Source organism: Methylobacterium sp. WL1 (assembly GCF_008000895.1).
Classification (GTDB): Bacteria; Pseudomonadota; Alphaproteobacteria; order Rhizobiales; family Beijerinckiaceae; genus Methylobacterium.
Genome location: NZ_CP042823.1, coordinates 892594 through 1005196, shown reverse-complemented (window position 1 = coordinate 1005196; position 112603 = coordinate 892594). Strand labels below are relative to the sequence as shown.

The window sequence follows — 112603 nt, the reverse complement described above, 5'->3', positions numbered from 1 at the left end:
CACCGCCACCGCGCTCGGCGGCGGCAGCACCACGGCCGAGACGAGCCCGGTGCGGCTCGCCAGCTCCCACAGGATCAGCAGCGCGACCGGAACCAGGACGCCGCGAAGGTCGCGCAGGGCCATCGGATCACTCGACCTTCAGGTCGGCCTTGGCCTTGTCGAGCAGATCGAGCTTGACCCACTCGGCATCGCTCTTGGGCGGGTTCTGCATCTTACCCAGCCCGTACTTGACCATGTAGTCGGTGGTGACCTGCATGTGCCCCGCCGGCATGGCGTAGGTGTAGCTCGCGTTGGCCATGCCATCGCGAAAATCCTGGCTCGTGAGCTGACCCTTGAACACCTGCTCGCGGACGTATTTCTCGGCGAGCGCCGGGTCGTCGATGAAGGCCTTGGTGGCGGCCACGAACAGGCGCAACACCTTGGCGGCCACCTCCGGCCGCTCGGTGTACATCTTCTCGGTCATCACCAGGGGCCGCACCGGCTTGCCGATCGGCGTGTCGTAGGGCTTGACCAGCTCGACGCCCCAGCCGGCGCTGATCGCCTGGGTCGATTGCGGCTCCGACTGGCAGATCACGTCGACGTATTTCTGCCCCAGGGCCTGGTTCAGGTCGGCGTAGTTGTTGAAGTAGGTCAGCTGGACGTCCTTGCCCGGGCGCTCGGACCAGGTCAGCCCGTGCTTGTCGAGCTCGGCCAGGAGCATCAGGTCCTGCGTGCCGCCGCGCACCGTCGCGACCTTGAGGCCCTTCAGGTCGGTCGCGCTCTTGGCCGGCAGGTCCGGCCGCTTGAGGATGCGCACGCCGCCGTCGGCGAAGCCCGCGACCACCACCAGCTTCACGCCGTTGCCGCGGGCGGCCACCGCGCCGTCGCCCCCGGAGGCCGCGATGTCGATCTGGTCCACGGCCATCGCCGGGTAGATGTCGGCGCCCTTGGCGAACTGGCGCTCGTCGATCTTCAGGCCGTATTTCGGCGCGATCTCCTTCATGTAGGAGATGGCGCCGTAATGGGCGAATTTCAGGTTGCCGAGTCGGACGACATCCTCCGCCCGGACAGTGCCGCCGAGGGCGACCAGCATGGCGCCGGCCGCGATCAGGCCCTTCAACATCGATGTCTCCCCCGACCGGACGGCACGAGCCGATTCACAGCGCGGCCTTCGTGATGGGCCGTTCAGCGCAGTATAACGAATACAGCCGGGGAAGTAATCCGCCTTCCGATGTCCTATTCCGCCGGTTCAGTCGCCGGCACGGCTCCGCGCCCCGCCCGGATCGGCAGGACCGGGGCGTCGGCGCGCTGGAGCACTTCGAGCGCCGCGTCGGCCTCGCGCTGGCGGTCCCAGAGCGCCGCATAGATGCCGCCGGCCTCCAGCAACTCGCCATGGGTGCCGCGCTCCGCGATGCGGCCGTGGTCGAGCACCAGGATCGCGTCGGCATTGACCACCGTGGACAGCCGGTGGGCGATCACCAGGGTGGTGCGCCCGCGGCTGACCCGGTCGAGCGCCGACTGGATCTCGGCCTCGGTGAAGGAATCCAGCGCCGAGGTCGCCTCGTCGAGCACCAGGATCGGCGGCGCCTTGAGGATGGTCCGCGCGATGGCGACCCGCTGCTTCTCGCCGCCCGACAGCTTCAGGCCGCGCTCGCCGACCGGGGTGTCGTAGCCCTCCGGAAGGCCGGAGACGAAGCGGTCGATCTGGGCGAGCTGGGCCGCCTCGCGCAACTCCGCGTCGGTGGCGTCGGCCCGGCCGTAGCGGATGTTGTAGCCGATCGTGTCGTTGAACAGCACGGTGTCCTGCGGGACCATGCCGATCGCCGCGCGCAGCGATTCCTGCGTCACCGCCGCGATGTCCTGGCCGTCGATGCTGATCCGGCCGGCCGACGGCTCGTAGAACCGGAACAGCAACCGCGACAGAGTCGATTTGCCGGCTCCCGAGGGCCCGACCACCGCCACCGTCTGCCCGGCCAGGATCTCGAAGCTGACGCCGCGCAGGATCGGCCGCTCCGGGGTGTAGGAGAAGCGCACGTCCTCGAACCGCACCGTGCCGCCCGCGACCGTCAGCGGCGCGGCGCCGGGCCGGTCGGCGATCTCCGGGTTCTGTCCGAGGATGCGGAACATGTCGTCGATGTCGATCAGCGCCTGTTTGATCTCGCGGTAGATCATGCCCATGAAGTTCAGCGGCATCGACAGCTGCACCAGCAGGGTGTTGGCGAGCACGAAGCCGCCGATCGTCGTGCGCCCGGCCAGGATGTCCCGGGCCGCGAGCCACATCACGATCGTCATGCCGATGGTGAAGATCACCGCCTGGCCGGCATTGAGCACCGCCAGCGAGACGTAGGTCTGGGTCGAGGCTTTTTCGTACTTGGCCATCGACACGTCGTAGCGGGCGGCCTCGCGGGCCTCCGCGCCGAAATACTTCACGGTCTCGTAGTTGAGCAGGGAGTCGACCGCCTTGGTGTTGGCGTCGGTATCCGAGGCGTTCATCCGGCGGCGGATGGCGATCCGCCACTCGGTCGCCTTGTAGGTGAAGGCCAGGTACGCCCCGACCGTGAGGAAGGCCACCAGCGCGTAGCGCCAGTCGAACTCGTAGGCCAGCACGCCGAGCACCAGCGCGAACTCGACGATGGTCGGAACCAGGGTCAGCACCATCAAGCGCGACAATTCCTCGATGCCGGCGCGGCCGCGCTCCAGCACCCGGGTCAGGCCGCCGGTCTTGCGCTCCAGGTGGAAGCGCAGGGACAGGCGGTGCATGTGCTCGAAGGTCCGGAGCGCCAGGCGGCGCACCGCGTGCATCGCCACCTTGGCAAACAGCCCGTCGCGCACCTGGGTCAGCGCCGACATGGCGATCCGCGATACGCCGTAGAGGGCGATGAGCAGCATCGGGGCCGCGAACAGGCCCGTGGGCAGCGGCGCGTCCTTCCCACCGATCGCGGCGACCAGGGCGTCGGTGATCCACTTGAAGGTGAACGGGGTCACCATGGTCACGAGCTTGGCCGCGAGCAGCAGCCCGAACGCCAGGAAGACCCTGCGCTGCAGGTCGGGCCGTCCGTGCGGCCAGAGATGCGGCCAAAGGCGCCGATAGGTGGCGAGCAGCCCGGGGCGCTCGGCCGGGTGTGCGGACCCGGCCGGGGGCGCGGTGTCGTCGGTCATGCGGGATTCGATGCAGGAGGAACGGCGGGAGGAAGGATCTTCCTCCTGCATATAGGCCCGTGGAACGGAGCGGGCACCCGCAGCCGCCGCAGGGCCGGTCATCCTCTCCAGAACGGCTTCCGGATCTCGCGGCGCAGGTGCCAGGGTTCGATGCCGGCATCCCGGAGCTGGTCCGGATGCAGGGCGGCGAGCAACCTCCGGGTCCGGATGCGCTGGAGCCAGAGACCCAGCAGGGACGGGACGGCGGACCGGTTCGCGGAGCGCGCGGGCCTGGCCGTGGACGGAGCCGCGGACGACAGTGTGACGATCGACATGGCGTAGGTTCCGGTGACGGGACGCAGTCCGGCCGGGATTGCGGGGCCAGGATTGAACCGATAGATATCTCGGATCAATCGAAATATTGCACTCGGAGCAATGATGCGGGCTTCGGATTATCGCACCGTCGCGGACGCGGTCGCCGGCGAGATCGCCTCGGGGCGTCTGCGCCCGGGCGACCGGCTGCCGCCGCAGCGGGACTTCGCCTATGCCCGGGGCATCGCGGTTTCGACGGCGAGCCGGGTCTACGCAGAGCTGGGCCGGCGCGGGCTCGTGACCGGCGAAGTCGGACGCGGCACCTTCGTCCGCTCCGAGCCCGGCCAGGCCGTGCGGCTCCAGCCGGAGCCGCCCCCGGCGGCGATCGACCTGCAGCGGACCCATTCGCGTTTGCCGGAGCAGGAGGTCGTGCTGGCCGAGACCCTGGCGGCCCTGGCGGGCGCGGGCGCCGAGATCGGGTTCAGCCAGTACGGTCCCGCGGGCACGCCCCGGGCCCGCACAGTCGCGGCCGACTTCCTCGCCCGCGACGGCTACGCGCCCCGGGCCGCCGACATCCTGTTCACCGGCAACGGCCGGCAGGCGCTTGCCGCCGCGCTCGCAGCCCTGGCGGCGCCGGGGGAGCGGATCGGTTGCGAGCCGCTGACCTATCCGGCGGTGCGGGGCATCGCGGCCCGGCTTGGGATCACCCTGGTGCCGCTGGCCATGGATACCGAGGGCGTGTGCCCGGATGCGCTCCTCCAGGCCCATCGGGCGACCCCGCTGAGCGGCGTCTATCTCCAGCCGACCCTGCAGAACCCGCTCGGCGCGACCATGGGCGCCGCGCGGCGTGCCGACCTCGCCGGCATCCTCGACACGGTCGGTCTCACCGCCATCGAGGATGCGGTCTACGGCTTCCTCGCCGACGCGCAGCCGCTCGCCAGCCTAGCGCCGGACCGGACGATCCTGGTGGACAGCCTGTCGAAGCGGGTGATGCCGGCCCTCACGGTCGGGCTGATCGCCGGGCCCCCGCACCTGACCGACCGGCTCGCGGCCTCCGTGCGCCAGGGCGCCTGGACCGCGCTCGGGCTGTCGCTCGCGGCCGGCATGCACTGGATGTCGGGCGGATCGGCCGCGACCCTGGCGGAGGCTAAGCGCCGGGACGCGGCGTCACGCCAGACGCTCGCCCGGGAGATCCTGGCGGGACTCACGGTGGTCGGCGACCCCCGCGCCTATCACCTCTGGCTCGAATTGCCCGAGACGTGGCGGGCCGAGGCGTTTGCGGCGGCGGCGTTGCGCCGGGGCATCGCGCTGCTGCCGGCCGCGGCCTTCGCGGTGAATCCCGGCCACGCGCCGAACGCGGTCCGCCTCGCCCTGGCGACGCCGTCGCCGGAGGACCTGTCCGAGGCGCTCACGACCCTGCGCCGCCTGGCCCTCTCGGAGGACGACCAGATCGTGGACTGACGGGGGCGTCAGCCCCGCTTGTCGGTTGGCAGGATGAAGATCTGGCCCGGATAAATCCGGTCCGGGTCGCGGATCTGCCCCTGGTTGGCGTCGTAGATCACGGTGTAGCGCTCGCCCCGGCCGTAGGTGCGCTGGCTGATCCGCCAGAGGTTGTCGCCCCGGGTGATTTTTGCCGTTGTGATCTCCGGCACGAACACCGCGCCGGCCCCGGTGGGGCTGCGCGCGCCCGCGGCATCCTGGCTGAGGGCGGAGGGGAGTGTCGGCCGCGCCGGCGCTGTCGCCTTGGGGGCGGCCCCACCCTGCATGGCCGAGGAGGCTGCCGACCGGACGGACGGGCCCTGCGGCCGATCCTGCCCGGCGCCTTCGCCGGCTGCGACGCGGGTCGGCTCGGGCACCGCGAGCGGCACCTCGGCGCGGGTGGAGACCTTGCCGGTGCGGGGATCGATCTGGTCGATCCGCACCTGATACTGGCCGGGCTTGACCCCGCGGCCGATCGTGAAGCTCGCCCGTCCGTCCGGCCCGACGCTGCCCGGGGCGATCAGCGTGTCGTTCAGGTAGAGCCGGAGCTTAGCGCCCGGGATCCCGGTGGCGGTCACGAACAGCCGGCCGCTCTCCTGCACGTCCACGCTGACGATCTTGGCGGCCGGCGCCTTGCCGTCGGCGGGGGCTGCGGGCGCCGCCTTCGCCTGGGTCCCCGTCGCCGCCGGCCCGGGGCGCCGGGCTGCGACAGCACGATCGTGGCGGCATCCGGGGGCGGTCAGCGCCACCAGGGGCTGGCGGTCGCGGCCCTGGGCGACGTCCACCGCCACGCTCTGGCGTGAGTCTGCGACGCGGCCGTCCTTGGTGGTCATGCGCAGCCGCAGGGCGCTGGAGCCCGCCGGCAGCGCCGGCGGCACCAGGGCGAACTGGCCGTTGGCGTCGGCGGTCGCCCGGGCCACGGGCTTGCCGTCGACCAGCATCTCGATCACGGCATCCGGCGCGCCGCGCCCGGCCACCACGGCGTCGCCGTTCGGCTCGACCCGGACGATGTCGAAGCGCGGCACCTCGGCGACGTCGGGCTCGGCCGGCTTGCCGTCGGGCGCCCGGTCGGCCGTGCGCGCCGCACCCGATGCCGGATCGACGGCATTGCGCGCGTCCGAACGGGTGTCGCCGGGCTTGATCTCGCCGGGCTTAATTTCGCCGGGCTTGGCGCCATCCGGCCTGCTCGCCCCCGACGTGTCGTCGCGGAAATCGATGGGCGGCGCGCCGGCTTCGGCCGTCGCTCCGGGGCAGCCAGGCCCCGCACGCCGCTCTGCGGCGCGGGCGCTGCGGCGGCGGGCGGCTCCGGATCGTGCCGGCCGATCATCCGCCGCAGGGACTCGCCGCCGAACAGGACCAGCACGAGGCCGAGACCGCCGAGGAGGCCGGCGAGCGCCAGGGCGAGACTGCGCCGCACCTGTCTCGACATCGCCACGAAGGCCTCCCTGCTCGTCCGGCCGCCCGGCGAATGGGCAACCTGCCCGCTCAAAAACCGTCGACTGCGGCGCCCATAATACCGTACATGGTCCCGACACCAAGCCGTCCCGCCGCTCCGGCGGGTGAATCCCACGCGAATTCAGCAGTTTGGCGCGTGGAGCGCCGGGCGCGGGGGTCTTTCTCGACGGCTCGCAACGGTTGCGTGATGGAGGGCGCCGGATGGCCCCGGTGAGGACTGTCTGTGTCTATTGCGGCTCCGGCTTCGGCGGAGACCCGGCCTTCCGGGCGGCTGCCGAGACCCTCGGCACGGCGATCGCGCAGGCCGGAATGGGCCTGGTCTATGGCGGCGGTGACGTTGGGCTGATGGGCGCCGTGGCGCGCGCTGCGCTGGCGGCCGGCGGCCACGTGACCGGCATCATCCCGGACTTCCTGCAGGCGCGCGAGCACATGCTCGACGACGTGCAGGAGACCATCGTGGTCTCCGACATGCACACCCGCAAGCGCCTGATGTTCGAGCGCTCGGACGCGTTCGTGACCCTGCCGGGCGGCATCGGCACCCTGGAGGAACTGGTCGAGCAGCTCACCTGGGCGCAGCTCGGGCAGCACCGGAAGCCGGTGGTTCTGGTCTCGGTGGCCGATTTCTGGGCGCCGCTGCTCGACTTGTTCGAGCACATGCGCCGCCACGGCTTCATCCGGGCTGGGCTGGACCTGAGCTACACCATCGCCCGGGACGCGGCCGCGGTGGTGCCGCTGCTGCGCGAGGCCGGCCACGAGCCGGACCCCCAGGCCGAGGAGACCGTCAAAGAACGGATGTGAGGCCGGGCCCGGCCTCTTGGCTCCTCGGACGCTTGGCTCCTCGGACTCTTGACCCCTCGGACGCTTGGCCGCGCCGGCGATCCGGAAGGTCGGTGTATGAGGCCGGCGCCGCCGCACGGGGCGGCGGCAGGCGGAGTCCGAGCATGCGCGTCCCGATCCTGGCGGCCCTGGCGCTCGCCTGCCTCGCCGCCGCGGCGTCCGCGGAGGCGCCGCCGGTCCTCCAGACCCTCGATTACGCCAACACCCGCTATTCCGACCTCGCCCAGATCGACGCCGGCAACGTCTCGCGCCTGAAGGTCGCCTGGACCTTCTCCACCGGCGTGCTGCGCGGGCACGAGGGCGCCCCGATCGTGGTCGGGAACCGGATGTTCGTGCACACCCCGTTCCCGAACGTGGTCTACGCCCTCGATCTGGATCACGACGGCAGGATCCTCTGGCGCTACGCCCCGCGCCAGGATGCGAGCGTGATCGCGGTGATGTGCTGCGACACGGTCTCGCGCGGTCTCGCCTACGCGGATGGGCGGCTGTTCCTGCAGCTGGCCGACACCACGGTCGTGGCCCTGGACCCGGAGAGCGGCGGGGTCCTGTGGTCGGTGAAGAACGGCGACCCGGCCCGGGGCGAGACCAACACCGCCACGGTCCTGCCGGTGCACGGCAAGCTCATCGTCGGCATCGCCGGGGGCGAGTACGGCGCCCGCTGCCACGTCACCGCGTACGACCAAGCGACGGGCCAGCGCCTCTGGCGCGCCTACGCCACCGGTCCTGATGCCGACATGCTGGTCGATCCGGACACGACCACCGAACTCGGCCGCCCGATCGGCCGGGATTCCTCGCTCACGAGCTGGGAGGGCGACCAGTGGAAGATCGGCGGCGGCTGCAGCTGGGGGTGGTTCTCGTTCGATCCGGCGCTGAACCTCGTCTATTACGGCACCGGCAACCCGGCGACCTGGAACCCGGCCCAGCGCCCGGGCGACAACCGGTGGACCATGGCGATCTTCGCCCGCGACCCCGACACCGGGCTCGCCCGCTGGGTCTACCAGATGACGCCCCACGACCAGTGGGACTACGACGGCGTCAACGAGATGATCCTGACCGAGCAGGTGATCGACGGACGCCCGCGCCGGGTGCTGACCCATTTCGACCGCAACGGCTTCGGCTACACCCTCGACCGCGCGACCGGCGAGGTGCTGGTGGCGGACAAGTTCGACCCGAGCGTCAACTGGGCGAGCCGGATCGACCTGGACCGCGCCTCCCCGGGCTACGGGCGGCCGGTGGTCGACAAGCGCTACGCGCCCGGCGAGGCCGACGAGGAGGAGGTCACCAAGAACATCTGCCCGGGGGCGCTCGGCGCAAAGAACCAGCAGCCGGCGGCCTACTCGCCGGTCACCCGGCTGTTCTACGTGCCGACCAACCACATGTGCATGGATTACGAGGCGTTCCGGGTGAGCTACACGCCGGGCCAGCCCTATGTCGGCGCGACGCTGACCCTGCACCCGCCCGAGGGCTCCGACCGAACCGGCGCGTTCATCGCCTGGGACGGGGCCAAGGGAAAAATCGCCTGGACGATCCCGGAGCCGTTCTCGGTCTGGTCCGGGGCGCTCGCCACCGCCGGCAACGTCGTCTTCTACGGCACGCTCGAAGGCTACCTCAAGGCGGTCGACGCCCGGGACGGGCACGAACTCTACCGGTTCAAGACGCCGTCGGGCATCGTCGGCAACGTCACCACGTACGCACACAACGGCCGGCAATACGTGGCGGTGCTGTCCGGGATCGGCGGCTGGGCGGGCATCGGGCTGGCCGCCGGACTGACCGACCCGGCGGACGGTTCGGGCGCGGTCGGCGGCTACGCGGCCCTGTCGCAGTACACGGCGCCCGGCGGCCAGCTCACGGTGTTCGCGCTGCCGGAGTGAGCCCGCGCGGACCCGTGCCGACGAAGTCCACGAACGCCCGCAGCGGCGCCGGCAGGTGCCGGCGGCCGGGATAGTAGAGGAACGGGCCGGAGAAGACCTGCCACCAGGGTTCCAGCACCGGCTCCAGGGCGCCGCTGTCGAGCTGCGGGCGCAGCCAGTCCTCGAACAGGTGGATGATCCCGGTTCCAGCCACCGCCGCCGCGACCGCGAGGTCGCTGGCGCCGACGCGTACGATCAGCGGGCCGGACGGATCCACGCGGACGATCTCCCCGTCGCGCTCGAACTCCCACGGCGCCGTCAGGCTGCCGCTTGGGAACCGGCCCAGCAGGCAATCATGGGCCAGGAGGTCGCGCGGATGCTCCGGGCGCCCGCGCCGGTCGAGATAAGCCGGCGCCGCCGCCGTGGCGAAACGCTGCCGCCGTGGGCCGATCGGCACCGCGATCATGTCCTGCTCCAGCCGCTCGTCGTAGCGGATGCCGGCGTCGCAGCCGGACGCCAGCACGTCCACGAATCCATCCTCGACCACCAGTTCGAGCCGGATCTCGGGATAGGCCGCCAGGAACGGCGGCACGATCGCGGGCAGGACGAGGCGTGCCGCGCTCAGAGGCACGTTGAGTCGGAGCGGTCCGGCCGGCCGGTCGCGGAACCCGTTCACCACATCGAGGGCGGCCTCGACTTCTCCGAGTGCCGGGCCGAGCCGCTCCAGCAGGCGGATGCCGGCCTCGGTGGGCGCGACGCTTCGGGTGGTCCGGTTCAGGAGGCGCACGCCGAGGCGCGCCTCGAGCCGGCGCACCGCCTCGCTGAGGCTCGACGCGCTGCCGTTTCCGGCGCGGGCGCCCTCGCGGAAGCCGCCGGCCCGCGCCACGGTCACGAAGGCGGTCAGGTCCGACAGGTCCATCGTCATTGTTCGAGATCTCGCACAGCCCGTGCCGAACATCAGCGCTTATCCGATCAGGCCGCGCCGTCTACATCCGGGGCGCACACAGGAGATTCGCCATGACCGACATCGCGCAGGCCGGCACGTTCGCGCTCGGCGACCGCACCGTGAAACGCCTCGGCTACGGGGCCATGCAACTCGCCGGGCCGGGCGTGTTCGGACCGCCGAAAGACCGCGGGACGGCCGTCGCGGTGCTGCGCGCGGCGGTGGCCGAGGGGGTCGACCACATCGACACCAGCGACTTCTACGGGCCGCACGTCACCAACCAGATCATCCGCGAGGCGCTCCACCCCTATCCCGACGATCTGGTGATCGTGACCAAAGTCGGCGCCAAGCGCGGGCCGGACGCCTCGTGGAACCCGGCCTTCTCCCCGGAGGAACTCACGCGGGCCGTCCACGACAACCTGCGCAATCTGGGCGTCGACGCCCTCGACGTGGTCAACCTGCGCCTGATGTTCGACGCCCACGGTCCCGCGGAGGGCCCGATCGAGGCGCCGCTCACCGTGCTGGCGGAGCTGCAGCGCCAGGGGCTGATCCGGCGGATCGGGCTGAGCAACGCGACGCAGGCGCAGGTCGCCGAGGGCCGGCGGATCACCGAGATCGTCTGCGTGCAGAACCAGTACAATCTCGCGCATCGGGCCGACGACGCCCTGATCGACGCGCTGGCCGAGGCCGGCACCGCCTACGTGCCGTTCTTCCCGCTCGGCGGCTTCAGCCCGCTGCAATCCACCGCCCTGTCGGAGGTCGCCGCCAAGCTCGGGGCGACGCCCATGCAGGTGGCGCTGGCTTGGCTGCTGCGCCGGGCGCCCAACATCCTGCTGATCCCGGGCACCGGCTCGCTCGGCCACCTGCGCGAGAATCTCGCGGCGGCCGCGCTGAGCCTGCCTGACGACGCGATGGCCACGCTGGGCGCGATCGGGGGCGCGTGACCGGCGACGCGGCTGCCTACTTGGCCCCCTACTTGGCCCCTACTTGGCCCGCAGGCCGGCCACCATCGGGCAGCCGCCCTCGCTCATCGGCCGGAACGCCTGCTCGGCCGGGATCGTCTCCAACACCTTGTAGAGATCCCACTCGCCCTTCGACTCGGCGGGCGTCTTGGCCTCGAACAGGTACATCGGATGGATCTTGCGCCCGTCCGGCCGGATCGTGCCCTTGCCGAACAGGGGATCGTCGGTGGGCAGTTCCTTCATCTTGGCCACCACGGCGGCGCCGTCCTTGGCCGAGTGCAGGGCCGCCACGGCCTTCAGGTAGTGCAGCGTGCTGGCGTAGACGCCGGCCTGGTACGAGGTCGGCTTCCGGCCGGACATGCGCGCGCCGAACCGTTCCGCGAAGGCCCGGGTGCCGTCGTTGAGGTCCCAGTAGAACGAGGCGGTGAACGCCAGGCCCTGGGCGACTTCGAGCCCCAGGGAATGGATGTCGGTGATGGCGATCAGCAGGGCGGCCAGCGTCTGGCCGCCCTGGCGGATGCCGAACTCGTGCGCCTGCTTGATCGCGTTGGCCGCGTCGAGGCCGGCATCGGCCAGGCCGATCACCTGCGCGCCGGAGGCCTGCGCCTGCAGGAGGAACGAGGAGAAATCGGGGTTCGGGAAGGGCGTGCGCACGCCGCCCACGACCGTGCCGCCGCTCTTCTCCACCACCGCCTTGGTGTCGCGTTCCAGGGCGAGGCCGAAGGCGTAGTCGGCGGTGATGAAGTACCAGGACTTGCCGCCGCGCTTGAGCATCGCCTTGCCGGTGCCGTTGGCGAGCGCGGCGGTGTCGTAGGTCCAGTGGACGGTGTTGGGGGTGCAGGCCGGGCCGGTCAGGTCGGCGGTGCCGCCACCCGAGTTGATGAAGGCCTTGTTCTTCTCCTTGGTGATCTGCGCCACCGCGAGCGCCACCGAGGAGGTCGGCACGTCGAACACCGCGTCGACCCCGTCGCGGTCGTACCATTGCCGGGTGATCGAGGCCCCGACATCGGGCTTGTTCTGGTGGTCGGCGGCCACGACCTCGACCTTCAGCCCCTGGGTCTCCGGCTTGAAATCCTCCACCGCCATGCGGGCCGCCACCACGGCGCCCTCGCCGGTGGAATCGAAGTAGACGCCCGAGCGGTCGTTCAGCACGCCTATCTTCACCGGCACGAGGTCGGCCGCGAGCGCCGCCCCGGCTCCGAGCGCGCACAGAAGCCCCGTCAGTGCCGCGACGCGGTGGCGGACCGTCATGTCTCACTCCCTGTTTCTTTGATCGCGGCGGCGTTGTTCGCCGCTCGGATGTCGTCCGAATGCAGTCTAGGCGGACCGGATCGGAGCCGATACCGGCCGGTGAGAGGATGCGGGCGATCCGTCAGGGTCTCCCTTCACCCGCGGGGCGCCAGCCCAAACAGCGCCCGCGCCTCGTCGGGCGTGGCCGGCTCGCGGTCGAGATGGGCCAGCAGGCTCACCGCTTTCTCCACCAGGGCGGCGTTGCTGGGCGCGAGCACGCCCCGGGACAGATAGAGGTTGTCCTCCAGCCCGACCCGGACGTTGCCGCCCATCCCGGCGGCCACCGCCAGGATCGGAAACTCCTCCCGGCCGATGCCGAAGGCCGACCAGACCGCGTCCTCGGGCAGCCGGGCGCGCATCGCCACCAGGGCCTCCGGGGTCGCGGGCGCGCCCCAGGGGATGCCGAGGCAGATCTGGAACAGGGGCGGCCGCGCCAGGTGCCCCTCGGCGATCAGGTGCCGGGCCAGCTCGATCTGGCCGAGGTCGAACACCTCGATCTCGGGCTTCACCCCGGCCTCGCGGATCTGCGCCGCCATCGCCCGCAGGTGCGCGGGGGTATTGAGGAACAGGTGCTCGCCGAAGTTCATCGTGGCGACGTCGAGGGTGCAGATCTCGGGGCGTAGCGCCGCGACGTGCCGGGTCCGGGTCTCGGGTGACGCGAAGGTGGTGCCGGGGCCGGCCACCGACGGGTCGGGATCGCCGGGCACGAACCGGCCCCCGGCCCCGGTGGTAAGGTTGAGGATCACGGCCTCGTTCTTCTCGCGCACCCGCTCGACCACCTCGCGGTAATGGGCGAGTTCCATGCTGGGCGCGGCGGTCTCGGGATCGCGGACATGGATGTGGACCACCGCGGCCCCGGCGGAGGCGGCCTCCAGGGCGGATTGGGCGATGGCCTTCGGGCTCACCGGCACCGCCGGGTTCTTCTTCGGCGTGTCGAACGAGCCCGTGAGGGCGCAGGTGATGACGGTCGTCCGGGACATACTTTCCTCCCTGGCCTGATCCTGACGGTGCCGTCCCGCGTGTGGACGAGGGCCGCTATAGCGCCCCGCCATCCACCGTGATCGTCTCGCCCGTGATGTAGGCGGCGCCCGCGGCCAGGAAGAAGATCGTCTCGGCGATGTCCTCGGGCCGGGCCATGCGGCGCAGCATCGTGTGCTGCACCGTCGCGGCCTTGCGCGCCTCCGGCCACGGCTCGGTCCACGGGGTGGCGACGAGGCCGGGGGCGACCGCGTTGACGCGCACGTCCGGGGCGAGGGCCCTGGCCAGGCTGCGGGTGAGATTGATCAGCCCGGCCTTGCTGGCCGAATAGGCGATCGAGGAGCCCCGCCGCCCGAGCCCGGCCACGGAGGACGTGTTGACGATCGCCCCGCGGTTGTCTTTCAGACTCGCCGCCGCGGCCCGCGAACAGCGGTACGGGCCGAGGAGGTTCGTGGCCAGGATGGTGGCCCAAAACTCTTCCGTCATCGCGTCGAGGTCCTCGAAGGCGATCGGCGCAGTGGTGCCGGAGGTCCCGGCATTGTTGACCAGCACGTCGAGGCCGCCGAGCGCCGCGATCCCGGCCGCCACCATCGCCTCGGCCTCGCCGGGACGTGACACGTCCCCGGGCAGCGCCATCACGGCCAGGCCCTCGGCGGCGAGACGCTCGGCCTCCGCGGGGCCGCGGGGATCGTCGGGGAGGTGGTTCAGCGCCACGCTGGCGCCGTTGCGGGCGAACAGCGTCACCGTGGCCAGCCCGATGCCCGAGGAGGCGCCGGTGACGAGGATGCGCCGTCCGGACAGGTCCGCGCCGATCATGTACCCTCCATCCGGCCGATCCCGGCCATCGCCTTCTTCAAGGCCAGCAGCTTGCGGTCGCGCTCGCGGAACAGGTCCGCAGGCTCGCGCCCGCCCCAGTCGAAATAGCCGCGCCCCGCCATCACTCCGGTCCGGCCCCCGGCGCAGAGTGCGTCCAGGGTCTCCGACCGGGTCCGGGCCGGGGGCGGCGCGTAGCTGCCGTTCGCCAGGGCGCGCCGGGTCAGGTCCAGCCCGGTGAAATCGGCCTTGGCGAGGTGGCCGAGGATCGGGATGCGTAAGCTGAGCCCGTGGATGATCGCGTCGTCGATCTCGCGCGGCTCGGCGATGCCTTCGTCCAGCAGCCGGAACACCTCGGCGCTGATCGCCGACTGGATGCGGTTGGCGACGTAGCCGGGGATGAAGCGCTTGAGCACGATGGGCACCTGACCGAGGCCGAGCACGAGGTCGTGCATCGCCGCGATCACGGCCGGATCCGTGCCGGGCCCCGGGACCACGTCGACGAGGTCGACGATGTAGGGCGGCGTGTACCAGTGCATCACGAGCGCCCGCGCCTGCCGGGCCTGCGGGATCAGCGGGAAGACGTCGAGGTAGCTGGTGTTGCTCGCCAGGATCGCGTCGGCCGGGCAGAGCCGGTCGAGCGCCCCGAACAGCGCCCGCTTGGATTCCGGGTTCTCGGTGATCGCCTCGATGACCAGGCCGGCGCCCGCGACCGCCGGTTCGAGCTCCGCCTCGACCCGGACGGACCGGGCGAGCCGCGCGGCGTCCCACCCGTCCGGCGCAGCGCCGCCCTCCTGCAGGGTCGCCAGCGCGGATTCCATGAGCGCCGGCACCCGGGCACGGGTCTGCGCATCCGTGTCGGTGATCCGGACGTCATGCCCCCGGAGCGCCAGCACCAGGGCGATGCCGTGGCCCATCAGGCCGCCGCCGACGATCGCGATCTCCATCGTGCCCTCCCTCAAACCGTCGCGATCGGCGTCGTCGGCGAGCCGACCGCCCCTGGCAGGCGCAGCGGCGGCGCCGTCAGCAGGAACCGGCTGCGGCCATGGGCGCGCAGCCACTCCGCGAGCGGCGTCAGGTGCCACAGCTCGCCGAGGTTGATTCCGAGCTTGAACAGGCAGTGCTCGTGGAGCGGCAGCGTCGCGCAGCAGGCCGGTCCCACCCCGGCCGGATAGGCCTCCACGGCGTAGTTGTCGGCGATCAGCGCGCACAGCCCCGAGCGGGTGATCCAGTCGAGGAGCCGCGGGTCCCGGCCGTCGAGGCCGGCGCAGAGGTTGTGGACCTGCTTCGGATCGGGCGTGCCGCCCATGGCGATCAGCCGCTCGGCGAAGCCGGTGTGCAGGCAGACCATGTCGCCGGGCTCGATCACGACGCCGTCGGCCTCGAGGATCCGGGCGAGCTGGTCGTAGCCGACCTTGACCTTGGCGTCGGCGAGATGCGCGCGCAGGTCGATCATCACGGCCCGACCCTGCATGCCGACTTCGGCCAGGCGCTCGATCCCGAGTCTGTTCGCCCGGGACGGCTGGTCGGCCGCCTCGTTCGTGCTCGGGCCGACGATGTCCCGGCCGCCGCGGAAGCCGTTGTAGAAGGTCGGGCCGGCGCCGGTGCCGTCCGCATCGAACAGCGAGCCGACATGGGCGAGCGAATCCCACTGCGTCGAGTATTGCAGGTGGATCAGCGCGCGGTCGTCGCAGATCACGTCGGTGGCGCCCGCGACCTCCTCGCAGACCGGGAAGTTCATGTTCGGCCGGCCGTCGGCCCGCCGGGTCGGGGTGATCTGCGGCGGGTGGCGGCGCGGATTGAGGACGGTGCCGCCGGGCAGGTCCAGCGGCAGGCTGAGGCAGAAGGTCAGGCCCTCGCGGACCTCGGCGACGCCCTGGCGGACCTTCTCGGGGGTCAGCAGGTTCAGGCGTCCGAGTTCGTCGTCGGGGCCGAAATCCCCCCAGGTCGAGCCCTCCGGGCGCCGGGTCCAGCGCAGGCTCATGAGCGCCGCCCCGTCGCCCGAGGCCGCAGGTCGCGTCGCCTCGCAGGAATCCGGGGCCGCGGTCCGGGGCGAACCCCGGCCGCGGCCGAGCGTGCGTTCCTCACCTGTCCGTCGCCCTTCTTCGAGGCCGTCGAGCCCGCTTTTCGCGGAGCCGGTGCGAGCCTAGGCTGGCGCGGCGCGAGTCGATACCCCGGGCAGAAAACGACTGGGCCGAAACGTCACCGGCCGGTCCCGGTGCGGGCCTTGTGCTCTGGTTTTGCGCGGATACAGTTCATCCCAAGCCCGCGAATAAAAAATTCGGGCACTTGGGATGAGGAATCGCCGATGTCCGAGACCGTGCGCGTCGTCGCTCGGCGTGCCCCGATTCGGCGCGCGCTGCCCACGCTGCTCGCTGCGGGGCTGATCGTGTCGGGACAGGCCCACGCGGCCGACCCGATCAAGGTCGGCGTGATCGCCGAGGCGCAGTCGGTGGCCGGCGCCGCGATCCCGAAGGCGGTCCAGCTCGCCGCCGACGAGATCAACGCCCAGGGCGGGGTCGACGGGCGCCAGATCCAGGTCGTGACCTACGACGACAAGAGTTCCGCCTCCGACGCGGTCCGGGCGTTCCAGCGGGCGGTCAGCGAGGACAAGGTCAACCTCGTCATCGCCAGCTACATCTCCGAGGTCGTGCTGGCGCTGATGCCTTGGTCGGCGCGGCTCAAGACCCCGATGATTACCCCGGGGGCCGCCTCCAACGAGATCAGCGTCGCCGTCCACAAGGACTACGCGCGCAACCGCTACACCTTCCACGGCTACCTGACCTCGCACGCCCTGGCGCAGTCGGTCTGCGACTCGGCCAAGGAGGCGCTGGTCGGGCTGCTCAAGGCGAAATCCGCCGCGATCATGAGCGAGGACGCGGCCTGGACCCGTCCGCTGGATGCGGCCTACGAGGACTGCCTGCCCAAGGCCGGGCTCAAGGTGGTGGAGCATGTCCGGTTCTCGCCGGATACGGGCGACTTCACCCCGATCTACAACAAGATCGAGGCGGCCAAGCCCGACCTGATCGTCACCGGCATCGCCCATGTCGGCGTGCAGCCCACCGTACAGTGGCAGAACCAGCAGGTGCCGATCGCCATGACCGGCATCAGCGGCCAGGCGACTTCGTCCACCTTCTGGGCCAACACCAACGGCGGCACGCAGGGCGTGCTGTTCGACGCGATCGCCGTCCCCGGCGTGGCGATGACCGAGAAGACGAACGCCTTCACGGACGCCTACGTCAAGCGCTTCGGCGGCGCCCCGTCCTACGCGGGCTACATGGCCTACGACGCGATGCACTACGCGGCGGACGCGGTGAAGCGCGCCGGCTCCACCGAGGCCGACAAGCTGGTCGAGGCCCTGGAGAAGACCGACTGGCTCGGCACGGTCGGGCGCATCCAGTTCTACGGCAAGGACGAGACCTTCACCCACTCGATCAAGTACGGGCGGGGCTTCGTCACCGGGCTGCTGGCCCAGTGGCAGAGCGGCAAGCAGGTCGCGATCTGGCCGACGGAGGTGGCCAACGGCAAGCTGGTCCTGCCGCCCGCGGTCAAGCCGGCGGTGCAGTGAAGCGGGCGGGGAGAGCGCGATGATCGGCCTCCAGATCCTCGTCGACGGCTTCGCGATCTCGGCGCTCTACGCGCTCGGCGCGATGGGCTTCACCCTGATCTTCGGCGTCTCCGGCGTGCTCAACCTCTCGCACGGCGCGCTGATGGTGATGGCTGCGGTCGCCGCCTGGGCGGCCTCCGCCCAGTTCGGCCTCGGCTCCTACGCGGGCGCCGGGATCGGCATCTTGTGCGGGCTGGCCGCTTCCCTGGTGACCTACTTCGCCATCGTCGCGCCGATCGAGCGCAGCAGGGCGATCCCCCGGGAGGAGAAGGAGATCTTCGTCCTCACCGGCACCCTGCTCTGGGGCATCATGATCCAGGAGCTGGTCGCCTACTTCTTCACCGACAACCCGAAGACGGTCCTGCCGATCGTCGAGGGCGTGATCGAGATCGCCGGGGTGCGCACGCCCCGCAACGAGATCTTCACCGCGGTGATCTGCTGGATCGTGATCGGCCTGCTCTGGCTGTTCGTGAACAAGGCGCGGGCCGGCAAGGTCCTGCTCGCCGCCTCCATGAACCCCCGCGGGGTCACGCTGCTCGGCCACGACATGGGCCGGATCTACGTCGCGGTCTGGGCGATCTACGGGCTGCTCGCCGGGATCGCCGGGGTGCTGCTCGGGATGTTCCTGGGGGTGTCGTCCTACTCGGTGGGGCCGCTCACCGCGAGCGCCTTCTCGATCGTGGTGCTGGGCGGGCTCGGCAGCGTCACCGGCTCGCTGATCGCGGCTTATGTGGTCGGCTATCTCGAGACGGCCACCGCCTACCTGATCTCCCCGGCCTACCGGGTGATCCCGGCCCTGCTGCTGCTCGTGGCCGTCATGTACCTGCGCCCGCAGGGCCTGCTGGGGCGGCGGTGATGGTTCTTTCGGGACTCTCCCGCCGGCCCGAATGCCACATGCGCAACCTCCGCGGAACGCTCTCCCCTATCCCGACCCGGCCTGACGGCCGGCCTACCTTCCCCCGCAGAGGGCGGAGGGCAACGCGCGGAGGATGGAACCGCTCATGAAGCTCCTCACCACCCCGGGCTTCTGGGTCGCGCTGCTGGCGCTCGCCCTGGCCGCGTTCCTGCCCTGGTGGGTCTCGGGCTACATCCTCGGGCTCCTCACCATCGCGTATTATTTCGGCGTCTTCGCCATGGCCTGGGACCTGCTCTTCGGCTTCGCCGGCGAGGTGAATTTCGGCCCGACCTTCCTGATCGGGCTCGGAGCCTACGGGGCCGGCATCCTCAACAACCGCTACGAGCTGCCGATCCCCTACTGCCTGGCGGCCGGGACCGTGCTGGCGGTGGTCGGCGGGCTGGCCCTGGCGCTGCCGGCCCTGAAGGTGCGGGGTCCGTATTTCGGGCTGATCACCCTGGTCGCGGTGCTGCTCCTGCAGAACATGATCGTGGTGTTCTCCGGGATCACCGGCGGCGAGATCGGGCTCACGGTGCCGGACGTGATCTCCATCGACGCCGACACCAATTACTGGATCGCGCTCGGCTTCATGGCCTTTGCCGGGCTGGTCCTCACGGCCATCGCCCGCTCCCCGGTGGGGCTGATCCTGCAGGCTGCCGGCCAGGACCCGATCGTGACCGGCGCGCTCGGCTTCAACGTCGCCAAGCACAAGCTCGCGGCCTTTGCGGTCAGCGCCGCCTTTTCGGGCCTCGCGGGTGGGCTGGTGGTCTTCTACATGGGCACCGCCTCGGTCGGCACGCTGATCGACACCGCGGTGGGCGTGCAGGTGATCATCGCGGCGGTGCTCGGCGGGCGGCGGACCATCGTGGGCGCCGCGCTCGGGGCGGTGTTCCTGATCGCCGCCGGCGAATTGCTGCGCCCGCTCGGTCCGCTCTCGACCTTCGTGGTCTCGGCCGTGGCCCTGCTGGTCATCCTGTTCGTGCCCTCGGGGCTGCTGGGCCTCGCATCCATCCGGAGAGCGCGATGACCGTCGCCGTCAGGCCTGCGCTGAACGCCGCCCCCCTCGCCGAGCCCTGCCTCACGGTGCGGGGCCTGACCAAGCGGTTCGGCGGCCTCGTCGCCGTCAAGGACATCGACCTCGATCTGCGCCCCGGGGAGATCCTGGGACTGATCGGGCCGAACGGCTCGGGCAAGTCCACCGTGATGAAGCTGATCATGGGGCTGGAGCGGCCGAGCGCCGGCTCGATCCGCCTCGACGGCGCCGAGATCGGCGGAATGCCGGCCCACCGGGTCGCCCGCCAGGGGATCGGCCTCGTGTTCCAGCACGCGCGACCGCTCCAGCGGCAGACCGTGCTGGAGAACATCAGCCTCGCGCTGCTGCCCGACAGCCTGATCCGCCTGGCTGCGGATCCCCACGTCGCGCGCCGCGCAAGGGACATCGCCGAGCGCGTCGGCCTCGGCGCGGTGGCCGACCGGCGGCCCGGTACCCTCCCCTTCGCGGACCTGCGCCGCCTGGAACTCGCCAAGGCGATCGCCCGCGACCCGCGGGTGGTGCTGGTGGACGAGCCGTTCGCGGGCCTGACCGGGGGCGAGGTCGCGGCCTTCTCCGAGCTGATCCGGGGCTTCCGGGACGAGGGCAAGGCCGTGCTCCTCGTCGACCACAACGTGAAGAGCGTCGCGGCCCTCGTGGACCGGGTGTTCGCCATGTATCTCGGCGAACGCATCGCGGAGGGCTCGGCCGAGGCGGTGATGGCCGACCCGACGGTGCGCCGGGTCTATCTCGGCGGCAGCATCGAGACCGCCGCCAGGCCCGAGGCCGCGTTCAAGGCGGATTCGCTGCTCACCGTCGAGGGCGTCGACGTGCTCTACGGCAAGGCGCAGGCCCTGCGCGCCGCCTCGATCCACGTCCACGAGGGCGAGTTCGTCTCGGTGGTGGGCCTCAACGGCGCCGGCAAGACCACGCTGTTCAACGCCATCTCGGGCCTCGTCCCGCATTCCGGCACGATCCGGTTCGACGGCCAGGATCTCGGCCGCATGAAGCCGGCCGCGATCGCCCGGGCCGGGATCGTCCAGGTGCCCGAGACCCGCGAGCTGTTCGGCGACCTCAACGTGCGCGAGAACCTCGATCTCGGCGGCCAGCACGTCACCAAGGCCGAGAGCGTGCAGCGGCGCGAGTGGCTCTACGAGCTGTTCCCGATCCTGAAGGCCCGCGAAGGCCAGACCGCCCGCACGCTGTCGGGCGGTGAGCAGCAGATGCTGACCATTGCCCGCGCCTTGATGATGCGCCCACGCCTCCTGATCCTCGACGAGCCGACGCTCGGCCTCGCCCCGGTGATCCTGGAGCTGCTGTCGAAGGCCCTGGAGCGCCTGCGACAGACCACGCCGATCACCGTCCTGCTCGGCGAGCAGAACGTCACCTTCGCGCTGCCCCATGCCGACCGGGTCTACGTGCTGGAACAGGCCCGCATCGTTTGGGAAGGCCCGCCGGACCGGTTCGCCGGCGAGATGGGATCGAAGTATCTGTGAGGGGGGAATCGGACCCGCTGCTCCCCCTCCCCCCTTTGCGGGGGAGGGTGGCCCTCGCGTCAGCGGGGGTCGGGAGAGGGGAACCCGGCATCAGAAAGGGGCGGAGCGGTGATGAAGGCCGCCAGCCTTCTTCGGCACCGTCGCTCCCCTCTCCCGACCCGGCCTGACGGCCGGCCCACCCTCCCCCGCAAAGGGGGGAGGGAGAGGCGCGGATCCCATCGGAACGAAACTCGGGAGCGGACACCGTGGATTTCGACCTCTCCCCATCCCAGACGCACTGGCTGACCCGGGTCCGCGCCTTCATCGCCGACGCGATCCTGCCCGCCGCCGCCGCGGTGGCGGCCGAGCGGGCGGCGAGCCGCGCACCCTCGCCCACGATGGAACGGCTGAAGGACAAAGCCCGCGGGGAAGGGCTGTGGAACCTGTTCCTGCCGCCCTCCCCCGAGCATGACACGGACGCCTACCGCGGCGCCGGCCTGACCAACCTCGATTACGCGCTCTGCGCCGAGGCGATGGGTCGGGTCGGCATCGCGTCGGAATGCTTCAACTGCGCGGCGCCCGACACCGGCAACATGGAGGTGCTGCACCGCTACGGCAGCCCGGCCCAGAAGGAGACGTGGCTGCGGCCGCTGATGGCCGGGGAGATCCGGTCGGCGTTCCTGATGACCGAGCCCGATGTCGCCTCCTCGGACGCCACCAACATCGAGACCGCGATCCGCCGCGACGGCGACCACTACGTCATCGACGGACGCAAATGGTGGTCCACCGGGGTCGGCGACCCGCGCTGCAGCCTCGCGATCCTGATGGGCAAGACGGACCCGGACGCGCCCCGCCACCGGCAGCAATCCCAGATCCTCGTGCCCATGGACACGCCCGGCCTGCGGGTCGCGCGCCTGCTGCCGGTCTTCGGCTACGAGGACGCGCCCAAGGGACACGGCGAGGTGGTGCTCGAGAACGTGCGCGTCCCGGCCGAGAACCTGATCCTCGGCGAGGGGCGCGGCTTCGAGATCGCGCAGGGGCGGCTCGGGCCGGGGCGCATCCACCATTGCATGCGCACCATCGGGGTCGCCGAGGCGGCGCTCGAGGCCATGGCCCGGCGCCTCGTCTCGCGGGTCGCCTTCGGCAAGCGCATCAGCGAGCAGTCGGTCTGGGAGCAGCGGGTCGCGGAGGCGCGGATCGACATCGAGATGACCCGGCTGCTCTGCCTGAAGGCCGCCGACATGATGGACAAGGTCGGCGCCAAGGGTGCGAAGCTCGAGATCGCCATGATCAAGGTCGCCGCCCCGCGGATCGCCCTCAAGGTGATCGACGACGCGATCCAGGCCCATGGCGGCGCCGGCGTGTCCGAGGATTTCGGACTGGCCAGGATGTACGCCCATATCCGCACTCTGCGGCTGGCCGACGGGCCGGACGAGGTGCACAACCGCTCCATCGCCCGGCTCGAATTCGGGCGCTACACCAACGCCCGGGAGGGTGCATGAGCGGCCCCGACGCCTTCTCCGGCGTGAAGCCGGTCGAGCCGCGCCATCGGATCGACGAGGCCCGGCTGGCAGCCTGGCTCGCCGAACACGTCCGCGACTATGCCGGGCCGCTCACCGTGCAGCAATTCCGCGGCGGCCAGTCGAACCCGACCTACCGGCTGGAGACGCCCGGCCAGGCCTACGTGCTGCGGCGCAAGCCGTTCGGGACGCTCCTGCCCTCCGCGCACGCGGTGGAGCGCGAGTTCCGGGTGATCGGCGCGCTCTACGGCGAGGGGTTTCCGGTTCCGAGGCCGTTCGCCCTCTGCGAGGACGAAACGATCATCGGCGCCGCCTTCTACGTGATGGAGGCGGTGGGCGGCAGCGTGCACTGGGACGGCACCCTGCCCGGCCTCGACCCCCATGCCCGGCACCGGCACTATGCCGGCATGATCGCGACGCTCGCGCGCCTCCACGCGATCGACCCGGAGGCGGCGGGCCTCGCCGATTACGGCAAGCCCGGCAACTACTTCGCCCGGCAGGTCGATCGCTGGACCCGCCAGTACCGGGCCGCCGAGGACGGCCGGCTCGCGGATGTGGAGCGCCTGATCGCCTGGCTGCCCCGCACCGTGCCCGAGCAGCAGGGCACGGCCATCGTCCACGGCGATTACCGCCTCGACAACCTGATCTTCTCGCCCGACGGCGGCGTCAGCGCGGTGCTCGACTGGGAGCTGTCGACCCTCGGCGATCCGCTCGCCGATTTCAGCTACCTGCTGATGCATTGGGCTTTGCCGGCGGACGGGCGCAGCGGCCTCGGCGGCCTCGACCTGCCGGCGCTGGGCATCCCGACCCGGGAGGAGGCGGTGGCGCTCTACTGCCGGGCCGCGGACCGGGCGGCCCTGCCCGACCTCGACTGGTACTTCGCCTACAACCTGTTCCGGCTGGTCGGCATCCTCCAGGGCGTGGCCGCGCGTGCCAAGGCCGGCAACGCCGCGAGCGAGCAAGCACGCCGCCGCCATGGCGGCGCGGGTGCCGGCTCTGGCCGCCGCGGCCTGGGCGTTCGCCGAGCGCGCAGGGGCCTGAGATGGATCTCGCCGGTCGCGTCGTCGCCGTCACCGGGGCCGCCGGGGGCATCGGCCGTGCGCTCGCCGAGGCTGCCCACGCGCGGGGCGCCTGCGTCGTCGCCCTGGACCGGGACGGCGCCGGGGCCCAGGCCGTCGCCGCCCGGCTCGGCGGCCGCGCCTGCGCGCTCGACGTGGCCGATCCCGATGCCGTGGCCGAGTCCATCGCGCGGATCGAGGCCGAGACCGGGCCGATCGCGCTGTACTGCTCCAATGCCGGCATCCTGGAGCGCGACCCGGATCCCGGGCTCGCGACCTCGGCCGATCCGGCGAGCTGGGAGCGCGCCTGGTCGGTGAACGTGATGGGCCACGTCCACGCGGCGCGGGTCCTGGTCCCGCTCTGGCTCGCCCGGGGCGAGGGGGCGTTCCTCGGCACCGTCTCGGCGGCCGGATTGCTGAGCCAGATCGGCAGCGCGACCTACTCGGCGACCAAGCACGCCGCCCTCGCCTTCCTGGAGCACCTCGCCATCGCGCATGCGGGGGACGGCATCCGGATCGCCGCCCTGTGCCCGCAGGGGCGTCGACACCGCCATGCTCGGTGCCGCGAGCGCCGCCGCCCGCGACGGCGTGCTCGCGCCCGAAGCCGTGGCCGAGGCGGCCTTCGACGGGCTGGCCGCCGGCCGGTTCCTGATCCTGCCGCACCCGCAGGTCGCGGACTACGCACGCCGCCGGGCGGACGATCCCGAGCGCTGGCTCGCCGGCATGGCGCGCCTGCGCCGGTCGATGCTGGACGCCGGATGACCCCCGACCGGACCCAGGGAGGACGCGCCATGTCCCTGTTCGATCTGACCGACAAGGTCGCGCTGATCACCGGCTCGTCCCGGGGCATCGGCCGGGCGATCGCCCTGCGGATGGCCGAGCACGGCGCGCGGGTGGTGATCTCGTCGCGCAAGCGCGAGGCCTGCGAGGCGGTGGTGGCCGAAATCGAGGCCGCCCACGGCCCGGGCCGCGCGGTGGCGATCCCGGCGAGCATCTCGGTAAAGGCGGAGCTGGAGGATCTGGTCGCCCGGACCGAAGCCCGGTTGGGTCTGGTGGACGTGCTGGTCTGCAATGCCGCCAGCAACCCGTATTACGGGCCGCTCGCCGGCATCTCGGACGCCCAGTTCCGCAAGATCCTGGAGAACAACGTCCTGTCGAACCACTGGCTGATCCAGATGGTCGCCCCCGGGATGGTCGCGCGGCGGGACGGGGCGATCGTCATCGTCTCGTCCATCGGGGCGCTGAAGGGGTCGCCGGTGATCGGCGCCTACAACGTCTCCAAGGCCGCCGACCTTCAACTCGCCCGCAATTACGCGGTCGAGTACGGCCCGGCCAACGTGCGGGTGAACTGCCTGTGCCCGGGGCTGATCCGCACCGATTTCGCCCGGGCCCTGTGGGAGGATCCCGAGATGCTGGCATCCACCACCGAGGCCGCGCCGCTCCGCCGGATCGGCGAGCCTGACGAGATCGCGGGCGCGGCCGTGTTCCTGGCCTCGCCGGCCGGCCGGTTCGTCACCGGCCAGGCGCTGGTCGTCGACGGCGGCGTGACGATCGCGCGATGACGAGCCCCGATCCCCGCCTTCCCGCCGGCTGGCCGGCCCTCTCCTTCCGCGAGGCGGAAGCGCGCCTCACCGCACCAGGGGCGCCGTTCGCGATCGCCAACCTGCCGATCCGGGGCGTCCCGACCCGGATCTGGACGAGCGCGCCGCCGACGCTGCGCGACCTGTTCCGCATCGCCCGAGGGCACGGGGACCGGACCTTCGTGGTCTACCGGGACGAGCGCGTCACCTTCACCGGCTTCACCCGGGCCGCGACCGCCCTGGCCCACGCCCTGGTGGCCGCCGGGATCGGCAAGGGCGACCGCGTCGCCATCGCGCTGCGCAATCTGCCGGAATGGCCGGTCTGCTATTACGGTGCCCTGCTGGCCGGGGCGATCGCGACGCCGCTGAACGCGTGGTGGACCGGGCCGGAACTCGCCTACGCGCTCCGGCATTCCGGCGCCCGGGTGCTGATCGCCGACGGCGCCCGGTTCGAGCGGATCGCCCACCACCGCACGGAATGCCCGGCCCTGGAGCGGGTTTTCGTCACGCGGATGGAGCCCGACGACCGAATGACGCCACTCTCCGCGGTGATCGGCCCGGTGGCGGACTGGGCCGCTCTGCCCGAGCGGGCCCCGCCCGCCATCGCCCTCGACCCGGAGGACGACGCGACCCTGTTCTACACCTCGGGCACCACCGGCCGGCCCAAGGGTGCGGTCGGCACCCACCGGGCTGCGGCCACCACCGTGATGGCCTACCCCTATTCGGCGTCGCGCAGTGCGCTGCGCCGGGGCGAGACGCCGCCGAAGCCCGATCCGTCCGCACCGCAGCGGGCCTCGCTGCTGGTGATCCCGCTGTTCCACGTCACCGGCTGCCACGCGAACCTCGGGGCGGCGCTCTACGGCGGCCACCGCCTGGTGATGATGCATCGCTGGGACGCCCATGAGGCCCTCGACCTCATCGACCGGGAGGGCTGCACCGGAGCCGGCGGCGTCCCGACCATCGCTTGGCAGCTCGCGACAGCCGCCCGGGAGGCGGGCCGGCCGCTGCCGAGCCTCGAATCGGTGACCTATGGCGGCGCGCCCGCGGCCGGCGACCTGGTGCGCGCGCTCGGCGAGGCGTTCCCGAAGGCGGCCCCCGCCACCGGCTGGGGCATGACCGAGACCTCGGCGACCTTCACCCACCACCAGGCCGAGGACTATCTCGCCCATCCCGAATCCTGCGGCCCGCCCCTGCCGGTCTGCGAGGTGCGGATCCTCGATCCGCTCGGGCAGGACCTGCCGCCCGGCAGCGTCGGGGAGCTGTACGTGAAGGGCCCCAACGTGGTCCGCGGCTACTGGGACGACCCGGACGCCACCGCCGAAATCCTGTCCGACGGCTGGCTGCGCACCGGCGATCTCGCGCGCGCCGACGACGAGGGGTTCCTGACCATCGTCGACCGGATCAAGGACATGCTGATCCGCGGCGGCGAGAACATCTATTGCTGCGAGGTCGAGAACGTCCTCTACGCGCATCCGGACGTGATCGACGCGGTGGTGCTGGCGGTGCCCCACCCGACGCTGGGCGAGGAGCCCGGCGCGATCGTGGCCCTGGCCGAGGGGGCCCGGACCGGACCCGAGGAGATCCGGGCCTTCGCGGCCGAGCGGCTCGCGGCGTTCAAGGTTCCGGTGCGCGTGGTGGTCTGGGACGGGCTCCTGCCCCGCAACCCCGCCGGCAAGATCCTGCGGGCGCCCCTGCGGTCGGTGTTCGCGGTCGGATCAGCTCAGAACGGCTCGCCCTCGTCGTCCGGCCGGTAGACGCGCAGCGACCGGCCGTCCGGGAACTCCACCGTGCGGCGGCGTACCACCATGTAGCCGGCGGCCTCCGCGGCACGCAGGCGCTCCAGCCGCTCGTCGGCATAGCCGGGGCCGTAATTGTAGGCCCGATAGCGCGGATAGCCGTCCGGCAGCGGCGGCGGTGGGGGCGGTGCGACCGCGACCATCCGGTGCGGACGCATGGGCCGGGCCGCCGCTGCGGCGACACGCGACCGGTGCGCCGTCGTGGCGCCCCGCGTCGTAGCGACCCGCTTGGCCTCCGGGGCGGGGCGGCGCGTCGCGACGCGCTTCTGAGTGGGCCGTGCGGCGACCGCCTTGCGGGCCGGTGCCGCGGCAGCAGGAGTCGATGCGGGCGGCGGATCGGCTTTCTGAGCCTCGGCCGGGCTCGCGGCCGGGGCCACCTTGCGGGCTGGCGGGTCGGTCCAGCCCGAGGCCGGCTCGGCGCGCGCGCCGGTCGCGCCCAGGGCGAGGGCGAGGGCGAGGACGAGCGCGGCGAGACTCGTTCGTGCACCGTACGGCATGGTGCCCTCCTGAGATCGCGGTGTTTCGGATCGGTCCGCTGGGCCGCACGACAATAGAGCGAACCGTCGCGCAGGGGAATTCCGCAGCATCATTTCGACGGCGATCCCCCAGGACATTTTTAGATCAGTGAATCGTTCCCGATGATCCGAGCTGCGAAGCTGGAGATCGGCTGGCTTGAGAGGAGCGCGTGCCCGTTGCTTCAAACCGGTGTCCGGCTCGGCTGGACGGGCCTGCCGCGGCGCGAGCCCCTGAACCGAACCGCGGGCTCCGTACCCGTCGCGTCGGCAATCCGGCGCAGCGTCTCCACAGTGGAGCTCGAAGGCCCCGATTGCCATCGCGGGTCCCGGCCCGATCCGTTCCCATCGTCTCAGCCCGTTGCGTCTGCGACGGCGGGGACGGCGTTTTGCGCGGAACTCGCCGCCCCCGCCGTGGTTGCACCGCCATGTCCACCCCCGCCGATGCGTCCTCCGGCTCACCACCCGGCCTGCGGGTGTGCGTCGATCTGAACCTCTGCCAGGCCTACGCCCAGTGCTGTTACGCGGCGCCGCGGCACTTCCGCATCGAGGGACACGAGGCGCTGTTCTACGATCCCGCCCCGGCCGCGCACGACCGCGCCGACATCGAGCGGGCGCGCGTCGCCTGCCCGGTCCAGGCGATCCGGGTCGAGGATCCGGGGCAGGCTGCCTGAGATGGCGTCGGGATCGACCACCGAGCGCGCGATCGTGGTGGGCGCCGGCCTGGCGGCTTTGCGCGGCGCCGAGGCGATGCGGGAGGCCGGGTTCGCCGGTCCGCTGACCATCGTCGGCGCCGAGCCGTACCGGCCCTATGACCGTCCGCCATTCTCGAAGCACGTTCTCACCGGCGAGACCGGACCGGACGCGACCGCCCTGCCGAGCAGCCTCGGCGCGGATGTGGAATGGCGTCTCGGAAGCCCGGCCGAGCGCCTCGACCGGGGGGCGCGCACCCTCCACCTCGCGGACGGGCGCGCCCTGCCCTACGACCGCTTGCTGATCGCCACCGGCACCCGCGCCCGGGCGTGGCCCAACCCCCATGAGGGCCGGCTGGCCGGCGTCTTCACCCTGCGCGGGCGGGACGATGCCGCCGCCCTGCGGACCGCGCTGGCCGCGGCTCCCCGCCGGGTGTTGGTGATCGGCGGCGGCTTCATCGGCTGCGAGGTCGCCAGCGTGTGCCGGCAGCTCGGCCTGCCGGTGACCTTGGTCGAGCCCGGGCCGACGCCCCTGGCCCGCGTCCTCGGAGGCACGGTCGGGGCGTTCATCGGGGCGATCCACGAGGGGCGGGGCGTCGATCTGCGCTGCGGCAGCGAGGTCGAGTGGCTCGAAGAGGCGGACGGCCGGTTCGTGCGCGCACACCTCACGGACGGCACCCGCATCGACGCGGACGTCGCGGTGATCGCCCTCGGGGCCGTCCGCAACACCGAATGGCTCGACGGCTCCGGCCTGTCGGCGGATCCGGGCGGCGTCGATTGCGACGCGGCGGGCTACGTCCTCGACACCGACGGGGCGGCCGACCCGCGCATCGCCGCCGCCGGCGACGTGGCCCGGTTCCCCCATCCGCTCTACGGCGGGCGGCGCGTGGCGCTGGAGCATTGGAGCCAGGCGGTGGCGCAGGGCATCCATGCCGGGCGGCTGCTGGCCGGGGCGAAGCCCGAGGGCCCCTACGGCGCGTTGCCGACCTTCTGGTCCGCGCAGGGCAACGTGGTGGTCAAGTCCGTCGGGCTGACCGAGGGCGCGGACGCCCTGGCGATCACCCATGGCGAGCCCGGCACCGGCCGCTTCCTCGCCGTCTACGGACGGGCGGGGCGGTGCATCGCGGCCGTCTCGGTGGACAGCGCCCGCTGGTTGCCGGCCCATGCCGAGCGGGTCGCCGCCGGCGCGCCGTTCCCGCCGGACGGGACCGCCGCCGATCGCCCGGCGAAAGGGATCACCCTCCTCACCCCCGGCTTTCCCTGACCGCTCCGGCGCCCCGCCCGGGATCCCGGGCGGCGCGCCGAGGTTTCGATTTGGATCGGCCCGGACGTCTCCGTCCGGACGATGCGCAACTTGGACACCGCATGCCCGACGCCACCCTCCTCGATCAGGTCAAGGATTTCGCCAACCGCGCGGACCCCTATCCGATCTACGCCAAGCTGCGGGAGCATCCGGTCTCGCGCCAGGACGACGGGACCGAGGAAGGGACCTGGGTGGCCGCGACCCACGGCGCCATCTCGAGCTTGCTGCACGACCCGCGGGTCAGCTCCGAGACCCTGCCCCCGGCCGACCGGCCGCGCACCGGCAACCCCCTCACCGACCTCATCGTCAAGCCGCTCAAGGACTGGATGATGGACCGGCACCGGGTCTTCATCTTCCGCGACCCGCCGGACCACGACGTCCTGCGGGCGTCCGTGATGCACCAGTTCTCCCGTGCGCGCGTCCAGGCGATGCGGGCCCGCTCCGACCGGCTGGTGGCCGACCTGCTGAACGAGAAGTGCGGCGCCCGGGAGATCGACGCGGTCGACGACCTCGCCTACCCGCTGCCGGTGACGGTGATCTGCGAGTTGTTCGGCGTCCCCCGGGAAGACGAGCCGAAGTTCCACGGCTGGGCGACCCAGCTCGCCACCGCCCTCGAGCCGGACAGCCTGTCGGATCGGGAGATCCGCGATGCGAACAGCCGGACCTTCGACGCGATCGGCGGCTACATGGCCGACCTGATCAAGGAGAAGCGCCGCCATCCGCAGGACGACATGCTCTCGGGGCTCGCCAACGAGGCGACGCCGGAGGGCGCCAAGATGGGCGATTACGACCTGATCGCCACCTCGATCCTGATGCTGGTGGCAGGCCACGAGACCACCGTGAACCTCATCACCAACGGGCTGCTGACCCTGCTGCGCCACCCCGACGAGCTGGAGCGCCTGCGGCAGGATCCCGGCCGCGCCCCGCGCCTCATCGAGGAACTGCTGCGCTACGAGCCGCCCGTGCAGTTCCGGACCCGAAAGACGCTGTCGGCCATCGAGATCGCCGGCGTCACGATCCCCGAGGGCGCCGACCTCGTCCTGCTGCTCGCCTCCGGCAACCGCGACGGCGCCGTCTTCCCGGATCCCGACCGCTTCGATCCCGACCGCGCCGGCATCCGCCACCTCGGCTTCGGCGGCAGCCTCCATTACTGCGTCGGCGCCCCGCTCGCCCGGTTCGAGGCCGAGGCGGCGCTCACCGCCCTGGCGAGCCGGCTCAAGGCCCCCCGGCTGATCGAAAACCCGCCGCCCTACCGCTCCGGGGCCGCCCTGCGCGGGCCGGAACATCTCCGGGTGGCGATCGACGGGATTCTTTGATTTTCTCTGGTGCGGGCTACCGATCAAAGCCGGGTTGCGCGTCGTCCCCTCAGGACGAAGCGCGGGTTCTCCTCTCCCCGCAAGCGGCGCGAGGAGAGCACCTCTTCATCGCGCCGGAGCGGAAGCTTAGGCCACCCTCTCAGGCGGCTTTGACCGCGGCGAGGAACGTGGTCACCTCCTGTCCCAGCCCGGAGGCGTAGCGCGCCAGATCCTGCGCGGCGCTCAGCACCTGGCTGGCGGCGGCGCCGGTCTCGCCGGCGGCTTCCCGGACCTCGGCGATGTCGGCGCTGACGGCCTGCGTCCCCTGCGCGGCCTGGGTGACGTTGCGCACGATCTCGCTCGTGGCGGCGCCCTGCTCCTCCATGGCGGCGGCCACGCTCAGGGCGACCGTGCGCATGGCATCGATCGTACCCCCGATCGTCCGGATCGACTCGACGGCGTGCCGGGTCTCGCTTTGGATCGCGGCGATCTGATGGGCGATCGTGTCGGTGGCCTTGGCGGTCTGGGCCGCCAGGGCCTTCACCTCGCCGGCCACGACGGCGAAGCCTTTGCCGGCCTCCCCGGCCCGGGCGGCCTCGATGGTGGCGTTGAGCGCCAGCAGGTTGGTCTGTCCGGCGATGCCGGCGATCAGGCCCATCACCTCGCTGATCTGGTCCGTGCCCCGGGACAGGACCTGCATCAGGTCGTTCGTGCGGGCGGCGTCGACGCTGGCCTGGTCGGCCATCGTGGAGGACTGGGCGACGCGGGACGCGATCTCCTGGATCGAGGCGGACATCTCCTCGCTGGCGGCGGCCACGGTCTCGACGTTGGACGACGTCTGCTCCGAGGCGGCCGCGACACGCCCGGACTGGTCGGTGGTGCGGGCGGCCGTGCGGGTCATCTCCCGGGCGGTGGCCTCCATCTCCACGGCTGCCGCCGACAGGCTCTGGGTCAGCGCGCCGACATGGGCGTCGAACCGGCCGGTGAGTTCGTCGAGGGCCTGGGCGCGGCGCATCTTGGCGGCGTTCTCGGCGGCGGCGACGGTCTCGGCGTCCCGCTTGGCGATCAGCGCATCCTTGAAGACCTGTACGGCCCGGGCCATCGCGCCGACCTCGTCGCCGCGCCGCTGGTCCGCCACCGGCACCGCGAGGTCGCCGCCGGCGAGCCCCCGCATCGCCGCGGTCAGGCGCACGATCGGCCGCGACAGGCCGTTGCCGATGAGTACGAGCAGGGCGAGCACGGGAAGCACCAGGCCGGCGGACCAGAGGGCATTGGTCAGCGCGCGGTGGCGTACGGCCGCGTAGACGTCGTCGCGATAGAGCCCGGCGGCGACGACCCAGCCCCAGGGCTTGAACATCTGGACGCTGGCGACCTTCTCGACCGGCTCGCTCCCGCCCGCACGCGGCTTCATGTAGTCGACGAAGCCGGCACCGTCGCGCTTGGCGACGTCCACCATCTCGGCGAAGTAGCGTTTCCCGCCCGGGACGTCGGTCTGCTCCAGAACCACCTTGCCGACGTTCTTGGCGTTGAACGCGTTGGCGATCAGCCGTCCGTCGGTATCCAGGACGAAGAAATAGTCGGCGTTGCCGAAGCGCAGGGCGCTCACCGCGTCGAGGGCGGCCTTCTGGGCCTGATCGAGCGGCATCCGGCCGGCGGAGGCCAGTGCCTCGTAATGGGCGAGCAGGCTCTGGGCGACGTCGCCGAGGTTTCTGGTCATCAACGCCCGGTCCTCGAGCGCCGAGGAGCGGGTGTCGACGTAGTTCAACCCACTGAGGGCGCCGACCGCCGCCAGCACCAGGGCCATCACCGCCGCCAGCTTGTGGCGCAGCGTGACGTTCGAGAGGCTCCACCGGGGCACGGCGTGGCCCTCGGACGAGCGGTCGGTCTGCGAGCGTATCATTGAGGCACCGGAAACGGGACGGGCGAAGGCCGTCGAGGGCTGCCGGTGCCGGGGGGCGGCACCGCCCACGGCGGCCCGGACCCCACGGCACCGTTCCGGGGCGAAGGTGTGACACGGGATTGGTAAAGATTCGGTCCACACCGGGTATCGACAGCGTATTGGATACGCTTTCCGGTCTCGATAAGTCTCTGGACACATATTCGATGACCACATCGCGCGACGAGCGCGGGGGATCAAGAGGTTTCCAAGAAAAAACTACGAACCTCTTCGCGGAACAACCGCCCGCCCCGGCGGGATTGTGTGGCCTAAGCGTCGATCCGATAGTGAATCGGCTTGAAGCTTCCGTTGTTCGATTGCAGCGCCGAGCAGGCTGTCAATCCGATGATCAGGTCGGTCTCGGCGGTGAACACGATCCGGTCGCCCGCCCGGCTCAGCGGCGGCTCGACCGTGAGCGCCCCGGTCGTTCCATCGATCGGCACGTTCATGAAGCAGTTGAACGCCACCGGGATCGCGTCGGGTGCGATGCCGTAGGGGGCGAGCGCCGCGGCGAGGTTGCCGAAGCAGCCCCGGTGCGGGTCCGTGTCGCCGTAGATGATCCGGAACGTGTCGGCCGAGCACGGCGTCAGCAGGAAGTCGTGGCGGCCGACCGTGTCCTCGACGATGCGCAGCAGCACGTTCGAGCGGTTCGAGTAGAGCGGGTCGCCGGTGGTCAGGTAGATCCGGCTGGCATAGTCGAGGGTCCGCCCGGACGAGATCACCTCACCCGTGTCGTGACGATTGTAGGCGACCAGATCGGCCACCTGCTCCCCGCGCGGGTCGATCACCGTCAGCCGCTGGCCGCGGTCCAGGGTGAAGGCGACGCCTGTACGCGGCTCGATCTGCTGCACATCCGCCCGGTCCATGGTGTCTTTGCTCCCGCTCCGCTCCGGCCGGCAACGCGGCAGGCGCCGCCGCGATCCAGCGGCGCCTCAGGCGCCGCTGGTCGGGAAGGTGAGGTCGCGCGGGGAAGCCAGCGGATGCCAGTCGTCTACGACCGGTGTGGCGGGCGCCGCCGGACGGCCCTGCATCGGGCAGCGCCACTCGTCGCCGACCACGCGGCCGCTGTACTGGCGCGCCTCCGAGGACTCGCCGTGACGCGCCAGCATCGGATTGAGGCTGCCGGCTAGGGCCTCGTCGCGCTCCAGGATCGAGGCGCGGAGCTTCTCGTAGCGGCCCTCGGCCCGCAGCCGCTCGAACTGGGCGTGCAGGTTGAACACCAGAACCGGCGAGGAGAACCGCCGCGCCGGCCGGCTCGCGTTCGGATGCAGGCCGACCACGAAGAACGCCTCGCCGCCGAAGCTCAACGAGAAGTGCGGGTTGTCCGGATCGTCCGCTACCCGGGCGTCGTGGGGCTGGCCGAGCCAGGCATCCTTGTCGGTCAGGGATTGCGCCCGCGCCCAGAGATTCTGCTCGAACGCTTCCTCTGACAGGTCGCCCGGCCCCTCGAACACCACCGCGAAGCTCTGGAACAGGTCGGGAGCCTCCCGGTAGCGCGCCACGAAGGCGAGCAGAGCCGGGTAGACGCGCATGTCGTCCCAGCCCGAGGTGATGTCCCGGGCCACGACGATCTTCATGCGCCCGCGCGACAGCGCCGACTTGGCGCCGACGCAGGGGAACGGGGGATTTCGAATGAAGTCGCGGAAGGCCTGGGCACGCGGATGCTCTTGGTCGTCGCGGGGAAACTGCATGCGCTCCGTAGCCCGTATCTGCGCAGGTCCGCCCCGGAGGGGGCAACCGCTGGTCGGGACTCGGGCAACTGCGGTTTCAGGTCACTGTTCCCGCCTGCGACAGGTCGTCCGGGGAGAAGGTGAATCGAAAGCCGTCACGCGAAGGATCGAGGACGGTGTTCGAAAGAACTGTCGCAATGTTCGCCTACGGCACAAACATAGATTAAGGTCGGATAGACTCGCTCCACCCCCGCGCGAATGTTGCGGGACTCGTGGCGTGACTTCTCCGCATGGTCTGCCGGCCCGATCCAGATCGGGGCCCGTCTGGCTCGTCTTTCCCATCCTCGCCCGCGTCCTGAGGCGACGGACCGAGACTCGGATGGCTTACGCCTGAGGATCTGGGGGCGGGTTGGAGGGGCGCTGATCTAGAGCGGACGCGTGCCTGTCGGACGCCGTGCATGTCGGGCAAGCCGACCCGGCCCTGCGGGAGAGCCGGGTCGGCATGGCGTCCTCAGGAAGGCCGCCGAAGTCGCCCCGGGCTCGGCGGCGCGCTGCGGCTCCGGACGCGGTTGGTCCTAATGGTCGTGGTTGCAGCCCGGACCGTGCACGTGCCCCGGATGCGCATGGTCATGCGTCCCGGCCTGGTCGTGCGCGTGAGGGTCGTGATCAGGACCATGGCCGTGCCCCTGATCATGCGCGTGCCCGTGATCATGCGCATGTGCGTGATCGTCGGCGTGCGCGTGGGTGTGCCCGTCGGTGTGCCCGTGGGCGTGTTCGTGGGCGTGTTCGTGGGCGTGTTCGTGATCATGCCCGTGGTCGTGATGGTCATGCCCGTGATCGTGCCCGCAGGTGCTGTGGTCGTGCGCGGCATGCTCGGGCCGGAACGGACGCGAGACCGGGCTCGCGGTGCAGCCCTGCCCGCGCACCAGCTCGGCATTGGCCGGCGAGGCCGGGACGTAGAGCACGTCCGCGGCGATCTCGGCGGGGACGTGATTGCCGCCGAGCTGCCAGGCCAGCCGGGTCAGCCGGGCCGGGTTCCCGGCGCGCACCTCCAGCAGCGCCTCCGCGGCGGCCCGCACCGCGACGAGGCGGCCGTCCTCCAGGCGCAGGGCGTCGCCGTCCTCCAGCGCCGCCGCCTTGGCGAGCGCCACCTCGAACCCGAGGCCGCCCTCCGCGACGAGGGATCGGAGGCCGCCGCCCGGCCCGCGTGGTCGAGGCTCACCGTGTCGACCACGCGGTCGGGGCGAACCGCGGCCCGGCGGACGATCGTGGTGGCTCTCGACATGGGACCCTCGGGGATGGCGCCGCGGCGCCCCGGCCGGAGCGCCGCCTCAGGCCGGTGGCATAGGGCGAGACGGGAAGCGGGCGCAACTCCGGCCGCCGCCGGTGGGAGGCGCCGGCGCGGCATTCGGGACCCGCGCGCGATCGACGGCTCCGGGCAGGGAACCTTAGCCGTAGGGAGCGCATTGCTTTACTGCTAAGCTCACCGCGATCCGCCACGACGACGGCCGGACCGGATGCACAAGGGAGATCAGGGGACCATGAAGAAGCTGACCGCAGCCGCCCTCGCCACCATCGCAGCCCTGTCGCTGGGCGCCTGCAACACGCCGGAGGACCGGGCTCTCGGCGGTGCCGGCCTCGGCGCGCTCACCGGCGCGGCCATCGGCGCTGCCGCCACGGGCCGCGCTGGCGGCGCCTGGCGGGTGCCGCGATCGGCGGCGCCGGCGGCGCCATCGTGGACGCACCTCCACGGCGCCGCGCTGCCCCTACGGCACCTACCGGGACGCCTACGGCAACATCTACTGCCGCTAAAGCCGGGGGGCCGGGCGCGTCCCGGCCCTTCCGCACCGCCCGAGGAGCGGTTATCCCGGCCTTGGCCGGGGCGTCCCCGGTGCCGGACCTGAAGCCGCCGACCATGACCGCATCGCGTCCGCGTTTCCCCTCGGGAACGCCCAGTCCATGAGCCAGGGGGCCAAGCTCCAGGGCCCCTGGGGCAAGCTCGGCGGTGCCGGGCTCGGCCTCGCCGTGGGCGGTCCGCTCGGGGCGCTGATCGGCGGCGTCGCGGGCCACTTCCTGGTCGACCGGATCGGCGCGCCCTTCGGCCCGACGCCGCGCGACGTGGTGTTCACCACCGGACTGGTGGCGCTGGCGGCCAAGATGGCCAAGTCCGACGGCGTCGTGCTGCCCTCCGAGGTCGAGGCGTTCGGCCGGGTCGTCCGCGTCGACGAATCCGCGCGGTCCGGCGTCGAGCGGCTGTTCGACCTGGCCAAAAAGACCACGAACGGCTTCGAAGCCTACGCGCGTCAGCTCGCGACGACCTTCGGTGACGAGCCGGCCCTTCTCGAGGACGTGCTCGACGGCCTGTTCCAGATCGCGGGCGCCGACGGCGCGCTGCACGAGGCCGAGGAGCGCTACCTGCGCGCCGTCTCGGAGATCTTCGGCTTCGACGATGCCGCCTTCCGGCGGATCGCGGCCCGGCACGTGCGGCTGCCGGACGATCCCTACGCGGTCCTCGGCCTCGACTCGGAGGCCGACGAGGCCACCGTCAAGGCCCGTCACCGGGCGCTGGTCGCCGAGCATCATCCCGACCGCGCGCTGGCCCGGGGCCTGCCCGCCGAGGCCGTGACCATCGCGACCCGGCGGCTCGCCGCCATCAACGCCGCCTACGACCGGATCGTGCAGGAGCGCGGAGCGCGGTGAGCCTCGATCCGGACAGCCCCCTCGCCCGCCGCGTGGCGCCCTCGCCGAACCACGGCGAGCGCCGCGGAGCGAAGCCCGACATGCTGCTCCTGCACTATACCGGCATGGCGGGCGGCGCCGCCGCGCTGGCGCGGCTGCGGGACCCGCTGAGCGAGGTCTCGGCCCACTACCTCGTGTTCGAGGATGGCGGCATCGTCCAGATGGTGCCGGAGGCTCGGCGCGCCTGGCACGCGGGCCGGGGTGCCTGGAAGGGCGTGACCGACCTGAATTCCCGCTCGGTCGGGATCGAGATCGTTCATCCGGGCCATGCCGGCGGGCTGCCGCCCTACCCGGACGTGCAGATCGACGCCGTGATCGCTCTGGCCCTGGACATCCTGGGGCGCTGGCCGATCCCGCCGGAGCGGGTGCTCGGCCATTCCGACATCGCCCCGGAGCGCAAGGAGGATCCGGGCGAGACCTTTCCCTGGGATCGCCTCGCGGCGGCCGGCATCGGCCACCGGGTGCCGCCGGCCCGCCTCCGGGATGGGCGGTTCTTCGCGCAGGGCGATGCCGGCCAGCCCGTGGAGGCGCTGCAGGCGATGTTCGCCCTCTACGGCTACGACGTGGCGGTAACCGGGACGTTCGATGCGCGCACGCATGCGGTCGTCACGGCCTTCCAGCGCCATTTCCGCCAGGAGCGCGTGGACGGCGTGGCCGACGCCTCGACCATCACCACCCTGCGCGACCTGATCGCCGCGCTACCAGCCTAGCACGGGGAAATCCCGGGCTTCCAAAGGGCTCGGCCCTTTGGCGTGGTGTCGGGACGGAGCCCCGATGAACCAGGGCCCCGCCCTGGCCCCGCACAAGGTCCCGGACCTTTTGAAACCAGGACTTCAGGCCCGATGGGCCGGCGCCTCGTGGCCGTGGGCCGGGCCGGAGACCGCCGGGGCCGGCGCGTCGGTGCGGGTGCGCCACAGGCTGTAGAGCACGCCGATCGTCAGCAGCGACAGGGTCACCACCAGGGACACCCACGGCTGGACGTGGATCAGCCCGAACGTGTCGGCGATGACGATCTTGGCGCCGATGAAGATCAGGATGAAGGCGAGCGCGGTCTTGAGATAGGCGAACCGGTCGACCATCGCGGCGAGGGCGAAGTAGAGGGCGCGCAGTCCCAGGATCGCGAAGATGTTGGAGGTGTAGACCACGAACGTGTCGGTGGTGATCGCGAAGATCGCCGGCACGCTGTCGACCGCGAAGATCACGTCGGCGCCGTTGACCAGCACCAGCGCCAGGGCGAGCGGGGTGAACCACAGGGCCTTCTTGCCGGTGGCCGGGTCCGGCCGGCGCACCGCGAAGTGCTGGCCGTGCAGCTCGGGCGTGACCCGGAAGGTCTTCTTGATCCAGCGCACGATGGCGCTGTTCTGGAAGTCGCCCTCTTCCTCGGGGCCCGAGAACAGGATCTTGAGGCCGGCGAAGATCAGGAAGGCGGCAAACAGCGACAGCACCCAGTGGACCTGGTGCACCAGCGCCGCGCCGAGCCCGATCATCAGGCCGCGCAACAGCACGGCGGCCAGGATGCCCCAGAGCAGGACCCGGTGCTGGGCGGCGCGCGGGATGCCGAGGGCGGCCAGGATCATGGCGATGACGAAGACGTTGTCCATCGACAGCGACTTCTCGACCACGAGGCCGGTGACGTATTCCTCGCCCGCCTGCGGACCGAGATACCACCAGATCCAGCCGCCGAAGGCGAGCCCGAGCGCGAGGTAGAAGCCGGTCAGCAGCAGGCTCTCGCGGACCCCGATCTCGTGGTCCTTGTCCCGGTGCAGCAGCCCGAGATCGAAGGCGAGCAGACAGGCGATCAGGACGTGGAAGCCGAGCCACATCCACAACGGCTTGCCGAGCCATTCGACGGTTAGAACGTCCATCATGTGCGGGACCTGATGCTGATTCCGGAAGGAAAGCATCGGCTCCGACATCACGGGCGCTGAAAAGCGCCCGCCAGAGGGGCCCGCAGCCGATAGGGGCGAGTTAAGCGGGCGAACCGGGCGAATCAAGGGCACGGTGGCGGCGCGCGGGTGACTCGCGCGTCGGACCGCGTCCGCGGCCGGTGCTCAGGCCTCCCCGGAGAGCTTCATCAGCACCAGGCCCGAGACGATCAGCGCCGCCGCGGCGATCCGCAACGGGCTCGCGCTCTCGCCGAGCATCAGGATGCCGAGCAGGAAGGCGCCCACCGCCCCGATGCCGGTCCAGACCGTGTAGGCGGTGCCCAGCGGCAGGCTGCGCATCGCGAAGGCCAGCAGGACGAAGCTGCCGAGCGCGGCCGCCACCGTCACGGCGCTCGGGATAGGCTGGGTGAAGCCGTCCGAGCGCTTCATCGCGTAGGCCCAGACCACCTCCAGCAGGCCGGCCGCGAGCAGGATCAGCCAAGCCAAGGTCGTGTCCTCATGTCGGGGTGTCGGCGGCCGGCGCTGCGCCGGGCTTTGCCGCGGGACGTTCACCGAGCGGGCGCTCCTCCATGTAGGCGAGGAACCCGAGGGCCGCCACCAGGCCGACGCAGGCGGCCAGGAACACGGAGCGGAAGGTCTCGGCCAGATGCGCGGGATCGCCGCCGCGGATCAGGCTCTCCACGTCGTGCCCGGTCCCGGCGGCCCCCCCGAGCACGATCGTCCCGAAGGCGGCCACGATCAGGGCGCCGCCGAGCGAGCGGAAGAAGTTCATCGCTGCCGTGGCGATGCCGAGCTGGTGCGGCTCCACGGCGTTCTGGATCGCGATGGTGGAGAGCGGCAGGATCGTCCCGATCCCCATGGAGAGCAGCGCCAGCATCACCTCCATCAGCCAGAACGGCAGCGCCCGTCCCTCCAGGGCGATGATGGCGCAGCAGGCGATGCTGACGCTCATCATGGCCAGCGGCACGCGCTTGTAGTGCCGGAACAGCAGCATCGACCGGCCCGACAGCGTCGCCCCGGTGACGGTGCCGACCATCAGGGGCACCAGGGCCACGCCGGATTCGCTGGCGGTGAGCCCGAGCACGCCTTCGAGGAAGATCGGCACGTAGATGGTCAGGCCGATGAAGGTGCCCATGGCAAAGCAGGCCGACAGCGTGGCGCTGTAGACCACCCGGTCCTTCAGCACCTGCGTGGGGATCAGCGGCTCGGCTGCCGTGGCGAGCCGGGCCGCGAAGCCGCACCCGAGCACGGCCGCAACGGCGAGCAGGCCGAGCACCGGCGCGGAGCCCCAAGGGTAGCGCACGCCGCCCCAGCTCAGGGCCAGCATCAGGGTGGTCGAGCTCAGCACCAGCAGGATGGCGCCGGGATAATCCAGCGTGTGGCGGCGCTCGTTGCGCGGCAGCAGCTTCAGCTTGGCGTTGGTCAGCGCGAAGGCGAGGAAGCCGATCGGCAGGTTGATCCAGAAGATCAGCGACCAGTGCAGGTGCTGGGCGAAGAAGCCCCCGAGCAGGGGCCCCGCCACCGAGGCCGCCACGAACACGCCCGCGATCACCACCTGGTAGCGCGCCCGCTCCTTGGGCGCCATGATGTCGGCCAGGATGGTCTGCGACAGGGCGATCAGCCCGCCGCCGCCGATGCCCTGGAGGCCCCGGGCCAGCGCCAGGGTCACCATGGTGGGCGCCACCGCGCAGGCGAGCGACCCGAGCACGAAGGTCGCGATGGCGATCAGCAGCATGATCCGCCGGCCGTGGATGTCAGAGAGCTTGCCGTAGAGCGGCGTGACCGCCGTGGAGGCGAGCAGGTAGGCGGTGACGATCCAGGGCAGGTTGGCGGCGTCGCCGAGATCGAGCCCGATGGTCGGCATCGCGGTCGCCACGATGGTCTGATCGAGGGCCGCGAGCAGCATCGCGGTCATCAGGCCGAAGACGATCGACCGGATCTCGAGCGGGCTGAGGCGGCCTTTCGAGGGCACGGCGGGGGCCGGCGTGGACGGATCGGTCGCGGTGACGGCGGTGGAGAGCGTCACGGGCGGGAAGCCTCTTCTGGGTTTGCGCCGGATCGGCAGGCTGGACGGGAACGAGGCTGCAGCATCACGGTTGCGCGCAGAGGACGGCATTAACGTCGGGCCGCGCCGGATCCTACGCGTTCCGCGGTCGTCTGCCGTGTGCGTGACACGGGGTGAATTGCCCGCAGGCGGTGCCCCACGGATAATGTGCGGATGGCCGACATCATCTACCGGGCCGCGCGGGCGACGGACGCGCAGACCATCGCTGCGATCCACGTAGCGAGTTGGCGCGATGCCTATCGGTCGATCCTCGATCCCGCGTTTCTGGCCGAGCCCGTCGAGGAGGATCGCCTTTCGCACTGGCTCGGAAAGCTCGACACGCCGGCCTTGAATTTCATGGTCGAGATCGCCTCGACGTCCGATGAAGGACTTGTCGGCTTCGTAGCGACGCATCGTGATCTTGATCGGCGATGGGGCAGCTTGGTCGATAACCTGCACGTCCGTCCAGAGATGCGGGGCAGGAAGATCGGGGAGGCACTGCTGCGCTCGGCTGCGCGAAAGCTCGCCGCCCAGCAGGCGGGAAATGGCCTGTACCTATGGGTTTTCGAGGCCAATGAGGCTGCGCTTCGCTTCTATGAGCGTATGGGCGGCCAGGTTGTCGAACAAGCCATCTCGCAGATCCCGGCCGCGAACGGCAGGACAATTCTGCGGGTCCATTGGCCGACACTGTCGGATTTGTGTTAGAATCTGTTGTTCGATCTTTCCCATCCTCCTCATCCTGAGGCGCCGGAGCGCAGCGGAGGCCTCGAAGGAGCCCTCCAGCCAGCTGCGCGATCCCTGGAGGGCTCCTTCGAGGCGGCTGCGCCGTACCTCAGGATGAGGGGGGAGTGTGGGATCTCCGCCAACCGGAACCGTCACGCGACGGGAACCGGGCGGACAAACAGGCTGTCGGGGAGCCGCATCGTCGCAGAACGGCGCCGGGTAAGGCGGTCCGGCCCCTGAGACGCCGCCGACATCGGCCACATCTTGACAGGTGCGGGCAGCCTGCCGCTCTCCAGGCGGATGCCGGACGACATCAACGATATCGCCATCGTGGGCGGCGGGCCGGCCGGGCTGGCTGCGGCCGAGGTGCTGGCGCAGGCCGGCCGCGCGGTGACGGTGTACGACCGGATGCCCTCTGTCGCCCGCAAGCTGCTGATCGCCGGGCGCGGCGGCCTCAACCTCACCCACAGCGAGCCGCGCGCGGCCTTCCTGGCCCGCTACCATCCCGCCGGCCACCTGGACGCCGCCATCGCGGCGTTTCCCCCGGAGGCCCTGCGAGACTGGTGCGCGGATCTCGGCGAGCCGACCTTCGTGGGATCGAGCGGGCGGGTGTTTCCGACGAGCTTCAAGGCGTCGCCGCTGCTCCGGGCCTGGCTGACGCGGCTCGACCGGCTCGGGGTCCGGATCCGCACCCGACACCGGCTCACGGCGATCGGTGAGGCACTTGCCTTCGCGACGCCGGACGGGCCGGTCGAGATCCGGCCCCGGGCTGCCCTGCTGGCGCTCGGCGGGGCGAGCTGGCCGCGGCTCGGCTCTGACGGGCTCTGGGTGCCGCTTCTCGAGGGGCTCGGCGTGGACGTCGCGCCCCTGGAGCCGGCCAATGCGGGTTTTGCCGTGGCGTGGTCCGCCCTGTTCCGCGAGCGGTTTTCCGGGGCGCCGCTCAAGCGGGTGGCGCTCGCCTGCGACGGCGTTGCGGTCCGGGGCGAGGCCGTGATCACGGCCGCCGGGATCGAGGGCGGGGCGATCTACGCCCTGTCGCGGCCCCTGCGGACGGCGATCGCCGGACGGGGCCGTGCCCGGCTCACCGTCGATCTGCGCCCCGGACTGACCGGGACGGATCTGCCCGCCGCCTCGCCGGCGCCCGGCGGGACTCGACCGCGACCCGCCTGCGCAAGGCCGCGGGGCTCTCGCCGGTGGCCGCGGGTCTCCTGCGCGAGGCGGCCGGCCAAAACCTTCCGGCGAGCCCGGCGCTCGCCGGGCTGATCAGCCGCCCCCTCGACCTCACCGGCTCGGCCCCGATCGAGCGGGCGATCTCGACGGCGGGCGGGGTCCGCTCGACGCCCTCGACGGCCGCGCCATGCTGCGCGCCCGTCCCGGCCTGTTCCTGGCCGGCGGATGCTCGACTGGGAGGCGCAGACCGGCGGCTACCTGCTCCAGGGCGCCTTCGCGGGCGGACGGGCCGCCGCCGCCGGGATGCTCGACTGGCTGCGCCAGAGCGGCGGCTAGGGCGCCCGTCGCGGCTAGGACGCTCGTCGCCGAAGGGGATACCGGCTCACCGCCGGGTGCAGAACCCGACGATCCCCGAGGCGTCCGCCGGGCAGGTGGCGCCCTCCCCGTCATAGACGGGGGTGCCGCCCTTGAGGCAGTGGGCGGTGACCAGCATCTCATCGGCCGCGCAGGTGACGGTGCAGCCGCCCGCGCAGTCGGACTTGCGCACGGCCCGCAGGGCGGATGCGCCGGTCTCGCCCCTGGACTCTGCCCCGCCGGCCGGGCCGGGCTCGCCCTTGATGCCCGGCTCGCCCTTCGGTCCTGGATCGCCCTTCGGTCCCGGATCGCCCTTTGCGCCCGGAATTCCCGCAGCACCCGGCTCACCCTTCTCGCCAGGCTCTCCCTTGCTGCCCGGTTCACCCTTGCTGCCCGAGTCGCCCTTGCTGCCCGGTTCACCCTTCGGGCCGGTCTCGCCCTTCGGACCAGGCTCCCCGGTCGGACCCGCGGCGCCCTGGGGGCCAGGCGGGCCCAGCTGGCGCCTTCGGCGGCGCAGTTCGCGACGACCGCCTCGCGCCTCGTCCGGGTCGGCCGCGAGGGTCACCACGCAGGTCGGCGGCCGGTAGGGGACCCGGAACGCGAAGCGCCCGCGCCGGTCGGCCTGGATCGAGATGTCGTCGTCCAGGACCACGATCGCCCCCGGCTTGCGCACCGAGCCCGAGATCCGCAGGTCGCCGGCCTCGATCCGGGCGTCGTAGACCATGATCGGCTGGCTCGGGACCGGCGCGTGCCGGGGCGCAGCTTAGCCTGGCGCGGGGCGCCTCGGAGGATGGGGCAGGGCCGGGGTCGGGCGGCTGCTGGGCGAGGGCCGCTCCTGAGAGGGCGAGCAGGATCGTCAAGGCGAGGGCTGGGCGCATGCTCGGACCGTGTCGGCCGCGTCTGGCGCGGCAGACGACTGTGGTCTCGGCTCGCGGGCTCGGTCAACCGTGGCTTTGGTCGCGGGCGGGGCGGCTGATTCCACAGGCGTCCACAATCATCCACAGGCCAAGCTGCTGGCCCGGCGTCCGATTCAGGTGACCCGCTGAAACGGTTTGAACATGTTCCTGTTATGTTCTTATCGTCCGGCATGATCGGAGCACGCGGAGATGGGGCTGGACCCTGCGAACCAGACCGGGCGGGATCCCGCGCCAGGCAGCCCCAGGAGCGGCTGGCGGCGCTGCAGGGGCGCGCTCTGTCCGCGTCGGCTGGTCAGGCAGCCCGCCGTCGGTCCTGTCCCTGGATCTGCCGGCGATCGACGCGCACCTGCCCGGCGGCGGTCTGGCGCTCGGGCCGCCGCACGAAATCGCCCCGGCCGAGCCTGCGGACGCGATCGCGGCCCTGAGCTTCGCCGCTAGCGCTCTGTGCCGCTCGCCCGCACGCAAAGGCGCGGCGCTGATCGCCGCCGCCCCAGACCAGCCGTTGCCCCACGGGCCCGGCCGAGCCGGCCTCGGCCTGGATCCGCCCGGCTGCTCCTGCTGGAAGCGGGCGGCGACGCGGAGGTGTTCCGCGCGCTCGAGGCGGCGCTCCACGCCCGCACCTTGTCGGCGCTCGTCGGCCTGGTTCAGGACGGCCTGCCGCTGAAGCCGGCCGGCGCCTGCAGCTTCGCCGCCGAAGGGGCACGGAGAGCGACGGGCCGCCGCTCAGCGATCCTGCAGCCCGCCGAGGCCGGGCTGCTTAACGGCGCCGCCTACCCGGTGGCGGGATCGCTCCGGCTCCGGCCGCCCGGGACCGGTTCGGCACCCTCGACAGCCCGCGCTGGCGGGCGCGCCTCGATCGCTGCCGCAACGGCCGGGGCGGCGACTGGCTTCTGGAGTGGGACCATGCCGCGCATCGTCTGCGTCTGCCTGAGCCATTGGCCCGTGACGCGGTTGCGGCGGGCCGGTCCGCGCACTGACCGAGGGCCCGCTCGCGGTGGCGGCCGAGGGCCCGGCGGCCTGCGGCTCCTCGCCCTCGACCCGGGGCGGGTGCCCTCGGCTTGAGGCCGGTTCAACTCCTGGGCCGGGTCCGGGCGCGGATCGGCGTGCCCGCCCAGGTCTACCCGCCGATCCCGGAAGCCGACCGGGCGGCGCTGCTGCGGCTCTGCCGCTGGGGGGCTACGCTAGGGTGCTCATTCGGGCCGGCCGAGGCCGCGGACGGGTTTTACGTCGACGTCGCCGGGCGAGCCACCTGCGCAGGGCGAGGGCCCCCTCGTGGACGACCTCGCCGGGCGCCTCGCCCGGTCGAAGATTCCCGCCCGATCGCGCTGGCCCATCCCCGGCGGCGCCTTCGCTGTGGCCCGCTTCGGCGCCGCCGACCCGGGTGGAGTCGTACCCCGGGCCGCCCGGGCCCTCGGGGCTGCCCGTGGAGGCCCTGCGCCCGATCCCGGCAGCACGGTCTCGGGCCTGAGGCGGCTCGGCCTGCGCCGGGTCGGCGAGGATCGACGCCCTCGCCCGGGGCCGCTGGCCCGCCGCTTCGGCGAGGCCCTGCTGCCGCCTCGACCGGGCGATGGGCTGCCGGCCCGAACCCCTGGCGCCGCTCACCGAGGAGGCCGCGTACCGGGCCGCCCGGGGCTTCCTCGACCCGATCGGCCGGCAGTCGGACATCGTCGTCACCGCCCGGCTGCTGATGGCGGAGATCGCCCCCCGGCTGGAGCGCGACGGGGTCGGCGCCTGCGCCCTGCGCCTCGTCCTGCACCGGGTCGACGGGGTCACGCGCGCCCTCGATCTCGGCCTGTCCCGGCCCGAGCGCTGTCCCGAGCGCGTCGCCACCCTGGTCTCCCTGCGCCTCGACCGCCTCGGGGCGGCTCTCGACGCCGGCTTCGGCTTCGAGACCGTGGCGCTCACCGTCACGGTGACCGGGCCGATGACGGCCCGCCAGACGGATCTCGGGGCGTCGCCCCAGGGGGACGGGATCGGAGTCCTGGCCGACGCCCTGGCGCAGAGGCTCGGCCGGCCGCTCCTGCGCCTCGGGGCGCGGGCGAGCCACCTCCGGAGCCGGGCCGGCCACACCCTCCCGTGGACTGCAGACCCGACGCCCTGGCCGGACCACCTCCCGCCCCGGCCCCTGGTGCTGTTCCCGGGCGAGGCTGCCCTCGACGTGCTGTCCACGGTGCCCGAGGGACCGCCCCGGCGCTTCCGCTGGCGCGCCCGGATCCACGCGATCGTCCATGCCGAGGGCCGGAGCGGATCGCGGCCGAGTGGTGGCACCGCCCGACGCGCCCGCCGCCGGCGGGATGCCGGCGGCGGCGAACGGGGCGCGCATCCGGCCAGGCCCGGGACTATTACCGGGTCGAGTGCGCGGCCGGCCGAAGGCTCTGGCTGTACCGGGACGGGCCGCACGCCCCCGGCCGCCCGGCCGCCTGGTTCGTGCACGGGGTGTTCCCATGAGCGATCCCGCCTACGCCGAACTCGCCCTGACCACGAACTTCTCGTTTTTACGCGGCGCCTCGCATCCGCAGGAATACGTCGTGCAAGGCGCAGCCTACGGGCTCGCCGCGATCGGGGTCGCCGACCGCAACACCGTGGCCGGGGTGGTGCGGGCCCATGCGGCGGCCCAGGCCCTCGCGGCGGAGGGCGTGGCGATCCGTGTCCTGCCGGGCGTGCGCCTCGTCACCGAGGACGGGTTCGAGGCCGTGACCTATCCGGTGGACCGGCAGGCCTGGGGCCGCCTCTGCCGGTTGCTCACCCAGGGCAACCGGCGCAGCCGCAAGGGCGCGTGCCAGTTCTCCTTCGCCGAGATGCTGGAGGCCGCCGAGGGACAGATGTTCATCGCGATCCCGCCGGAGCCGGCGCCCGCGGCCCCGGACGGCTTCCTCGGGCGGCTCGAGGCCCTGGCTGCCGCCGCGTCCGGACCTGGCTCAGGGCGAGCCATGCGCGGCGGGGCGACGAGCGCCGCCGTCTCGGCCTCCTGGCCGAGCTGGGGGAGACCTACGGGGCGCCCATGGTCGCGATCTCGGATGCGCTCTACCACCATCCCGACCGGCGCCCGCTCCAGGACGTGGTGGCCTGCATCCGCGAACGCTGCCGGATCGGGGAGGCCGGCTATCGGCTGGAGGCCAACGCCGAGCGCCACCTGAAGCCGCCCTCCGAGATCGCCCGGCTGTTCGCCGACCATCCGGAGGCGCTCGCCCGCACGGTCGAGATCGCGCAGGCCTGCACCTTCTGCCTGTCGCAGCTGCACTACGAGTATCCCGACGAGCCGGTGCCCCCCGGGCGCACGGCCCAGGAATACCTGGAGGAGAAGACCTGGGAGCGGGCGCGCTGGCGCTATGCCGGCGCCGTCCCGGACTCGGTCGGGGCCACGCTCGGCGAGGAGCTGCGGCTCATCGCCAAGCTGGACTACGCCCGCTACTTCCTGACCCTGTTCGACGTGGTCGAGTTCGCCCGGAGCCGGGGGATCCTGTGCCAGGGGCGCGGCTCGGCGGCCAATTCCGCCGTGTGCTTCTGCCTGGGCATCACCGCGGTGGACCCGTCCAAGCACCGGCTGCTGTTCGCCCGGTTCATCTCCGAGAACCGGGGCGAGCCCCCCGACATCGACGTCGATTTCGAGCACGAGCGGCGGGAGGAGGTGATCCAGCACCTCTACCACCGCTACGGGCGGGAGCGTGCCGCCCTCTGCGCCACGGTGATCCACTACCGTCCGCGCATGGCGATCCGGGAGGTCGGCAAGGTCTTGGGGCTCACCGAGGACGTGACCGCGGCGATCGCCGACACGGTCTGGGGCTCCTGGGGCAAGGACGTGCCGGACAAGCACGTGCGCGAGGCCGGCCTCGACCCCGACAACCCGGTGCTCCGGCAGGCGCTCGACCTCGCGCACCAGCTGATCGGCTTCCCTCGCCACCTGTCGCAGCATGTCGGCGGCTTCATCCTGACCCGCGGGCGCCTCGACGAGACCGTGCCGGTGGGCAACGGCGCCATGGCGGACCGCACCTTCATCGAGTGGGACAAGGACGACATCGACGCGATCGGCCTGATGAAGGTCGACGTGCTGGCGCTCGGCATGCTGACCTGCCTCAAGCGCGGCCTCGATTTTCTGGAGACGGACCACGGCGTCTTCTACGAGACCCTGGCCGACCTGCCCCGGGAGGATCCCGACACCTACGCGATGCTGGCGAAGGCCGATTCCGTCGGCGTGTTCCAGGTCGAGAGCCGGGCGCAGATGTCGATGCTGCCCCGCCTCAAGCCGAAGGAATTCTACGACCTCGTCGTCCAGGTGGCGATCGTGCGCCCGGGCCCGATCCAGGGCGACATGGTCCATCCCTACCTGCGCCGGCGGTCGGGGCAGGAGCCGGTGGTCTATCCGTCGCCCGACCCCGCCCACGGCGATGCGGACGAGCTGAAGGAAGTCCTGAAAAAAACCTACGGCGTGCCGCTGTTCCAGGAGCACGCGATGCAGATCGCCATCACGGCGGCGGGCTTCACCCCGGCCGAGGCCGACGGCCTGCGCCGGGCGATGGCGACGTTCCGGCATGTCGGCACGATCGGCGGCTTCGAGCAGAAGTTCGTGGGCGGGATGACCCGCCGCGGCTACCCGGCGGATTTCGCCCAGCGCTGCTTCGCGCAGATCAAGGGGTTCTCTACCTACGGTTTCCCGGAGAGCCACGCGGCGAGCTTCGCGCTCCTGGTCTACGCCTCGGCCTGGATGAAGTGCCGGCACCCGGACGTGTTCCTGGCCGCGATCCTCAACGCCCAGCCGATGGGCTTCTACCAGCCGGCCCAGCTGGTGCGGGACGCCCGCGCCCACGGGGTCGAGGTGCGGGGCGTCTGCGTCAACGCCAGCGCCTGGGACTGCACCCTGGAGCCGGCCGGGGATCCGAAGCTGCACGCGGTGCGTCTCGGCCTGCGCCAGGTGAACGGCCTGCCCGAGGCCGCGATGCACCGGCTCGTCCGGCTTCGCGCCAACGGCTATGCCAGCATCGAGGGCCTGCAGGCGGCCCTCGCCTTGCCACGCAACGCCTTGGAGCGCCTGGCCGAGGCCGATGCGTTCCGGTCGCTCGGCCTCGATCGGCGCGCCGCCCTGTGGATGGTGCGGACCCTCGAGGGCACCTCGGCCCGGAGGGCGGCCAAGGCGGACGGCACCGAGCGGCGCGGCCACCTCCTCGACGCGCCGCTGCCGCTGTTCGCCTGGCACGCCGACGACGGCCTGTTCCGGCACGAGCCGAACGTGGACCTGCCCTCGCTGCCCCTGTCCGAGGCGGTGGCCGAGGATTACGCCGCCACCGGCCTGTCCCTGCAGGGGCACCCGGTCGCGTTCTTCCGGGGCCGGCTCGCCCGGATCGGCGCGATCCCGGCCCGGGCCCATCAGGATCCGGCCCTGCCCCAGGGCGCCCGGGTCACGGTGGCGGGCCTGGTGCTGATCCGCCAGCGGCCGGGCACCGCCAAGGGCGTGGTGTTCCTGACCCTGGAGGACGAGACCGGCATCGCCAACGTGATCATCTGGAAGACGGTGTTCGAGGCGAACCGCCGGGCCGCCATGCAGGCCCGTTTCCTCGCCGTGCGCGGCCGGGTGCAGCGAGCCGAGGGGGTGGTCCACTTGGTCGCCGAGGGATTTCGCGATCTGACGGAATCCCTGCGCGACCTGCGCGCCGCCGGGATGAAGCTGCCCCCCGAGACCACCGATTTCGGGGCGCCTCAGGACCGGCGGGCGTATCCGAGCCGGGATTTCCATTGAGCGTTCGACCGGGGACGCCCGCCGCGAACGCGTGCGCAGCGACGCGACCGAGCGGCGGATGACAGACGCTTGGCAGCGCCTGCCGGCGACCCGATCGAGGCGTACACGGTGCTCCTAGGATCTGCCGAAAAGCGGATAGGGGCCCCGATCAGCCTCGACCAAGTGGACCCGCATCGAGTTGTTCGAGGATCCGCGTCAGCGTCGCACGATTGTTTTTATCGTCTGCGTTTTCGAGCGCATCTTCCAACACGAGACGGATATCCTCGGCCTCGACTTTCTCCATGTCCCAGTTCGGGTAAAGACGCTCTCGTTCTTCTTCGCTCTGGCTCAGCGAAACGATGTCGTGATGCCGCTTGTCGCGATGCAAAATCGCGATCAGGTTCTGGATCTTGGCGGCCGGCCCCTCGATCCACTGGAAGAAGACGCCGCTGCCGAAAACCAGCACCCCGGTGATGCCGTGTTCGAAATTGTTGCGCTGGGCCGTCTCGACGATGCGGCAGACTTCGGCGTCGTCAACGCCCTCGGCGGCACGACTGCAATAGACAAAATGGTAGAGTTTGGGCAGCGCAGCTTCGTCTAACTCGACGCCGCGCGGGATGCCGTATTCGTCGAACATGAGTAAGCTCGCTTGATGTGTGACACTGTAATCAAGCCGCGACCTCAATCGGACCCGCGCCCGCATATGCGGGGCGGCGCCGGTCCAATCCGGTCGAGACTCATACGTTGCGGATCGCTCAGCGGTTCATGAGTCGCGAAGCGCGTCGCCGCGTTCGGCCGCAAGCCGCTCGAAGACTTTCAATGCTTGCACAGGAGTGGCCCGGTCTATCGCGCCGTTCGCGACTTCAGCTTGTGACCACATCCAAGATCGGGCCGGATCGTCACGCATGGCCCAGCGCGGGAATAATCGGTCCGTCACAGTGTGATAGGACAATCGCCTGATCTCCAAATGCCGGTCGTCCCGCAAGATCCGAGCATACGTGTCATCCAGCGCTTCGGCCGAGCCCTCCAACAACTGCATGTAGACATCGGCCCTACAGATGAGGGCGCCAGTGATCCCATCTCGCGCGTTGCATCGCCGCGATTGCGATAGGATGCCGTTGAGCATCGCTTGGTCAAACCCAAAGGGGCGTGAGGCATAGATGAGCTGAACGACAGACATGGCTGCTGGATCCTATCGGGCCGTCGGATTGGTTCGGATCGGTAGAGAGATCTACGTTCGGTCGTTCGCAGGCTCGAAGGCGGATGTGAGCAATCTCTGCGCGAGCAGAACCGCGGTGGGTGCATCGACCGCCGAGGCATCGGCGCCGACCCGTTCGACGTATTCGGGATGCTCCAGGAAGACGGGTCCCCCGACCATGACGCCGATCGAGGGGTTGAGCGACGCCCGTCGTACCGCCTGGATCGAGGCGGCGAGTTGATCGAGATGGCTCTCCCGGCTCAGCGTCAGACCCACGACGCCGAACCGCTCCGAAGCGACGAGATCGGCGATCTCCTGGGGGCTGGAGGCAAGCCCGCTATCCGCATGCCAGCCGGCCTTCCGCATGAACTGTTCGACGATGGCCAAGCCGAAGGTGTGAAGTTCGCCCGGTGCTCCCATCAGGAGGATGCGGCGCCCGCTATCGTAGGGCGCGACGCCTCCGTCCGTGCGGAACGTGGCCAACAGGAACTGGAGTTGGGCGAGGCCGGCCGTGACCTCGATGAAGTCGCACAGATCGTCGTCCCACATGCGCCCCAGCAGGGCCGCCGAAGGTGCCAACAGGTCGAGGAACAGGTCGTCGACGGAATATCCCTTGGCCGTCAGGGCGGTGAAGGCGTCCATGAGGGCCGTGACGTCGTGCCCGAGGATCAGGTCCGTGAAGCCCGCGACCGTTTCCGCTTCCAGCTTCGGCAGGACGTCCGACCGGACCTCCCTCTCGCCGCGATCGACCAGCATCATCCGCGGGATGATGTCCGTCTGAACGATGCGGCCAAGCGCTAGGGTCCGGTGCCGTGCCTCGTCGACGGATCTTCGTCGTGCATAATCCTCCCGGGCATACGCCGCTTCGGCGATCCCCTCCGTGATCAGATCGGCCCACTCTCGGTGGGTTGATCCCTGATCCAGCATTGCCTCCTCCCCATGGTCCGGGGTTGGCATCCCCGTTTGTTATTGACCGTCGTCGGCGAGTACGGGGCGCAGGAGAGACGCAAATGCGCGCGTTGTAAAGGAGACGACTCTCCTACCGCGCTCGCCCGATATCAGCAGTTTACGGCGGGCAGAGAAGTACAGCCGTCAGGCGGGAGATACAGGTCTTCGAACGTCCGCCCCTCGTCGACCGCAGCCTCGGGCGGACCGACTGCTCCCCAGCCGTTGTAGACGGCACCAAACGTCGGATCCCGTCTCGGCGCATGAAGACGCAGACCCATCGACCGCCACGCCGCCCTTGACAATGTTCCTATTTTGTGCTCATTAGCCGTCACCTGTCCTTCGGCGGTGTGGGGGTGACTCCACGGCGCTCCTCGGGGGTCCGTCCGGTGGCTGACCGGCGGGCTCGGGGGATGGGGCGATGCCCGCGTCGGTGGCTCTCAGCCGCCATCGCCCCGGGCGGCGTGCCGATGCAGGGCGTGTCTCGGATACGGGCGTGAAGATCGGGCGGTAGTCTGCCCGGCGGGGTGCGGAAATGCCCCCGCGGCGACCCGGATCTGGGCGTGACCCTCAGAAACCTGCGGACCCGCCCACTACGAGGCGGATGTCGGGTGGAAGGCCACGGCGGTGATGCGGGTTCCGGGGGCGTCTCGGCTGCGATTGCGGCTTGGGCGCCATGGGCAGTGACCGCTAACACGGAGTCGCGGGGATCGGGGCGTCGCACAGACATCGCGACGAGACAGACGGCACCGGCCGGGGACCATGCCCGGCCGATGCCGCGGGTCGCCGCGGGGATCGGATCCCGCGCGTAACTTGGCCGACACCTGGGTTCCCGCGGCGTCCCGCGTCCAGCGTGCTGAATCTTCTTGGGCCATGCCCCCGGCGCACCAAGCGCGCGGGGACGATGAAGCCTGTCGGGAGATCGCGTGGCCGGCGCGCCCGCAAAACCGGACCGGGGCCCACCCGTGCGGCATCCTGTCTGGTCGATTCCAGAATCAAAGTGAGACTGGGCTGAACCCAATCTTCTGATTGGCCGTTGAGCGTTCGGCACTGCGACCGCGCAGGCCCAGCCAATTGCCGGAGGTCACGAACGCCGGGCATGAAAGAGTCGATTCGATGGAACAGCCCGACGCTTGGCATCTGACGGACCGGCTCGATGCCGAACACGGCAAGGGCGATCCGTTCGCCGCCGCGGTCCGTGCCACGCGGATGGCGATGATCGTGACCAATCCGCGCCTGCCCGACAACCCGATCGTCTTCGCCAACGACGCGTTCCTGCGGATGAGCGGCTATGACCGCCAGGATGTGCTCGGCCGCAACTGCCGCTTCCTCCAGGGGCCCGACACCGACCGGGGCGCCGTGGCGCTGATCCGGGAGGCCGTGGCGGCCCAGCGCGACATCGCGATCGACGTCCTGAACTATCGCAAGGACGGGGCGCCGTTCTGGAACGCCCTGTATCTCAGCCCCGTCGCCAACGAGGCCGGCGAGGTGCTGTTCTTCTTCGCCTCGCAGCTCGACGTCACCGATCGCGTCGACGCGCACCTGCAGGTGCAGAAGGAGAAGGACCATTTCGAGGCCGAGGTCGCCCGCCGGACCCGCGACCTCACCGAGGCCCTGGCCACGCAGACCATGCTGGTCCACGAGGTCGATCATCGGGTCAAGAACAACCTCCAGATGATCGCGGCCCTCCTGGCCATGCAGACGCGGGCGATCACCGATCCCGCCGCCCGCGCCGCGATGGAATCCATGCTGACCCGGGTGGAGGCCCTCGGCACGGTCCACCGCAGGCTCTACCAGTCCAACAACGTCGAGCGGTTCGACGTGGCCGAGTTCGCCCGCGACCTCGCCACCGACCTGATCCGCGGTTCCGGGACCGACCGGATCCGCCTGCACCTGGATCTGGAAACCGTGGAGATCCCGGTGACAAAGGCCCCGCCGGTGGCCCTGATGATGAACGAGCTGATCACCAACGCCCTCAAGCACGCCTTCCCGGACCACCGCGCCGGCCGGCTCTCCGTGACGGTGGCGCCGGACGACCGCCACTTCACCATCAAGATCGCCGACGACGGCGTCGGCATGCCCGTGCAGGTCATGGAGCAGCGCTCGTTCGGCAAGCGGCTGATCGGCACCCTCTGCCGCCAGCTCAATGCCAGCATCGCCTGGCAGGCGAACGACCCGGGCACGATCGTCAACGTTCGCCTGCCCCGCGAATTGGCTACCGGTCCGGAGGCCAGATGAGCGAGCCGATGCGAATCCTCGTCGTCGAGGACGAGGCCCTGATCCTGATGCAGATCGAGATGATGCTGGAGGAGGCCGGCTATCGCGTCGTGGGCACCGCCATGACGGCGGCAGAGGCGATCGCCCTCGTCCACGAAACCCGGCCCGAACTGGTGCTGATCGACCTGCGCCTCGGCGATGATTCCTCGGGCGTGGACGTGGCGCACGCGGTGCGCGCCATCGGCGGCATCACGGCCGCCTTCATGACCGCCAACGCCCGGGCCCTCTCGGACGATCTGGAGGGCGCCACGGCGGTGATCGCCAAGCCGTTCACCGGAGCGGTCCTGGAGGAATCCCTGGCCTACCTCGAGGATTGCGTCCGCCGGCCGCCGCCGGCCGAGCTGGTGCCGACCGGGATGCGCCTCGCCCCGGCCCTGCTCAAGAGCTTCGCCCAGATGCGGCAGTGAACGCCGCCCTCGACACCTCCGGCCCGGCGCGTAGAGTGCCGGCCATGTCAAGCTTCCGCGTCGCCCGCCCGCTCCTGGTCACATTCCTCGCGGCCCTGGCCGGCCTGCCCCTCGCCGCCCGGGCGGAGCCGTGTGACGACCTCGCCCAGCAGATCGCCGGGGCGATCGGCGGCAAGGTCGGCAAGCGCGCCGGGCCGAGCATCGACATCCGCCTGGCCGGTCCGATCAAGTTCGACGTGACCTGCCGGGCCGAGCCGATCGTGCAGGCGACCTCCGCGGAGCCCGCTCCCTCGGCGGCCTTCTTCCGCGACCTCGCGGCGGCCTCGGAGATCCTGGTCGGCGAGCCGGCCGCGCGGGTCGAGCCGATCATCGCCGACGCCTACCGGACCGCCCTGTCGGACCGCCGCAAGTCGTTCATCCAGCAGAACGGCTGGTCCGCCTCCTGCTACACCGATCCCGGCAGCAGCGCGATGCGCACCCTGTGCTCGGTGGGGCGCATCCCGCCGCGCTGATCAATACTCGATCACGTCCTCAAGCGCGTAATGCTTCACGGTCTTCCGGTTGGCGATCAGCTCGTCCACGGTCGGCTCGCCCTTGAGGGCCCGGGCGATGGCGAGCTTCGTCGCCTCGTAGTTGGTGCGGTACAGGTCCTTGCGGTCGAGGTTGTCGTCCTCCGCGCAGCGCGGGTCGAGCCAGATCATGATGATCATGCACAGCTCGTCGAGACCGTCCTTGGGCAGCACGCCCTCGATGATGCAATCCACGATCGCGTCGCCGGTGGCGGCCTGGACGACGCCGCCGAGCAGCTCGACATACTCGGCCGTGTGGATCGTCGCCTTGGTGGTCATCATCGTGGCGGGGCGCACGAGCTGGTTGAGGTCGCGCACCACGAACATCCGGGTGTGGCCCTGGACCTGCCCCATCATCGACGCGAAGGCCTGACCCACCGGCCCGCGGACCGAGCCGATCAGCACCTCGGGCATGGCGTCGGTGTACTGCCCGTCGGCGGCCAGGACGGTGGCCTCGCCGGTGCGGAACCAGATCTCTTGCATGTGTCGCGACTCCCCGTGTCAGGTCGCCCGGGGGAGACATCATCGAGGCGCCGGCGTCAATCGCTCCGGAGCAGGCCGACCCCGTCGAGGGCGCCGACCCCGGCGATCGCCACGGTCGGGCCGGCGCTCTTGAGGAACTCGGATCCGCGGGGCAGGGAAGTCGGGTGCGGCGCGACGCGGGAACAGTCCCGGGCCAGGGCCGTTCCGGCCGGAGCCTGCGGCGTTGTCTCGGGTCCGGCAGCCGGGAGGGATGTCATGACGGAGAGCACGGATCGGGGGGGCGGCTGGAGCCTCCAGGCGAGCGCCATGCCGGACGGGGTACGGCTCGAACTCGCCCTCGCCGACCTCGGCGGCGGCCCGGTCACCGCGGCGATCGTGCTGGACCGGGCGGAGGCCCGGGCCTTCGCCCGCGCCCTGCTGGCGGCGGCCGGCGATGCGGCCGAGCGCACCTTCCCAAAGCCGGGCGCCTGACCGGGCGGGCTCGGGGCCGGCGCGGGCGGCTCAGATCATTGTTGGATGAAGCCCGGATTGCGGCCCGGCAGGCGCGGCACCACCGTGCCCCGCTTCTCGATCGGCGCGTCGCAGGCGTAGGTGAATTCGCTCTTCTGCGGATCGAACACCGTCTCGCCGGTGATCCGGCAATCCTCCCGCACGGTCTCGTCGAGATAGGCGCGGGCGGCGGTGCGGAAGCGCTTCACCCGGGTCGCGGCCGGATCGGGATCGATCCGCACCTCGCTGAGATTGCAGCCGGTGTACTCGCGCAGGGCGTTCGAGACGACGAGCATCCGGCGCACCTGCCGGTTGTCGTAGACCTCGTAGGGCTCCTTGCAGCCGATGGTGACCACCTGCGGGGTGAGCGCCACGTAGTTGCGCGAGATATACGAGAACCCGGTGGTGCAGCCGGCCAGCGTCAAGCCGACGGCCCCGGCACCGATGGGCAGAAGAGCCGCGCGTCGCATCCTCGTCATCCCAAGCCCAATTCCAGCCCAGTCTCGAAGCCGCCGGGACGATCCGCCTGCCCCGCCGACCGGGTCAAGCACCTCGGCGCATTGAAACGGCGCCGCTTGCCCAGTCAATTCGTTTGTCGCCCGAGATGCCGTTCCAGGCGTCCGCGACCGGTCATCGCCCGACTCGGCGGTGGACGGCGCGCGTGACAGGCTTTGTTGCTGCGCCAGGGCGGCGGAACGATCCGACCGGGTGGCGGCGCCGTCAGTCCTCGAAGACGTCCCCGACCAGCCGGCGCACGAACTGGAACGCCTCCGTCGCCCCCGCGGCGACGCGTTGCTCCCCGGTCTCCCGGAGTTCGACCCGGTCGAGGGCGGCCGTGAAAAGCCGCCAATGCAACCCGCGTCCTTCGGGATGTCCGGCAAGATGGCGCGCACCGTGGGTTTCCGACAGGCCGAGCGCCCGGGCCTCCTTGAGCAGGATGGCCGCCCCGAGATTCGAGCCCTCGGCGACGTAGAGCCAGCCCAATCCCTGCGCCGGTTCGATCGTCCCGAAATGTTCCTCGGACGCGCCGTCAGGGACGGGCGCTCCGACATCGCGCAGATCCTGCTGGATCAGGGGCAGTCGGCGCCTGCCGTCGAGATCGGGCAGGACATGGGCGAACGCGCCATCGCGATAGACTCGATCGACGACCGCATGGAACCTGTACTGGATCTGGAGGAACAGCGCGTAGCGCTCCAGGCTCGCGAACGGCTTTGCCGCCATGATGCGCCGATCAAGCTGATCATGGGCGGCCGCGGTCGCCACTCTCAGGCGCTTCACGCGGCTGCAGGTCTCGGCGATGTCGGATGATGCGGCGTCCATGCGATCTATGTCTGTCGTCCGGGCAAGGTGCCGTGGGCAGACGTGAGCGGCCCGCCGCGCCACTCTGACCGTCCCAGCCTATGGACCATTCCGGCGATTCAGGTCACCGAGGCTGGCCCGGGATCGTGCCGATCCGGCCAGACCGGTTCTGCCATGGCGGCGCGACCGCGTCACGGCACACAACGGCCGCATCCGCACATCGCCGATCGATCAAGCTCAGCCGATCACGCTTGCGGAACACTTGCGGAACGTTTAACGTGTTCGTGATTTGTTTCCGCGACCGCATCGATGCGGTCCTCCAAGCCGCGAGTCCCCCGTCGATGCTCACGCGCAAGCAGCTGGACCTCCTGCGTTTCATCCAGAGCCGCATGCAGGAATGTGGCGTCCCGCCCTCGTTCGACGAGATGAAGGACGCCCTCGATCTGAAGTCCAAATCGGGCATCCACCGGCTGATCACGGCCCTCGAGGAGCGCGGCTTCCTGCGCCGCCTGCCGAACCGGGCGCGCGCCATCGAGGTGATCCGCATCCCCGAGAGCCTGTCCCAGGCGGCTGCTCCACCTGCGGAGCCCCGCCGCTTCACCCCGAGCGTGGTCGAGGGCGGGAAGTCCAAGCTGCCGGCGCAGCCGGCGACCGCCCGGATGATCGACGACGGCGGCCGCGCCATCTCGATCCCCGTGATGGGCCGGATCGCGGCCGGTACGCCGGTCTCGGCGATCCAGAACCAGAGCCACGCCATCACCATGTCGCCGGACTTCCTAGCCGGCGGCGAGCATTACGCCCTCGAGGTCCGCGGCGACTCGATGGTCGATGCCGGCATCCTGGACGGTGACCTCGTGGTGATCCGCAAGCAGGATACGGCCAATACCGGCGACATCATCGTGGCGCTGATCGACGACGAGGAGGCGACGCTCAAGCGCCTCCGCCGCCGGGGCTCCTCGATCGCCCTGGAGGCCGCCAACCCGGCCTACGAGACCCGCGTGCTCGGGCCCGACCGGGTCCAGATCCAGGGGCGGCTCGTCAGCCTCGTCCGCCGCTACTGAAGGGGTTCGGCCGGCGCGTCGCCGGGCGCGGCCTCGGAACCGGCGACGTCGGCCTCGGCCGGGATCGGCTCGGAGGGTGTTACCACTTTCGGTTGTGGGACAGGCGATGGCCGCGAAGCCGGTGATGCCCGCCAAGGCATGGTACGGCCCGTGTCGCGGGTATAGCGTGCCGTGAAGCCATCCCGGTCGGCCCGGAGCGCGACGGCGCCTCGTTCGGCGAGCACCCGGCGGTCGATCACCAGAGGCCCCGTGCAGATGGGCGGCGCCGCGAGCCGCGAGATCAGCAGGGCCGCCCGGGCGCAGTCCTCCGTGAAGGCGCGCCGGTCGCGGACCAGGGCGACGGCGCGGCCGTCCGGCAGGCTTGCGGTGCAGCCGAGCCGGTCGCACCGTCCGACAGCCGACGAAGCCTGGATCACCGCCTTCGCCGATCGCCCGTCGCCATCCGCTTTCAGCCACTGCTCCATCACGAAGGCCGAAGGATTGCCGAGGGCCCACAGGACTCCGTCCGGTCCACGCACGGCCGCACCACCGCCCTGCCGGTCGACGTACAAGTCAAATCGCTCCGGAACGACGGCGAGGCCGAGCCCGAGCAGGGCGGGCGGCAGGGCCAGCCAGCGCAGTCGCGATACCGGCAGCGTCGCCAGCAGCAGCCCGGCCGCCAGCAGCATCAGCGCGCCGGTGCCGAAGGCCGGCAGCACCAGGACGGCCCGATTGAAGCCGGCGATCCATTCGGAGATCGCCAGCATGCCGCCCACCGCCTGTCCCATCAGCCACCAGATCGGCCGGTCCAGGGCGAAGGGATAGGCCAGGATCCCGATCACCGCCGCCGGCATCACGACCAGGGAGACCAGCGGCAGGGTCAGGGCGTTGCCGATCAGGCCGAACGGCTGGACCGTCTGGAAATGGTAGGTCGCGAACGGCGCCGTCGCGACCTGTGCCACCAGGGTCGTCGCGAGGGTGCCTGTCACGGCCGAGAGGCCGGTGCCGACGAACCGCTCGATCCGCCCCGCCCCGGGACGCTGGAACAGGCGTCCGTCGATCAGCCGCGCGCAGGCGATCAGCCCGGCCACCGCCCCGAACGACATCTGGAAGCTCGGTCCGAGCAGGCCCTCGGGTTCCCGCGCCAATGCTATCAGGGCGGCCAGCGCGAGGTTGCGCATGGACAGCGCCGGCCGGTCGACCAGGATCGCGCCGAGCATGATCAGCGTCATGATCAGCGAGCGCTCGGCGGCGATGTCCCAGCCCGAGAACGCGCAATAGGCGGTGACGCCCAGCATCGCGAACCCGGCGGCGATCTTCTTGATCGGCCAGACCAGCGCGCAATACGGCACCAGCGCCAAGACGGCCCGCACCAGCCAGAACACCACGCCGGCGGCCAGCACCATGTGGAGGCCCGAGATGGAAACGACGTGATAGATGCCCGCCGCCCGGAGCGCATCGTTGGCGGCCGGTCCGATCAGGCCGCGCTTGCCCGTGACCAGGGCCGCCGCCACGGCCCCCGCTTGCCCGCCCTCGGCCTGCGCGATCCGGCGTGTCAGCGCGTTGCGGGCCTCGTCCAGCAAGGCTGCCAGTCGCAGGCGCAGAGGCGGCGGGGTGGGCGGCTCTCGAACCGTGATCGCCCCGATCAGCGAGCCTACCGCGCCGAGTCCCTGAAAGTAGGCATCCCGGGCGAAATCGTAGCCGCCCGGTCGTGCCGCCTCGGGCGGCGGCAGCAACCTTGCCGTCGCGACGATGAAGTCCCCGGGCCGCAGGGATGGCGCCTTCCGGAACGAGACCCGCACCCGAAGCGGCCTCAAAGCGGGTTCGAGCCCGGCGAAGCTCTCGACCCTGATCACCAGCCGGGCGCCGACCTCGCGCTCGTCCAGCCCCTCGATCATCCCGGTCAGCGGCCCGATTGTGGTGCGGGTGAGGATCGGCGCCGCCACCTGCGAGACCCGCCAGGTCGCCGCCGCGAAGCCCAGGAAGCCGGCTGTCAGCGCCAGGCAAAGGGCGAGTGCCCCCGGCCGCGCACCCAGGAACGGCGCCGGCGCGAGGGCGAGCGCCGCTCCGGCCAAGGGAGCGGCGAGGAACGGCGTCCCGTCGGCACACCCGAAGAAGACCAGGATCCCGGCGCCGAACGCCACCGCCAGCCACGGGAACAGGCGGCGCTGCTCGACCTCCCGGGTGAGCCCATCGGCGAGCCAGCCGCGGAGCGCCGGCATCGATACCGGGCGCGTGCCGGCCAGCGCCACCGCGCCGCCCGCCAGCCTCGCGCCGATCCGCCGCATCCGCCCCGCCCCGTGCCGGACGACCAAGTCCCGGCCGGGGATTCTTAACGCACCCGTCGGCCCGTGCTACAGCGGACGCTTCGTGCTACGGGCGCCACGCCGTGCGACGGGCGCCGCCCTGACGCCCTGCACCGCCCCGTCGCCCTTCGCCCCCGAACATATCGGCCCGATGTCCTCAGCCGTCGTCACGCGCTTCGCCCCCTCGCCCACCGGATACCTCCATATCGGCGGTGCCCGCACGGCGCTGTTCAATTGGCTGTACGCCCGCCACACCGGCGGCAAGATGCTGCTGCGCATCGAGGATACCGACCGGGAACGCTCGACCAAGGGCGCGATCGACGCGATCCTCGACGGCCTGTCCTGGCTCGGCCTCGATTGGGACGGGGACGTGGTCTTCCAGTTCGCCCGCGCCGAGCGCCATCGCGCGGTCGCCGAGGAGCTGCTGGCCGCCGGCCGCGCCTACCATTGCTACGCCTCCGCGGAGGAACTGACGCAGATGCGGGAGACCGCCCGAGCCGAGGGCCGGGCCCCGCGCTACGACGGGCGGTGGCGCGATCGCGACCCGTCCGAGGCTCCTGCCGGGGTCAGGCCGGTGATCCGGCTGCGAGCGCCCATCGAGGGCGAGACGGTGGTCGAGGATGCCGTGCAGGGGCGGGTGACCTGGGCCAACCGCGATCTCGACGACCTCGTCCTGCTGCGCTCGGACGGGACGCCGACCTACATGCTCGCCGTCGTGGTCGACGACCACGACATGGGCGTCACCCAGGTCATCCGCGGCGACGACCACCTCACCAACGCGGCCCGGCAGAGCCAGATCTTCTCTGCGCTCGGCTGGGACATCCCCAGGATGGCCCATATCCCGCTGATCCACGGCGCCGACGGGGCGAAGCTGTCGAAGCGCCACGGGGCGCTCGGGGTCGAGGCCTACCGCGACCTCGGCTACCTGCCGGAGGCGCTGCGCAACTACCTCGTGCGACTGGGCTGGAGCCACGGCGACCAGGAGGTGTTCTCCACCGACGAGATGATCACGGCCTTCGATCTCCGCGCAGTGGGGCGCTCGGCGGCGCGGTTCGACTTCGCCAAGCTCGCCAACCTCAACGGACTCTACATCCGAGGCAGCGCCGATGCGGATCTGGTCGCCGCGCTCGAGACGATCCTGCCGAACGTCGGCCCGGAGCGCGGCCTCCCGGCGACGCTCCAGCCAGCCCTCAAGGACCAGCTGATCCAGGCCATGCCGGGCCTGAAAGAGCGGGCCAAGACACTGATCGAACTGCTCGACAGCGCCTATTACCTCACCGCCCAGCGTCCCCTGGTGCTCGACGACAAGGCCCGGACGCTCCTGTCCGACGAGGGCCGGGCGCGTCTGGCTGGGGTGCTGCCGGATCTCCAGTCGCTGCCCGAGTGGAGCGCGGCGGCGACCGAGGGTGCGGTGCGTCAGTATGCGGAGACAGCCGGGTGCAAGCTTGGGCAGGTGGCCCAGCCCCTGCGGGCCGCACTCACCGGCCGCACCACCTCCCCGCCCCTGTTCGACGTGATGGCGGTGCTCGGACGATCCGAGACCCTGGCGCGCCTCGCCGATCAGGTGCCGCAGGGCTGAGCGGGCGGGAAGGAACTGCGCGCCTCGGCCCGGATTTCGCTTGGTACTGGATTTTGCTTGGCGATGGCGGTCGGTTGTCACCGACCCCGTTGCTGCTGCACTGCCGTTTGGGTAACCCATGGCCTGTGAGCACCCGCAACATGACGCGCGGCGTGCTCCGGCCCCGGGGTCGACTCGGGCAGCCCGAGGCCGGCATCCGCCACGTCGCCAGAGAAGGGTCCACGTTCCATGAGCGCATCCAGCACCATCACCGTGGACGGCAAGGAGATCGAACTGCCGGTCAAGTCCGGCACGATCGGCCCGGACGTCATCGACATCGGCAAGCTCTACGCCAAGACCGGCGCCTTCACCTTCGATCCGGGCTTCACCTCGACGGCCTCGTGCGAATCGAAGATCACCTACATCGACGGCGATGAGGGCGTGCTGCTCTATCGCGGCTACCCGATCGAGCAACTCGCCGAGAAGGGCGACTTCCTCGAGACCTGCTACCTGATGCTGTTCGGTACGCTGCCGACCGCCGCCCAGAAGGCCGATTTCGACTATCGGGTCACGCGCCACACCATGGTGCACGACCAGATGAACCGGTTCTTCACCGGCTTCCGGCGTGACGCCCACCCCATGGCCGTGATGGTCGCCTCCGTCGGCGCGCTCTCGGCCTTCTACCACGACTCGACCGACATCACCGACGAGAGCCAGCGGCTGATCGCGTCGATCCGCATGATCGCCAAGATGCCGACGCTGGCCGCGATGGCCTACAAGTACTCTATCGGCCAGCCCTTCGTGTATCCGAAGAACGATCTGGACTATACCTCGAACTTCCTGCGGATGTGTTACGCGGTTCCGTGCGAGGATTACGAAGTCAATCCGGTCTTCGCGAAAGCACTCGACAAGATCTTCATCCTGCACGCCGACCACGAGCAGAACGCCTCGACCTCGACCGTGCGGCTCGCCGGTTCGTCCGGCGCGAACCCGTTCGCCTGCATCGCGGCCGGCATCGCGTGCCTATGGGGGCCGGCCCATGGCGGCGCCAACGAGGCGGCGCTGAAGATGCTGATGGAGATTGGCACGCCCGAGAACGTCGGCAAGTACGTCGCGAAGGCCAAGGACAAGAACGACCCGTTCCGCCTCATGGGCTTCGGCCACCGGGTCTATAAGAACTACGATCCGCGCGCCCGGATCATGCAGAGCACCACGCACCAGGTCCTCAAGGAACTCGGCAAGACGGAGGATCCGCTGCTCCACGTCGCCATGGAACTGGAGCAGATCGCCCTCAAGGACGAGTACTTCATCGAGAAGAAGCTCTACCCGAACATCGATTTCTATTCGGGCATCACGCTCAAGGCGATGGGTTTCCCGACCGACATGTTCACTGTGCTGTTCGCGGTGGCGCGCACCGTCGGCTGGATCGCCCAATGGGCCGAGATGATCGAGGACCCGATGCAGAAGATCGGCCGTCCGCGCCAGCTCTATGTCGGCCCGGCGCAGCGCGACTACGTGCCGGTCGACGAGCGCGGCTGAGCCGAGCCATCGAACCCGAAGCGACACCGGGGGCGGCCGAAGGGCCGCCCCTCTCGCTTTGGCCGGTCCTGGTCAGCGGGGCGGTCGTCACGCTCCGCATCCCTTGTCGGCAACCCTATGATTGGCCGTCGATCCGCGCCTTCCTGGCGAAGCGAGCCATCCTTGGGGTCGAAGCGGCCGAGCCCGGCGCGCAATCCTACGCGCGCACGGTCTGCATCGGCGGACGGCCCGGCATCGTCGCGGTCGCGTTCGGCGATGCCGGCCTGGACGCGACGCTCCAGGGCCTCGACGTCACGTCCGGGATTGAGGTCGCCGAGCGCCTCCGCCGCCTGTTCGATTGCGACGCCGATCCGGCCGCGATCGCGGCCTGCCTGTCCCGAGACCCTACCCTGGCCGGACTCGTGGCGGCCCGGCCAGGATTGCGGCTGCCCGGCGCGTGGGACCCGTTCGAGACCGGATGCCGGGCGATCCTCGGCCAGCAGGTCTCGGTTCAGGCCGCGATCCGGCTCGCCGGAAAGCTGGTCGCCGCATTCGGGACGCCGCTGGCAGAGCCGGCGGGCAGCCTGACCCATGTCTTTCCGACGCCGCTTCAACTGGTCGAGGCCGACGTGGCGCTCGCGCTGAACATGCCCCGCGCCCGCGGCGCAGCGATCCGGGCGCTGGCGGCCGCCGCGCTCGCGAACCCGGACCTGTTCGCCCCGGCCGGGACCCTGGAGGATGCGGTGCTGCGCTTCACGGCGATCCGCGGGATCGGCCCCTGGACCGCGCAGTACATCGCCATGCGGGCGCTCAAGCTGCCGGACGCCCTGCCGGTGGGCGACATTGGCCTTCTCCGCGCCCTCGAGACCGCCACCGGCCGTCCCAGCCCGGCCGCACTCCTCGCCCGGGCCGAGGCATGGCGCCCGTTCAGAGCCTACGCGGCCCAGCATCTCTGGGCCGCCGACGAGGCTTTTGTGCGCGAGCGGTAATGCTGCCCCTCACCGCCCGAACCGCTCGAATTTCGGGAAGCTGCGCGCCATCATCAGGCCGACCTCGCCGCGGTGACCCAGCCATTTCTCGAGAACCGACGCGTTGGCGAGCCGCCCCTCGGGTGAGCCGTCCTGCCAGGGCAGACCGTCGGCCAGCCGGAAGACGTGCGCGTCGGTGAGGCCGCCGCTGCGGCAGCGCTGGAGCCGGACGCCCTTGCCCCGGGAGAGTTCGGCCACCTCCGAGATCGGGAAGATCAGCAGCAGCTTCTCGGTGTTGACCACCGCGACGTGATCGCCGTCGGCGGGGACGAGCACCACGGCCGCCGCGTCGCCGTCGAGGCCGAGCACGCCCTTGCCCTTGCGGGTGTTGGCCACCAGCGCGTCCGACGGCGCCACGAAGCCGCGCCCATCCGAGCCCACGATCAGAAGCTTGGTCTCCGGCTTGTAGGGCAGCGCGGCCACCACCTCGGTGCCGTCGTCGAGATCGACCATCAGCCGCACCGGATCGCCGAAGCCGCGCCCGCCCGGCAGCTTCGACGCCTCGATGGTGAACACTTTACCGTTCGAGGCGAGCAGCAGGATCTTTTGAGTGGTCTCGCTCGGGAAGGCGATCTTCAGGCCGTCGTCACCCTTGAACGCCACCCCTGACAGGTCGGCGACGTGCCCCTTGAGCGCCCGGATCCAGCCCTTGTTCGAGACGATCACGGTGATCGGCTCGCGCTCGACCAAGGCTGCCGTGAAATCGATGCCGCCGACATCCGGCGGGCTCGCGAGCGTGGTGCGGCGCTTGCCCAGCTTGGTCTCCGGCCCGAAGGTTTTTTTCACGGCGCGGATCTGGGCTTGGATCGCCTTCCATTGCGCTGGCTCGGAGGCGAGCAGCGCATCGATCTCCGCCTTCTCGGCGGTGAGTGCGTCCAGTTCGCGCTTCAGCTCCATCTCTTCGAGCTTTCGCAAGGACCGGAGGCGCGTGTCGAGGATCGCGTTGGCCTGGATCTCGGTCAGCTCGAACCGGGCCATCAGGGCCGGCTTCGGCTCGTCCTCCTCGCGGATGATGCGGATCACCTCGTCGAGGTCGAGATAGACGATCAGCAGTCCGCCGAGGATCTCCAGGCGCCTGTCGATCTGCCCGAGGCGATGGCGCGAGCGGCGCTGGAGCACCACGCGGCGATGGTCGACCCATTCCCGCAGGCATTCGGTGAGCCCGATCACCTTCGGCACGAGGCCGCCGACCAGGACGTTGAGGTTGAGCGGGATGCGGGCTTCCAGCTCGGTCAGCCGGAACAGCGATTCCATCAGGATCACGGGATCGACCGTGCGCGAGCGCGGCTCCAGCACAACGCGGACGTCCTCGGCCGACTCGTCGCGTACGTCGGCCAGCAGCGGCAGCTTCTTCTCCTGGAGAAGCTCTGCCATCTTCTCGATCAGCCGGCCCTTCGGGATGCCGTACGGGATCTCGGTGACGATGATGTTCCAGGTGCCGCGGCCGAGATCCTCCTTGTGCCACCGGGCCCGGACCCGGAAGGCGCCGCGGCCGGTCCGGTAGGCCTCGGTGATCGACTCCGCCGAATCGACCAGGATGCCGCCGGTCGGGAAGTCCGGCCCCTGGACGAAGCTGTTGAGCTGCGCTGACGTCGCCCCAGGATGGCTGATCAGGTAGAGCGCCGCGTCGCACAGCTCGGCGGCGTTGTGGGGCGGGATCGAGGTCGCCATGCCGACCGCGATGCCCTGGCTGCCGTTGGCCAGCAGGTTCGGGAAGGCCGCCGGCAGCACCACCGGCTCGTCTTTCTCGCCGTTGTAGGACGGGCGGAAATCAACCGTGTCCTCGTCGATCCCGTCGAGCAGCAGCCGCGCGACCTCGGTGAGCCGGGCCTCCGTGTAGCGGTAGGCGGCCGGGCCGTCGCCGTCGATATTGCCGAAATTGCCCTGCCCGTCGACCAGCGGATAGCGCTGCGCGAAGTCCTGAGAGAGCCGCACCAGCGCGTCGTAGATCGCCTGGTCGCCGTGTGGGTGGAAGTCACCCATCACGTCGCCGACGATCTTGGCGCATTTCTTGTGCGCGGTGTTCGGGTCGAGGCGAAGCAGCCGCATGCCGTACAGGATGCGCCGGTGCACGGGCTTCAGCCCGTCGCGGGCATCCGGCAGCGCCCGGTGCATGATCGTGGAGAGCGCATAGGCGAGGTAGCGCTCTTCCAGCGCGGATTTCAGCTCGACGCTCTCGATCCCGTCGCCGGACGGCGGCTCGAAGGGCTGGCCCATGACGGCTCCTGTCTCAGGGCAGGGCCGCCGACCGGCAGCACCGCCTCAACGCGCGATTCGTCATTCCGTGGCGCCGTCGGCGAGCCCGGAATGACGGGGTTGGTTTCAACCGGGGCTCAGTCGCCCCCGGCTCGGCCGTCTCTAGAACATAAAGCGAACATTACTCGGCCTCGTGACCGAGCGCAACGAATCGTGCGCGCTCTTCCGGCGCGGCGAGGCCGCGCGGACCCCAGACGTGCCGGTCGAGGAAGTATCCCGTCAAGGTAAACCCTTGGGCAACACCGTCCGGCCCCGGGGATCCGCCCGCGTGCAGGAAGGTCGGCAGCGCCAGCAGCCGATCGCGAAACGGCTCCCCAGCCGAGGCGCTGACCGCCCGGCCGCTCTTCGGCGAGACGTAGGCCAGCGCGTCGTTGCCGCCGGTCGCTGCGCAGGCAGTCAGGTCGAGGCCGAATCCGAGCTCAGACAGGATCTCCAGCTCGAACCGCACCATCAGGGGCGGCGCGACGGCCGGGTCGTCGAGGTGCTCGACCAGCACGCCGGCCGCCTCGTAGAGAGCCGGATGCGGATCCCGCTCCGGCAGGAGCCGCAGCAGCGCCGCCATGTGGCCGAGCCCGTAGAGCGCGATGCCCGACCCGATCATCCGCGAGACCTGGGATTCCAGCGGCTCCACAGTGTAGGCGCCGAGCCCCTCGTCGAGCCGCGCCCGCCAGCTCAGCCGGACCCGGTTGCCGGGCTGAAGCACTGGCTGCATCCGGCGCGAACGTCCGCCATGCACGAGGCCGAGATGGCGCCCGTGGTATTCGGTCATCGCTTCCAGAATGACGCCGGTCTCTCCGTGCCGGCGCAAGCCGAGCACGAGGGCGTCGTCGGTCCACTGCATCGAGTTCCCGTGACCGGTGGGCGTGGCGCGGGTCGGCGAACGCCGGTGATCCGCAAGAGATCTCCATATAAGCGCTCCTCGGCCGCCACGCCGCCTTTGCGCGCCGGCGGCGCAGCTTTAGCGTGGCCGTAAAGGAATCACGCCCATGCGCCGCGCCGCAGTTCCGGTTCTTGTCCTGGCCCTGACGCTCACCGGCGCGCGGGCTGCGAACAAGGCGGCGAAGCCCGTTGCCGCGGAAGCGCCCTCCCCGGCCTTGAAGCAGCGGCTTGCCGCGCTCGCTCTGAAACAGGTCGATTTCGGTTCGGTCTCGCTGCTGCCGGTGCGCTTCGCGGGCAGCCGGCTCGCCGGGCCGATCGAGGATGGCGGGCGGACGATCTACTGCGTGTCGAGCCGGATGAGCGGCCGGACCTTCGGCAAGCCCGAGCGGCCCAAGGCGGTGATGCGCTACGCTGCCGACCGGCTGGACGTGATCGACGACGACGAGGTCTGCACCGGCCATCGCAGCCAGCCGTTCCCGGAACTGGACGCCCTCGGCAACGCGCGGTGAGCCGGCCGCGTTGATGGCCATGCCCTCGATACACGCGCGCACCCTGGACCTCAGCCTCGATCTGATCGTGCGCGCCCACGCCACCCCGGTCCCGGACGATCCGAGCGCACTCGAGCTGCTCAGCGATGCGGAGCTGCGTCCCGGCCTCGAAGCGATCACGGCCGGGCGGGAGGGGCATGACCTCTGGGTGTTCGCCTACGGGTCCCTGATGTGGCGGCCGGAATTTCCGGTGGCCGAGAGCCGGATCGGGACCGTGCGGGGCTTCCACCGCCGCTTCTGTCTGCTCCAACGGCGGTTCCGTGGCACCCCGGAGCGGCCGGGTTTCGTCCTGGCGCTGGATCGCGGCGGCCTGTGCAAGGGCGTCGTGTTCCGTCTGCCGGGGACGGAGATCCGCGAGGCGCTGATGCCGGTCTGGCGGCGGGAGATGCGCGGCCGCGGCTATGTCGCCCGTTGGCTGCTGGTGGCGACCGAGGCCGGGACCGTCTCGGCGCTGACCTTCCTGGCCAACCGAGCCAACGAGCGCTACGCGGGCCGTCTCTCGGACCCGGACATCGCTGACAAGATCGCGGCCGCCCGCGGGCATGCCGGGCCGAGCGCCGAGTACCTGTTCCGGACCGTCGAGGCTTGCGAACGGCTCGGTATCCGCGACCGCCACCTCTGGAGCCTTCAGGCCTTCGTGGCTGCGCGGCTCAAGGCCCGTGCGGCGCGGCAGTGAGCCTCAAGACCAGGCGCGCTTCATCGCGATCACCACACGGCCGCCCGCATGCTCGGTATCCGGGTTGCGCGGCTCGCGGATACCCGGCGCCCGCCCGGTGGTGAGATAGACGACAAGGGTGAGGGCGAGGAGGATCTTGGTGCGCATCGCAACGCTCAGGGTTGAGCGAGGGTGCATAGGATCGATCGGTTTTTACGAAGTTGCCGACAGGCTCACAGGCTGTGGTTGTGGGCATTTCCATGGATCGTGGTGAACGAATCGTTGCTGGCCGGCCGCGATCGTCTCGGGTAGCCCGTTCCCGCGCGACCCTGGCAGGACGCCTTAGTTCCTTGAAATCGCATGGCGATTCCGAAAGGCTGGATTCGACTTTCACGCCTCATGCTTTATGCCGCCGGCCCAGGATCCCCATGGGCGAGGACAGGATGCGGCTGAGGATCGGTGTGGCTCTGGCGATTCTGGTGGTTGCGGTCGCAGTGCTGGCCGCGGGCCCCTGGCCCCACGGCTTCCGGCTGTCCGACGTCTTGACCGGGGGGACGCCTCTCCTGCCGGACGGGTCGCGGCCGATGGCCGGCGCCGTGGAACTCGCCGGCAACGCCACTCTGGGCGCCGGTCAGCGTCCCGCGACCCTGCGGCTTGCCTGCGACCCCGCGGGGGCCGGCCTGTCGGCGGTCCTGACGGTCCAGCGCTTCACGGATTTAGCGGATGGGTTCGATGTGGCCCGCCTCGACGGAGGAGGACCACCGCTCACCAGCATCCTGGTGTCGAGCGCGGGGAGCGTCCGCTCCGTGCGGATGGCAGCGAAGGGGGCTGTCTCGACCGATCCCAACAAGCAGATCACCCTGACGGTGACCGGCGGCCACCGGGGAGAGGACCCATTGCGCGGCATCGCCCTGGCGCTTGCCCAGCCCGGGACCCGAATCACCTGGACGCAGACGAGCCCACGCGCCGGTGACCAATCCCTGGTGGGGAGCTTCTCGGTGGCGGAAGGTGATGCGGCAGCGTTGAAGGCCGCGCTGAACAGCTGCCTCGCGGTGCCGTAACGGCGCTTGGCACCGACTGCGACATCTGAATTAAGCGTCGGGCCTTCAAAGGCACCGGGCGCTTGGATCTGGAGTCAAGCTACAGTGGCTCGCTGCACGTCGTCTCGTGCGTCGACGGTGTACTCTGCCGTCGAACCCGCACTGCCCGTCGGGCGCTCCGGCGGCAAGACACACGTGGGTGGTCTGGGATCGAACGATCAATCCCAGACCACGATGCCGAACGCCCTGTCCGGCAGGGGGAGGCAGGACGGCTCGACATCCTGCTCCGAGGAGACGAAGACGCTTCACCCTGTCCGGGGCGGCCTCCTTGATGGCTTGGCGCCGGCAAAGGGCCCCAAGAGGAGCGGACTCAGCGCCCCTTCTTGTAGAGTTTGCTGGCGATCTCGAAGATTTCTTCCGGCGCGTAATCCGGCGCGAAGGCCCCGTAGTTGCCATCGAGTTCCGGAATCTTGCCGCCCTCGGGATAGCCATCAACCACTTCGAGGTTGCCCGGCGGGTCGCCCGGCAGCGCCACCTCGTCGTTCGACCAGACGCCGGCAGCTTCCTGATAATCCGCCTCGCTGAACGTGTAGAGGCGCCGGTGCTTTCCCTCGTCGAGGTACTTCTGACACTCAGGGACCCGCGACAGATCGATGTTCGGGGTCGGCAGCATCTTCTCGATCTCGACGCCGGTGAGCTTCTTCAGGGCCAGTGCGTAGGCATGGGCGTGCAGCGAGCCGCGGACCAGAAGGTAGGCACAGACTTCCCGGCCGGTCGGCTCGGACATGGTCTCGTAGACCCGCAGCTTGTGGATACGGGCACCGCATTCCAAGTGGAAGTTGTGCAGCAGGTCGATGATCAGGTTACCGGTCGTCGTGACCATGTCCATGTTCCAGGACGCGGCGTTGGAATTCATCGGCATCGCGCCGCCGCCATTCGCCAGGAAGCTGCCGGCGAGGCGGACATCCTGCATCTCGGCAAACGGTGCCTTGGAGATGTCGACGTCCTTCTTCGGGTTGCCTGGACCATTGTTCAGCATGGCGATGCCGGTCGAGACGAGTTCGACGTGTCCGATCTCTTCAGCGAAGATGCTCGACACGAGGCTATAGAAAGGCCGAAGTTTGGTCTTGTTGCGGAAATTGAAGCTCTGGAACATGTAGTTCCCGAGGGTCGACATCTCGCCGTACTTGCCACCGAGCAGTTCCTGCAGGGCGGCGGCTGCGTTGGGCTCGGGCTTCTTCGGCTCCGGTAGCTCCGTCAGCAGACGGTCGATCTTCATGAACATGCGGGCAGCTCCGTTTGCGCCAGGTGCGCATGGGACCTACCAGCGAGGGACATACATGTTCCTGCCTGCGACCGAGCTTCTTTTGCCGTCCCCGCAGGAACGTTTCAGCTACGGCACCTCGATAGCCGGAGAAGAATATTCTCAGAATGGCGTCGCCGCACGCCCCGATCGATGACATCCGCAACAGGTCAATCCGGCAGGATCAGCTGCGTTCCTCGATCATGCCGCCGACGTCCGGCGCGGTCCTGAGGCTGCGGGGCTCGGTGCTTCTTGGGGCCGGCAACCACCGTCGGGCAGCCTGGATGCACCTCGACCACGGCGGCACCCTGCGTCGCCGGTCCCTTCCGCAGCACGACGGAACCCCAGACCATCGGGACCATGGTGTCTTCGGGCTGCGTGCGGTTCCTGAACCCGGACATCATCGACCTGTACGCCCGCGTGCCGGGCGGTACGCGGGCGGTGGTGCTGGCGGCAGGTGGCTCAGCGGCGAGTTAGCTCACCTCCACCTGCACCACCCCCGGCACGGTGCGGAGCAGGCCGGCGAGCTGGGGCGAGGCCTGGAACTTGCCCGGAAGCCGGATCTCGACCTCGCGGCCGCCGCCATCGAGCTTGAGGATCAGGGAGACCTCGCTCTCCCCGCGCATCGAAAGCCGCTGCTGCACCGGCGCGACCCCGCGCGGGTCGCTCAGATGAATGCGAATGCCCTTCTGGTGCCGGGCGACCGCGTGATCGAGCGGTTCCGCGGTGAGGATCCGGGCGCGCACGTCCTCGCCCTCCAGGTTCGCCTGAAGCTGGAGCACCAGGGGTCGGCCCGGTTCAAGGATATCCCGGTACTGGCCGAGTCCCTCGGAGAAGATGATCGCCTCGAAATGGGCGGTCCGGTCCGACAGGGTGACGATGCCCATCTTGTTGCCGGTCTTGGTCCGCCGTTCTGCCCGGTCGAGCACCGAGGCGGCCACGCGGCCGACGCTGCTGGTCCCGGCCCGGACCGAGCGGCAGAAATCCGCCCAGCTCTGCACCCGCAGCTTGTCCAGAAGGTCGCCGTACTCGTCGAGCGGGTGGCCTGAGACGAAGAAGCCGATCGCCGTGTATTCGCGCTTGAGGGTGTCGGCCATCGGCCAGACCTCGTGCGGCGGGATCCGCAGGGATACGTCGTCCGCGACCACGCCGCCGAACATGTCGGTGACGCCGGTGGAGGCGGCCTCTGCGGCGCTGGCAGCCAGCTTCATCATCGGCTCGACCGCCGCGAAGGCCCGGGCGCGGTCCGGTTCGATGCAATCGAGGGCGCCGGCCTGGACCAGGCTCTCCAGGGTGCGCTTGTTGATCATCCGCGGGTTGAGCCGCCGGGCGAGGCAGGCCAGGTCCTTGAACGGCCGGTCGCCCCGCGCCTCGACCAGCGCCCGCACCGCTTCGCGGCCGACGCCCTTGATGGCGGCGAGCGCGTAGAAGATCTTGCCGTCGCGCACCTCGAACACTTCGCCGGAGGTGTTGATCGAGGGCGGCTCCACCGTGATCTTGAGCCGCTGCGCGTCCTGACGGAATTCGGCGAGCTTGTCGGTGTTGTCGATGTCCAGCGTCATGGCGGCGGCCAGGAACTCGACCGGGAAGTTCGCCTTCAGGTATCCAGTCTGGTAGGTCAGCAGTGCGTACGCCGCCGCGTGGCTCTTGTTGAAGCCGTAATCGGCGAACTTGGCGAGCAGGTCGAAGATCTCGTTGGCCTTGGCCTTGATCAGCCCGCGCTCGATGCAGCCTTTCACGAACCGATCGCGCTGCGCATCCATCTCGGCGCGGATCTTCTTGCCCATGGCGCGCCGGAGCATGTCGGCCTCGCCGAGCGAGTAGCCGGCCAGGACCTTGGCGATCTCCATCACCTGTTCCTGGTAGACGATGATGCCGAAGGTCTCCTTCAGCATCGGCTCCAGCTTCGGATCCGGGTACCAGGACGCCTCGTTGCCGGCGTCGCGGCCGAGCTTGCGCTCGCAATAGACCGGGATGTTGGCCATCGGGCCCGGCCGGTAGAGCGCCACCAGGGCGATGATGTCCTCGAACCGGTCGGCCTGCATCTCGCAGAGCGCCTTGCGCATGCCGGCGGATTCCACCTGGAACACCCCGACGGTCTCGCCACGGCCCATCGGCTTGTAGGTCTCTTCGTTGTCGAGCGGCAGGCTCGCGAGGTCGATCTCGATGCCACGCTGCTTCAGCAGGTCGGTGCAGCACCGCAGCATGGTAAGCGTCTTCAGGCCCAGAAAATCGAACTTCACCAAGCCCGCCTGCTCGACCCACTTCATGTTGAACTGGGTCACCCGCATTCCGGTCTTCGGGTCCCGGTAGAGTGGCACCAGCTCCTCGAGGGGCCGATCGCCGATCACCACGCCGGCCGCGTGGGTGGAGGCGTGGCGGTGCAGGCCCTCGAGCTTCTTGGAGATGTCGATGAGCCGGGCGACGATCGGCTCCTCCTCCATGGCCTGCTGGAGCTTGGGCTCTCCCTCGATCGCCTGTGCGAGCGTCACCGGGTTGGCTGGATTCTGCGGGACGAGCTTGGTCAGCTTGTCGACTTGCCCGTAGGGCATCTCCAGCACGCGGCCGACATCGCGCAGCACGCCGCGGGCGAGCAGCGTACCGAAGGTGATGATCTGACCGACCTGCCGCTCGCCGTAGCGCTGCTGCACGTAGCGGATCACGCGCTCGCGGCCCTCGACGCAGAAATCGATGTCGAAATCCGGCATCGAGACGCGCTCGGGGTTGAGGAAGCGCTCGAACAGCAGGCCGAAGCGCAGCGGATCGAGGTCGGTGATGAGCAGCGACCAGGCCACCAGCGAGCCGGCGCCGGAGCCGCGGCCGGGACCAACCGGGATGTCGTGGTCCTTGGCCCACTTGATGAAGTCCGAGACGATCAGGAAGTAGCCCGGGAACTTCATCGACACGATGACGTCGAGCTCGAAGGCGAGGCGCTTGCGGTAATCGTCCTCCGAGAAACCCGGCGCGGTGCCGTGCTGCTTCAGCCGCAGCTCCAGCCCGGCCTCGGCCTGCCGGCGCAGCTCGGTCGGCTCGTTTGCGACTGACGCGACGCCAGGTTCAGCGGCGTGATCCTCGGCGATCGCCTCCGCCACGACCTTCGAAAAGTTCGGCAGGATCGGCTTGCGGGTCCGCGCCCGCACGGCGCAGCGCATGGCGATCTCGACGGTGGCCTGAAGCGCATCCGGCAGGTCGCTGAACAGTTCGGCCATCTCGGCGCGGGTCTTGAAGGCGTGACGTGGCGTCACCCGGCGCCGGCGCTCGTCCGAGACGAGCCGTCCGTCCGCGATGGCGAGCAGCGCGTCATGGGCGTCGTAATCGTCGGACTTGGCGAAGAACGGTTCGTTGGTCGCGACAATTCCAAGACCGTGCCGGCCGGCGATGTCGAGCAGCGCCGTCTCGATCCGACCTTCCTCGGGCGAGCCGTGGCGCTGGATCTCGACGTAGAGCCGGTCCTCGCCGAAGGCCGCTTTCAGCTGCCCGAGGCGGCTCAGCGCCAGCTCGGGTCGCCCGGCCCGAAACGCCGCGTCGAGGGGCCCCGACAGACCGCCGGTGAGCGCGATCAAGCCGGCCCCTGCCTCGGCCAGGGCGGAGGCTTCGACTCGGGGCGCCTCGCCGAGCGCGGTGTCGAAATAGGCGCGGCTCGCCAGACGCAGCAGATTGGCGTAGCCGGTCTCGTCCTGGGCGAGCAGCACGACGCCGTGGCTCGTCGGAGCCGTGCGCTGGTGCGGGTCGGCCGCCTCGAACGCCACCGAGAGCTGCACCCCGGCGATCGGCTGGACACCCTCTCCGGCCGCCTTCTCGGAGAATTCCAGCGCACCGAACAGATTGTTGGTGTCGGTAAGCGCCAGGGCCGGCTGCCGGTCGGCGACCGCGGCCTTGACCAGGGAGCCGACCTTCAGCGCCCCTTCGAGGAGGGAATAGGACGAATGGACGTGGAGGTGGACGAATCCGACCTCCTTGAGCTGGCGTGGCATGGCCGACCTTGATCCGGGGTCGCCCAACATCCCCGCTCGGCCTTGCCAAGTCGACGTATGCCTGAGCCGAACCTGACGATATCCACCGGTCGTGCTCCCGGCGCACCAGTTCGGGCGCCCTCTGTGGATAATCGGCACGGCCGGCTCGATCGCCTGTGCATAAGCCGCGCATGGCCGGAACTCGGCCCCGAAAGGGAGAACCTGGCTAACGAACCGGTGCCAGAGCTATTGCCCAGGCGCCGACCGCCGCAAACAGCATCCCGAAGGCCATGAACTCGACCATCCCGGTCAGGACCAACCGCTTCAGCATCGTCGCGCCTCCCGTGTTCCGTCTCCATTATGTTCATGTTTTGTTCTGGCGATAGGGGCGTGAGCGGTGCAGTGCCTGCGGCTTTACATCATAGTAAACAAATAGTGGCTTGATGGAGATCGGGCGGGCTGCCATGTCCGCCTCTTTCGGGGCGTTCGGTATTTGACCGGGGGGTCAAGGGAGCAGGCTATTCCCGCGCAACACATTGGGGAACGGATCCAGGTCGCGCTGGTGGCCGTCGGGACGCACGGCGACGTGCTGCCGTTCATCGCGCTGGGCCACATGCTCCTGGCCCGCGGGCATGGCGTCACCTTGGCCGCACCGGCGCCGTTCGAGGCGATGGCGCGGCGCGCGGGTCTGTACTTCCAGCCCCTCGGCACGGCCGCCGATTACGAGGCCGTGATCGGCCAGCCCGAACTCTGGCATCCGCGCTGGGGCTTCCGTCCGATGTTCGACTTCGCCCTGCGGGTTGCCGAGACCACCTGCCTCTGGCTCGGAGCCACCCGGGCGCGCGGGGTCGATCAGATCGTGGTCGCATCGCCCCTGGCCTGGGGCGCGCGGCTCGCCCAGGAACTCTACGACATCCCGGCCGCGACTCTGCACGTGATGCCGTTCCTGATCGAAAGCCGGTCCGATCCGCCCCGGCTGCCGGGACTGCCGTTGCCCCGGATCCTCCCGGCGGCGTTGCGGGCCTGGCTCAACCAGGGCGCCGACACGGTGGCGGTCGGCCCGTTCACGCTGCCGCCCCTGAACGCGCTCCGTCAACGCCTCGGCCTCGATCCGGTGACCCGGCTGCGGCATTGGTGGAACAGCCCGACCCGCATGCTGCTGATGTTCCCGGATTGGTACGCCGCGCGACAGGCGGACTGGCCGTCCCAGGCGGTGCAGCTCGGCTTCCCGCTCGTCGATCGGTTCGGCGACGTGCCGGCGATGCCGGCGGAACTCGAGACCTTCCTGGCCGAAGGCGACGCGCCGATCGTGTTCACCTACGGCTCGGCGATGCGCCAGGGCGCCGCGTTCTTCGAGACCGCTCTGGAGGTGTGCCGGCGGATGGGCCGACGCGGCGTCCTGCTCGCTCCCCAGGACGGCCAGATCCCGATGCCGCTGCCGCCCGGGATCATCCACCTGCCCTACGCGCCGTTGAGCGCGTTGCTGCCGCGCAGCGCCGCCCTGGTCCATCACGGTGGCGTCGGCACGGTGGCGCAGGCCCTGGCGGCGGGCATCCCGCAGCTCGTCGTCCCGGTGGCGTTCGATCATTTCGACGAGGGGCGGCGCCTGAAGGACCGGACGCTGGGCACCACTTTGAGCCGCCACGCCTTCCGTCCGGCCCGGGCCGCCCGGGTCCTGGGAAGGCTGCTGGCCGACCCGGCGGTGACGCGCGCTTGCGCCCAGGCCAAGACGCACTTAGCCGAGAGCCCCGACGCGATCATCGCCGCTTGCGACCGCGTCGAAGAGCTGGCGTTTCCGGCGGACGAGCGCGGACCCGGCCTGAAGGTCGCAGAGGCCGGCCGCCGTTGAGGGCCCGGGGCGACTGGACGGCATAACTCTGCCGTGTCGTTGCCGGCCGTCAGGGGCTTCGCGACATCCTAAAATCGCGGATCCGCGGTGCTGGGCCCGACGGTGCTGCGAGCCATGCGCGCCGCTGCTTGATCAGCGCCTTGAGCCGTGCGCGTCGCGGGTTCGACCGAATGCAATCGCAGCCGTCGAGGTCCGTCGACTCGCAGCTGAGGATCGATGCCACCATCACCACGATCGCGAGGATCGCCAGCGCCACGAGGGGCCAGGCGAGGCCGAGCCCGACCAACGCGGCGATCGCGAGTTTACCGGCCAGTGAGCCGACGATCTTGGCTTTCATCAGGACGAGCAGGGTGGTGCCGCCGCCTGCTCCGCCGCGCAGGGCCCGGACGATCCGCTTGCGCAACCGATGCTGTGCGGCGAGGGCCTCCAGGCGCCGAAGCTGCCGGCGGACCCGCGCGATCCCCGAAGAGACCGGATCGTGACGGAGGCTGGTCCGCGATTGATCCGCCACCGGCCCTCCGGGCTCTCGTCCGATCTGCTTCTCCTCAATGTTTAGCGCGACCGTACGAGCCGGTCGACAAGACCGATCCGGGCGAAGCTCGCTCCGGCGGCTGAAGGCCATGATTTGAACGACGGACCGGAGCAACACAGCGTTGATCCGATGATCCTGATCCGGAGGTTGCGGTGATCCGCCTGCTGTCGAGTGTCATGCTGCTGGGATGGATGCAGAGCGCCCAGGCCACGGATATCATCGTGGATTACCGGGACCGCGGCTTCCGGGATGCCAAGCCTTCGGTCGCGCCGGACGAGCGGGCCCGTCTCGCGCGGGTCATGGCCGAAGAGGCTCCGCAAGCGCTGCGCACGGAACTGGGGCCCGACTCCGTGGTGCTGGGGGTGGCCGCAGGTGCGTTCACGCGGCCCGGCAGACGCGAGCGCGCCTATCTCGTTCAGCGAACGGCGCCCGTGGCGAGCGAGCCGTTTCCGAATGCGGTGGCACCCGTCCTCGTCGTTCTCGGCGACGGCGCGAAGGCGCACTTCTTCCGCCTGCCCAAGGACGTCCAGTATCAGCGCGTCGCCGCCGCAGTCGATGCCGATCGCGACGGACGCAGCGACGTGCTGCTCGAATCCGGGTTCTACAACATGGGCGAGAGCGTCACGGCACTCACCGCGGTCAAGCTCGATCCGGGCAGCGGGCTGGCGACGCCGGGCCAGGTCATCCGGGATGTCTTCACCGACAGCTGCGACGGCGGCTCGGCCCGCAAGAGCCGGACGGCGTCGACCCTGTCCCTCGACGCGGCGGGGAAACTCGTCACCCGGCGCTACCAGCTCACCTGTCGATGAAGGATCCAAAGTCCCTCAGGATGACGAAGGGCCGGGATTCCGCGCGCCGCGCCGTCAATCGAGCGGTGTGATCAGCCCGTCGCGGATCGTCACCCGGCGGTCCATGCGGGCGGCGAGGTCCAGGTTGTGGGTCGCGACCAGGGCCGCGAGGCCCGAGGCCCGCACCAGCGACATCAGCACCGAGAACACGTGGCCGGCGGTGCCGGGGTCGAGATTGCCCGTGGGCTCGTCCGCCAGGAGCAGCCGCGGGCCGTTGGCCACCGCGCGGGCGATGGCGACGCGCTGCTGCTCGCCCCCCGACAGCTCGGCCGGTCGATGCGGCAGGCGGTCCTTGAGGCCGAGGAAGCTCAGCAGCTCGGTGGCGCGGGTCTTCGCCTCGCCACGGCCGAGGCCGCGGATGAGCTGCGGCATCACCACGTTCTCGAGGGCCGAGAACTCCGGTAGCAGATGGTGGAACTGGTAGACGAAGCCCATCTCCTCCCGGCGCAGGCGGGTGCGCTCGGTATCCGGCATCGCGGCGGTGGGCCGGCCGCCGATATAGACCTCGCCACCGTCCGGCCGCTCCAGCAGGCCGGCGAGGTGCAGGAGCGTCGACTTGCCGGCCCCGGAGGGCGCGACGAGGGCAACCAGCTCCCCGGGCCAGATCGCGAGATCGGCCCCGCGCAGGATATCCAGGGCTCCTTCGGCCTGCCGGTAGCGCCGCTCGACGCGGGCGAAGAACAGGGCCGGCACCGGCGGGCTGCCGGCGGGCTCGCTTGCGTCACTCATGGGGTGCGGACCGTCAGCCGTAGCGCAGAGCCTGCACCGGATCGAGCCGGGCGGCACGCCAGGAGGGATAGAGCGTCGCTGCGAGCGACAGCAGCAGCGAGGTGATCACCACGGCGGTGATCTCCCGCGGGTTCATCTGAGCCGGGATCTCGGCGAGGAAGCGCACGGTCGGGTCCCAGGCCCCGGGAAACAGCACGTGCTGGATCGGCTTGATGTTCAGGGTGATCAGGACCCCGAGCCCGAGACCGCTCAGGGTCCCGACCAGGCCGATCAGTGCGCCGTTGATCAGGAACACCCGCATGATCGTGCCGGGGGTCGCCCCCATGGTGCGCAGGATCGCGATATCGCTCGACTTGTCGCGCACCAGCAGGATCAGGCCCGAGACGATGTTGAGCGTGGCCACCACCACGATCAGGCTGAGGATCAGGAACATCACGTTGCGCTCCACCTCGAGCGCCCCGAAGAAGGTGCGGTTGCGCTGGCGCCAGTCGGTCAGCAGGATCGGGCGCTCGGCCGCCATCTCGAGGGGCTCGCGCATGTCGCCGACCTGATCGGGGTTGTCGACGTAGATCTCGATCATGCTGACGTCGCTCTCCCGGTTGAAGAACGCCTGCGCCTCGGTCAGCGGCATGAACACGAAGGTCTGATCGAACTCGGTCATGCCGACCTCGAACACCGCCTTGACCGCGTAGCTCTTGGTCCTGGGCGCCGTGCCGAAGGGCGTGGACGACCCCTTGGGCGTGACCAGCGTGATGTTGTCCCCGGCTTGAAGCCCAAGGGAATCCGCGAGCCGCCGGCCGATCAGGACGCCGGTGCCGTCATCGAACCCCTCCAGCGTGCCGCCGCGGATCGCGCTGGAGACCGCGGCCAACGCGTCGAGGTCGGCGGCGCGCACGCCGCGCACGATCACGCCGGAGCCGCCGAACTGCGACGAGGCGAAGGCCTGGCCTTCCACGAGCGGCACTGCGGCGCGCACGCCCGCCACCTTCGACAGGCGCTCCGACAGGTCGACCCAGTCGTTGAACGGGCGGTCGATCGGCGTGGCGAACAGGTGACCGTTGATGCCGACGATCTTGGAGAGCAGCTCGGCGCGAAACCCGTTCATCACCGAGAGCACGATGATCAGGGTGGCGACGCCCAGCGCGATGCCGAGGACGGAGAAGAACGCCACCACCGACACGCCGCCACCCCGGCGACGCGCCCGCAGGTAGCGGCCGGCGATGATCCACTCGAACGGCGCGAAGGGGGCCGTCCCCTCGCGCAAGGAGGCCGCGAAGCCCCTCACCCGGTCGATCGCCGCTGCTCCAGTCATCGGCCTAGCCCTAAGCACCATTGGCTGCGTTGTCGCCGCTCAAGTGGCGAAAATGATGCCTAAACACGGATTGAAGCAGAATTGCCGCCGGCAATTTGGCCGGCCGCCGCGCTGGCGCCCTTTGCCGGCTCAGACGCGGCGGATGCGGGCCAGCAGGTCGACGGTCGCGAGGCTCTCGCGCTCGCCGCCGGCGCGCCGCTTCAGCTCGACCTTGCCCTCGGCCAGGCCCTTCGGCCCGACGATCACCTGCCAGGGCAGGCCGATCAGGTCCGCGGTGGCGAATTTCGCGCCCGGCCGCTCGTCGCGGTCGTCGTACAGCACCGACAGGCCGGCCGCCTCGAGGTCCGCCTGGATCTGCGCGCAGGCGGCGTCGGTGCCGGAATCGCCGACCTTGAGGTTGATCAGGGCCACATCGAAGGGGGCGACCGAGTCCGGCCAGATGATGCCGGCCTCGTCGTGGCTGGCCTCGATGATCGCAGCCACCAGCCGGCTCGGCCCGATGCCGTAGGAGCCCATGTGGACCGGCCGCTCGATCCCGTCGGGCCCGGTGACCTTGGCACCCATCGGCTCGGAATACTTGGTGCCGAAATAGAAGATGTGCCCGACCTCGATGCCCCGGGCGGCGAGGCGGTCGGCCTCCGGCACCTCCGCGAAGGCCTCCGGCTCGTGGATCTCGTCCGTGGCGGCGTAATGGGAGGTCCAGGCGTCGACGATGCCCTGCAGGCTCGCGACGTCGTCGAAGTCCACGGTCTCGGGCGGGGTCTCGAAATCGAGGTAGGCCCGGTCGCAGAACACCTCGCTCTCGCCGGTCTTGGCCAGGATGATGAACTCGTGGGACAGGTCGCCGCCGATCGGGCCGGTATCGGCGCGCATCGGGATCGCCCGGAGGCCGAGCCCCGCGAAGGTGCGCAGGTAGGCCACGAACATGCGGTTGTAGGCGTGGCGCGCCCCCGCCTGGTCGAAGTCGAACGAGTAGGCGTCCTTCATCAGGAACTCGCGGGAGCGCATCGTGCCGAAGCGCGGCCGCACCTCGTCGCGGAACTTCCACGAGATCTGGTAGAGGTTCTTGGGCAGGTCCTTGTAGGAGCGCACGCTGGCCCGGAAGATCTCCGTGACCATCTCCTCGGCGGTCGGGCCGTAGAGCATCTCGCGGTCGTGCCGGTCCTTCAGGCGCAGCATCTCCTTGCCGTAGGCGTCGTAGCGCCCGGATTCCCGCCACAGCTCGGCCGATTGCACGGTCGGCATCAGGATCTCGATGGCGCCGGAGCGATCCTGTTCCCGGCGGATCACCGCGCAGACGCGCTCCAGCACCCGCAGGCCGAGCGGCAGCCACGCGTAGATGCCGGCCGATTCCTGGCGCACCAAACCGGCGCGCAGCATCAGACGGTGGGAGACGATCTCGGCTTCCTTGGGCGTCTCGCGCAAGGTCGGCATGAAGTAGCGAGACAGACGCATGTTTTCGGAGGCTTGTCTTCGGGGAGTTCGGCCTGGATCCGGCCGGGAGGCACCGAGGCGCCCGGGCACACAACACGCCGGGGACGCAAATTACAAGCACCGTCGGCCGACAGAGCGCGTAATCCGGCCGCGCCGCCGGAGGGCAGGCCGACCGGGCGCGGTGCCGCAATAGGAATCGAACTGCCCATTTGCCGGCAAGAAAGCGCAGATTTTTCTCGCACACCCGGTGACAACACGAATTGTTGTTCCTATAAGCGGCGCGTGATGTTTGCGACGCCCGCAAGAGGTGGCGCAGGGTCCGAGTCTCGGGAGGAAAACCGACCGCCACGCAGGCAATGCGTAGGATAATCAAAGGTCGAGCCACTGCAGCTTGAAAAGCAAGGCCTCAGGCCTTGCTTTTTTTGTTGTCCGGCATCCTTCGCCGCGCCCGTCCCGATCTTCCAGCACGCTGCCGGGCGTGGAAGTTGCCATCGTCGGCCCTCCCTCCAGGTCACGTCGCAGGCCTGATGCAGACGCCACGCTGTGAAGAGCGGTGAAAGCGCGGACAAGTCGATGGTTTGTCGACTATTCGACTTTGGCGGCGCAACCCATTAACTCGCAAGGCCTTTTCGCGGCGCATGGTGGTCCGGACCTTACGGGGTGGATTCGCCATGCACTTCCAGATCCGCCAGGCCGAGCATCTCTGGTCCTGGGTCCTGCTTAACGAGGCCGACGAGACCGTCGCCGAGTCGTCCCGGACGTTTCCCTCGGCCGCGCAGGCCTCGGCGGCTGCCCTGGCCTTCGCCCACTTGGTGTCCCGGGCCGGGAAGTCGCTGACGGTGCGGTCCTCCTCCGGGATGCTGCTGTAGAACCCGATCCGGTTTCGTACCGAACTCAGGTTCATCGGGACGGTTCGCACGCGACCTCCCGACAGGCCTCTTCGTCCCCACGCGCCTGGTGCGCCGGGGGCATGGCCCAAGAAGTCTCCTCACGCTGGACGCGGGACGCCGCGGGAACCCAGGTGTCGGCCAAGTTACGCGCGGGATCCGATCCCCGCGGCGACCCGCGGCATCGGCCGGGCATGGTCCCCGGCCGGTGCCGTCTGTCTCGTCGCGATGTCTGTGCGACGCCCCGATCCCCGCGACTCCGTGTTAGCGGTCACTGCCCATGGCGCCCAAGCCGCAATCGCAGCCGAGACGCCCCCGGAACCCGCATCACCGCCGTGGCCTTCCACCCGACATCCGCCTCGTAGTGGGCGGGTCCGCAGGTTTCTGAGGGTCACGCCCAGATCCGGGTCGCCGCGGGGGCATTTCCGCACCCCGCCGGGCAGACTACCGCCCGATCTTCACGCCCGTATCCGAGACACGCCCTGCATCGGCACGCCGCCCGGGGCGATGGCGGCTGAGAGCCACCGACGCGGGCATCGCCCCATCCCCGAGCCCGCCGGTCAGCCACCGGACGGACCCCCGAGGAGCGCCGTGGAGTCACCCCCACACCGCCGAAGGACAGGTGACGGCTAATGAGCACAAAATAGGAACATTGTCAAGGGCGGAGCGCCGCTCTGCCGGCTCCGTTGCGGCGAGCCCAGCCAAGCGGCCCGGGTTTGCCCCATTCTGAGCGCGCGTGCCGCACGGGGTTTGGTTCGCTCCGCTTGCGATGACGGAGGGGGCCGCGCAGGGCCCGTCACGTGGAAGCCTCATGTGGCTCCACGGTGCGCAGCAAAAAGGCCGCGGTGGCGCCCTGCCCCCGCGGCCTTCTCGATGGATCGGTCGATCAGGTCTGCTGCTGCGTCCGGCGGGGGCGCACGGTCCAGCGCTCGAACACGCCTGCCGACTCGTCGGCCTTCGCGTCCTTGGGCTCGGCGGTCGGCTCGGGATGCTGATGGATCGCGGCGCCGAGCGCCTGCGACAGGCTCTCGATCACGTCGTCGATGCGCGCGTCGCTGTGGATGCCGTCGTGGGCGGCGGCCGGGGCCGGGGCGGTTTCGTGGGCGGTCGGCGCCGGGGCGCGACGGGCTCCGGGGCCGGCTCGGGCTGATGCTCGGGCTCCGGCGGCAGAGCCTCGGCGACGGGCAGGGGGTGCGGGCGGCGGCTCGACGGCTTCGGGGGCCGGCGCCGGCGCCGGTGCAGGCGGGCGGTGCCGCCGGTGCGGCGGCCGCAGGCGTCACGATGCGGCGCATGGCGCTCATCGCGCCGTCGTCCGACGTCTCGCTGCCGCGCGCGTTGCTGCCGTAGCGGCCGAAGCCGAAACGCGGCTCGATCATATCGAGCACGGCGTCGAGCGCCGCGTTGCTCAGCGGCACCTCCTCGCCGGCCGGCACGCCCTGGATGGCCAGAGCCTGGCGCTCGTAGGCCGGCTCGCTGCTGACCTCGCGTCCGAACCAGTTCGGGGTCTGGAAGGCACCCGCGTCGCCGTCATTGTCGAAGGCGACGCTGATCAGGTCGAGATTGCCCGGCGTGACGTACCGGTCGATCGTGACCTCGCGCCCGCCGAGCGTCAGCACGGTGCGGTCGTAGGCGGCCTTGCCGGGGCAGACATCCAGCAGCGCGTCGCCGTGGGCGCGCGGCACGTCGGTCCGCTCCTCGGCCGGGATGCCGTCGGCGCCCTTGTTCACCAGCACCAGCTGGCAGATCTGGCCATCGACGCGCACGTAGGAGCTGCGGCCGCCCTGGGCGACGAAGTGGCCCTCGGTGATCCGGGCGCCGCCCCGTTCCTTGCGGATCAGGCGGACCAGGGATGGCGCGACCAGGAATCGGCGAATGGTGCTCATGAACTCAAAACCCCTCCCGCTTCGTCGGCGGTGCGCCGATCCGGCGGACTGCCCTCAGGGCCGCCGGCCCGGATGGATCTGGTAAGTCGAGCCGGCCGGCACGGCGTAAAAGCTCAGCCGCAACGCCGTATTGGCTCTCTCTCAACCGCATCCATCGCCAATACCGGACGGCGACAACATGAGACGGTTAAGCGCTAAGCAAAAACACGACGAAATCAAGTCCGGAATGGGGTTGCGATTCCCCCAATTCCGGGCCTGTCCCCGATATCCCGTCTTTCGGTATGGATTTTCCAACCCAGGTTAATCCCGGGCCGGCCCGGCTCAGGCCGCCGGCTCGAAGGTCATGGCGGCGCCGTTCATGCAGTAGCGCAGGCCCGTGGGGGCGGGGCCGTCGTCGAAGACGTGGCCGAGATGGCCCTTGCAGCGGGCGCAATGAACCTCGGTCCGGACCATCCAGTGGCTGCGGTCCACGGTGGTTTCGACGGCGCCCTCCAGCGGCTCGAAGAAGCTCGGCCAGCCGCTGCCGGACTCGAACTTGGTGCCCTGCTCGAACAGCGGCTGTCCGCACCCGACGCAAGTGAACGTGCCGGGCCGCTTCTCGGCCAGCAGGCAGCTCGTGCCGGCGCGCTCGGTGCCGTGCTCGCGCAGCACCCGGTACTGCTCGGGCGTGAGCGTCGCCCGCCACTCGGCCTCGCTGCGGGCCTCCGGGCTGGTCGTCGCGGTATCGGCCATGAAGATCTCCCTGTTCGACGGGCGATATAGGCATCGTGCCCGGGGCCCGGCAGTCCTGCCACCCCGAAAACGCCTGCACCGGCGGCAACCTGTCGCTCATGGTCCCGCTTTACGGCCGCGTCCTACGCCGCCGCCCCCACGGTGTCGGCCATCCGGGCCCGGCGGTGTCCGAGCGGCAGGGGCGCCCCCGTGGTGGTGTCGCGGCCGGTCTGGTGCTCGAGCTCGGCGTTGATCTCGCCGCCGAGCAGCACGATGGTCGACGAGATCCAGATCCAGGTCATGAAGCCGATCACCGCCCCTAGCGAGCCGTAGGTCTCGTTGTAGGTGCCGAAGCTGGCGACGTACCAGGAGAACAGCAGGGACGCGATCAGCCAGAGCAGCCCCGCCACCACGCTGCCGACGCCGACCCAGCGCCAGCGGGCGTGTTCCCGGCTCGGGCCGAAGCGGTAGAGCACCGAGAGCCCGGCGAGCAGCACCAGCAGCACCGCCGGCCAGCGCAGGGCCGCGAGCAGCCAGGCGCCCGAGCCGAGGCCGAGGAAGTTCAGCACGATCGGAACCACCACGATCGCGTTGAGCGCGATGATGATGAACAGCAGCGCGCCCACCGTGAAGGTCAGCGAGCGGATGTTGAGCCACAGGAAGTTGCGCTTCTCCTCCTCCTCGTAGACCACGTTCAGGGCATCGAACATCGCCTTCATGGCGGCGTTGGCGCTCCAGAGCGACAGCAGCAGGCTGGTGAAGAACGTGACGCTGAGGGAGCTGCTGCCCTTGGCGGCGATGCGCTTGATCTGGTCGCCGATCAGCTCCACCGCGCCGGTCGGCAGTACGGCGTGCAGCTGCGCAAGGTGCTCGTTGATCGCGTTGACGTCCGCGAACAGGCCGTAGCAGGTGACCAGCGCCGCGATCGCCGGGAACAGCGACAGCAGGGTGTAGAAGGTCACCCCGGCGGCCACGGCCAGCACCCGGTCCTTGTTGAACTCCAGGTAGACCCGGACCGCGATGTCCTTCCAGCCGGCGCCCGTCATCTCGGCGGGGCTGTCGGCGGCGCGTCCACGCTCGGGCTGGGTCGCCGCCGTGAGCTGCGCGGCGCGGCCCACGATCGAGCGTGCGCCGACATTGATCGCCGTGTTGCGCACAGGTGGGGCCGGGTCGACGTGCAGCGGTTCGGCCTGCGGCTCCGGGGTCTCGGACAGGGCCTGCGTGCGGCGCCGGGCCGGCGTCGCAGCGAGCGCCACCAGGGCCGAGCCCAGCATCAGGATCCAGAGGACCGAGCCGGTATCCGGCTCCGGACCCGGGCGGGGAGGCGACGCGCGCATGGCTGTACGAGACGGACGTTCCGCGCGGAACTGCCGCGCTCGAAGGCTCAAACGTCGGCGAAGCGCGGCCGTTCCGCACGCGTTTTCGGGCACGCGCGGCTGCGACGCGCGTTGTGCATCCTATGCGCGATCAGCCACGCCTCGGATTCTGCTGCAAGTTCGTCCTGGACGAGCCGCCCGGCACCCATGCCACCCTCAAGGCGGAGCGCGAGGCCACGCTCCACATGAACCTGACCAGCGTGACCATGGCGCATCTCACCAAGCTGGAGCCCGCCGCCCGGCGGGCGAAGCTCGCCGGGCTCGTCGCCCACAATCTGGATGCGCTGGCCCGCCAGATCGCCTGGGTCGGGGCCCGGCCGCCGATCGAGCGCCTGCTGCGGATGGCGAGCAACGTCCTGCCGGGCTACACCCACGCGATCGCCCGGGCGATCTACGCGGAGCCCGAAATGGAGGCCCTGGTCCAGCGGGGGCTGGCGGAGGCCGGGGCGCTGGCGCGCCGGCTCGGCGTGCGCCTGAGCTTCCACCCGGGCCCGTTCTGCCTGCTGGCGAGCCGCAACCCGGCGGCCATCGCCAACGGCCTGTCGGAACTCGACTATCACGCCGAGATCTTCGACCGCATGGGCTACGGGGGCGGCTGGCATCCCCACGGCGCCCACATCAACATCCATGTCGGGGCCGGCGACCCGGGCGTCGCGGGCTTCCGCGAGACCCTGCCCCGGGCCAGCCAGGTGGCGCGCGACCTCCTCACCGTCGAGAACGACGAGAACGTCTTCGGGGTCGAGGCGGTGCTGCAACTCGCCGACGTCGTGCCGGTGGTGCTCGACCTGCACCATCACTGGGTGCAGAGCGGCGGCGAATATCTCGAACCCGACGATCCCCGGATCGCCCGGGTGCGGGACTCCTGGCGCGGGGTGCGGCCGCTGGCACATATCAGCGTCTCGCGCGAAGCGGTCTCGGCCGATTGCGACCCGGACGCCCTGCCCGATTTCCCGGCTTTGCGCGCGGCCGGCCACGCGGTCCGGGATCTCGCCGCCCATTCCGACATGATGTGGAACCGGGCCGTGAACGACCTCGTCGCCCGCCACCTCGTCTGGGCCGATTTCGAGATCGAGGCCAAGGCGAAGAACCACGCCTCCACGCAGATCGCCCGCCACATCACCGACCCGGCCCGGGCCGCCATCGCGGCGGAGTGACGGCGGATCTCGGCGGCGTCGCCGGACCGGGCTAGCGCCTTGTTCGGGCATGATGATCTCGGAGATCCGGATTTCACTTTCCCGCATCATGCGCTAGGCAGCCGGCATGAAGACGGCCGATTGCGACATCCTCATCGTCCCGGGGCTCGGAGGCTCCGACGAGGACCATTGGCAGGCCCGCTGGGCCGGCCGGCTCGCCACCGCCCGCGTGGTCGCCCAGGACGATTGGCACGCGCCGACCCCGGAGGCCTGGTGCGGACGGATCGCCGAGGCCGTCGCGGCCGCGACCCGTCCGGTGATCCTGATCGCCCACAGCCTCGGGGTCGTGGCCTGCGTCGAGGCGGCGCCGCGTTTCGCGCCGGGAATCGTGCGCGGCGCCCTGTTCGTGGCCTGCCCGGACGTCGAGGAGGCGCCCGACCTGCCCGATTCCGTGCGCACCTTCGCGCCGGTACCCCGGGACCCCCTGCCCTTCCCGTCGCTCCTGGTCGCGAGCCGCACCGACCCGTATTGCACCTACGCGCGCGCCGACGACTTCGCCCATGCCTGGGGTTCCCTCACGGTCGATGCCGGCGAATCGGGGCACATCAACGTCGCGAGCGGCCACGGGCCGTGGCCCGAGGGGCTGATGCGGCTCGCCGGGTTCATGAAAGGGCTGTAGGCGCTGCGCGGCGCGTTAACGCGCCATTTACCCTCGCGGCCTCCAGTGTCGGCTTGGGCGGACCTTCGCCCCGAAGGCGCCCCTGGAGAGCACCGTGACGCGTAAAGAGCTTCTGGAACGACTCGACGTGGTCCAGGCCGCCCTCGGGCAGCGGGCCCACATCAACTTCAACAGCTCGCTGTTCAACGACGCCGCGCTCCTGAAGCGCATCGAGGCGTTCGAGGCGAAGGTCGGCGAAGTCGAAAAGCCGAAGGTGGCCGACTACACCGGCAACATGTTCACGCGCATCGCCAACCGCCGCGCCGCCACGGCCGCCGCGAAGTAGCCGCGTCGGCCTATTTCGATTCGGGCTCTGCCGAGCGCAGCAATTCGCCCGCTACGTCGGCCAGGCGCGGCGGCGCTTCGCGCACGAACGGCAGCGGCCGGCAGACGTTGAGGGCGGCCAGCCCGAACCGGGCGGTCATCAGCCCGTTCAGCACGCCCTCCCCCAGCTTGGCCGAGACCCGGGCCGCGATCCCGAGCCCCAGTACCTGCTGCATCACGCTCTCGCCCACCGCCATCCCGCCCGTGATGGTGAGATGCGCGACCGCCGCCCGCGCCAGCCGTAGGAAGCCCAGGAATCCCGGGCGTCCGCCGTAGATGGCGGCGATCCGGCGCAGCAGCCGCACGGCGGCGAAGACTACGAACGCCACGTCGACGATCGCCCGCGGGCTCAGCGCCGTGACCGCCGAGACCTGCTTGGCCGCCGCCGCGATGGCGTTACGCGCCTGCCGGTCGAGACCCGCCAGCAACTCGTGCTCGGCCAGCCCGATCCGGTCGTCCACGTCGAGGATCGCGTCGGCGGCGGCGTCGATCCGGGCGCGGCCGGGCGCCAGGGATTCGCGATCGGCGTAAAAGGTCGAGAGCGCCTGCACCACCGCCTGCGCGCCGGTATGGTCGCGGCTGCCGAGCGCGTCGATGGCCGATTGGCGCAGGCGCTCGATCTTCCGCTCGCGCCGCAGGCCGGCCAGCTCCCGGACGACGATCGCCAGGAGCGCCAGACCGGCCAGCCCGAGCAGGGCGAGCGCCACCCAGCCGAGCCAGGGCGCGGCCTGGAACAGGTCTGCGATCATCCGCTCGATCGACAGGCCGATCCCCAGCGAGACCAATCCCCCCGCCGCGGTCAGGAACAGCGCCCCCCAGGGCGAGCCCCGGCGCGGCGCAACCGGCACCGCGACGCCGTCGGCCGCGTCGACGATCTCGAACGGCTCCTCGAAGATCCGGGCCTGTTCCGGCCGGGGCGCGAGCGGCATCGTGGCCACGCCCGGCCCCGGCGGCGGCTCGGGATTGATCCGGAAGGCTCGGGGTTTCTGGCCTGAGGACATGGCTTACGGCCTCCTGAGGGGGCGGATTGTTTTAGGGTTTGCCCCTTCGGCAAGGACGCTGTTCGCACATCGTTTGGTGCTGGCCGCGACGTGCCCCATCTCCCGTACGGGAGAGGGGACCTGCATCGTGCCCGACGCCGTATGAGCCCGGCGACATGCGCGCGAACGCGGACCCGCCCATCGGTCGCGCGCGCCGCCCAGGGCGATCGAAATACGCGCCGACCGGCTCACGACCGCGGCGCCATCCTGGGCACCCACCCGCCCCATCATCACCCGAGCCTGTCACCGATCAAAAACTGCATCGCCCGGTCCAGCCGGATCTGCGGCAGGTGGCCGGCGCGGCCGAGGCCGTCCGGGCGGATCAGCGGCGGGCGGAAGCGGGGGAAGCGGAGCGACCCGGGGGCGACGGCGCCCTCCAGCACCGCTTCCGCGCGGGCGGGGAGTTCGCCCGGGAACACGGCGGCCTCGCTGTTGCCGTCGAAGACCTCGTCGCCCACCGTCTCGCCGGCCTCGGGCGTGCCCGCGACCGCGCGGAGAACCTCGGAGCCGTCATGAACCGTGGTCTCGCGGGTGGCGCGCACGGAGGCGAGCGCCACGGTGCCGACCCGGGCGCCCGCGGCCTCGGTCCGCCGCATGGAGCGGGAAACCAGCAGGCGCAGCAGCGCGTCGAGCCGGTCGTGGCTGGTCTGGTGGAGGTGGTCGGCCTTGGTGGCGGCGAACAGAACCCGGTCGGCTCGGGGCGCGAACAGCTTCGACAGCACCGTGTTGCGCCCGATGTTGAGGCTGAGCAGCACCGCGTCCAGCGCCTCCTCCAGCTCCGCCAGGGCGGTGGCCCCGGCATCGACGGCGGCGAGCACGTCCACCAGCACGATCTGCCGGTCGACCCGCTGGAAATGGTCGCGGAAGAACGGGGTGACGACCTTGGCCTTGTAGGCTTCGAAGCGCCGCTCCATCAGCCCGGCCAGGCTGTCCGGGGGGATGCTGCCGGTGAGATTATCGAGCGGCGCGAAGGTCAGCGCCGGCGAGCCCGCGAGGTCGCCGGGCATCAGGAAGCGCCCCGGCGGCGTCGTGGCGACCGATTCCGGGCCGGCGCGCAGGGCCGCCAGATAAGCCTTGAACGCGTCGCTGGCGCGCTCGGCCGCGACTTCGTCGAGGGGGCCGTGCGGATCGAAGCCCTTGAGCGCCTCGAGCCACGGCGCCGCCACCGCGGTCCGGCCCGGCCGGCGGGTGCCGTTGATCGTGGCCCGGGACCAGGCGGTGTAGCCGGTCTCGATCAGCGCGAGGTCGAGCAGCCATTCGCCGGGGTAATCGACCACGTCGAGCATCAGGGTCGCCGGCCCGCTGCGCCAGCCTGCGGCGCGCTCGTAGGCGATCTCCAGGCGGAACTGGCTGATCCTGTCGGTGGAGCGCGGCCAGCGCCGGGCCTCCGTGAGGGTGCCGAAATGCTCCTCGTAGGGGAAGCGCGGCACGTCGTCGTCGGGCTGCGGCACCAGCCGGGCGCGACGGAGGCGGCCCTCCTGCGCGGGCGCGAACGCCGGCAGCGCGTGCGCCTCCACGAGGTGGTGGATCAGCGCCGTGGTGAACACGGTCTTGCCGGACCGCGCGAGCCCGGTGACCCCGAGCCGCAAGGTCGGCTGGATCAGCAGGTCGTGCGAGGCTTCGGCGAAGGCTTTGACGGCCGAGCCGGCGCGTGCGGCAAGGTCGGTCAGGGGCACGGGCGGGCTCGTGATCGAGGGAAACTGGCCGCGCACAGGTGGCGCGATTGCAGCCGAACCGCAAGGCTTGCGGTTACGGTGTCGTCGCGTTGGCGGCGGGCGTGACCGGCTTCAGACGGGCGATGGCCGCGTTGACCAGGTCGGGACCTGCCCGGAGCGTGCCGAGTTCCACGGCCGACATCGCCAGCATCACCGGCCCCAGATTCGGTCGCGGCTCGCCGTCCGGCCCGAACAGGTCGAGGTCGTCGGTCGGCTTCAGCCCGACGCTGCCGCTGATCTTCGCGGCATAGGCCTGGATCCGAACCTCGTCGCCCGTGCAGAGCGGAGCCGGCAGGCGCAGGTCGAGCAGGGGCAGCCCGGAGGCGATGGCGGGCAGGAGCGCCGATTCCGCGACCATCCGGTCCGGGCTCGGGACCTTGCGGTCGAGGAGCGCGGCCGGATCCGCGGCGCCGCGGGCAAGCGCCGGTACCGTCGGGGACGCGATGCCGGCGGCGATGTCGGGCACCGGCTGGAGCGTTGCGACCCGGGACACGCGGGGGGCGGGCAGCCGAGCGCCGGCCTTCCCGCCATCCGGGCGAGCGGCGACCAGGGCTGCACCCGCAGGGCCTTGGCCCGGCCCCGGGCCACGCCGCCCGGCCGGTGGGAGGCCAGGAACCGGGCACGCAGGGTCCGGCCTAGTCCCCGGGGTGCCAGGGTCGCCGAGACCGCCGGCGTGGCGACCCCGGTCGCGACCCCCCTGCCCGTCCGACTCGGCATCGCGACCCGGCACTCGGAAGGCGCCCAGCGGCGCACGATGGCGAGGGCGTTGTGCCGGTTGTAATCGCGGACGTAGCGGCGCAGCAGGCTCGCGGCGGCGTCTGCCCCGTCCGCCATCGTGGCGAAGGCGGTGTGGCCCTCGGTATCGGCCCCGATCTCCCCCGACCAGCGGGCGGACTTGATGCACCAGCCGTTGTTGAGCCGGACGCAGCGGGCGACGTAGGGCGGGTTCTCTGCGAGCCGGGCCGTCAGCGCCAGGGACCGCGGCAGCAGGTTGTCGCCGGCCTGCGCGTGCCAGTTGGATACCGACCGGGTGGCGGGATCGAAGCGCGGCGGGGCGGCCTCGGCCGGTGCCGCGGCCATCGGCGGCGCGGCGGCCAGCAGCGCGGCCGCGCGATCCTCCACGGCCGGCACGAGCGCCGGCACGAGGGCCGCCATCAGGACGAGCGCGTTCAACAGCACGCGGACCGGCTCCCACGGTCGCGGTCCTCCGCGGAACGGCGCTGCGTCACGGGTTCAGCACCCTCAGCGCGGCCTCGTGGAGGCGTGGGTCGGCCGCCGCCACGACGCGCCCGCCGCCTGCGGCCGAGCCGCCGTCCCAGGCTGTGACGCGTCCGCCCGCGCCCTCGACGATCGGGATCAGCGCGACGATGTCGTAGGGCTTCAGGCCGGCCTCGACCACGAGGTCGATCTGGCCGGCGGCGAGCATGCAGTAGGCGTAGCAATCGGTGCCGTAGCGGGACATCCGCACGCGGCCCTCCAGATCGCGGAAGCGGTCGGCCTCCTCGCCGCCCGCGAACAGGCGCGGGTCGGTGGTGGCCAGGATGGCCTGGCTGAGTTCTCCGCAGCGGCGGCCGCGCAGGGTGCGCTCGCCGGCGGGGCCGCGCAGGCAGGCGTTGCGGCCGTCGCCGGTGAAGCGCTCGCCGAGATAGGGCTGGTGCATCAGCCCGCGCACCGGCACGCCGTTACGCGTGAGCCCGATCAGCGTGCCCCAGGTCGGCAGGCCGGCGATGAAGGCGCGGGTCCCGTCGATCGGGTCGAGCACCCAGACGCACTCGGCGTCGGTGCGCTCGGAGCCGAACTCTTCGCCCAGGATGCCGTGGCCCGGGAAGGTCTGGGCGATCATCCGGCGGAGCACGGTCTCGGCTGCGCGGTCGGCCTCGGTGACCGGATCGAACGGTGCGCCGCCCCGCGCCTTGTCGTCGAGGCCGAACGCGGCGCGGAAGAACGGCAGGATCGCCTGGCCGGACGCCTCCGCGAGATCGTCCATGAACCGTCCGAGTTCGACGACGCTCATCGGCCCTGCCCCCTGCTCTGCCCGAGGCCCGATAGGGACCTGCCCGGCGCGCGACGAAACCGGGGCCGGGCCCCGGCCGTCAAGCCCTTCGCCCCAAGCCCCTTCGCCCCAAGCTCCTTGGCCGTAAGCTCCTCCGCTTCAAGCCTCACGCCTCCGCGGGTTCCGGCAACCGCGCCTCGGCGCCGGCCGCGGGCGCTGCCGTGCCCGCGATATCCGCCTGCACGGCGGCCAGCACCGCCTCGAGCGCCTCGCGCAAGGACGCGACCTGTCCGGACGCCTCGGTGGAGCCGTCCGGCACGCGCGCCACCCGGTCCGACTGGCCGTTCTGGGCCAGCCACAAGCCGAGCAGGACCGGTACGCCGGGCATCCGCGCCTGCAGCCGCCCGACCAGCCGGCGCAGGTGCGTCGGCTCGCCGTTCAGCGCCAGCGAGACGACGCAGGCCATCCGGGCCGGGCCCGGCTCGAACCGTCCGATCCGCGCCGTGGCGGCGTCTGAGAACGGCACGGTGCGGACGCCGATCCCGCGCTTCTCCAGGATCTGGGCCAGGATCGCGGCCGCCGCGCCGTCGAGGAAGCCGCGTCCGGAGATGCAGAGCACCGCGCCCGCGCGGGTCCAGGCTTCCGGCAGCGCATCCGGGGCCGGGCCGACCGGCATCGGGCTGCAGGCGTGCTCGCCACCCTCCCCCGTGCTTTCGGCGGTGGCGTCGCCGCGCTCGGACAGGTCGGCGATCAGCTCGCCCAGGGCGGTGCGCATCGCGCCCTTCTGCTGGGCGGTCAGCACGCCCCGCGCCGCGTCGCGGGCGGCGAGTTCGAGCGCCTTGAGCACCACCTCGTCGTAGTAGGACGAGAGCGAGCATTGCTGCAGGATCAGCTCGGCATGGCCCAGCACCTCCTCAGAATCGCCGGCCAGGATGCGCTGGTAGAAATTCTGCACGGGCGTGAGCGCCGGCCGGTCGCCGAACAGCACGTCCAGGAATTCGAGATGTTCGACGTGCCGTCCCAGCACCACCAGGCAGACGGTGAGCGGCGTCGACAGCAGCAGGCCCACGGGCCCCCACAGCCAGGTCCAGAACAGGGCCGAGACCAGCACCGCGAGCGGCGAGAGCCCGGTGGACTGGCCGTAGACGATCGGCTCGAACACCTGGCCGGTCAGCGGCTCCAGGATGAGGAACAGGATCGTCACCGCGATCATCATGTTCCAGCCGGGATCGACCGCGGCGGCGAGCGTGATCGGCAGGATCGCCGACAGGAACGCGCCGATGTAGGGCACGAACCGCATCAGCGCCGCGAAGATCGCCCACAGCACCGGGTTCGGCACGCCGATGACGTAGAGGCCGATCCCGATCACGACCCCGAAGGCGGTGTTGAGGGCGAGCTGCACCACGAAGTAGCGGCTGAGGCGCCCGGCCGCGTCGTCGATCGCCCCGGTGGTGCGGTGCAGGTCGCTGGAGCCCGCGAGCCGGATCATGCGGTCGCGCAGGTCCTCGCGCTGCATCAGGACGAACAGCAGCACCACGAAGACGATGCCCACCGTGGCCAGCGGCTGCAGCACCGGCGACAGCAGGGTGCCGAGCGTCTCGAGCGGCCCCGGCTGGGTCGAGGCCACCTCGACCAGGACGGGCTTTTGGCCGGGCCCGGCCTGGTCCAGTGCCGATCCCTGCGCCGGCCCCCGGAGGCCGGCGGGGCGCGGCGCGCGGGCTCCGACCGGCCGGCGCCTTCGCGGGCTCCTTGCCCGCCTCCGCCTCCTTGCCGCCGGCATGGAGCGCCCGGCCGATATTGGCGACGTAATCGGTGATATGGCCCACCGGCGAGGCGCGCAGGCCCTCGATCTTGCGCTCGATGGTGGTGCGGTAGCGCGGGATGTCGCCGGCGAGGTCGGCCGCCTGGATGCCGATCAGCGTCGCCAGGGCGGCCACGATGCCGAGCGTCAGAAACACGCTCACGCCCACCGCCACCAGCCGCGGCAGGCGCAGGCGCCGCAGGCGGTTCACCAGCGGCGTCAGCACGAAGGACAGGAGCAGCGCGATCGCGATCGGGATGAAGATCTCGCGGCCGAAATACAGCACCGCCACGATGGTGGCCCCGACCAGGATCGGCGAGGCCATCGCGGACCGCGGGGTCTCGGCCGCGGTGACGCGCGTGGGGCGCGGCGCAACCAGCGCGCGCTCAGGCTGCGCCCCGACCGGGCTTCTCGTTCCCATGCTGCGATCCACACCCCGAACGCGACAGGCGGGCGCCCGCCGGGGTCGCGGGGCCTCGCGGCATGGGAACGGCACGGGGTCCGAAAACGATCCCGCGCGGCTCGCGGATCCGTTACCCAGAGTTGCGCGCGCTCCGGTTACGCCCCCTGGACCCCGGCCCGGGCCACCTCCCCCACGTCCTTCAATTCGGGGAGCGACCAGCACATCTGCATCACCCGCTTGGCCTGGGCGTCCGGCAGGATCCCGGCGGCGAGGTCGGTGAACTTCGCCTCCAGCTGCGCGTCCGACATCGGCGTCTCGACGCTGCCGATCGCGTGCTCGATCCGGCGGTGGAAGCTGCGCCCGTCGTTCAGCGTCACGGTCATGTCGACCTGCACGGCGTCGATGCCCGGGGTGATCACCGGCACCACCTTCTGGCGCAGAGCCACGACGCGCGGGTCGTTCACGGCCCTGTCGCTGAACTGCTTCTCGCCGCCCGCGCCCTCCACGAGGGCGATCGCGGTCGCGTGGTAGATGCTGAACTTGCCCTCCAGGCCGGTCTTCGGCGCGGTCTTGCCGGTCAGCTCGAGCACCAGCGGGTGGACCTTGAGGTCGACCCGGGCGATGTCCTCCGGCCGGACGTGGTCCTGATCGCGGATCTGCACGCCGGCATCGATCGTCGGGTGCATGACGATCCCGCAGGCGAACGGCTTGTAGGTGTTGAGCAGGGCCTCGTAGCGGGTGCCGAGGCCGTCGATGATCTCGGACCAGTCCTGCTTTGTCGAGATGGTGTTGGCCCAGCCGCGCTTGGCCTCGATCATGCCGTCCGACGACGTGAAGCCCTTCGCGGCCAGGATCGCCGCGAACAGGCCGTTCGAGGCCGCCCGGCCCGGGTTGAAGCTCTTGTTCATCGAGCCGAACGATTCGCGCAGGCCCACCGGCTGCGAGGCGGCGAGCCCCAGCGCGTAGACCATCTGCTGCTCGGTCAGCCCCATCAGCTTGCCGACTGCCGCAGCGGCGCCGAACGGCCCGCAGGTGCCCGTGATGTGCCAGCCGGCATCGTAGTGGTTCGGGTAGACCGCGTTGCCGATCCGGCACTCGGTCTCGATTCCGACCACCAGTGCATCGAGGAAGTCCTTGCCCGAGACCGGCTTCATCTGGGCATAGGCCAGGATCGCCGACGCGACCGGCCCGGCCGGATGGATGATCGTCTTGAGGTGGGTGTCGTCAAAGTCGAAGATGTGGCTCGCCACGCCGCTCAGGAAGGCGGCGTTCATGATGTCGAACCGCTCCGACCGGCCGAACAGCCCGGCCTGCGGCGGCCCCGAGAACGGCTGCAGCGCCGAGACCGCAACGTCCACGGTCTCGTGGTGCGAGCCGCCGATCGCCACGCCGACCCAGTTGAGGAAGCTGCGCACGCCCTCACGGCGGACCGTTTCGGGCAGGGTGTCGTAGGACGAGGCCAGGATCCACTGCGCGAGGATTTTCGTAACGGGCGGCGGCGCCTTGGCGGCCGGCCTCTTCGCGGGGTCGACGGCATCGGCGGCCTGCACCCTTTGCACGGCCGGCGCCGCCAGGGCGAGGCTTGCGGCGCCGATGAGCGCGCGGCGATTGAAGGTCATGGCGTTCTCCCTTGGGGGCGTCCGCAGACGGCGGCCCTGTTGGTCGACACGATACTGAATAAAGTTCGGGTCCGTCAGGGGGGAACGTTTCGTATCTCCGCGCAGGCCCCGCCTGTCCCTGCGCGCGAGGCGCATGAGCGGACTGTGCCCCGGGACCCGGCGCACGACGACGCGCAGCATCCGTGGGGTTCAGCGACGGTGCCCCGGCACGGCGCTCTGCGTGCTGGGTCCCGGATCACCGTCCCCTGACAGGCCCGGCGTCCGGGAAAGGGTGCGGTTCATCGGCCGGGGTGGCGAAGCCGGGCGTCCCTCACACCAGCACCGGCAGCGCGTCCTGCTCGCCGACCCCAAACACCCGGCGGTAGCGGGCGATCTCGTCCTCCGGTCCCTGCGCCTTGGTGGGGTTGTCGGACAGCTTGACGGTGGGGCGGCCGTTCGCCTCCACGACCTTGCAGACCACCGAGACCGGATCGAGTTTGCCGTCCGGCAGGAGGCCGCGGAAATCGTTGGTGAGCAGGGTGCCCCAGCCGTAGCCGATGCGCATGCGCCCGTGGAAATGGGCGTGGATGCGCTCGATCTCGTCGATGTCGAGGCCGTCGGAGAAGATCGCGAGTTTGTCCGCGGGATCGTAGGCGCGCTCTCGCCAGAACCGGATCACCTCCTCGCCGCCCGCGATCGGGTCCTTCGAATCGATGCGGATCCCGGTCCAGTCGCTCACCCAGTCCGGGGCGTTCGCCAGGAAGCCGGTGGTGCCGTAGGTGTCGGGCAGGATGACCCGCAGGTTGCCGTCGTAATCCTCCTGCCAGTCGGCCAGCACCGCGTAGGGCGCGGCGGCCAGCGCCGCATCGTCCTCGGCGAGCGCCGCGTAGACCATCGGCAATTCGTGGGCGTTGGTGCCCACGGGCTCGACCTCCTGCCGCGCCGCGATCAGGCAATTCGAGGTGCCCAGGAATGCGGGGCCAAGTCCCTCGGCCATCGCCTGAACGCACCAATCCTGCCACAGGAAGCCGTGGCGCCGCCGCGTGCCGAAATCCGCCACCGACAGGTCCGGCAACCGCTGCAGCCGCTGGATCTTCTCCCAGACCCGGGTCATGGCGCGCGCGTAGAGCACCTGCAGGTCGAGCTTGCCGAGGCCGCGCAGCACCGCGCGCGCACGGAGTTCGTTGAGGATCGCGAGCGCCGGGACCTCCCACATCGTGGTCTCGATCCAGGGACCGTGGAAGGTCAGCTCGTACTGGCCGTCATGGACCGCGAGCTCGTAGTCCGGCAACTGGAAGCCCTCGAACCACGCGACGAATTCGGGGCCCAGGATCCGCCCCTGGCCGCGGAACACGTTGCCGCGCAGCCAGGTCACTTCGCCCTTGCTGAGCCGCAGGCTGCGGGCGTGGTCGAGCTGCTCGCGCAGCAGCCCGGCATCGACCTCGTCGGCGATGCGGATGCGCTTGGTGCGGTTGGTGATCCCGAAGGTGGTGTCGATCTGCGGATGCCGGCGCAGGATCGTCTGCGCCATCAGCAGCTTGTAGAAATCGGTGTCGAGCAGGGACCGCACGATCGGGTCGATGCGGAAGCTGTGATCGTAGACCCGCTTCGCCAGATCAATCATGCCGTTCGGACTCTTTCACGCGCGCCACCGGCGCAGAGCGCATGCCGCAAGCCGTGACGTCAAGAAGAAGGGCGGCCCGCCGATCTGGCGCGCCGCCCCGTCATCCGCATCGCCAAGTCACACGAGATCAGGCGAGGTCGACCTTCTTGGTCTCGGTCTTGGGGCTTTCGCCGGTGAGCGAGGCCTTCACGTAGCCGTAGAGATGCAGCATCGTGCTGTTGGGGCTGTCCCAGTACTCGCCCTTCTCCGGGTGGACGCGGATCAGCGCGACCTCGGGATCGTTCTTGCCGTTGGGGAACCAGGTCTTCAGGCTCTCATTCCACTTCTCGTCGATCTTGGCCTGATCGCGCACGATCTCGGCCTTGCCGGCGACCGACACGTAGGTCTGGCTCGACGGGTCGGAGTAGGCCAGGTTGATCTGGTTGTCCTTGCTGATCTCGGCCGTCTTGGGCGAGTGCAGCTTGGTGAAGAACCACAGGTCGCCGTTCTCGTCGGCGTCGTTGTTCCACATCGGGCGGCTGTTGAGCGTTCCGTCGGCATCGACGGTGGTCATCATGGCGATCTTCACATCCTTGACCAGCTCGAACAGCTTCTTCGCGCCCTCGTGGTCGCGGTGGTTGCCCTGATGCATGAAACCGATCTCCTTAACTGTCGCCGACGTGGCGTTCGAGTCGCGCGGACGGCCCCCTCCAGGAAAGCGCCGCCCGCAAGTCGCCTCGACAACGGGCGAAGGCCCGCTTGGTTCAGGTGGTTTCGGGATGGTAGCGAACGGGCGGTGGACGGCCCGCTCAGGCTTGGCCGTGGTCGCCGCTCGGGTCTGGCCGGCCATCGCACCGGCCCGGGCTGAGATCGGGTCCGGCGCAGGCGTCCGGATGGGCCGCTCCGGTTCCCGGGCGTTGAAGATCAGGCTGCCCGAGACGCGACCGAACGCGGAGGCCGGTCGCGCGGGGCCGCGGCGTGGAGGTTTGACGCCAGGGTCTGGTGTTCTCGCCTGGCTTAGTTACATGCAGCGGGAACGAGACCTGCTTTCCCCCGGTGGAGGACGATTTGGCGATCACCCGCGACGACGTGCTGCGCGCGCTCCAATCCGTCACCGTCGATGCCGCCGGCACCACCCTGCCCGGCTCCGGCCGGCTCTCTCAGGTCGTGGTCGATCCCAATAACCGCGTGATGTTCTCGATCCTGGTCGATCCGAGCGAGGCCGAACGGTTCGAGCCGGTGCGGCGACAGGCGGAGGGGCGCATCCTGCAGATGCCGGGCGTCTCGGGGGTGTTCGCGAGCCTGACCTCGGAGCGCGGTCCGGGGATGCCCGCGCAGAGCGACGCCGCGGCCCGCCCGGTGACGCCGCCGCCGGTCGCGCCGCCGCGGCCCGGCGCGCCCCCGAACCAGGGTCCGCAAATCGCGGGCGTGCGCCACATCGTGGCGGTCGCCTCCGGCAAGGGCGGCGTCGGCAAGTCCACCACCGCCTGCAACCTCGCGCTGGCCCTGCAGGCCCAGGGACTGAAGGTCGGCCTGCTCGATGCCGACATCTACGGGCCGTCCGTACCGAAGCTGTTCGGCCTGTCGGGCAAGCCGACCGTCGTCGACAACAAGTCCATGGAGCCGATGGTCGGCTACGGGCTGAAGGTCATGTCGATCGGCTTCCTGATCGAGCCCGAGACGGCGATGATCTGGCGCGGGCCGATGGTGCAGTCGGCCATCACCCAGATGCTGCGCGACGTGCTGTGGGGCGAACTCGACGTGCTCATCGTCGACATGCCGCCCGGCACCGGCGACGCCCAGCTGACCATGGCCCAGGCGACCCCGCTCTCGGGCGCCGTGATCGTCTCGACGCCCCAGGACTTGGCGCTGATCGACGCCCGGCGGGGCGTGACCATGTTCAAGAAGGTCGCGGTCCCGATCCTCGGGGTGATCGAGAACATGGCGACCTTCGTCTGCCCGAATTGCGGCCACGCCTCACACATCTTCGGGCATGGCGGCGCCCGCATCGAGGCGCAGCGCCTCGGCGTGCCGTTCCTCGGCGAGGTGCCGCTCGACATGACGATTCGCGAGACCTCGGATTCCGGCCGGCCCGTGGTGGCGACCGATCCGGACGGCCCCCACGCCAAGGTCTACCGCGACATCGCCGCGTCCCTGTGGGCGAACCTCTCGGGTGCCCCGGCCGGGCGCACCGCGCCGAGGATCGTCATCGAGTGAGCGTCTCCCGGTGGATCGCCCGCACGTCCTGGGCCTGATCCTCGCCGGCGGCCTCGGCCGCCGGATGGGCGGGGTCGACAAGCCGCTGATGCGGCTGGTTGGCCGGACGCTTCTCGACCGCGTCGTGGAGAGGCTCGCCCCGCAATGCGGCGCGGGTCTGGCCTTGAGCGCCAACGGCGACCCGGATCGGTTCGCCGGGTTTCCGGGGCCGATCCTGCCCGATCCCGTGCCGGGGCGCCCGGGTCCCTTGGCCGGCCTGCTGGCGGGTCTGGACTTCGCCGCCGTGCGGAACCCGGACGTCACCCATGTGCTGAGTGCCCCCGGGGACGCCCCGTTCCTGCCGGACGATCTCGCCATGCGGCTCGAACCGGCCCTGCGGGACGCGCCGATCGCCCTCGCCGCCTCGGGCGCGCGCGCGCATTACACGGTGGCGCTCTGGCCGGTCGGGCTGCGGGCGGATCTGCGCCGCGCCCTGGTGGAGCGGGACGAGCGGCGGGTCGGGGCGTTCATCGCGCGCCACGGCGCGGCGACCGTCTCCTGGCCGACGGAGCCCCTGGATCCGTTCTGCAATCTCAACGCGCCCGACGACATGGCGGCTGCCGAGGCCGCGATCCTGGCCGGCCTCGGGCGCGGCTGAGCCCGGCCTCAGGCCCGGCGCGCTTGCCAGCGTGGATAGAGGATGCCGAGGGCGAGGCCCCCGAGGACGAGACCGGCCGCGCCGAGCTTCCAGCCCGGCAGCGTCTCACCGAGCCAGACGGCGGATCCGGCCATCCCGAAGACCGGTACCAGCAGCGCGATCGAGACGATGCGCGCGGCGGGGTGGCGGGAGAGCAGCCATCCCCAGACGGCGTAGCCGAACAGGGTATTGCCCACGGTTTGCCAGATCACCGCCCCCCAGGTCGCCGCATCGGCATTCTGGAGGCCGGCGCGGATCGCATCCCAGCCTTCGAGCAGGAAGGACAGCGCGAAGAGCGGCGGCGCGGAGAACAGGCTGGCCCAGACCACGTAGGGCAGCATCGCGCGGACGCCGCTGCGCTTCGCCGCGACGTTGCCGCCGGCCCAGCTCGCCGCCGCGAGGACGATGAGGCCGAGGCCAAAGGGCGTCGTGGCCCCGTCGGCATGCAGCGCGATCACGCCGATGCCGGCCGCCGCCAGTGCCAGGGCGGCCCATTGGTAGCCAAGGACCCGCTCGCCGGTGAGCCGGATCGACAATCCGATCGTGAAGAACACTTGGACCTGGATCACCAGCGACGCGAGGCCGGGGGTGATGTGGCCGCGCATGGCGATGAACAAGAGCCCGAACTGCCCGGCCCCGATCAGCAGCCCGTAGGCGGCGAGATTGCGCCAGGCGACGTTGGGCCGGGGCATGAGGAACACGCCGGGGCACGCCGCCAGCGTGAAGCGCAGCGCCGCGAACAGCAGCGGCGGCAGGTGGTCGAGCCCGATCCGGATCACCACGAAGTTGGTACCCCAGACGGCGACCACCGCGACGGCGAGGCAGAGGTCCCGAAGCGGAAGCGTGGCGGTTTGCATGGCGCGGCAACCTCACAGGCCGCGCGCGTCCTGCCAAGGGACAATCGTCCCATCGGTACGCGGACGTGTCCGCCCGGGCGGGCGGACACGTCCGGTCGTTTCAGGCCGCTTCGCCGACCGTCGCCTTCACGATCTTGTCCGGGGAGCGCGGCGGCTCGCCCTTGTTGATCGTGTCGACCACGTCCATGCCGTCCACGACCTTGCCCCACACCGTGTACTGCTTGTCGAGGAAGCGCGCGTCGTCGAAGCAGATGAAGAACTGCGAGTTCGCCGAGTGCGGGAAGTTGGTGCGGGCCATCGAGCAGGTGCCGCGTACGTGCGGCTCGGCGTTGAACTCGGCCTTCAGGTCCGGCAGCTCGGAGCCGCCCGAGCCGGTGCCGGTCGGATCGCCGGTCTGGGCCATGAAGCCGTCGATGACCCGGTGGAACGGCACGCCGTCGTAGAAGCCCTGGGCGGCCAGCGTCTTGATCCGCTCGACATGGCCCGGGGCGAGGTCGGGGCGCAGCCCGATCACGACGCGGCCCTTGGTGGTCTCGAGGATGAGGTTTTCGGTGTCGGCCATGGTAGGTCCTTCCTGTTGGTGAGAATGTAGCGGCGCCCACCCGATCCGGCGAGCGCGGCGAAACGGTCAGGCCGGCGGGCGGTAGACGAACCGCAGGGCTACGGGCCGCCCCGCGATCGCCCGGCCGAGGCCCGGGGTGATCCGCGCCGGCATGCACCCGGTGAGCGCGTCCAGGGTCGCCCGCACCAGGCTGCGGCGCCGGCCGGTCTGGAAACCCGCGGCGTAGGTGATGCGCGGGCGGCCGATCAGGCTGCCGTCGCGCCGGAGCGACAGCCGCGCGGTGATCTCGATATCGGCTGCCCCGCCGTCGGGCCGCCCCAGCCCTGCCGGCGGCTGCCAGCAGGCCGCCAGCACCGGGTAGAGTTCGGCCAGGGTATCGGCCGCCCGGGCCGGCCGATGCGCGAGCGGTACCGCGACGGTGCCGCGCAGGGTCTGTGGCAGGCTCAGCGGATAACCGCCGCCGGGCGCGTACGCGTAGCCGCCATAGGCTGAGACGCCATCATAGGCGCGCGCCGTGGCCGGGGCGAGGGCGAGCGCGCCGAGGAGGGCCAGCCGGTGCCACATCGGCGAGGGGCTACTTGGCCTTCTCGGCCAAGGTCATGCGGACGATCTTGTCCGGATCCTGCACGGCGCCGCCCGGGGCGCCGGGGGCGGCCTTCTTGATCCTGTCGAGCACGTCGAGCCCGTCCGTGACGTTGCCCACGACGGTGTACTGCTTGTTCAGGAACGGCGCGTCGCCGAGGCAGATGAAGAACTGCGAGTTGGCCGAGTTCGGATCCGAAGAGCGGGCCATGCCCACCGTGCCGCGGCGGAACTCGGCCGTCTGCGAAAACTCGCCCGGGATGTTCGGCAGGCTGGAGCCGCCGGTGCCGTTGCCCTTTGGGTCGCCGGTCTGGGCCATGAAGCCGTCGATCACCCGGTGGAACTTCAGGCCGTCGTAGAAGCCCTGGCCGACCAGCGTCTTGATCTGCTTCACGTGCTTCGGGGCGAGGTCCGGCCGCAACGCGATGGTGATGCGCCCGTCCTTGGTGTCGAGAAAGACCGTGTTGGCGTCGGCGGCCCGGGCGGCCGGGACGGAGCCGAGCGTGAGGGCGAGCGCGAGGAGGGCGTGGCGGCGATTCATCGGGTTCCTTCCAGAAAGGTCAGAGGATCAGGCTGTGGTGGCGAAGCGCTGCCGGAGGCGGTCGGCGACGGCCGCCGGCACGAAGGGCGAGACATCCCCACCCATGCCGGCGATCTGGCGCACCAGCGTCGCGGTGATCGGGCGCGCCTGCGTCGAGGCGGGCAGGAACACGGTCTGCACCTCCGGCGCCATGGCGCCGTTCATGCCCGCGAGCTGCATCTCGTAGTCGAGATCCGTGCCATCGCGCAGGCCGCGTATGAAGATCGACGCCCCGCAGCGCCGGGCCGCCGACACCGCAAGGTCGGCGAACGTCGCGATCTCCAGCGTCGCGCCCTCGGCCTGGGCCACCGGCCCGCAGGTCTCGGCGAGCAGGGCGGCGCGCTCCTCCGCGGAGAACAGCGGCGCCTTGCCGGGATGGACGCCGATGGCGATCACGAGGCGGTCCACCAGCCGGCAGGCTTGGCGGACCACGTCGAGATGGCCGTTCGTGACCGGATCGAACGAGCCGGCATAGAGGGCGGTGCGCGTCATCGCGGCCCGACCTAGAGCATTTTTGCGCGGGACGGAACCTCGGGCTGTGCGGGCCGAAGCCTCAAACCTCTTCGGTGCCGTCCTCGGTGCCGTCCTCCGGACCAGCCTCGATGCCGCTCTCCAGGCCGGCCTCGGCGCTGCCCTCGTCCTCTCCCACGATGTGCTCGACCGACACGACCTTCTCGTCCTTGGCGGTGTTGAACACGGTGACGCCCTGCGAGGCGCGGCCGACGATGCGGATGTCGTCCACCGGCACCCGGATGAGCTGTCCGCGGTCGGTGACCAGCATGATCTGGTCCGTCGCCTCCACCGGGAAGGAGCCCACGAGGCTGCCGTTGCGGTCGTTGACCCGCATGGCCGTGATGCCCTTACCGCCGCGGCCCGAGGTCCGGTACTCGAACGACGAGGACCGCTTGCCGTAGCCCCGTTCGGACAGGGTGAGCACGTATTGCTCTGCCCCGCCCATCTCGGCGTAGCGCTCCTGCGAGATCGCGGCGGCCTCCGCGCTGTCCTCGGCCTCGACCTCGGCGCCCTCCTCCACCTCGCCAGTGACGGCGCGGCGCATCTTCAGGTAGCCGGTCCGCTCCTCGGCGCTGGCGTCGAAGGCGTTCAGGATCGTCATCGAGATGACCCGGTCGTCCTTGGCCAGCAGGATGCCGCGCACGCCGGTCGAGTCGCGGCCCTTAAAGACGCGCACGTCCTCGACGGGGAAGCGGATGCACTGCCCCATCGCGGTCGTCAGCAGCACGTTCTGGTCCGGCCGGCAGATCTCGACATGGACGATGTGATCGCCCGGATCGAGCTTCATGGCGATCTTGCCGTTGCGGTTCACCTGGACGAAGTCCGACAGCTTGTTGCGCCGGACGTTGCCGCTCGCGGTGGCGAACATCACGTCGAGGGTTTCCCAGGACGCCTCGTCCTCGGGCAGCGGCATGATCGTGGTGATGCGCTCGGAGGTGTCCTGCAGCTGCAGGATGTTCACCAGCGCCTTGCCGCGGGCGTTCGGAGCGGCCATCGGCAGGCGCCAGACCTTCTCCTTGTAGGCCTGGCCCTGGCTGGAGAAGAACAGCACCGGCGTGTGGGTGTTGGCCACGAACAGGCGGGTGACGAAATCCTCGTCGCGGGTCGCCATGCCCGAGCGGCCCTTTCCGCCCCGGCGCTGGGCCCGGTAGGTCGAGAGCGGCACGCGCTTGACGTAGCCGGCATGGGACACGGTCACGACCATGTCCTCGCGGGCGATCAGGTCCTCGTCCTCGACGCTCGAATCGAAGTCGACGATCTCGGTCCGGCGCGGGGTGGCGAATTGCTGCCGGACCTCGATCAGCTCGTCCGTCACGATCGCCTGGATGCGGGCGCGTGAGCGCAGGATGTCCAGGTAGTCGGCGATCTCGTCGGCGAGCGACTTCAGCTCGTCCCCGACCTCGTCGCGGCCAAGCGCCGTGAGGCGCTGCAGGCGCAGGTCGAGGATGGCGCGGGCCTGGGTCTCGGACAGGCGATAGGTGCCGTCCTCGGCGACCCGGTGGCGCGGGTCGTCCACGAGCGCGATCAGCGGCGCGATGTCGTGGGCCGGCCAGTCGCGGGCCATCAGGGCCTCGCGGGCGGTGTTCGGGTCCGGCGAGGTACGGATCAGGCGGATGACCTCGTCGATGTTGGCGACCGCGATGGCCAAACCGCACAACACGTGGGCGCGCTCGCGGGCCTTGCCGAGCAGGAACTTGGTGCGCCGGGAGACGACCTCCTCGCGGAAGTCGACGAAGGCCTGGAGCAGGTCCTTCAGGTTCATCAGCTCCGGCCGGCCGCCGTTGAGGGCGACCATGTTGCAGCCGAAGGAAGATTGCAGCGGCGTGAACCGGTAGAGCTGGTTCAGCACCACCTCGGCCATGGCGTCGCGCTTGATCTCGACCACGATGCGCATGCCGCTGCGGTCGGATTCGTCGCGCAGGTCCGAGATGCCCTCGACCCGCTTCTCCTTCACCAGCTCGGCGATCTTCTCGACCAGCGTCGCCTTGTTCACCTGATACGGGATCTCGGTGAAGATCAGCGCCTCGCGCTCCTTGCGCAGCTCCTCGACATGCGACTTGGCGCGCATGATCACCGAGCCGCGGCCGGTGGCGTAGGCCTGCCGGGTGCCGGCGCGGCCGAGGATCATCCCGCCCGTCGGGAAGTCCGGCCCGGGAACGATCTCGGTCAGCTGCTCGATGGTCAGCCCGGGATCGCCGATCAGCGCCACGCAGGCGTCGATCAGCTCACCCAGATTGTGCGGCGGGATGTTGGTCGCCATGCCGACCGCGATGCCGCCGGCGCCGTTGGCCAGGAGGTTCGGGAACCGGGCCGGGAGGACCTTGGGCTCCTCGCGCGATTCGTCGTAGTTCGGCTGGAAGTCGACGGTGTTCTTGTCGATGTCGGAGAGCAGCGCGGTCGCGGGCTTGGCCAGGCGCGATTCGGTGTAGCGCATGGCCGCCGGCGGATCGCCGTCGACCGAGCCGAAATTGCCCTGCCCGTCGATGAGCATCAGGCGCATGGAGAAATCCTGCGCCATCCGCACCAAGGCGTCGTAGATCGATTGGTCGCCGTGCGGGTGGTACAGACCGATCACGTCGCCCACGATGCGGGCCGACTTGACGTATTTCCGCTCCGGCAGGTGCCCGGATTCGAAGGCGGAATAGAGGATGCGCCGGTGCACCGGCTTCAGGCCGTCGCGCGCGTCGGGAAGCGCGCGACTCACGATCACGCTCATGGCGTAATCGAGGTACGAGCGGCGCATCTCGTCGGTGATGGAGACGGGGCGAATGTCGCTGGCGGGCGGGGGAGCGCCAGTCGGATCGGTCTCGGCCAAGGAAGTATCCGTTATCGGGCCCGGAGGGGCGGTGCTGGCGACCGTCCGGATGGCGCGCGGGGCGCCCGGACGGCCTTGCGGAACAGCAGTGATATCAGGTGGTTAAATAAGCTTTTCCGGGCCCGGACACAAGGCCGCGCCCCGGCCCGATCCGGCCGGGGCGCGCGCTGCACGCGTCAGTAGAACGTCGGGTGCCGCGGGCCGAAATGCCGGCGGTACGCGACGGGGCGCCGGTGCCAGTGATGGCGGTGCCAATGGTGGCGGCGGTGCCAGTGATGGCGCCGGTGGTGCCAGTGCCGCCGCCAGTGATGGCGCCGGTGCCAGTGGCGCCGGTAATGCCACCGGGCGAGCTGCACCGTCGGGGCGGGGCTGCCGCCTCGGCGGTCGCCAGGACCGGCAGGGGCGCCGCGCGCGCCGGGGCGTCGGCGAAGCCCCGATCAGCGCCGCGAGCAGGACCAGGATAGGCCAGGGTCGCATCGTCTCTCTCCCGTTTGAGGACCCGGAGCGTCCAGCCGATCCGGGCCGGCACGATCAGCGCGCCGTGGCCAGGAACCGCCAAGGTCGGCAAACGGTTCGATCCGGTCTGACTGCGCAGACGGTTGGGGTCTGCCGTCCCGGTTCCCTTGCGCCGGCCGCCGGAACGCCCACCTCGGGCGGAAGCACCTCCGCGTCCCACCCCTCCCGAAGAGCCTCCATGCCGTTCGCCCTCCCCGACGCCCTCCGGGCATTCCTGCCGCGCCGCTTCCGCGACCGCCGCCCGCGGGTCGCCGTGGTCCGGCTGTCCGGCACGATCGGGGCGGTCTCGCCGATCCGCCCGGGGCTGTCGATCGGCGGCGTCGCCGGCAGCCTGGAGCGGGCCTTCACGATGCCGGGGATCAAGGCGGTGGCGATCGTGATCAACTCGCCGGGCGGCGCCCCGGCGCAGTCGCACCTGATCCACCGCCGCATCCGGGCCCTGGCCGACGAGAAGAAGCTCCCGGTCGTGGCCTTCGTCGAGGATGTGGCGGCGTCGGGCGGCTACATGATCGCCTGCGCGGCCGACGAGATCGTCGCCGACCCGACCTCGATCGTCGGATCGATCGGGGTGGTCTCGGCCGGCTTCGGCTTCCAGGGTCTCCTGGAGAAGATCGGCATCGAGCGTCGGGTGCACACCCAGGGCGAAGCCAAGTCGATGCTCGACCCGTTCCGCCCGGAGGACCCCGCCGATGTCGCGCGCCTGAAGCGTCTCCAGGCCGACATCCAGGACCTGTTCACCGGCCTCGTCACGAGCCGGCGCCCAACCCTGTCGACGTCGGAAAACCTGTTCACCGGCGCGGTCTGGACCGGGCGTCAGGCGGTCGGCCTCGGGCTGGTCGACGCGCTGGGCGATATCCGCTCGACCATGCGGGCGCGCTTCGGCGACACGGTCGACCTGCGGCTCGTGGCCGAGGCCCGGGGCGGGTTCCTGTCCCGCCTGCTGCGCCGGGGCGGGGCCCCGGTCGGCATCGCCGAGGAGGCGGTGGCCGCGTTGGAGGAACGCGCGGCCTTCGCCCGCTTCGGGCTCTGACGCCGGGGGCGCCTCAGCCCCGTCCGGCGCGCCGGGCCGAGACCCGCGCCAGGGCGGCCAGATCCTTCTCGCCGTCGCCGTAGCTGATCGCCTCGATCAACCCGTCGCGCAGGACGCTGGCGAACGGCATCGGCACGCCCGCGCCCTCCGCCGCCTGGAGCGCCAGCCGCACGTCCTTGGCGCCGAGCCTCAATCCGAAGCCCGGCGGCTCGTAGCGGTTCTGGGAGATCGAGGCGCCGTAGCCCTTGTAGACCGGCGAAGCGAACAGCGTATTGGTCATCAGGTCGAGGAAGTCGGCGCCCGCGACCCCGTGGCCTTCGCTCAGCGCGCAGGCCTCGCCCATGGCCTCGATCGCCGAGATCAGCATGAAGTTGCCCGCGAGCTTGACCGCGTTGGCCCGTGACGGTTCGTCGCCGAAGGGCCAGGTCTTGGCGCCCATGGCGTCGAGCAGCGGCGCGGCGCGCTCGAGCGCGGTCGCCGCGCCGGCCGCCACGATGTTGAGCTTGGCGGCCTCGGCCACGTCCGGCCGCCCGAAGACCGGTGCGGAGACGTAAGGAACGCCCGCCCGCTCGTGGATTGCGGCGAGCTGCCGGGCGAGCGCCACCGAGATCGTGCTCATGCCGATATGCACGCCGGGGCGCTCCGGCTGGTCGAGCAGGCCGCCGGCGACGATCACCGACTCTAGGGCCGCGTCGTCGGCCAGCATGGTGACGACGGCATCCCCGGCGAATGCCTCCGCGGCGCTCGCCACCGGGGTCACGCCCTCGATGCCGCGGGCGCCCTCGGGCGAGCGGTTCCAGGCCCGGACCCGGTGGCCCGCCCGCGCGAGGTTGGCGGCCATGCCGCGGCCCATCCGCCCCAATCCGATGAATCCGACGTCCATGCCGCGCTCCTCGCTGTCGTTGCCGCCGTGCCGACCCGGGCCGGGCCCCCACGGCGCAGGCGGGGATTTGTCCCGATCGCCGGGCATGGCAAGCTCGCGCCATGCTGCGCAACCGCATCACAGACATTCCGGGCCTGCGGGTCGGCCACGCCGGCGACCCGACGGTCGCCAGCGGGGTCACCGCGATCCTGTTCGACGCGCCCGTCATCGCCTCCGTGGACGTGCGCGGCGGCGGCCCCGGCACCCGCGAGACCGACCTGCTCGATCCCGAGCGCACGGTGGAGCGGATCGACGCCCTGGTCTTCTCGGGCGGCTCGGTCTTCGGGCTCGACGCGGGCGCGGGCGTGACCGCGTGGCTCGCCGAGGCCGGACGCGGCTTTCCGGTCGGCCCGCTGCGGGTGCCGATCGTGCCGGGGGCGGTCCTGTTCGACCTGCTCAACGGCGGCGACAAGGATTGGGGCCGCTACCCGCCCTATCGCGAGCTGGGTTTTTTGGCGGCCGCTGCCGCGTCGGACGACTTCGCCCTGGGCTCCGTGGGGGCCGGCACGGGCGCGCGCACCGGAAACCTGAAGGGCGGGATCGGCTCGGCCTCGGCGACGGTGCCGGGCACCGGTTTCACGGTCGGCGCGCTGGCGGCGGTCAACGCTTTCGGCCGCGCCACAATCGGCGGTGGGCCGCATTTCTGGGCCGCGCCGTTCGAGGTGGGCGACGAGTTCGGCGGCCTCGGCTCCCCCGCCCGGGTGCCGGCGGATTCCCTCGCCTTCCCGGCTCGCATCCTGCCCGGCTCGGCCACGACGCTCGCGGTGGTCGCCACCGATGCCGTCCTGACCAAGGCCCAGTGCCGGCGCCTCGCGGTGGCCGCGCAGGACGGCCTCGCCCGTGCCCTGGTCCCGGTCCACACACCCCTCGACGGCGACCTCGTCTTCGCGGTGGCGACCGGCACCGTGCCGCTCGCCGACCCGGTGGCCGATCTCGCCCGCCTGGGCGACGCCGCCGCGCGGGTGCTGGCCCGGAGCGTGGCGATCGGCGTGTTCTCAGCGCATAGCCTGCCTGGGCTGGCGCCCGCACCGCCGCTGTCGGTCATGGGCCTGCCGCCGGCCTGGCGCGATCGTTTCGGTGGGGGATGAGACCAGCGCGGATGCACGCAGGCGCGGTGGTCACACCTCTCCGCGCGCATCCGCGATCAGCTGCGCCAGCCCGGCATCGACCTCCGCGCCGAGCATCTTGCGCTCGGCATCGGTGAGGTCCTTGGCCCAGGCGGTTCCGGCAAAGCCTTCCGCACAACGTGTCCGCTCGGAGGCGATGTAGGCCTCGGTCTCGGCGGGCTGCGTTTTCATCGCGTGGACGAGGCCGAACCACGCCGCCCGCTCCACCACCGCCAGCCGCGCCCGCAGGCGGATCGCCGCCGCCTTGTCCGGATCGATCCCGTTGTCGCTCATTGTGTTTCTCCCACATCGTTCTCGGCGAGCCGCTCGATCAGGCCCTGGAGCCGGCCCGGGACCGGCTCGGCGGTCGAGCGCGCGTAGAGCACCCGCAGCTGCCGCCCGATCTCGGCGAGGCTCATCGAGCCCTTGGCGATCACCCGGTCGGCCTGGGCGCCGAGGCTCGCCTTCTCGGCGCTGGTGATCTCCTTGGCGGTGAGCACCACCACCGGCACGTCGCCGTCCGGCCGGGCGCGCAGCGCCCGCAGGAAGCCGAACCCGTCCATCTCCGGCATCATCAGGTCGAGCAGGATCAGGCTCGGGCGCGTCTGGCTGACCCGCTCCAGGGCGATCCGGCCGTTC

At 70.8% G+C, this 112603-nt stretch carries 97 protein-coding genes and 7 pseudogenes (2 of these 104 running past the window's edge); 45 read left to right on the top strand and 59 right to left on the bottom strand.

Annotated features, from left to right (window positions below; translation table 11 throughout):
* The 4 genes from FVA80_RS05225 to FVA80_RS05210 all read right to left on the bottom strand — a co-directional run.
* A protein-coding gene (locus FVA80_RS05225; RefSeq protein WP_147908331.1) for an ABC transporter permease crosses the window boundary here: on the bottom strand, positions 1–123 show its start. Its footprint begins 687 nt before the window's first position; only the first 123 of its 810 coding nucleotides appear in the window; it begins with the start codon at positions 121–123; its stop codon lies beyond the left edge, outside the window.
* Between the two features lie 4 nt (positions 124–127).
* Entirely contained in the window at positions 128–1102 is a 975-nt protein-coding gene (locus FVA80_RS05220; protein WP_147908332.1) for an ABC transporter substrate-binding protein, read from the bottom strand.
* Between the two features lie 113 nt (positions 1103–1215).
* Positions 1216–3138, bottom strand: a complete 1923-nt coding sequence (locus FVA80_RS05215; protein ID WP_147908333.1) for an ABC transporter ATP-binding protein/permease — start codon at positions 3136–3138, stop codon at positions 1216–1218.
* 98 nt (positions 3139–3236) lie between these two features.
* The gene (locus tag FVA80_RS05210) at positions 3237–3452 is read right to left on the bottom strand and encodes a DUF1127 domain-containing protein (RefSeq protein ID WP_147908334.1); all 216 of its coding nucleotides are present in this window, start codon (positions 3450–3452) and stop codon (positions 3237–3239) included.
* Between the two features lie 103 nt (positions 3453–3555).
* Here FVA80_RS05210 and FVA80_RS05205 point away from each other — a divergent pair, with 103 nt between their 5' ends.
* Entirely contained in the window at positions 3556–4890 is a 1335-nt protein-coding gene (locus FVA80_RS05205; protein WP_147908335.1) for a PLP-dependent aminotransferase family protein, read from the top strand.
* Between the two features lie 8 nt (positions 4891–4898).
* On the opposite strand, the gene FVA80_RS05200 is transcribed toward FVA80_RS05205, so the two are convergent.
* Positions 4899–5933 carry a LysM peptidoglycan-binding domain-containing protein gene (locus tag FVA80_RS05200; protein ID WP_246692270.1) on the bottom strand — a complete coding sequence of 345 codons (1035 nt, stop codon included), beginning with the start codon at positions 5931–5933 and terminating at the stop codon, positions 4899–4901.
* A gap of 631 nt (positions 5934–6564) precedes the next feature.
* On the opposite strand from FVA80_RS05200, the gene FVA80_RS05195 reads away from it, so the two are divergent.
* The gene (locus FVA80_RS05195) at positions 6565–7161 is read left to right on the top strand and encodes a TIGR00730 family Rossman fold protein (RefSeq protein WP_147908336.1); all 597 of its coding nucleotides are present in this window, start codon (positions 6565–6567) and stop codon (positions 7159–7161) included.
* Positions 7162–7304: 143 nt separating this feature from the next.
* Positions 7305–9071 (top strand): methanol/ethanol family PQQ-dependent dehydrogenase, encoded by a 1767-nt coding sequence (locus FVA80_RS05190; protein WP_147908337.1) that lies wholly within the window; start codon positions 7305–7307, stop codon positions 9069–9071.
* On the opposite strand, the gene FVA80_RS05185 is transcribed toward FVA80_RS05190, so the two are convergent.
* Positions 9046–9975: a LysR family transcriptional regulator gene (locus FVA80_RS05185; RefSeq protein WP_147908338.1), complete on the bottom strand. Its 930-nt coding sequence runs from the start codon at positions 9973–9975 to the stop codon at positions 9046–9048. The two genes, FVA80_RS05190 and FVA80_RS05185, sit on opposite strands and share 26 nt — an antisense overlap.
* A 92-nt stretch (positions 9976–10067) precedes the next feature.
* On the opposite strand from FVA80_RS05185, the gene FVA80_RS05180 reads away from it, so the two are divergent.
* The gene (locus FVA80_RS05180; RefSeq protein WP_147908339.1) at positions 10068–10937 is read left to right on the top strand and encodes an aldo/keto reductase family oxidoreductase; all 870 of its coding nucleotides are present in this window, start codon (positions 10068–10070) and stop codon (positions 10935–10937) included.
* A gap of 39 nt (positions 10938–10976) precedes the next feature.
* Here FVA80_RS05180 and FVA80_RS05175 read toward each other — a convergent pair whose 3' ends face one another.
* From FVA80_RS05175 to FVA80_RS05155, 5 genes are all read right to left on the bottom strand, one after another.
* Positions 10977–12206, bottom strand: coding sequence for an ABC transporter substrate-binding protein (locus tag FVA80_RS05175; RefSeq protein WP_147908340.1), 1230 nt, complete (start codon positions 12204–12206; stop codon positions 10977–10979).
* A gap of 134 nt (positions 12207–12340) precedes the next feature.
* Positions 12341–13225 (bottom strand): 3-keto-5-aminohexanoate cleavage protein, encoded by an 885-nt coding sequence (locus tag FVA80_RS05170; RefSeq protein ID WP_147908341.1) that lies wholly within the window; start codon positions 13223–13225, stop codon positions 12341–12343.
* 55 nt (positions 13226–13280) lie between these two features.
* Entirely contained in the window at positions 13281–14039 is a 759-nt protein-coding gene (locus FVA80_RS05165) for an SDR family NAD(P)-dependent oxidoreductase (RefSeq protein WP_147908342.1), read from the bottom strand.
* Entirely contained in the window at positions 14036–14983 is a 948-nt protein-coding gene (locus tag FVA80_RS05160; RefSeq protein WP_147908343.1) for a 3-hydroxyacyl-CoA dehydrogenase family protein, read from the bottom strand. Before FVA80_RS05160 ends, FVA80_RS05165 begins: the two co-directional genes overlap by 4 nt.
* Positions 14984–14994: 11 nt before the next feature.
* A complete protein-coding gene (locus FVA80_RS05155) occupies positions 14995–16020 on the bottom strand; it encodes a cyclase family protein (protein ID WP_147908344.1) in 1026 nt (341 codons plus the stop codon).
* A 324-nt stretch (positions 16021–16344) separates the two neighbouring features.
* Between FVA80_RS05155 and FVA80_RS05150 the strand changes: the two genes are divergently transcribed.
* The 9 genes and pseudogenes from FVA80_RS05150 to FVA80_RS05110 all read left to right on the top strand — a co-directional run bounded on the left by FVA80_RS05150 (position 16345) and on the right by FVA80_RS05110 (position 26955).
* Positions 16345–17604: an ABC transporter substrate-binding protein gene (locus FVA80_RS05150; RefSeq protein ID WP_147908345.1), complete on the top strand. Its 1260-nt coding sequence runs from the start codon at positions 16345–16347 to the stop codon at positions 17602–17604.
* Between the two features lie 19 nt (positions 17605–17623).
* Entirely contained in the window at positions 17624–18499 is an 876-nt protein-coding gene (locus tag FVA80_RS05145) for a branched-chain amino acid ABC transporter permease (RefSeq protein WP_147908346.1), read from the top strand.
* 145 nt (positions 18500–18644) lie between these two features.
* Positions 18645–19565: a branched-chain amino acid ABC transporter permease gene (locus FVA80_RS05140; RefSeq protein WP_147908347.1), complete on the top strand. Its 921-nt coding sequence runs from the start codon at positions 18645–18647 to the stop codon at positions 19563–19565.
* Positions 19562–21064 (top strand): ATP-binding cassette domain-containing protein, encoded by a 1503-nt coding sequence (locus tag FVA80_RS05135; protein WP_147908348.1) that lies wholly within the window; start codon positions 19562–19564, stop codon positions 21062–21064. Before FVA80_RS05140 ends, FVA80_RS05135 begins: the two co-directional genes overlap by 4 nt.
* A gap of 245 nt (positions 21065–21309) precedes the next feature.
* Complete coding sequence (locus FVA80_RS05130) at positions 21310–22545, top strand: acyl-CoA dehydrogenase family protein (protein WP_147910984.1); 1236 nt, start codon at positions 21310–21312, stop codon at positions 22543–22545.
* Positions 22542–23604, top strand: a pseudogene (locus FVA80_RS05125) (phosphotransferase family protein). Before FVA80_RS05130 ends, FVA80_RS05125 begins: the two are co-directional and overlap by 4 nt.
* A gap of 1 nt (position 23605) precedes the next feature.
* Positions 23606–24383 (top strand): annotated as a pseudogene (locus FVA80_RS05120) (SDR family oxidoreductase).
* Between the two features lie 29 nt (positions 24384–24412).
* Positions 24413–25183 carry an SDR family oxidoreductase gene (locus tag FVA80_RS05115; protein ID WP_147910445.1) on the top strand — a complete coding sequence of 257 codons (771 nt, stop codon included), beginning with the start codon at positions 24413–24415 and terminating at the stop codon, positions 25181–25183.
* Positions 25180–26955, top strand: a complete 1776-nt coding sequence (locus FVA80_RS05110) for a class I adenylate-forming enzyme family protein (protein ID WP_147910446.1) — start codon at positions 25180–25182, stop codon at positions 26953–26955. The genes FVA80_RS05115 and FVA80_RS05110 overlap by 4 nt, the downstream gene beginning before the upstream one ends.
* Here FVA80_RS05110 and FVA80_RS05105 read toward each other — a convergent pair.
* Entirely contained in the window at positions 26922–27494 is a 573-nt protein-coding gene (locus tag FVA80_RS05105) for a hypothetical protein (RefSeq protein ID WP_147910447.1), read from the bottom strand. The genes FVA80_RS05110 and FVA80_RS05105 overlap by 34 nt on opposite strands.
* Before the next feature lie 443 nt (positions 27495–27937).
* On the opposite strand from FVA80_RS05105, the gene FVA80_RS05100 reads away from it, so the two are divergent.
* From FVA80_RS05100 to FVA80_RS05090, 3 genes are all read left to right on the top strand, one after another.
* Positions 27938–28183, top strand: coding sequence for a ferredoxin (locus tag FVA80_RS05100; protein ID WP_147910448.1), 246 nt, complete (start codon positions 27938–27940; stop codon positions 28181–28183).
* A 1-nt stretch (position 28184) separates the two neighbouring features.
* Positions 28185–29465, top strand: coding sequence for an FAD/NAD(P)-binding oxidoreductase (locus tag FVA80_RS05095; RefSeq protein WP_147910449.1), 1281 nt, complete (start codon positions 28185–28187; stop codon positions 29463–29465).
* Between the two features lie 101 nt (positions 29466–29566).
* The gene (locus FVA80_RS05090; protein ID WP_147910450.1) at positions 29567–30820 is read left to right on the top strand and encodes a cytochrome P450; all 1254 of its coding nucleotides are present in this window, start codon (positions 29567–29569) and stop codon (positions 30818–30820) included.
* 139 nt (positions 30821–30959) lie between these two features.
* Here the strand turns inward: FVA80_RS05090 and FVA80_RS05085 are convergent, their stop codons facing one another.
* From FVA80_RS05085 to FVA80_RS05070, 4 genes are all read right to left on the bottom strand, one after another.
* Entirely contained in the window at positions 30960–32699 is a 1740-nt protein-coding gene (locus FVA80_RS05085; protein ID WP_147910451.1) for a methyl-accepting chemotaxis protein, read from the bottom strand.
* A 305-nt stretch (positions 32700–33004) separates the two neighbouring features.
* The gene (locus FVA80_RS05080; RefSeq protein ID WP_147910452.1) at positions 33005–33601 is read right to left on the bottom strand and encodes an urea carboxylase-associated family protein; all 597 of its coding nucleotides are present in this window, start codon (positions 33599–33601) and stop codon (positions 33005–33007) included.
* A 66-nt stretch (positions 33602–33667) separates the two neighbouring features.
* Positions 33668–34426, bottom strand: coding sequence for a guanitoxin biosynthesis heme-dependent pre-guanitoxin N-hydroxylase GntA (gene gntA, locus FVA80_RS05075; RefSeq protein ID WP_147910453.1), 759 nt, complete (start codon positions 34424–34426; stop codon positions 33668–33670).
* 554 nt (positions 34427–34980) lie between these two features.
* Positions 34981–35556: an urease accessory protein UreE gene (locus FVA80_RS05070; protein WP_348644627.1), complete on the bottom strand. Its 576-nt coding sequence runs from the start codon at positions 35554–35556 to the stop codon at positions 34981–34983.
* Between the two features lie 390 nt (positions 35557–35946).
* Here FVA80_RS05070 and FVA80_RS31020 point away from each other — a divergent pair.
* The 3 genes and pseudogenes from FVA80_RS31020 (at position 35947) to FVA80_RS05055 (ending at position 37854) form a co-directional block, all read left to right on the top strand.
* Positions 35947–36217: pseudogene (locus tag FVA80_RS31020) on the top strand (hypothetical protein).
* Between the two features lie 147 nt (positions 36218–36364).
* Positions 36365–37105, top strand: coding sequence for a TerB family tellurite resistance protein (locus FVA80_RS05060; RefSeq protein ID WP_147910813.1), 741 nt, complete (start codon positions 36365–36367; stop codon positions 37103–37105).
* Positions 37102–37854, top strand: coding sequence for an N-acetylmuramoyl-L-alanine amidase (locus FVA80_RS05055; protein ID WP_147910814.1), 753 nt, complete (start codon positions 37102–37104; stop codon positions 37852–37854). Before FVA80_RS05060 ends, FVA80_RS05055 begins: the two co-directional genes overlap by 4 nt.
* 123 nt (positions 37855–37977) lie before the next feature.
* Here FVA80_RS05055 and FVA80_RS05050 read toward each other — a convergent pair whose 3' ends face one another.
* The 3 genes from FVA80_RS05050 to FVA80_RS05040 form a co-directional block, all read right to left on the bottom strand.
* Positions 37978–39012, bottom strand: a complete 1035-nt coding sequence (locus FVA80_RS05050; protein WP_147910815.1) for a TerC family protein — start codon at positions 39010–39012, stop codon at positions 37978–37980.
* Positions 39013–39195: 183 nt separating this feature from the next.
* Positions 39196–39516, bottom strand: a complete 321-nt coding sequence (gene sugE / locus FVA80_RS05045) for a quaternary ammonium compound efflux SMR transporter SugE (RefSeq protein ID WP_147910816.1) — start codon at positions 39514–39516, stop codon at positions 39196–39198.
* Between the two features lie 10 nt (positions 39517–39526).
* Positions 39527–40945: an MDR family MFS transporter gene (locus FVA80_RS05040; protein ID WP_246692494.1), complete on the bottom strand. Its 1419-nt coding sequence runs from the start codon at positions 40943–40945 to the stop codon at positions 39527–39529.
* 303 nt (positions 40946–41248) lie between these two features.
* Here FVA80_RS05040 and FVA80_RS05035 point away from each other — a divergent pair, with 303 nt between their 5' ends.
* Together FVA80_RS05035 and FVA80_RS05025 are read left to right on the top strand one after the other, a co-directional pair.
* Positions 41249–41779 (top strand): GNAT family N-acetyltransferase, encoded by a 531-nt coding sequence (locus tag FVA80_RS05035; RefSeq protein ID WP_147910817.1) that lies wholly within the window; start codon positions 41249–41251, stop codon positions 41777–41779.
* Positions 41780–42097: 318 nt separating this feature from the next.
* A pseudogene (locus FVA80_RS05025) lies at positions 42098–43303 on the top strand (TIGR03862 family flavoprotein).
* 46 nt (positions 43304–43349) lie between these two features.
* Here the strand turns inward: FVA80_RS05025 and FVA80_RS05020 are convergent.
* Positions 43350–44045 (bottom strand): collagen-like protein, encoded by a 696-nt coding sequence (locus FVA80_RS05020; protein ID WP_246692269.1) that lies wholly within the window; start codon positions 44043–44045, stop codon positions 43350–43352.
* A gap of 775 nt (positions 44046–44820) precedes the next feature.
* On the opposite strand from FVA80_RS05020, the gene FVA80_RS31015 reads away from it, so the two are divergent.
* Together FVA80_RS31015 and FVA80_RS05005 are read left to right on the top strand one after the other, a co-directional pair.
* A complete protein-coding gene (locus FVA80_RS31015) occupies positions 44821–45300 on the top strand; it encodes a hypothetical protein (protein WP_246692268.1) in 480 nt (159 codons plus the stop codon).
* Positions 45301–46682: 1382 nt separating this feature from the next.
* Positions 46683–49969 (top strand): annotated as a pseudogene (locus FVA80_RS05005) (error-prone DNA polymerase).
* Between the two features lie 148 nt (positions 49970–50117).
* Here FVA80_RS05005 and FVA80_RS05000 read toward each other — a convergent pair.
* From FVA80_RS05000 to FVA80_RS04990, 3 genes are all read right to left on the bottom strand, one after another.
* Positions 50118–50585: a BLUF domain-containing protein gene (locus FVA80_RS05000; RefSeq protein ID WP_147910606.1), complete on the bottom strand. Its 468-nt coding sequence runs from the start codon at positions 50583–50585 to the stop codon at positions 50118–50120.
* A 126-nt stretch (positions 50586–50711) separates the two neighbouring features.
* Complete coding sequence (locus FVA80_RS04995; RefSeq protein ID WP_147910605.1) at positions 50712–51128, bottom strand: BLUF domain-containing protein; 417 nt, start codon at positions 51126–51128, stop codon at positions 50712–50714.
* A 51-nt stretch (positions 51129–51179) separates the two neighbouring features.
* On the bottom strand, positions 51180–52073 hold the full coding sequence (locus FVA80_RS04990; protein ID WP_147910604.1) for a cobalamin B12-binding domain-containing protein: 894 nt from the start codon (positions 52071–52073) through the stop codon (positions 51180–51182).
* Positions 52074–53207: 1134 nt separating this feature from the next.
* Here FVA80_RS04990 and FVA80_RS04985 point away from each other — a divergent pair.
* From FVA80_RS04985 to FVA80_RS04975, 3 genes are read left to right on the top strand one after another with little or no spacing between them, the layout of a single operon-like run.
* Positions 53208–54329, top strand: coding sequence for a histidine kinase dimerization/phosphoacceptor domain -containing protein (locus tag FVA80_RS04985; RefSeq protein WP_147909323.1), 1122 nt, complete (start codon positions 53208–53210; stop codon positions 54327–54329).
* Complete coding sequence (locus FVA80_RS04980; protein WP_147909322.1) at positions 54326–54775, top strand: response regulator; 450 nt, start codon at positions 54326–54328, stop codon at positions 54773–54775. The genes FVA80_RS04985 and FVA80_RS04980 overlap by 4 nt, the downstream gene beginning before the upstream one ends.
* Before the next feature lie 44 nt (positions 54776–54819).
* Positions 54820–55287: a hypothetical protein gene (locus tag FVA80_RS04975; protein WP_147909321.1), complete on the top strand. Its 468-nt coding sequence runs from the start codon at positions 54820–54822 to the stop codon at positions 55285–55287.
* Here the strand turns inward: FVA80_RS04975 and fae are convergent, their stop codons facing one another.
* Together fae and FVA80_RS04965 are read right to left on the bottom strand one after the other, a co-directional pair.
* Positions 55288–55827 carry a formaldehyde-activating enzyme gene (gene fae, locus FVA80_RS04970; protein ID WP_147909320.1) on the bottom strand — a complete coding sequence of 180 codons (540 nt, stop codon included), beginning with the start codon at positions 55825–55827 and terminating at the stop codon, positions 55288–55290. It abuts the gene before it with no gap.
* Positions 55828–55883: 56 nt separating this feature from the next.
* The gene (locus FVA80_RS04965; RefSeq protein ID WP_147909319.1) at positions 55884–56084 is read right to left on the bottom strand and encodes a hypothetical protein; all 201 of its coding nucleotides are present in this window, start codon (positions 56082–56084) and stop codon (positions 55884–55886) included.
* Here FVA80_RS04965 and FVA80_RS04960 point away from each other — a divergent pair.
* On the top strand, positions 56083–56298 hold the full coding sequence (locus tag FVA80_RS04960; RefSeq protein WP_147909318.1) for a hypothetical protein: 216 nt from the start codon (positions 56083–56085) through the stop codon (positions 56296–56298). The two genes, FVA80_RS04965 and FVA80_RS04960, sit on opposite strands and share 2 nt — an antisense overlap.
* A 35-nt stretch (positions 56299–56333) precedes the next feature.
* Here FVA80_RS04960 and FVA80_RS04955 read toward each other — a convergent pair whose 3' ends face one another.
* Entirely contained in the window at positions 56334–56786 is a 453-nt protein-coding gene (locus tag FVA80_RS04955; protein WP_147909317.1) for a hypothetical protein, read from the bottom strand.
* A gap of 250 nt (positions 56787–57036) precedes the next feature.
* The gene (locus tag FVA80_RS04950; protein WP_147909316.1) at positions 57037–57636 is read right to left on the bottom strand and encodes a biliverdin-producing heme oxygenase; all 600 of its coding nucleotides are present in this window, start codon (positions 57634–57636) and stop codon (positions 57037–57039) included.
* 320 nt (positions 57637–57956) lie between these two features.
* Between FVA80_RS04950 and lexA the strand changes: the two genes are divergently transcribed.
* Positions 57957–58676, top strand: a complete 720-nt coding sequence (gene lexA / locus FVA80_RS04945) for a transcriptional repressor LexA (protein WP_147909315.1) — start codon at positions 57957–57959, stop codon at positions 58674–58676.
* Here lexA and FVA80_RS04940 read toward each other — a convergent pair.
* Positions 58670–60943 (bottom strand): ComEC/Rec2 family competence protein, encoded by a 2274-nt coding sequence (locus tag FVA80_RS04940; RefSeq protein ID WP_147909314.1) that lies wholly within the window; start codon positions 60941–60943, stop codon positions 58670–58672. The two genes, lexA and FVA80_RS04940, sit on opposite strands and share 7 nt — an antisense overlap.
* Before the next feature lie 169 nt (positions 60944–61112).
* Here FVA80_RS04940 and gltX point away from each other — a divergent pair, with 169 nt between their 5' ends.
* The 3 genes from gltX (at position 61113) to FVA80_RS04925 (ending at position 65026) form a co-directional block, all read left to right on the top strand.
* Positions 61113–62540, top strand: coding sequence for a glutamate--tRNA ligase (gltX, locus tag FVA80_RS04935; RefSeq protein ID WP_147909313.1), 1428 nt, complete (start codon positions 61113–61115; stop codon positions 62538–62540).
* Between the two features lie 228 nt (positions 62541–62768).
* Positions 62769–64058, top strand: coding sequence for a citrate synthase (gene gltA / locus FVA80_RS04930; RefSeq protein WP_147909312.1), 1290 nt, complete (start codon positions 62769–62771; stop codon positions 64056–64058).
* The gene (locus tag FVA80_RS04925) at positions 63953–65026 is read left to right on the top strand and encodes an AlkA N-terminal domain-containing protein (RefSeq protein ID WP_246692267.1); all 1074 of its coding nucleotides are present in this window, start codon (positions 63953–63955) and stop codon (positions 65024–65026) included. Before gltA ends, FVA80_RS04925 begins: the two co-directional genes overlap by 106 nt.
* A gap of 9 nt (positions 65027–65035) precedes the next feature.
* Here the strand turns inward: FVA80_RS04925 and parC are convergent, their stop codons facing one another.
* Positions 65036–67282 carry a DNA topoisomerase IV subunit A gene (parC, locus tag FVA80_RS04920; protein ID WP_147909311.1) on the bottom strand — a complete coding sequence of 749 codons (2247 nt, stop codon included), beginning with the start codon at positions 67280–67282 and terminating at the stop codon, positions 65036–65038.
* 160 nt (positions 67283–67442) lie between these two features.
* A complete protein-coding gene (gene recO / locus FVA80_RS04915; protein WP_147909310.1) occupies positions 67443–68162 on the bottom strand; it encodes a DNA repair protein RecO in 720 nt (239 codons plus the stop codon).
* Positions 68163–68307: 145 nt separating this feature from the next.
* Here recO and FVA80_RS04910 point away from each other — a divergent pair, with 145 nt between their 5' ends.
* Both FVA80_RS04910 and FVA80_RS04905 read left to right on the top strand, forming a co-directional pair.
* A complete protein-coding gene (locus FVA80_RS04910) occupies positions 68308–68709 on the top strand; it encodes a hypothetical protein (RefSeq protein ID WP_147909309.1) in 402 nt (133 codons plus the stop codon).
* Between the two features lie 19 nt (positions 68710–68728).
* Entirely contained in the window at positions 68729–69424 is a 696-nt protein-coding gene (locus FVA80_RS04905; RefSeq protein WP_187193594.1) for a gamma-glutamylcyclotransferase, read from the top strand.
* Positions 69425–69427: 3 nt separating this feature from the next.
* Here FVA80_RS04905 and FVA80_RS30315 read toward each other — a convergent pair whose 3' ends face one another.
* The gene (locus tag FVA80_RS30315; protein WP_162886512.1) at positions 69428–69571 is read right to left on the bottom strand and encodes a hypothetical protein; all 144 of its coding nucleotides are present in this window, start codon (positions 69569–69571) and stop codon (positions 69428–69430) included.
* A 260-nt stretch (positions 69572–69831) separates the two neighbouring features.
* Here FVA80_RS30315 and FVA80_RS04900 point away from each other — a divergent pair, with 260 nt between their 5' ends.
* Complete coding sequence (locus FVA80_RS04900) at positions 69832–70464, top strand: hypothetical protein (protein ID WP_246692266.1); 633 nt, start codon at positions 69832–69834, stop codon at positions 70462–70464.
* A gap of 349 nt (positions 70465–70813) precedes the next feature.
* On the opposite strand, the gene FVA80_RS04895 is transcribed toward FVA80_RS04900, so the two are convergent.
* A complete protein-coding gene (locus tag FVA80_RS04895) occupies positions 70814–71728 on the bottom strand; it encodes a manganese catalase family protein (protein WP_147853587.1) in 915 nt (304 codons plus the stop codon).
* A 351-nt stretch (positions 71729–72079) separates the two neighbouring features.
* Here FVA80_RS04895 and FVA80_RS04890 point away from each other — a divergent pair.
* Positions 72080–72223, top strand: a pseudogene (locus FVA80_RS04890) (L,D-transpeptidase family protein); the annotation flags it as partial.
* Here the strand turns inward: FVA80_RS04890 and dnaE are convergent.
* The gene (dnaE, locus tag FVA80_RS04885; protein WP_147909308.1) at positions 72220–75720 is read right to left on the bottom strand and encodes a DNA polymerase III subunit alpha; all 3501 of its coding nucleotides are present in this window, start codon (positions 75718–75720) and stop codon (positions 72220–72222) included. The pseudogene FVA80_RS04890 and the gene dnaE sit on opposite strands and share 4 nt — an antisense overlap.
* Before the next feature lie 526 nt (positions 75721–76246).
* Here dnaE and FVA80_RS04880 point away from each other — a divergent pair.
* Complete coding sequence (locus FVA80_RS04880; RefSeq protein ID WP_147909325.1) at positions 76247–77548, top strand: glycosyltransferase; 1302 nt, start codon at positions 76247–76249, stop codon at positions 77546–77548.
* Positions 77549–77597: 49 nt separating this feature from the next.
* On the opposite strand, the gene FVA80_RS04875 is transcribed toward FVA80_RS04880, so the two are convergent.
* Positions 77598–78170, bottom strand: a complete 573-nt coding sequence (locus tag FVA80_RS04875) for a hypothetical protein (RefSeq protein ID WP_246692265.1) — start codon at positions 78168–78170, stop codon at positions 77598–77600.
* Positions 78171–78232: 62 nt separating this feature from the next.
* On the opposite strand from FVA80_RS04875, the gene FVA80_RS04870 reads away from it, so the two are divergent.
* Entirely contained in the window at positions 78233–78889 is a 657-nt protein-coding gene (locus FVA80_RS04870) for a hypothetical protein (RefSeq protein ID WP_147909307.1), read from the top strand.
* Between the two features lie 54 nt (positions 78890–78943).
* On the opposite strand, the gene FVA80_RS04865 is transcribed toward FVA80_RS04870, so the two are convergent.
* The 4 genes from FVA80_RS04865 to FVA80_RS31830 all read right to left on the bottom strand — a co-directional run bounded on the left by FVA80_RS04865 (position 78944) and on the right by FVA80_RS31830 (position 82895).
* The gene (locus FVA80_RS04865) at positions 78944–79657 is read right to left on the bottom strand and encodes an ABC transporter ATP-binding protein (protein WP_147909306.1); all 714 of its coding nucleotides are present in this window, start codon (positions 79655–79657) and stop codon (positions 78944–78946) included.
* A gap of 13 nt (positions 79658–79670) precedes the next feature.
* The gene (locus tag FVA80_RS04860) at positions 79671–80969 is read right to left on the bottom strand and encodes a lipoprotein-releasing ABC transporter permease subunit (RefSeq protein WP_147909305.1); all 1299 of its coding nucleotides are present in this window, start codon (positions 80967–80969) and stop codon (positions 79671–79673) included.
* A gap of 129 nt (positions 80970–81098) precedes the next feature.
* A complete protein-coding gene (proS, locus tag FVA80_RS04855; RefSeq protein WP_147909304.1) occupies positions 81099–82424 on the bottom strand; it encodes a proline--tRNA ligase in 1326 nt (441 codons plus the stop codon).
* A 348-nt stretch (positions 82425–82772) separates the two neighbouring features.
* Positions 82773–82895: a hypothetical protein gene (locus FVA80_RS31830; protein ID WP_281407091.1), complete on the bottom strand. Its 123-nt coding sequence runs from the start codon at positions 82893–82895 to the stop codon at positions 82773–82775.
* 179 nt (positions 82896–83074) lie between these two features.
* Here FVA80_RS31830 and FVA80_RS04850 point away from each other — a divergent pair, with 179 nt between their 5' ends.
* Positions 83075–83272 carry a hypothetical protein gene (locus tag FVA80_RS04850; RefSeq protein WP_147909303.1) on the top strand — a complete coding sequence of 66 codons (198 nt, stop codon included), beginning with the start codon at positions 83075–83077 and terminating at the stop codon, positions 83270–83272.
* 827 nt (positions 83273–84099) lie between these two features.
* Here the strand turns inward: FVA80_RS04850 and FVA80_RS04845 are convergent.
* The 3 genes from FVA80_RS04845 to FVA80_RS04835 all read right to left on the bottom strand — a co-directional run bounded on the left by FVA80_RS04845 (position 84100) and on the right by FVA80_RS04835 (position 87221).
* Positions 84100–85173, bottom strand: coding sequence for a hypothetical protein (locus tag FVA80_RS04845; protein ID WP_246692264.1), 1074 nt, complete (start codon positions 85171–85173; stop codon positions 84100–84102).
* A gap of 321 nt (positions 85174–85494) precedes the next feature.
* Complete coding sequence (gene msrB / locus FVA80_RS04840; RefSeq protein WP_147909638.1) at positions 85495–85905, bottom strand: peptide-methionine (R)-S-oxide reductase MsrB; 411 nt, start codon at positions 85903–85905, stop codon at positions 85495–85497.
* Between the two features lie 122 nt (positions 85906–86027).
* Positions 86028–87221, bottom strand: a complete 1194-nt coding sequence (locus tag FVA80_RS04835) for a YihY/virulence factor BrkB family protein (RefSeq protein ID WP_147909639.1) — start codon at positions 87219–87221, stop codon at positions 86028–86030.
* Between the two features lie 122 nt (positions 87222–87343).
* Here FVA80_RS04835 and FVA80_RS04830 point away from each other — a divergent pair, with 122 nt between their 5' ends.
* The 3 genes from FVA80_RS04830 to FVA80_RS04820 all read left to right on the top strand — a co-directional run bounded on the left by FVA80_RS04830 (position 87344) and on the right by FVA80_RS04820 (position 89397).
* A complete protein-coding gene (locus tag FVA80_RS04830) occupies positions 87344–88414 on the top strand; it encodes a UV damage endonuclease UvsE (RefSeq protein ID WP_147909640.1) in 1071 nt (356 codons plus the stop codon).
* 106 nt (positions 88415–88520) lie between these two features.
* Entirely contained in the window at positions 88521–89072 is a 552-nt protein-coding gene (locus FVA80_RS04825) for an alpha/beta hydrolase (protein WP_147909641.1), read from the top strand.
* A gap of 94 nt (positions 89073–89166) precedes the next feature.
* Complete coding sequence (locus FVA80_RS04820; RefSeq protein ID WP_147856450.1) at positions 89167–89397, top strand: hypothetical protein; 231 nt, start codon at positions 89167–89169, stop codon at positions 89395–89397.
* Between the two features lie 10 nt (positions 89398–89407).
* On the opposite strand, the gene FVA80_RS04815 is transcribed toward FVA80_RS04820, so the two are convergent.
* From FVA80_RS04815 to FVA80_RS04780, 9 genes and pseudogenes are all read right to left on the bottom strand, one after another.
* Positions 89408–90436, bottom strand: coding sequence for a TIGR01620 family protein (locus tag FVA80_RS04815; protein WP_147909642.1), 1029 nt, complete (start codon positions 90434–90436; stop codon positions 89408–89410).
* A 269-nt stretch (positions 90437–90705) separates the two neighbouring features.
* Entirely contained in the window at positions 90706–92151 is a 1446-nt protein-coding gene (locus FVA80_RS04810; protein ID WP_147909643.1) for a YcjX family protein, read from the bottom strand.
* Between the two features lie 73 nt (positions 92152–92224).
* Positions 92225–92683: a hypothetical protein gene (locus FVA80_RS31010; protein WP_246692263.1), complete on the bottom strand. Its 459-nt coding sequence runs from the start codon at positions 92681–92683 to the stop codon at positions 92225–92227.
* A gap of 732 nt (positions 92684–93415) precedes the next feature.
* On the bottom strand, positions 93416–94204 hold the full coding sequence (hisN, locus tag FVA80_RS04800; protein WP_147957783.1) for a histidinol-phosphatase: 789 nt from the start codon (positions 94202–94204) through the stop codon (positions 93416–93418).
* Positions 94205–94349: 145 nt separating this feature from the next.
* Positions 94350–95810: an AI-2E family transporter gene (locus FVA80_RS04795; RefSeq protein WP_348644625.1), complete on the bottom strand. Its 1461-nt coding sequence runs from the start codon at positions 95808–95810 to the stop codon at positions 94350–94352.
* Between the two features lie 268 nt (positions 95811–96078).
* A pseudogene (locus FVA80_RS32105) lies at positions 96079–96309 on the bottom strand (AI-2E family transporter); the annotation flags it as partial.
* A 233-nt stretch (positions 96310–96542) separates the two neighbouring features.
* Positions 96543–98006: an MmgE/PrpD family protein gene (locus FVA80_RS04790; protein ID WP_147909647.1), complete on the bottom strand. Its 1464-nt coding sequence runs from the start codon at positions 98004–98006 to the stop codon at positions 96543–96545.
* A 310-nt stretch (positions 98007–98316) separates the two neighbouring features.
* Complete coding sequence (locus FVA80_RS04785) at positions 98317–99609, bottom strand: nicotinate phosphoribosyltransferase (RefSeq protein ID WP_147909648.1); 1293 nt, start codon at positions 99607–99609, stop codon at positions 98317–98319.
* Between the two features lie 127 nt (positions 99610–99736).
* On the bottom strand, positions 99737–100240 hold the full coding sequence (locus FVA80_RS04780) for a pyridoxamine 5'-phosphate oxidase family protein (RefSeq protein ID WP_147856598.1): 504 nt from the start codon (positions 100238–100240) through the stop codon (positions 99737–99739).
* A 416-nt stretch (positions 100241–100656) separates the two neighbouring features.
* On the opposite strand from FVA80_RS04780, the gene apbC reads away from it, so the two are divergent.
* Together apbC and mobA are read left to right on the top strand one after the other, a co-directional pair.
* Positions 100657–101805 (top strand): iron-sulfur cluster carrier protein ApbC, encoded by a 1149-nt coding sequence (gene apbC, locus FVA80_RS04775; protein ID WP_147909655.1) that lies wholly within the window; start codon positions 100657–100659, stop codon positions 101803–101805.
* 64 nt (positions 101806–101869) lie between these two features.
* On the top strand, positions 101870–102442 hold the full coding sequence (gene mobA / locus FVA80_RS04770) for a molybdenum cofactor guanylyltransferase MobA (RefSeq protein ID WP_246692493.1): 573 nt from the start codon (positions 101870–101872) through the stop codon (positions 102440–102442).
* A gap of 8 nt (positions 102443–102450) precedes the next feature.
* Here mobA and FVA80_RS04765 read toward each other — a convergent pair whose 3' ends face one another.
* From FVA80_RS04765 to gyrA, 6 genes are all read right to left on the bottom strand, one after another.
* Complete coding sequence (locus FVA80_RS04765; protein WP_147909649.1) at positions 102451–103338, bottom strand: EamA family transporter; 888 nt, start codon at positions 103336–103338, stop codon at positions 102451–102453.
* Between the two features lie 100 nt (positions 103339–103438).
* Positions 103439–103900: a peptidylprolyl isomerase gene (locus FVA80_RS04760; RefSeq protein ID WP_147855449.1), complete on the bottom strand. Its 462-nt coding sequence runs from the start codon at positions 103898–103900 to the stop codon at positions 103439–103441.
* 66 nt (positions 103901–103966) lie between these two features.
* Entirely contained in the window at positions 103967–104464 is a 498-nt protein-coding gene (locus FVA80_RS04755) for a hypothetical protein (protein ID WP_147909650.1), read from the bottom strand.
* 10 nt (positions 104465–104474) lie between these two features.
* On the bottom strand, positions 104475–105023 hold the full coding sequence (locus FVA80_RS04750; RefSeq protein WP_147909651.1) for a peptidylprolyl isomerase: 549 nt from the start codon (positions 105021–105023) through the stop codon (positions 104475–104477).
* A gap of 27 nt (positions 105024–105050) precedes the next feature.
* Positions 105051–105554: a pantetheine-phosphate adenylyltransferase gene (gene coaD / locus FVA80_RS04745; RefSeq protein ID WP_147909652.1), complete on the bottom strand. Its 504-nt coding sequence runs from the start codon at positions 105552–105554 to the stop codon at positions 105051–105053.
* A 61-nt stretch (positions 105555–105615) separates the two neighbouring features.
* Positions 105616–108390, bottom strand: a complete 2775-nt coding sequence (gyrA, locus tag FVA80_RS04740) for a DNA gyrase subunit A (RefSeq protein WP_147909653.1) — start codon at positions 108388–108390, stop codon at positions 105616–105618.
* Positions 108391–109084: 694 nt separating this feature from the next.
* Between gyrA and FVA80_RS04730 the strand changes: the two genes are divergently transcribed.
* Entirely contained in the window at positions 109085–109936 is an 852-nt protein-coding gene (locus FVA80_RS04730) for a S49 family peptidase (protein WP_147909215.1), read from the top strand.
* Between the two features lie 13 nt (positions 109937–109949).
* Here the strand turns inward: FVA80_RS04730 and FVA80_RS04725 are convergent, their stop codons facing one another.
* A complete protein-coding gene (locus FVA80_RS04725) occupies positions 109950–110819 on the bottom strand; it encodes an NAD(P)-dependent oxidoreductase (RefSeq protein WP_147909214.1) in 870 nt (289 codons plus the stop codon).
* 101 nt (positions 110820–110920) lie between these two features.
* On the opposite strand from FVA80_RS04725, the gene FVA80_RS04720 reads away from it, so the two are divergent.
* Positions 110921–111946: a P1 family peptidase gene (locus tag FVA80_RS04720; protein WP_147909213.1), complete on the top strand. Its 1026-nt coding sequence runs from the start codon at positions 110921–110923 to the stop codon at positions 111944–111946.
* Positions 111947–111976: 30 nt separating this feature from the next.
* Here FVA80_RS04720 and FVA80_RS04715 read toward each other — a convergent pair whose 3' ends face one another.
* On the bottom strand, positions 111977–112258 hold the full coding sequence (locus tag FVA80_RS04715; protein ID WP_147909212.1) for a hypothetical protein: 282 nt from the start codon (positions 112256–112258) through the stop codon (positions 111977–111979).
* Positions 112255–112603, bottom strand: the 3' portion of a protein-coding gene (locus FVA80_RS04710; RefSeq protein ID WP_147909211.1) for a response regulator. It continues 2051 nt past the right edge of the window; only the last 349 of its 2400 coding nucleotides appear in the window; its start codon lies off the right edge, out of view; its stop codon occupies positions 112255–112257. Before FVA80_RS04710 ends, FVA80_RS04715 begins: the two co-directional genes overlap by 4 nt.

What these genes read in the sequence shown, in the direction of transcription:
- FVA80_RS05220 (WP_147908332.1), bottom strand. Translation starts at nt 1,102, where the DNA reads ATGTTGAAGGGCCTGATCGCGGCCGGCGCCATGCTGGTCGCCCTCGGC.
- FVA80_RS05215 (WP_147908333.1), bottom strand. Translation starts at nt 3,138, where the DNA reads ATGACCGACGACACCGCGCCCCCGGCCGGGTCCGCACACCCGGCCGAG.
- FVA80_RS05210 (WP_147908334.1), bottom strand. Translation starts at nt 3,452, where the DNA reads ATGTCGATCGTCACACTGTCGTCCGCGGCTCCGTCCACGGCCAGGCCC.
- FVA80_RS05205 (WP_147908335.1), top strand. Translation starts at nt 3,556, where the DNA reads ATGCGGGCTTCGGATTATCGCACCGTCGCGGACGCGGTCGCCGGCGAG.
- FVA80_RS05195 (WP_147908336.1), top strand. Translation starts at nt 6,565, where the DNA reads ATGGCCCCGGTGAGGACTGTCTGTGTCTATTGCGGCTCCGGCTTCGGC.
- FVA80_RS05190 (WP_147908337.1), top strand. Translation starts at nt 7,305, where the DNA reads ATGCGCGTCCCGATCCTGGCGGCCCTGGCGCTCGCCTGCCTCGCCGCC.
- FVA80_RS05185 (WP_147908338.1), bottom strand. Translation starts at nt 9,975, where the DNA reads ATGACGATGGACCTGTCGGACCTGACCGCCTTCGTGACCGTGGCGCGG.
- FVA80_RS05180 (WP_147908339.1), top strand. Translation starts at nt 10,068, where the DNA reads ATGACCGACATCGCGCAGGCCGGCACGTTCGCGCTCGGCGACCGCACC.
- FVA80_RS05175 (WP_147908340.1), bottom strand. Translation starts at nt 12,206, where the DNA reads ATGACGGTCCGCCACCGCGTCGCGGCACTGACGGGGCTTCTGTGCGCG.
- FVA80_RS05170 (WP_147908341.1), bottom strand. Translation starts at nt 13,225, where the DNA reads ATGTCCCGGACGACCGTCATCACCTGCGCCCTCACGGGCTCGTTCGAC.
- FVA80_RS05165 (WP_147908342.1), bottom strand. Translation starts at nt 14,039, where the DNA reads ATGATCGGCGCGGACCTGTCCGGACGGCGCATCCTCGTCACCGGCGCC.
- FVA80_RS05160 (WP_147908343.1), bottom strand. Translation starts at nt 14,983, where the DNA reads ATGGAGATCGCGATCGTCGGCGGCGGCCTGATGGGCCACGGCATCGCC.
- FVA80_RS05155 (WP_147908344.1), bottom strand. Translation starts at nt 16,020, where the DNA reads ATGAGCCTGCGCTGGACCCGGCGCCCGGAGGGCTCGACCTGGGGGGAT.
- FVA80_RS05150 (WP_147908345.1), top strand. Translation starts at nt 16,345, where the DNA reads ATGTCCGAGACCGTGCGCGTCGTCGCTCGGCGTGCCCCGATTCGGCGC.
- FVA80_RS05145 (WP_147908346.1), top strand. Translation starts at nt 17,624, where the DNA reads ATGATCGGCCTCCAGATCCTCGTCGACGGCTTCGCGATCTCGGCGCTC.
- FVA80_RS05140 (WP_147908347.1), top strand. Translation starts at nt 18,645, where the DNA reads ATGAAGCTCCTCACCACCCCGGGCTTCTGGGTCGCGCTGCTGGCGCTC.
- FVA80_RS05135 (WP_147908348.1), top strand. Translation starts at nt 19,562, where the DNA reads ATGACCGTCGCCGTCAGGCCTGCGCTGAACGCCGCCCCCCTCGCCGAG.
- FVA80_RS05115 (WP_147910445.1), top strand. Translation starts at nt 24,413, where the DNA reads ATGTCCCTGTTCGATCTGACCGACAAGGTCGCGCTGATCACCGGCTCG.
- FVA80_RS05110 (WP_147910446.1), top strand. Translation starts at nt 25,180, where the DNA reads ATGACGAGCCCCGATCCCCGCCTTCCCGCCGGCTGGCCGGCCCTCTCC.
- FVA80_RS05105 (WP_147910447.1), bottom strand. Translation starts at nt 27,494, where the DNA reads ATGCCGTACGGTGCACGAACGAGTCTCGCCGCGCTCGTCCTCGCCCTC.
- FVA80_RS05100 (WP_147910448.1), top strand. Translation starts at nt 27,938, where the DNA reads ATGTCCACCCCCGCCGATGCGTCCTCCGGCTCACCACCCGGCCTGCGG.
- FVA80_RS05095 (WP_147910449.1), top strand. Translation starts at nt 28,185, where the DNA reads ATGGCGTCGGGATCGACCACCGAGCGCGCGATCGTGGTGGGCGCCGGC.
- FVA80_RS05090 (WP_147910450.1), top strand. Translation starts at nt 29,567, where the DNA reads ATGCCCGACGCCACCCTCCTCGATCAGGTCAAGGATTTCGCCAACCGC.
- FVA80_RS05085 (WP_147910451.1), bottom strand. Translation starts at nt 32,699, where the DNA reads ATGATACGCTCGCAGACCGACCGCTCGTCCGAGGGCCACGCCGTGCCC.
- FVA80_RS05080 (WP_147910452.1), bottom strand. Translation starts at nt 33,601, where the DNA reads ATGGACCGGGCGGATGTGCAGCAGATCGAGCCGCGTACAGGCGTCGCC.
- gntA (WP_147910453.1), bottom strand. Translation starts at nt 34,426, where the DNA reads ATGCAGTTTCCCCGCGACGACCAAGAGCATCCGCGTGCCCAGGCCTTC.
- FVA80_RS05060 (WP_147910813.1), top strand. Translation starts at nt 36,365, where the DNA reads ATGAGCCAGGGGGCCAAGCTCCAGGGCCCCTGGGGCAAGCTCGGCGGT.
- FVA80_RS05050 (WP_147910815.1), bottom strand. Translation starts at nt 39,012, where the DNA reads ATGATGGACGTTCTAACCGTCGAATGGCTCGGCAAGCCGTTGTGGATG.
- FVA80_RS05040 (WP_246692494.1), bottom strand. Translation starts at nt 40,945, where the DNA reads ATGACCGCGATGCTGCTCGCGGCCCTCGATCAGACCATCGTGGCGACC.
- FVA80_RS05035 (WP_147910817.1), top strand. Translation starts at nt 41,249, where the DNA reads ATGGCCGACATCATCTACCGGGCCGCGCGGGCGACGGACGCGCAGACC.
- FVA80_RS05020 (WP_246692269.1), bottom strand. Translation starts at nt 44,045, where the DNA reads ATGGTCTACGACGCCCGGATCGAGGCCGGCGACCTGCGGATCTCGGGC.
- FVA80_RS05000 (WP_147910606.1), bottom strand. Translation starts at nt 50,585, where the DNA reads ATGTTCGACGAATACGGCATCCCGCGCGGCGTCGAGTTAGACGAAGCT.
- FVA80_RS04995 (WP_147910605.1), bottom strand. Translation starts at nt 51,128, where the DNA reads ATGTCTGTCGTTCAGCTCATCTATGCCTCACGCCCCTTTGGGTTTGAC.
- FVA80_RS04990 (WP_147910604.1), bottom strand. Translation starts at nt 52,073, where the DNA reads ATGCTGGATCAGGGATCAACCCACCGAGAGTGGGCCGATCTGATCACG.
- FVA80_RS04985 (WP_147909323.1), top strand. Translation starts at nt 53,208, where the DNA reads ATGGAACAGCCCGACGCTTGGCATCTGACGGACCGGCTCGATGCCGAA.
- FVA80_RS04980 (WP_147909322.1), top strand. Translation starts at nt 54,326, where the DNA reads ATGAGCGAGCCGATGCGAATCCTCGTCGTCGAGGACGAGGCCCTGATC.
- FVA80_RS04975 (WP_147909321.1), top strand. Translation starts at nt 54,820, where the DNA reads ATGTCAAGCTTCCGCGTCGCCCGCCCGCTCCTGGTCACATTCCTCGCG.
- fae (WP_147909320.1), bottom strand. Translation starts at nt 55,827, where the DNA reads ATGCAAGAGATCTGGTTCCGCACCGGCGAGGCCACCGTCCTGGCCGCC.
- FVA80_RS04960 (WP_147909318.1), top strand. Translation starts at nt 56,083, where the DNA reads ATGACGGAGAGCACGGATCGGGGGGGCGGCTGGAGCCTCCAGGCGAGC.
- FVA80_RS04965 (WP_147909319.1), bottom strand. Translation starts at nt 56,084, where the DNA reads ATGACATCCCTCCCGGCTGCCGGACCCGAGACAACGCCGCAGGCTCCG.
- FVA80_RS04955 (WP_147909317.1), bottom strand. Translation starts at nt 56,786, where the DNA reads ATGCGACGCGCGGCTCTTCTGCCCATCGGTGCCGGGGCCGTCGGCTTG.
- FVA80_RS04950 (WP_147909316.1), bottom strand. Translation starts at nt 57,636, where the DNA reads ATGGACGCCGCATCATCCGACATCGCCGAGACCTGCAGCCGCGTGAAG.
- lexA (WP_147909315.1), top strand. Translation starts at nt 57,957, where the DNA reads ATGCTCACGCGCAAGCAGCTGGACCTCCTGCGTTTCATCCAGAGCCGC.
- FVA80_RS04940 (WP_147909314.1), bottom strand. Translation starts at nt 60,943, where the DNA reads ATGCGGCGGATCGGCGCGAGGCTGGCGGGCGGCGCGGTGGCGCTGGCC.
- gltX (WP_147909313.1), top strand. Translation starts at nt 61,113, where the DNA reads ATGTCCTCAGCCGTCGTCACGCGCTTCGCCCCCTCGCCCACCGGATAC.
- gltA (WP_147909312.1), top strand. Translation starts at nt 62,769, where the DNA reads ATGAGCGCATCCAGCACCATCACCGTGGACGGCAAGGAGATCGAACTG.
- FVA80_RS04925 (WP_246692267.1), top strand. Translation starts at nt 63,953, where the DNA reads ATGGGCCGAGATGATCGAGGACCCGATGCAGAAGATCGGCCGTCCGCG.
- parC (WP_147909311.1), bottom strand. Translation starts at nt 67,282, where the DNA reads ATGGGCCAGCCCTTCGAGCCGCCGTCCGGCGACGGGATCGAGAGCGTC.
- recO (WP_147909310.1), bottom strand. Translation starts at nt 68,162, where the DNA reads ATGCAGTGGACCGACGACGCCCTCGTGCTCGGCTTGCGCCGGCACGGA.
- FVA80_RS04910 (WP_147909309.1), top strand. Translation starts at nt 68,308, where the DNA reads ATGCGCCGCGCCGCAGTTCCGGTTCTTGTCCTGGCCCTGACGCTCACC.
- FVA80_RS04905 (WP_187193594.1), top strand. Translation starts at nt 68,729, where the DNA reads ATGCCCTCGATACACGCGCGCACCCTGGACCTCAGCCTCGATCTGATC.
- FVA80_RS30315 (WP_162886512.1), bottom strand. Translation starts at nt 69,571, where the DNA reads ATGCGCACCAAGATCCTCCTCGCCCTCACCCTTGTCGTCTATCTCACC.
- FVA80_RS04900 (WP_246692266.1), top strand. Translation starts at nt 69,832, where the DNA reads ATGGGCGAGGACAGGATGCGGCTGAGGATCGGTGTGGCTCTGGCGATT.
- FVA80_RS04895 (WP_147853587.1), bottom strand. Translation starts at nt 71,728, where the DNA reads ATGTTCATGAAGATCGACCGTCTGCTGACGGAGCTACCGGAGCCGAAG.
- dnaE (WP_147909308.1), bottom strand. Translation starts at nt 75,720, where the DNA reads ATGCCACGCCAGCTCAAGGAGGTCGGATTCGTCCACCTCCACGTCCAT.
- FVA80_RS04875 (WP_246692265.1), bottom strand. Translation starts at nt 78,170, where the DNA reads ATGGCCTTCAGCCGCCGGAGCGAGCTTCGCCCGGATCGGTCTTGTCGA.
- FVA80_RS04865 (WP_147909306.1), bottom strand. Translation starts at nt 79,657, where the DNA reads ATGAGTGACGCAAGCGAGCCCGCCGGCAGCCCGCCGGTGCCGGCCCTG.
- FVA80_RS04860 (WP_147909305.1), bottom strand. Translation starts at nt 80,969, where the DNA reads ATGACTGGAGCAGCGGCGATCGACCGGGTGAGGGGCTTCGCGGCCTCC.
- proS (WP_147909304.1), bottom strand. Translation starts at nt 82,424, where the DNA reads ATGCGTCTGTCTCGCTACTTCATGCCGACCTTGCGCGAGACGCCCAAG.
- FVA80_RS31830 (WP_281407091.1), bottom strand. Translation starts at nt 82,895, where the DNA reads ATGGCAACTTCCACGCCCGGCAGCGTGCTGGAAGATCGGGACGGGCGC.
- FVA80_RS04850 (WP_147909303.1), top strand. Translation starts at nt 83,075, where the DNA reads ATGCACTTCCAGATCCGCCAGGCCGAGCATCTCTGGTCCTGGGTCCTG.
- FVA80_RS04845 (WP_246692264.1), bottom strand. Translation starts at nt 85,173, where the DNA reads ATGAGCACCATTCGCCGATTCCTGGTCGCGCCATCCCTGGTCCGCCTG.
- msrB (WP_147909638.1), bottom strand. Translation starts at nt 85,905, where the DNA reads ATGGCCGATACCGCGACGACCAGCCCGGAGGCCCGCAGCGAGGCCGAG.
- FVA80_RS04835 (WP_147909639.1), bottom strand. Translation starts at nt 87,221, where the DNA reads ATGCGCGCGTCGCCTCCCCGCCCGGGTCCGGAGCCGGATACCGGCTCG.
- FVA80_RS04830 (WP_147909640.1), top strand. Translation starts at nt 87,344, where the DNA reads ATGCGCGATCAGCCACGCCTCGGATTCTGCTGCAAGTTCGTCCTGGAC.
- FVA80_RS04825 (WP_147909641.1), top strand. Translation starts at nt 88,521, where the DNA reads ATGAAGACGGCCGATTGCGACATCCTCATCGTCCCGGGGCTCGGAGGC.
- FVA80_RS04815 (WP_147909642.1), bottom strand. Translation starts at nt 90,436, where the DNA reads ATGTCCTCAGGCCAGAAACCCCGAGCCTTCCGGATCAATCCCGAGCCG.
- hisN (WP_147957783.1), bottom strand. Translation starts at nt 94,204, where the DNA reads ATGAGCGTCGTCGAACTCGGACGGTTCATGGACGATCTCGCGGAGGCG.
- FVA80_RS04790 (WP_147909647.1), bottom strand. Translation starts at nt 98,006, where the DNA reads ATGACCTTCAATCGCCGCGCGCTCATCGGCGCCGCAAGCCTCGCCCTG.
- FVA80_RS04785 (WP_147909648.1), bottom strand. Translation starts at nt 99,609, where the DNA reads ATGATTGATCTGGCGAAGCGGGTCTACGATCACAGCTTCCGCATCGAC.
- FVA80_RS04780 (WP_147856598.1), bottom strand. Translation starts at nt 100,240, where the DNA reads ATGCATCAGGGCAACCACCGCGACCACGAGGGCGCGAAGAAGCTGTTC.
- mobA (WP_246692493.1), top strand. Translation starts at nt 101,870, where the DNA reads ATGGGCGGGGTCGACAAGCCGCTGATGCGGCTGGTTGGCCGGACGCTT.
- FVA80_RS04765 (WP_147909649.1), bottom strand. Translation starts at nt 103,338, where the DNA reads ATGCAAACCGCCACGCTTCCGCTTCGGGACCTCTGCCTCGCCGTCGCG.
- FVA80_RS04760 (WP_147855449.1), bottom strand. Translation starts at nt 103,900, where the DNA reads ATGGCCGACACCGAAAACCTCATCCTCGAGACCACCAAGGGCCGCGTC.
- FVA80_RS04755 (WP_147909650.1), bottom strand. Translation starts at nt 104,464, where the DNA reads ATGTGGCACCGGCTGGCCCTCCTCGGCGCGCTCGCCCTCGCCCCGGCC.
- FVA80_RS04750 (WP_147909651.1), bottom strand. Translation starts at nt 105,023, where the DNA reads ATGAATCGCCGCCACGCCCTCCTCGCGCTCGCCCTCACGCTCGGCTCC.
- coaD (WP_147909652.1), bottom strand. Translation starts at nt 105,554, where the DNA reads ATGACGCGCACCGCCCTCTATGCCGGCTCGTTCGATCCGGTCACGAAC.
- FVA80_RS04730 (WP_147909215.1), top strand. Translation starts at nt 109,085, where the DNA reads ATGCCGTTCGCCCTCCCCGACGCCCTCCGGGCATTCCTGCCGCGCCGC.
- FVA80_RS04725 (WP_147909214.1), bottom strand. Translation starts at nt 110,819, where the DNA reads ATGGACGTCGGATTCATCGGATTGGGGCGGATGGGCCGCGGCATGGCC.
- FVA80_RS04720 (WP_147909213.1), top strand. Translation starts at nt 110,921, where the DNA reads ATGCTGCGCAACCGCATCACAGACATTCCGGGCCTGCGGGTCGGCCAC.
- FVA80_RS04715 (WP_147909212.1), bottom strand. Translation starts at nt 112,258, where the DNA reads ATGAGCGACAACGGGATCGATCCGGACAAGGCGGCGGCGATCCGCCTG.